The organism is Hymenobacter polaris (genome assembly GCF_012927305.1).
Lineage (GTDB): Bacteria > Bacteroidota > Bacteroidia > Cytophagales > Hymenobacteraceae > Hymenobacter > Hymenobacter polaris.
Genome location: NZ_JABBGH010000004.1, coordinates 1 through 115343, shown reverse-complemented (window position 1 = coordinate 115343; position 115343 = coordinate 1). Strand labels below are relative to the sequence as shown.

Below are 115343 nucleotides of genomic sequence, written 5' to 3'. Positions count from 1 at the left end.
TGGTAGAGTGCTTCGTAAAACCGTTGCAGTTGGTTGAGCGGGAACTTCGGCGGTAAGAGATAGAACGGCACGGGTCGATTTCGCGCGGCTTCCTGCACGCGCTGCCACGCATCCTGCACTTTGCGGGCGTGGTCAAAGGGGAGCGCGGGTACGTGCGGCAAGGCAAACCATTGCGCCAGGTGGGTGCGGTCGGCCGCCGGCGCGTAGTGCGCCCACTCGAGTAGGGCATAGTAACTCACCGAGGCTAAGCGCTGCCCCACGGTCGGATCGGTCAGGGCATAGGCGCGCACCTGTTCTAAGTAGGGGACGGTGACGCCGGTTTCCTGCCGCAGCTTACGCGCGGCCGTCACGGCAAAATCTTCCGGCTCGTCGACGAAGCCCCCTGGCAGGGCCCACTGGCCTTTCGCTGGTTCGTTTTCGCGCTGGACCAGCAACACTTTCAGCTGGTTGTCCCCGGGGTCATAGGCGAGGATAATACAGTCAACAGCGAGTTTAAACAGCATAGATCTTGGGTAAGCGTATTTAGTACGCTAAGTTTGCGTATTAACTACGCTTATTTGCTCATGAACCCTGCAAACTTACCTGCCCGGCTGCCGGTCCTCTTCGACCACGACGGTTCGGCTGACGACTTTATTTCCTTGCTGCTGCTGCTCACGATGGAGACCGTGGAGCTGCAGGGCGTCTCGATTACCCCCGCCGACTGTTACGCCGAGCAGGCCGTGGAAACGACGCTCAAGCTGCTGGACCTCCGCCAGCGTTCCGCAGTGCCCGTGAGTGTGGGGCACTGCCATGGGGTCAATGCCTTTCCCGCCGAGTGGCGCGCCAAGCCGCGCATCCTCAATGCGCTGCCGGCCCTGATTAACCTACCCGTGGACCTGGCGCGGGTGGATGCCCGTCCGGGTGCCGTCTTCCTGCGCGATAAGCTGGCGGCGGCTACGCAGCCCGTGACCGTCCTGCTGACGGGCCCCTGCACGAACCTCGTCCACGCCTTGGAGCTAGCGCCGGAGCTGGTCACCCAGATTGCCCGCGTCGTGTGGATGGGCGGGGCCGTGGACGTGGGGGGCAACGTGCGCACCTATAACCACGACGGCAGCGCCGAATGGAATGTCTTTTGGGACCCGTTGGCGGCGCAGCGGCTGCTGACCTTCCACTTGCCGCTCACCCTTATTCCCTTGGACGTGACCAACACCGTACCCGTTGACCGGGCCTTTTTGCAAGCGCTGGCCCAGCATGCGGTCCACCCCTGGGCGTGCCTGGCTGGGCAATTCTGGGCCACCACGGTGGACACGATTCCGGCGTACGAATACACGTACTTTATGTGGGACGTACTGGCTACGAGCTACCTGGCCATCCCCGACGCATTTGGGCTCGAAACGCTGGAGTTAAGTATCACGCCCACGGGGCCCAGTGCGGGGCGCACGCGCCGCGCGCTGGGGAGCGGCCACTGGGTAGAGGTAGCCCGGACGGTCAACCAAGCCGCCTTCTATGCCTACTTGTTCGGCCAGCTTACCCAGCCAGCCGCGGCGTAACTAGTTCGTGGTAGGCCGCAGCGGGTGCGGCCACTCGGTCCGGAGCACGGACATCACGAGCTTATCGTGGAACGCGCCGTGCCGGTAGCAGGCCTGGCGTAAGCGGCCTTCGAGCTGAAAGCCCGCCTTCTGATAGGCTTTAACGCCGCCTTCGTTCGGCACCGATACCGTGAGCATGATCCGGTTCAGGCCCACGTCTTGAAACCCGCGCGTGACTACTTGCTGCGTCACGGCCGTGCCGATGCCCCGACCCCAATAGCGCTTTTCTCCCAGCAGAATAAAGTATTCCCCCGCTTGATTACGCCGCGAGATGTTAGCAATGCCCGCGTACCCAATCAAGTCATGAGTTTCGTCCAAGTAGACGCCGAGCGTCAAGCTATGCGGGTCTTGAAGCGTGTGCGTCAGCCAGTCGGCCACCTGCTCAAGCGTCTGCAGCTCTTGGAATACAGAGAGCGAATAGAGGATGACCTCCGGGTCGCGCAGCCAGCGATGAAAAAGCGGCGCTTGGTCGGTCCGTAAAGGCAGCAGGTGGATCATGTGGCCGGAGGAGCGGAGGAAAAGAGGTAGGTACGCCGGGGCGAATGCTTGCGGAGAAAGCATCTTCTGCTTGGGGCTCCGAAAGTTAGGTTCCACTTCGTGACCAACTGACCCTACTTCTTGGACCGGCTACTAGATCCTTTGCAGCTGGTAAAAGCAGGCTGCTAAAAGGTGCACCTTTCGGGACTACACATTACGGATTTAGTAAACCTCAATGTGAGCTAGAATACACTTGGTATGAGAAGATACTCAGTATGGCGAACGTGCAGCAACGTACGAGTAGCCCAATAAATGGGAAGAGGGCACAGATGGTCAGACCCCAGTATCGACTAGCCCTCGGGTATGAGAAGCTGACAAGTTCATCCATACACTCTAAAAAGTTTACTTATTTTATGCCATTAACACCGCCAGCGCATTCCTCTTACTCAAAGTGGCTCATAATGAAATGGTTCAGCTAAAAATATAAATAGGAATAAACACTTAAATTCATACATTGCACACGAAATTAAGCTGAGTGTGCTACTGCTATTACATACTTAGCTAACGTGAGTGCCTTTTAATAAGCCAACTCGTTCTTGTATGAATATCACTTACCCAACAGCTGTTCGTCCTTCGGTAACAGTTACTAGCAGTTCGGGCAATGAACCGGCCATCAATAAAATAACTCTGGTAGTTTGTGGCGTACTGTTTTTTTGTACGTTTCCTTACTGGTTTGGCGATACTAGCAGCAAGGCTTCGCTTGTGAATGTGCTGTTAATGCGCAATGGCTTGCTTAATGAAACGTTGTCTTTTTGGGGGCATCTCTTGTTGACTGTAGGGTGGTTGTACCTTTTTTATAAAGGTGGCGCCTCCGAATGGGTTGGTTGGCGTATCTCAAGTACTCGTCAAATAACGAGGCTATTCTATCATAGCCAAAAGCCTGCCACCTGGGGTTTACGTGCAATTTTAGGACTATTACTGGTCTTGCTTGCATATAAGCTTTACAGTGCTTTACTAGGTTTTGCGGAGGGCAGTGAGCTACCTCGGGCACAGGTTTTGTCGGTACTGCTGCTAATAGCCCTGCTGCTGCTATTGTGGAATGTTCGCTACATCAATCCACAGCCATTACAAACTACAGGTTTCATCGCAGGTCGCAATCGGCCTCTTTGGGTCAATATCTCTCCGACGCAACTGGTGTATGTAGCTCAATTTAGTGGTGGCATGCAGACCTGGGTACGCCACCCCGCTGGCTTTGCAGATATTTCATATACTGATGTATATGCGTTTGATATTAAATCCTTGTCGCACAAACTTCACAATGCTCGAACGGCCCAATCTATAATGGGCGACATTAGATATAATCTCACTCTACGACCAATTTTCAGTAGCTTTCCTACGCATCTGACCGACACCCAGATTCAAAACATTCAGGCTCGCCTAGGCGCTAATGTGGACATTACTACGGAGATATCAGCGGCATTCGACCGGCAAGCCCTAATTGATTCGGTAACCAGTCGCTACTTCAATGCAGTTAGCGATGTATACACCAAGTCCGGTGCTACTGTATTTGATGATGTTAACCGGGAGGTTTTTAGCAACTTCGATAAACTAAAGACCAGCATCAACTTCGCGGGATTAGAAGAAGATTGCCAAAACCGCATTAAGCAGCACTTAGCCCGTATCACGACGATAGAAGACGCGTTTGACGTAGCGGAGTTTATCATCGTAGATGTCCAGTTCTCCGAGGGGGAAATAAAGAATATGCTGAATGATGTTCGGGAGCGAGCTATGGTACTCGCGAACGGTCGCACCATAATAGAGCAGGAAATGGCCAAAGCGACCATTAATGATGGTGGCCAACCTGGGGTTAATGTGGTCAAACGAGCCGAAGACCGGACCAAAGGCATAGGCATACTACGCAGCAATTTTTCAAGCCATAAGCAAGAACCCAAGGTGCTCTCGCCCGCCGAGCAGCAAACAGAATTTAAGGAGGCTGTGCGGCAGGGATCTAATAAATTGCTTAATATTCTACTGGACCCGACCCAGCAAGGCCCTGAGGCTACTAGCCAAGCTTTGTTACTTGCCTCGCCACTGTTTACAGAGCGGAATATTTCGCCGGAATCCTTTGTAAAGCGCTTTCTGCAAAAAGTAGAAGCTGAAAAGAATGAGCCCTCAGAAGAAGTATTACGTCGACTAGTAGAGAATACGCTGCTTGAGTTCTTTAATGAATCTGCCTAATGGATTTTTCTGTCCTAAAGGCCAACTATGCGGTGCCAACCACGACGAGCGCTACCCCCACACACTGGCACCAGTGGTGGCAGCCCGACCAAGACAAGCCTCCAGAATGTGTGATGCACGATGGATGGCACCAGCGCATTGGCTACAGCATCTTACAAGTGCCGCTTTTTGATGAGAGCACTCACTCCCAGGCCCGCGAAGAATACCACAAGAGTCTACTACGTCAAAAAGCCTTTCTTGACACCGTAAATGCAGTGTTTATAGCTAGCCGCGGGGTTCCAGGCGCTACGCTTGAGCTTCGGCTACAAAACGACCACACCACCCGAGTAGTCAATTGCTATTTACTGCTGCGTAAGCTATACCGCCATCCCCCATCAGGCTCTGCCTACGCAGACCTAGCTACCGAGTTTGAGCGCATTCTGCCCGACGACTACATCTTACAGAGGCTACCCGATGAAGCAGCTATTCAAGAGTTAGTGCGCCTTGGCAACAAGCAAGTGATAGAGGTGCGCAAGGACTCCCGGCTGGTGCCAGTAGGGGGCTTTTACTCACCTGATCACTTAGTTATCGCGCCTCCTAATTTAGGCGTTTGGGACGAAAAAACACGGTTTTACCTGCCTTGCAGTCACTATATTCCGGCTAACAGCTACAGCTGGCTTAATCTATTTAAGATGCTCCAATCGGCCGAAGAGCCGATTCAGCTACGACTGTCGCTAGGCGCGACGCCCATTTTTGAGCTAGAGCGAAACCTAGCTCTTCAATACCATGCCATGCTGTCGACTACCTATCGGGGTGTTGCCAACCAAGACGTCGAAAATTACCAGCAGTGCTACGCCAAGTATTTATCGGCTCCGTCCTTGTTTACGGTAAAAATTCAGGTAGCTGCTACTCACGAAACGCTTGCCATGGCCGCGGCTAATGCTTTTTGCACGCAATTATCCTTTGGGCAGGATAAGACGCGGCTAATTTGCTTTTCACTGCGCGAAGCTGACCGTGAGCTATGTCGTACCGATTGGGAAGAGGGCAACCACTATAGTTTTGCCTTACCCGGCCCGTTGGAAACGGCCGCTGAGATTGACCCGACCGTTGTTGCCTTCGCCCGCCGCCTCCCCTACTTAGCGGATGAAGTGGAAGCTACCTCACTCTTTCGACTGCCGATTGCCAGTGCCGAGGGTTTGCCGGGGGTAGCGGCTAAGCCAGTCAAACCGTTTTACCAGCCTACCCCACGCCTATCCACCGGCCCTGAAATAAAGCTGGGGGAGATTATTACGGCGGGTGCCAGTATCCGGCTGGCCGACGGCAGTGCGGTCCCGACTCAGGCAATGGCTCATGACTATTGCATTCCAGTCAAAGACCTTACAAAGCATGGTTTAATCGTAGGCTCAACAGGCTCGGGTAAAACCAATACGACGCTTCAGTTTGTCAAGGCCCTCACCGAGCAACACATTCCGTTTCTGCTCATTGAGCCAGTTAAGTCCGAATATTATTCAGAGTTACTGCCCTATTTCCAGGCACAGGGCAAGACTCTTCATCGCTTCAACTTTCGGCGGCCTCGTACGCCCGAGGGCGAATGCCATCCAGAATATCTGCGGTTTAATCCCCTGATACCCATGCCGGGCATTTCAGTGACGCAGCATATTTCCTACATCAAAGGCTGCTTTAATGCCGCATTCCCGATGCACGGAATTATGCCACTGATATTAGAAGAGTGCCTAAACCTGTTGTATAAAGAAAATTTTCAGCTAGAGGAGCCTGACTTTTTTGACCCAGCGAAGTCGCCTGTCTACATTAACCACTCTGCAACGGCTTGCCAACCTGGGTGCGACCGCGAAACGAGCCATCGCCGGCTTTATCCGCTGAGTCTAGCTTTCTTCGATGAAATAATTAAGGAATATGTTTCGGACGAAGAATTGTTTCCGGACGAAAAGACGCGGCAGGACTTTGGTAGCTATTTGCAACGCCGGTTTGTTAGGCTGACAAAAGGGCTATTAGGCCACGCGCTTTGTCCAAATAGATGGGTAGATGCGGACGATGAGGCAGCTCTCGTTCCAAACATCTTGCAGACGCTACTTACCGAATCCACTATTATTGAGCTGGAGGACTTAGCCGATAATGAAGAAAAAGCTCTAGTAATGGCTTTTCTAATGACCTATCTCTTTGAATACCGTCAAACACAGCCATCAGCTATTAAACGTAGTCAGGTAACGGGCGAAGAGTATTCGGCTGGGCCACCCTTGCATATTACACTTATCGAAGAGGCCCACCGGCTGCTGAGTAGCGGTAGCGGCACCCAGGCCAGTGGTGGCGAAGATGGAACTGCTACTCAGAGCAGCCAGGCGAAGGCTATTAGTTTGTTTATCGATATGCTAGCAGAAATCCGCGCTAAAGGGGAGGGAATTTTTATTGTGGAGCAAATTCCTACTAAGCTAGTATCTGATGTAATCAAAAATACCAATCTAAAAATCATGCACCGAATAACATCCAGAGATGACCGCGATTACTTAGGTACTGCGATGGGGATGAATGACAAGCAGAAAAACTACGTCAACAACCTAAAAACCGGAGAAGCCATTGTATTTGATGAACAGTTAGATAGCCCAGTTTTTGTCAAAATAACTCCCTTCCAATGAGCAAGCATCCATCTAGTAGCAAACCTCTTGAAGACCTGAGAAAGGACTTAGAGGAGCAAGAAGCTGACAGCTTTAAAGAACATCCAGGTGCGCCTCTAGACAAAGAAGGCAAACCAATAACCAATCTAAGTTTAAGCGAATTTGATAATATGGGTGGTAAGGTTATAGCTGGCCCAGGCTCGAATAAGAAAATACATGATATTAACCGGCTTACTCACAAGTACGAAAGGTCCGCTGATGCGGTGCAAAAAGTAGCATCTAAATCGTCTGCCGGCCTTGAATTAAGAATTTACCGGGATAAGAATACTGGTGAGATATTGGAGAAGAAGACAAAGGTGTCTACCGACTCCGACTCCACCGGTTCAAAACCAGAGCAGGCGCGTTCTACCCCTTCCAAAGAACCTTCCCGCGCTTCTAAACCCGAAGCAACCATGAGTCACAATAACCCTACTAAGGAAAACAGCCGCGTAGCCGAAATGAAAAAGCAGGCTGGGGAAATGACTGGCAGTGCTGCCCGCGAACAGGCTCGTGCTGAAAAGGAAAAGGCTTCGCGGGATAAAGTAGCCGCGATGAAAAATCATGGCAAGGAATTGACCGAGCGCAAGGATAAAATTACGACTATGCGGGAGGCAGGCGGGGAATTAACGGGCAGTGAGTCTCGGCGTACTAAAGACAGCACGGAGTCTTTGAAAACTAAGTTTCGGGACAACGCTAGGGAGACAACGAAGCCCTAACTGCGTCAAGCGTCTGGAGAACAACGCCGACGATATAGTGACGCTGACAAAAAGGAAGCCGATATAGTAATCCTGACAAGCCGACAGAGTCTGGCCTAGAATGCATTGATTACCTACCAACACCGGACAGGATGCGGCTATACTCCCTTTGGCATATGACTAAGCTCAGGTACATCCTTTTGTCAGCAGGCATGTCGTCTGGCGCCTGCAGCCGATAGAAGTACACGAGCATGAGCTGGGCCGCGACCTAGCCCGGCACATCGCGCAGCTTCTGGGCCAAGGTCAGGGCTTATTGTCTCAGGCTCACGGTCTAGGGCGAGTGAGGCAAGAGGCTGTCGACCTGCACTTGCAGGTGCTGCACCAGCCTAGTGCCGGCGAGCTAGGATGCGTGTAGCACCAAACGCCGGCGCTCGACCGCTAAGGGCTGCGCGGGCAAAAATTGCGCCGCCAGCATACTCAGCAGAAGCAGATAAAGACAATGACTGAGCAGGGACGCAGTGTTGACCAGAACTTATAGGGGCTCACTATTGCACGCCTTATTGAGCCCCCCCTTGCCACATCGTTAGGCGCTTCGGGATACGTGTGCGTGGCGGCTGACACCTGACGGCACCACTACTCGGGGGAGGGTGTGAATCTGCCACATTCGCCCTCGTTAGGTAGGGAGGCTAGGTGTAAAGGCTGGATTATATAAGTAAAATGGTTGTTTTTGCCCCAAGTTCATGGTAACTTGGGGCAAAAACAACCCTACTGCCTTTCTTTCTGCTTTATGAAGTACCGCCCACGTCAACCTGAAACGCGCCTTTGCGCGCACTGCCACACGCCCTACTCCTCGGCCCACAAGCGCCGCCTCTACTGTGGCAACTCCTGCGCCAACCTGGCCAGCTATGCCCGTCGACCCCGGTCGAAAGCCCCCCAGGCGACGCCCACCTTAGGAGCCGTCCCCGAGACACCCACGCCGAGCGTAAACCTGGCGGCGAGCTGGCAGAACGTGGCCATGCTCACCGGCAGCCACCTGGCCGCCAAGCTCGTCGGCGTGCTGGGCGAGCGCCTGCTTGGGCTTTTCACCCCGCCCCCCGCCGCGCAGCCCCTGGAGACCCTTGATCCGGCCCACTGGCTGCCGGCCGCCTTGCTCAGCGCGCCCGCCCCCCGGCTGGAATTGGAGATGCCCTGGTGGGACCAGCCGCAGGTCTTTCTACAGCTCACCTACTTTGGCCATACGCTCTACTATCAGCCCCGCCACCGTTGCCTGTTGTGGCGCGTGGGGCCGGGGCAAGTACTGCTGCTCTTCTCGCCCGAGCAGCTCGCGGCTGTGGCCGAGCTCACTCCTGGCGATTACGTCCCCACCCCGCTGGCCGAGCCCGAAGCTCACTTAGCCAGTCAGCTCGTTGGGGAGTTGCCCGTGAGCCCCGCCGTGATCGAGCCACGAGGGGCCGACCGATCTGCTAGCCCGCTGCCTGCCTGGGCCGCCGATTGTGCGCCGCTGGCCGCGCCAGCCTACGCCCCACTGCAGGCTGCCGACTATGCCTAGCGAGCCGGAACCTGGTTCGTCCAGCCGCACCCTTAGGTAGGGATCGGGAGGCGGCGCGCCTGTTGGGAAGCGAGCAGTCGAGTAGCCCGGTGAGAAGGGCAACCCTGCAGTAGTAGCTGACGCGTTCGGGCGCTACTTACCTAGAGTAAAAGCTCGTTTAACGTATACGCAATTACTAGGACAGTTTTTATCTACCTAGGAAGTATCAAGTTGAGCTACTTCCGGCGGTCAGCCTCTGCTTTAGTTGAGGCCAATTTTACCTCTTAATGTAAAATCACATCATAAATCGGCCACCCTGCAAACCTACTTTCCAAGTTGTTGCAGGTTTACTTAATTGTGGAATAGCCGCGGAACAGACATAATGAGCTTGCTTACTAGGTTCTCTCAAGGCTGTAAGTTACCTGGTCGAGGCATTACAACGCATCCTACTACGTGAGGTAATTGCCGCACACCTCGCTGCAATGCCGCATGCTCCTGCGTTCGGCCTGAGTCGTCCCAGAAGAATAGCAACAAGTGTTGGTAACGAGTCGCATAGTCGCTTCCCGACTGAAAATACAAACTAGCATCAGCAGCTACCTCTTCTATAAAATCGGCGAAAGCAACATGTGAACGAATGAACTTCACCTCGATAACTAGACGCAAACAAGGAATACCTAAATCGGCCCGAGGATTTTTTTGACCAATTGGGTTGAAATAGAATTCATCCTCTAAGTCGGGAAAGAGTGGGGCCAGCAGAAAATACAGCAGATTCTGCACATGATATTCATTTTGAACGTTCCACTGCTGAACAGTGCTGTTACGAGTGCGTGGGCTTTTTTCCCAAGTCCACCGTCGCATACCCGCTGGTACCGCTTCTAGTACCTTCGTTACCTCTTCCATGGTTGGCTGCCGCAGTGACAGCCTGGGCGCGGCGGTTGCCAGCCAGTCCAGGGTACGCAGGCGCATAGCCGCTACGGGCGCTTCTGGTTCTAGGTCGGTGATAGTGCCAGTGCTCAAAGCTATCAATGCCTGACTTGGGTCATCGTCGGGCGGGTGAGGAGCACTGCCTGCTAGCCAGAGAGCCACTCGTAGGTCAGCTTGCGCCGGATCAGCTGGCCAGGGCAAAGCCGTAGTAGGTAGCTCGAGCACGTGTAGCGCGCTGACCACCACGCAGCGCTTCCAAGCGGGTAAGCTCTGGCAGGCTGCGGCTACAAACGAAGCCATCCAAGTAGTTACCGCTTGGCCTACATCCGCTGCCACTAATCTAGCTGCCAGGGCTAGTCCCAGTAGCGCTACTACATCGGTGGCAAACCCAGCAGGCGTGCCACCAAGCATAACCGCCGAGCGCCCGGCTACACGTCGCAATCCCTCTTCTAAGGCTAGTTGATGCGGCTGCAGGTCGGCAGTGGGTAATGAGCACCAGTAACCTAACTGTGCTACTCGGTGGTAATCGGTAACGACGAATGTGGTGGGCTGCGCCGCTTGTAAACCGGGTAAAGCCGGGTAAAGCCACTGAATAAAAGCTGCTTCTAGTCCCGTAGGATCTACTTCTTGTACCGTACGCAGTAGCGTCGTACGAATGTCGGCCAGCAACGGAAAAGAAGTAGGACTCATAAAAACCAGCGCGTGGTACCGATACGATTCAGCATAGCATCCGGATTCCAGTAGCTTACCCCAGCCAACTGCCCTAACAGCTGGGCTACCTGCTGTGAGTAAGCCACAGTCACTGGCATAGGCGACGCATGAAACCCACGCCAAGAGTGCGCCGCGAAATTCACTATCTGCCGAGCTAAGTACGTCATATCCGTGAATGTGGAGTCACGGTGCAGTCGCAACTGCACGGGGGCCGGCAGACCATCGCTACTTTGCTTGACCTCACGCACACCCGTCAAGCTCACTAACGTCTGCCACCGTGAAAGCGCCAAGTATTGCCCCCGCTCTGGGGCATAGGGACCTTTGTTGTAGTAGCCAAAACCGGACTGCTTAGTATCGAAGAATACGAAGGGGTGGTCGGGGGCCACATGGAGAAAGGCAAATTCTACCTGGTAGTCTCCCAATTCCTGCATCACCTGCTTTACGGCCTCCGCCTCTGCATTTCGGAATTCTTTAAATGCGTGGAAAATTAGCCGTACTGTGTCACGGGGCTGCCAGTTCAGGTCGCGCTGCACACTGCGCATTGTTTCCCGCAGACTAGCCAGAAGCGTTGGAAAGTATTCATCAGCCGGTACCGCTGATGACACATTGGAAACGAAATAGTTACCATCACCAGTAAATACCGTTGTGATGCCAATCATGCGTTCACGGTTACCAAAGCGGCCTTCGCTGACAATCGCGCTACCAATGCCGAACACCATTTCGTGCGCGATTGGTAGGTCCGCCTTAAGTAGCCAAGGAATACCGTTGAGTTTAGCATAAGTAGCTAGGCTCATGTTGTTCAGCACCCAAGTCAGCCGACTATCACTAATGGTCATCGTTTCAAGCGCGAACTCTTGCACTGGTATCTGCTGCCCAATAAATCGTGCCTTGGTGATAAGATAAGGATTGGCGTTGGGAGTGCGGGTGCGGAAAGCTCGGTCAATCTGCACCAGTGCTAGATTCCAGCGTTCATGCGAGTTGCTGCCTAAGTGCCGCAATGCTTCACTAGTAGCTCGCGAGTAAGCCTCCGCTGAGTCATCGGCAGCCAGAAAGAACTCTATTGCGCAGCTTTGCAAGTGAAATTTAGCCTTCAGGCCGGTGTACTCCTGTCCAGCCTTTATATCAGCCGTGCGCGGAATACCATCGAGAAACTTTCGCACAGCTTGTTCGACTTGGCCTTTCTTGCTTGCTTGGCAAATAACGCACAGTCGGAGACGAGCCGGCGTAAAGCTTTCGCGTGAATAAGGGCCGTAACGGCGCAGTCCTTGATCGGCCCACACATCTACTTTTTGGCCACCTGGCGCAAACACGAAAGTGGGAGCGGGAGCCCGTTGGGGTACTACTGATGCTGCTCCAGCTGCCTGATCACCCCAAAATGGTTCTATCTCGAATGGCAACCCAGGGACTAGTTCTAGACTCATGGCCCTAAAAGTTGTTAGGGCCCGTTGCAGTCGCCGCAACTTTCCAGGCCCTACGTGGAAATCAGCTGTTTGCTGCTGTAACGCTGCTAGCACACTAGTAGCCTGCGCACCATATAGGTGGCGAATGCAGTGTTCTAGCACATCCCCGCGTGGCTCCAAGAAGAGCTTGTCCGCCGCCACTATTGTGGCTGACTCTCCCCTCACATCCTCTAGCTGTAACATAGGTACGCCTTGCTGCACCGCGACTCCAGCTACGCGACCCAGTGTAGTAAAACGAGGCGGTAGTGCTGGGTGACGATTGGCAACTGGCTGTCCGACATAGAAACCTTGTAACGGTACACCTAATGCCAACAACTTGGCACAGGTTAGACTGATGCGGGGTGTCGTTCGCACATTCACGCTCATGCCAACGAATGCCGCTTGCTCGGTTGGCTCATAAACCCGAAAGTCCAGTTCCCACTGCGCGAATACGGCTAAGCCCGGCTGAGGAGTGACATTAGCGGGTAAGCACTCTTGCAGTAAATTACTGCGAATAGCTAGGTAGCTCAATGGCCGCATCCTAGTTAGCCGACATTGTTCGGCTGGTAGTTGCCGATAAAGTGCTTCACTAGCTAAGGATGCAACCAGCGACAGATTATGGGCCAATTCCACCTGCTCCAATTGACCGCCTATTGGAGCAAGCCCAGATTGCAGTGCTACACACAAGATGCGTGAACCCTTACGTTTCACTAAATGCGTGCCTTGGTGCTGGTCACGTAAGTCTCTAAATCTATTTTCGTCGTAGTCGAAGCACTCAGCTTCTAGAGTAGTATTTTCCCATCGCAGCGGTGCGATGTTGAGTAAAAAGCTCATGGCTTGAGAGTTAATCCTGTCAAGCCAAATATAATAGTAAAAAGCTAATCTTTGTAGTTAAAAACCATTGTGTTCATATAATAACTACCACTACATCATCATTTTCCAGTTCTTACTGGACTCATCAATTATCTCTCTACATTGCCTTCATTTTCTCTTGACCTTCCGCTTGACTACGCACAGTTGCTGGCTCAACTTACTGCCCGAATTCGCGACACACAACTGCGCGCTACGTTAGCGATCAATACAACTCTGATACAGCTATATTGGCAAATTGGGCAAGAGATTCTGAGTCGCCAAGACCAGCAAGGATGGGGCACAAAAGTAGTTGCTCGGTTAGCTCAAGATCTTCGGCGAGAGTTTCCGAGTCTAGCAGGTCTGTCCTCACGTAATTTGCAGTATATGCGCGCATTTGCTAAAGCGTGGCCGGATGCCGAATTTGTGCAACAGGTTGTTGCACAAATTCCGTGGGGACACAACGTCCGCCTGTTAGAAGCTGTCCAAGACCCGGTAGAACGCGCGTGGTACGCGCAGCAAACCATCGAAAACGGGTGGAGCCGCAATGTGTTATCCCTACAAGTGGAAAGCGGCCTCTATCAGCGGCAAGGCCGGGTCGTCAGCAACTTTACACGCACCCTACCCGCGGCGCAATCTGAGCTGGCGCAGCAACTCCTCAAAGACCCCTATACCTTTGACTTTCTCAGCCTTGGGATAGAAGCAAAGGAGCGAGAGCTAGAACAAGGCCTGTTGGCACATGTGCGCGCCTTCTTATTAGAATTGGGTAAAGGTTTTGCGCTCGTCGGCAGTCAGTATCACCTCGCAATCGGTGGCCAAGATTACTACTTAGATCTGCTCTTTTACCATCTCAAGCTGCGCTGCTTTGTCATCATTGACTTAAAGATGGGCGAATTTAAGCCTGAAGACAGTGGCAAAATGAACTTCTATCTGGCGGCTGCAGACGACTTACTTAGGCATCCGACCGACCAGCCGTCTATTGGATTGATTCTGTGCAAAACGCAGAACCGGATTGTATCAGAGTATGCTTTGCGTGGGATGAGTCAACCTATTGGCGTGGCCCAGTGGCAGCTAACACGCGCCCTACCACCAGAACTGCGACAGGATCTGCCAACTAGCGAAGAGGTGGATGCAGCCCTCAACACAGAAGAGAGGGAGAATAATTAAACGGTGCGTTGTACCTAATCCCTTGATCTATTTAACCTGTCTTATAATTGCGTATATGTACAACTGGCGGCGGCGTTAGTTAAAGTCTTGCAGGTCATCCACTGAGAGCGGGCGCGCCGCTAGCTGCCGCACAGGAGCGGTCGCCTCGATTGATGGGGCGGGCTGGTAGGGGTCGAGCTCGGCAATGAGGGGCACTTGTGCGGCGTCGCTCACGACCAGGTAGTGCCCAGGCTCGATGGCCCAGAGCAAGCAGCGCTCGCTAGGCTGGTAGAAAAAGGTGTGGCCCAGGTAGTGCACTTCCACGCACTGCCGCTCCCGGCCCCAGAGCGGCAACGCTAGCGCCCGGCGGCGGGGCGCAGTGGTTACAAACGCCGCCGGTAGCCACGTCAGCGGGTCCTCGCGCGGCACCTGTTTGGCGGGGGTGGTCAGGGCCCGGTAGAGCTTGGTGCCCAGGTGCAACAGCAGCTGGGCGGCCAGGTTGCTCGTCGTGAGCAACGTCAGGTTGGCCGCGCTCCAGGCCATGGTCACCTTCGGCGCTGCTAAGCCGTTCAGCGACTGGACCGTGGTACCGGTGAGCGCGCTGTGCTTGGCGGCCAACCGGCGCCGGCGCTTGGCTTTGCAGGTTTGCACTCGGCAGGAGTCGGAGCAATAAAGGCGGCGGCGGTCCACCGCCTCGTACGAGTCGTGACAGTGAACACAGATGCGAACAGTAGCGGGACGTTTACGGTAGGCCATCGCCAAAGATAAGCTCAACTACGTGTTACTTGTGCCTACCAGGTAACGGAAAATCATCCCTGAAAGCCTATTCCTTGATCGTACTAGCCAGCCGGTAGTGCCGCTAGAGGATGTCCTTTCGCGGACTCCTGTCCTATGTTTGTGCTCCCCTTGCTGTCTTGCCTTTCCGCCTGCCATGCCCCCCGTCCCTGCTCAGTTAGTAGTCGAAGATGTTGTGGTGGAGGTCGTGCGCAAGCCTGTGCGCAGCTGGCGCCTGAGCGTGCGCCCACCCCACGGTACCGTACGCCTAACCGTGCCGCTGGGCACGCGCGAGGCGAGCTGGCGGGAAGCGATCCTGGACAAACTCGCCTGGATTCGTCGCCACCAAGCGACGCTGCGGCAGCGCCCCGTAGTTCCCGAACTCCGCTACGAAGCGGGGGAAACGCACTACTACCTGGGGCAAGCCCTGCACCTCGTGGTGCAGGAGCAAGCCGGCCGAAGCCAGGTACGCCTGGTCGCCGAGGTAGGCGAGCTGCACCTGCGCGTGCCACCGGGTACGACGCCTACTCAGCGGGCGCAGGTGGTGGGCCGCTGGCGCCGCCAGCAGTTGCGGAGGCTGGTGCCGGGCTTGCTGGCGCAGTGGGAGCCGGTGGTGGGGGCGCAGACCGCGGCCTGGGGCCTGAAGGCGATGAAAACGCGCTGGGGCACCTGTAGCATTCGCGCGCGGCGCATCTGGCTGAATGTGGCCTTGAGCGAGTGGCCGCTGGCTTGCCTGAGGTACGTGCTCGTGCACGAGCTGACGCACTTGCACGAGCGCCTGCACTCGCCCCGCTTCTGGCAGCTGCTCGCCCAGGCCCTGCCCACCTGGCACGTGGCGCACCTCGCCTTGAAGAAGGGCCACCCAGGAGTACCCCTCCCACTAGCAGCCTAACTTCTTTAACGGGGAGGAGGCTAGAAAGGCGTGTTTTTCGGAGCCACTATTTCGTGCGTGCTGGACACTAGTTAAAGCACGCGCGCCGCCCGGTGTTCCTGCCAGGGCTGGCGGAGTGCGCGTACCGGCTGCGGGCTAGCCAAGCACCTAGCTACCAATCAGTACCTATCGCCGCCATCGCTGCAACGCCCGACGGGAAGGCGGACTCTTGTTGGGTGGGGACCGAGTTATCCTGGCCTAGTTTAAGCCGCTGCCCGGTAGCCGCCCCGGGGCTTTACCTTGTGACGCGATGACTCCTTTTCCCTCTATCTGGCGCGGGCTGGTCTGGGCCAGCAGCCTGGTGGCCGCGCCCCTGCTCGGGCGAGCCCAGGCGCTGGTGAGCACGGCCGTGACGCCGGCGGCCAATGCGGCGGCCGCCGGACGCACCGACCCCCTACGCCTGCGCTTCAGCCAGCCCCTGACCCCGGCCGCGCCGGCCGCCCTGCACGTGTTCAGCAGCCAGCGCGGGGGCCGGCGCACCCACGCCACCCCGGCTAGTGGGCGCGAGCACACGCTGACTTTTACCCCCAGCGCTTACCCCTTCCAGCCCGGCGAGACGATTCGCTATACCGTCACCACGGCCGCCGCCAGCGCTAGCGAGCACCTGGCGCGCCCGCTGGTCGGCCAGTTCACGACCGCCGTCAGCTGTACCAGCGCGGGCGTGTTTGAGGCCGGCACGCAGGTGGCGGTGGGGCGCTACCCCGACGGCCTGGCCCTGGGGGACGTGGACGGCGACGGGGACCTGGACGTGCTCAACACCCAGTTCAGTGCCATCTCCAACACGGTCAGCGTGCGCCTCAACGACGGCACGGGCCAGTGCAGCGGCACGCAAAGCGTGGCAGTGGGCAACGCCCCCAAGCGCGTGGTGCTCGGCGACGTGGACGGCGACGGGGACTTGGATCTACTCACGGCCAACCAGGGCAGCAGTAGCGTCAGCGTGCGCTTCAACGATGGGCGCGGCCAGTTTAGTGGGGGCAGCGACCTGGGCGTGGACTACTACCCCACGCGCGTGACGCTGGGCGACCTGGACGGGGACGGGGACCTGGACCTGCTGGTGGCCACGGGCAGCGGCTGGCTAAACGTGCGCCTCAACGACGGGGCAGGCGGCTTCCGCCCCGGCCCCTCGGTGCGGGCCTCCGGAAGTACCACCGATGCGACCCTGGGCGACGTGGACGGGGATGGCGACCTGGACGTAGTGGCGAGCAATTTTGTCAGCAACGCGGTGAGTGTGCGCCTCAACGACGGGGCGGGCAGCTTCAGCGGCACGCTGGAAGTGCCCACCGGGGCCGAGCCCCAGGCCCTGGCCCTGGGCGACGTGGATGGGGACGGGGACCTAGACCTGGTGGTCACCAGTGGCAGTACCAGTAAGGCGTACATCCAGCTCAATACCGGACGCGGCAGTTTCACGGCGGGCGCGGTGGTGCCCGTGGGGGTGGGCCCCTACACCCTGGCCCTGGGCGACGTGGATGGGGACGGCGACCTGGACTTGCTCACGGGCAATATCTACGGCTACGTGAGTCTAGGCCGCAACCAGGGCGGGGGCAACTTCCTCAATCCGGACGGCCGCAGTTATTTCGTCACGGACTTTGTCAACACGACGGACCTGGCACTGGGCGATATGGACGGGGACGGGGACCTGGACCTGGTGACGAGTGGCTTCGCCGTGGGCATCCGCCTCAACGGGGGCACGGCGGCGGGCCCTGTGGGCACGGTGCAGCTCACGGGGCCCGCGGAGCTCTGCCCTGGCACGAGCGGCGAGCTCACAGCTACGAGCTCGCTCCCCGTTCAGACCTACAGCTGGAGTACGGGCGAGACGGGCGCGCGCCTTGCCATCCATCAACCGGGCCGCTACGCCGTGACGGCCACCTTGGCCGGCTGTCAGACGGCGCGGGCCGAGTACGTGGTCAGCGAAGGCGACTGTGCGTCCTCGCCCACCGCCATGCTAGTGCCCAACATTCTGACCCCCAACGGCGACCAACTCAACGACGTCTTTACCCTGCCGGGCACGGCGGCGGGCAGCTGGACGCTGGTGCTCTACAACCGCTGGGGCCGCGAGGTCTACCGCAGCGCGGCCTACCAGAACGACTGGGGGCCGGCCGCGGCGGCGGGCGTATACTACTATTACCTGCGCCAGCCCACCTCGGGGGCCACGCAGCGGGGCTGGGTGGAAGTAGTGCGGTAGGGGGCGCCAGCAGGCTGACCATTCTAGCGGCTGCTTAGGTCAGCTAGGTGGCCCAGCGCGTAGCACAAGCAGCGTTTTACTAGCTGTAGAGGGTCGTGGCTGTTGCAGAACTAGCCTCGGCACTGTTGCGGGAGGGTACTAGAGGCCAAATCGCGTTAAAATGGTCACCAGACGCACCGTTTGTCCCTCCTTATCTGCCAGCGAGCGCGATTGCTGCGCTGCTCCAAGAGTTCTGCAACAGCCACGGTGCCTTTCTGAGCCACTAAACCGAAAACGGCGTTTGGATGCGATAAGTCGCACAGCAATAGCTTGTGTAAAGGGACAAAATACAGGCAGACTACCGTAAGGGGGCTGGTAACTTACCTATGTTATGGCACGCCAGCACCCTGCTAGCCCGGGCAGGTGAAGACCTCGACCTCGCCCCGCTTCGACTTGCCGGCGTGACGGCTTGTTCCCCTCCGCATGAGCCGCTCACCAAAGCAGCTTTGAGCCGCTGGCAAAACCTGACCAGGTCGGACACTTCGGAATTTTGTCGGGCTGAACATAACCTGCTGGCCGTAGCGCTGCGTCTTGCGCCCAACTGAGCCAGCCGTTTTTTACTTCGTTGACAACCACCTTATGCAACGCGTTATCCTACTAACCGGTGCCTCGGCGGGCATGGGCAAAGTCACCGCCAAACTGCTGGCCGCGCACGGCCACCGGGTCTTTGCGGCCGCTCGCCGCGTCGAACACATGCAGGACCTCGTGCCGCTGGGCATCACCCCGCTGGCCCTCGACGTGACCGACGAGCAGTCGAGGCACCACGCCGTCGAGCAGGTGCTAGCGGCTACCGGCCACCTGGACGTGCTGATTAACAACGCCGGCTTCGGCCGCTACGGAGCCGTGGAGGACGTGCCGCTGGCCGAAGCCCGGCGGCAGTTCGAGGTCAACCTGTTTGGCGCGGCGCAGCTTATCCAACTCGTGCTGCCCGGTATGCGCGCCCAGCACGGGGGACGCATCATCAATATTTCTTCCATCGGGGGCAAAATGGCCACGCCCTATGGGGGCTGGTATCACGCCAGCAAGTTTGCCCTCGAAGGCCTGAGCGACTCCTTGCGCAACGAAGTCAAGCCCTTCGGCATTGAGGTGGTCGTTATTGAGCCGGGCGGCGTCAAGTCGGAGTGGGCGGGCATTGCCACCGGCAGCCTGCTGGAGACCTCGGCCAGCACGGCCTACGCCACTGGAGCCCGTCAGTTTGCCCGCTCCGCCGAAGCCGCCGAGGCTAAGGGAGCCGACCCTGCCGTCATTGCCCGGCTCGTACTGCAAGCGGTGGAAACGAAGCAGCCGCGCACGCGCTACGTGGGGGGTTACCTGGCTCGTCCCATCCTCTGGCTGCGGGCCCTGCTTCCCGACCGGCTCTTCGACCGGCTTATTACGAGCCAGCTTGCGTAACCTCACCTGGCTGGCTTCCCTCCTGCGACCCCGATGGCTACTGCCCCCACGCCCGGCATTCTACATTCCTGCTACGAAGCGTTTCACCGCGCCAGCGAGCAGTTCGTGCCCGAACACGTGCTGGGCTTGCTGCTAGCTGGCGAGTCGCAGTTTTACACCTCCACCGCTACGCAGACCCACGGGGCGGGCACCCTAGCGTTGGTGCATCGGCACCAGCTGGTGAAAACCACCAAAGTGCCCCCGGCCGGCGGCCGCTTCCAGTCCATCAGCGTTAGCCTCGACCAGGCGACGCTGCGCCGCTACGCGGCCACTCACCAGCTGGCGGCCACCGCGCCCTATGCGGGGCCGCTGCTGCTTCCGCTCGGCGACGACTCGTTTCTGCGGGGTTTTTTCCACTCGCTGCTGCCCTACTTCGACCAGCCCGCGCCCCTGCCCCCGGCCTTGGTCGAGTTGAAGGCCCAGGAGGCCATCGGCCTGCTCCTGCGCCACGACCCGGCCCTGGGCAACTGGCTCTTCCATTTTGACGAGCCTGGTAAAATTGACCTCGAAGCCTTTATGCTCCAGCACTATGCCTTCAACGTGCCGCTTACCCAGTTTGCCAAGCTTACGGGGCGCAGTCTGGCTACGTTCAAGCGCGATTTTCAGCGCCTGTTTGGTAGTGCGCCGCAGCGCTGGCTGCAGCAGCAGCGCCTAGGCCAGGCGCACTACCTCATTGCCGAGCGCCGGCAGCCGCCCGCCCAGGCGTACCTGGAGGTGGGGTTCGAGAACCTGTCGCACTTCTCGACGGCCTTCAAGCAGCGCTTCGGCTACACGGCCTCCGCGCTAGCCCAGCGGGCCACCCGCAAGTAGGCGCAGCGCTCGGCCTGTCACGCCGCCCTGTGACGGGCGGCGCAGCGTAATCCTTTCTGCACGCCGCTAGCTTCGTTTTCCGGCCTCCTTTCCTGACTACTTCCCGGCTTCCCCTTCTGGCACTAGCCTCCTTATGGCTAGCCGGTACCCCGCCCGCCCGCCGCACCGCCGCGCCTCGTCTTCCACCAAGCCAGCTATCGCGACTGCACCTGCGTCCGCCCGCGGCACGCGCCACGGCTCGATAGCTGCGCCAGTCTGCGCCGAGCCGGGACAAGCACACAGGCAAAACCACCAGGGCACCTAGAAAGCCAATGGCTCCGTCACGAAGTACCCTACGAAAGAGCCGAGTCCCCACACGACAAGACCCAGCACGAACAGCCGCCGCTTCAACGCTTGATTCATGTAGACAAGATATCGCTCCTGTTGGTGAATGCCGAGCAGTTGGCCTGCGCTAGGTGCCAGCAGACCACTGTAGCGCAAGGCAAGTTTAAGAAACCCGTCTACGATTCCCTGTTTACGAAATGCGTCGAGGACAGGAGTTTCGTAAACTTCCCAACACCGTAATTTTGCGCTGCCCAGCTCGGAAAAATACCGCGTTGGAAGCTACGCCTACTAAGTTAAAAACCGTCACTATTCCGAGGGTTGTCCTCGAACAAGTGATTATGTAAAGGGACGAAAGCAAGAAAGCTGTTTAGTTTCTGCTAGGCGGCCTTCTTGCTTTTGTTTGATATACCCTGCCTGCTCTGCGCAGCAAGAGGGCACCGCTAATTGGCCACCGTCAGGCGCAGGGTCTGCTGCCCCGTGCGCACGACGTAGACGCCCGCGGCCAGCCCGGTCGGGAGCACCAGCGTGGCCGTGCCGGCACTGTCGGCCGGCACGCGCAGCACCAGCCGGCCCACCGCATCGAGTACTGTGACCGGAGTGCCGGGCACCGCGCCGGTGAGCGTGGCGGCCTGGGTGGCGGGGTTCGGAAACAGGGCCAGGCTGGCCAGCCGGGGCACGGCCACCGCCCGCACCGGCGAGTAGCTGAACGTGCCATCGGTATCGACCTGACGCAGGCGGTAGTAGACGGGGCTGGCGGCGTAGTGGGCAAGGGCGGGGTCCACGAGCTGGTAGTGATGCGCCAGGCTGCTGGTGCCCGCCCCCGCTACCGTGCCAATGCGGCCAAAGGCCTGCCCATCGGTACTGGCTTCCACCTCGAAGCGGTCGTTGCGCAGCTCCGAGGCCGTGGTCCAGCGCAGCAGCGCGTCGGGGCCCTGGGCCTGGGCCGTGAAGCTAACCAGCGTCACGGGCAGCGGGGCGCTGGTGTTGCTGACCGTGAGCGTGCCGAGCTGCGCTACGTTGGCCGTGAAGGAGCGGGCGCTGGCCGGGCCCGTCGCGCCCTGCGCCACCCAGGGGCCGCTGGCCTGGTCGGCACGCCAGAGCTGGACCGAGGCGGTGGCGTTGAAGTCGTTATCATCGTCACTGACCCAGCTCACCGTCACGGAGGCCGGCGCAGTGGCGCTGGGTTGCTGGCTGGCTTCCACCTGCCACACCCGGTCGATGCCCGTACTGGCTCCTCCCAGGTTGGTGCCGTAGCTCACGCCGGCTGTTTGCAGGCCGGCCGTGCGCGTGACCGTGACGGTGCCCAGGCCCTGGCCGGTGAGATGGAGCACGAAACCATTCGTAAAATCAACTGAGCCGGGGCTGCTGCTCCCGGTGGCGCGGGTGACTTGCAGGCGGCCCTGCACGTACTGGCCCGGCCCCTCGCCCTGCACGGTACCGCCGCTGGGCAAGCTCAGCGTGCGTAGTGGCCCGCCGGCCAGTTGGGTGCGTACGAGGCCCTGGGTGAGGGTAAGCAGATTGCTGACAGTCAGGTCTTGAGCGAGTAGCAGGCGGTTGGCACCCGCCGCGCCGGTGTTAGCGAGCGTGAGGCTGGTCACGGTGGCGGTGCCGGGCACTAGGGTCTGGTCGGTGCTGCCGCTGAAGAGCAGCGTGCCGCTCGAGGTGAGGGTGCCCGTGTTGGTCAGGTCGCCGGTGAGCTGCACGGTGCCAGCATTGGTGAGCGTGCTGCTGGCATTGTTTTGCAGGGTGCCGGCCACGTAGAGCGTGGTCCCGCTGGTCACGGTGAGCGTGCCGCCGTCGTTGGTCAGGGTTTGGGCGCTGGCAGCGAAAGCTAGCAACAATAGGACCAGGGTAGCGGATAGTTTCATAACTCAGAAAGGCATAGGTGCCGGAATGGGCAGCTCCGACGCGGAGAAAGTTGATTTAGCGCTGAGATTTAGCGCTGGGCCTGCCCGCCACTGCCCGCCTCAAGCCGCCGCAGCCGGGCCTCGAAGGTTTCCAGAGTGGCGGTGGCCTGGGTGGCCTGCGCTTTGGCCGCGCTGGCTTCGCGGGTGGCCTGGGTAGCCTGGGCTTGCAGGGCGGCGTTCTGCTGTTCGAGGGCTTCCACCTTGCGGGCCAGCTCCTGGGTGGCGCTCACGTTGAGCGTGGTCAGCGCGTCGTAGTCCACCGAGCGGAAGTCGTCCACGTACTTGCCATACACGAACAGGCCGCCGGCATACGCCTCGGCCGAGGCGAAGCGCACGGTGTGGGCATCTACCACCGTCACGGCCACGTCCAGCGCCTCGTTGGCGGGCGTGTAGAAGCGCATCCGCCCCCCGTTGGCCGGCAGCTCGTGCGCCTTGGCCGTAGTCACGGCGAGCTGGCCCTGGGCGTAGCGTACGCGGGTGGCCCGCTCGTACACGTTGGGGATGGCCTGGGTGGAGCGCGAGACGGCGGCGGGTAGCACCTGCTCTACTTCCTGGGCGATGACCTTCTTGACGACCTGGTCGGTGTTGGCGTGCTGGTCGAGGTAGGTGTAGTCGGTGATGCGCAGTTGGTTGAGCAGGGCGAGGTCGGCCGTGCGGTCGCTCAGGCCGATGACGTGCTTGATGCGCTGGTCGGAGGTGGTATTGAGCGAACCAGCCACGATGGTGTTGTTCACCCACACCTGCCCGCCGTCGAAGTAAGCCGCCGTGGCCCGGGCCGTGGTGCCGCCGGGCGGCTGCGGGCCAATCAGGACGGAACCACCGGAGAAGTAGGACGTGTTGCCACCGGTGGGCGTGGCCGAGGCGCTGCCGCTTACGTGCAGCTTGGCGATGGGGCTGGTGGTGCCGATGCCCACGTTGCCGCCGTCCTGCACGAAGAGGCGGCCGACGGACACGTTGCTCTCGCTCAGGTTGAGGCCGCCGTTAATCAGGTTCCAGACGTACTTCTCGCTCGTGCTGTTGCGCAGGGCCAGGCTGCTGCCCACGGTTACGCCGCCGTCCACGTTCAGCAGGTAGGTGGGCCTGTTGGCTGCCCTGCCGCCGTAGGTGAGGTTAAGCGTGCCGCCACTGCTGAGCAGGCGGGTGGTGTAGTCGAGGTTGCCGCCTTCCACGAAGTCGAGGTAAGGTGTTTTGCCGTAGCCACGCAGCTCGATGCTGGGGTTGCCGCTGCTGCCCCCGCTCAGCAGCACGCCCACGGCCGTGGTACTGGCGCTCTCGGGCTGGTCGATGTGCAGCCCGGCCTCCGGGGCGGCTACGCCGATTCCCACGCTGCCGGCGCTGGTCACCGTGAAGGTGGGCGTGAAGGTGCCGGCGGCCAGCCCGCCCTCGGTCGTGGCGCTGCTGCGGCCCACCACAAACTTGTCGTTCGCGTCGCTGGCCTCGCCCACCACCACGCGTAATTCGCTATAGTCTTCGGCGGGGTTGGTGCGGTAGAGGCCCACGGGGTCGGTGTTGAAGCCGGGGCCTACGAACTCGATGGTCTGCCCCAGGCCGCCGCCGCTGCCCCTGTCGGCTCCCAAACGCAGGTTGCCGCGCACGTCGAGCTTCTGGGTAGCGGGCGCGGTCGTGGTGGTACCGATGCCCACGTTGCCGCCCACGAGGCCGTTGCCCGAGATGTTGAAGCTGGCGCTTTGCTGCGTGGTGGTATTTTGAATATAGCCGGCGGCGGCCGGGGTCAGGTAGTCGGTGCCGGCCACGGCGGCGCTCACCTGGCCGCTGCCGTCGGCCTTGAGCAGGCCGCTGACCGTGCCGGCCCCGCCCTTGGCGGCGGGCACCACAGCGGCGTAGGTGGTGGCGTTGCCGCTGCTGGTCACGTCGCCGGTCAGGTTAGCGTTGGTCGTGACGGTGTTGGCGCTGCCCGCCACCGTCGCGTAAGTGGCCGTGGCGGCGTTGCCGGTCGTGTTCTGGTTGAGGGTCGGGAAACTGGTCAAACTTGCGGCGCTACCGGTCGGGGTCAGGTAGTCGGCGCCGGCCGCGGCGGCGCTCACCTGGCCGCTGCCGTTGGCCTTGAGCAGGCCGCTGACCGTGCCGGCCCCGCCCTTGGCGGCGGGCACCACGGCGGCGTAGGTGGTGGCGTTGCCGCTGCTGGTCACGTCGCCGGTCAGGTTAGCGTTGGTCGTGACGGTGTTGGCGCTGCCCGCCACCGTCGCGTAAGTGGCCGTGGCGGCGTTGCCGGTCGGGGTCAGGTAGTCGGTGCCGGCCACGGCGGCGCTCACCTGGCCGCTGCCGTTGGCCTTGAGCAGGCCGCTGACCGTGCCAGCCCCGCCCTTGGCGGCGGGCACCACGGCGGCGTAGGTGGTGGTGGTGCCGCTGCTGGTTACGTCGCCCAACAGGTTGCCCAGGCTGCTGGCCGATGACTGGAACGTGCCGTCGGGGAAGGTGAGGCCGTTGCCGGTGCCCGAGATTTTGACGTTGCCTGCCACTTCCAGCTTCTCGCCGGGGGCGGGGGTGCCGATGCCCACGTTGGCCCCGTTGCCGAGCACCACCGTGTTGCTGGTAGTCAGGCTCACGTTGGCTCCCAGGGCCGTGGCGTTGGTGAGGGCCCCGCTGCCACTAGCCGGGCCGCTGTTGCTGCCCAGGGCGGTGAGGCTACTGCCCGTCACGTTATTGGCCCCGCTCTGGTAGCCGCTGAACAGGTTGTTGCTGCCCGTAGTGGTGGCGGCCCCACTGTTGTAGCCCTCAAACTGGTTCTGGGTACCGATGGTGTTGGCGTAACCACTGCGGTAGCCGCTGAAGTAATTGAAAGAACCGGTGTTGTTGTAGCCGCTCTGGTAGCCGTTAAACTGGTTGTAGCTGGCGCTTATATTGCGGAAGCCGCTCTGGTAGCCGCTGAAATGGTTGTAGGTGCCGGTCGTATTGTTGTAGCCGCTTTGATAGCCAATAAACTGCCCGTTGTCATTGGTAGCGACCCGCCCGGCCTGGTAGCCCACATACAAGTTATTGCTACCGTACACGTTGCGAAAGCCACTCTGGAGGCCTATGAACAAGTTACTGTTGCCTAGCAGGTTGTTGTAGCCGCTGTAGTAGCCGTCGAACTGGTTGTTGGCGCCCGTGGTATTGGCGTAGCCACTCTGGTAGCCGCTGAATTGGTTCGCGACGCCCGTATTGGCCTGGCCCGCCTGGTATCCCAGGTAGATGTTGCCACCACTCTGGCCCAGGTTCAGGCCCCCGTCGGCCCGGATGCCGACGCCTACCACGCTAATGCTGGCCCCGGTGCCGGTGAGGGCATTACCCTGGAGGTTTAGGGCCTGCGTGGCGGTGTGGTTGCCCAGGTTGTCGCCCGCAGTGTTGCCGGCCGTCGCTAGCTGCTGCCAACTCGGGTTGGCGGCCGTGCCGGCGTTGTAGTAGAAGCCGGCCGGGCTGCCGGTCTGGTACACCAGCAGGCCGGGGGCGGGGTTGGCGATGGCGGCGGTGCTGGCCACGCGCGGCAGCAGCAGGCCCTTGCTGCTGCTCACAATGTCGAGGGCCGCCGAGGCATCGGGGGCAGTGGTGCCGATGCCCACCGCGCCGGTTTGGGCGTGGGCAACGTGGGGGGCGGCGGCCAGCAGCAGCAGGGCGGCCAGCGGGGCGAGGAAGTAGCGTTGAAACATAAGCAGCGGAAGAGTAGCCGGGGCAGCCCGTACCCATGCAGCGGCGCCGGAGCCGAGGGCTGACCTCTGGCTCCGGCGCGCCGCCCGCGCCGGCCGGGGCCGGGCGCGGTTGCCGAGGGGCTCGGGGGCTGGGGCGGCGGCCAACCGCTCCAACTGGCTGCAATGCTCCGCGTATTGTCCTGCTTTTTCCAAAAAAGGCGCGTAGACAAAGTGTAGACAGCTTTTGCAGCTCCCTGTCTTACAGTCTCTTAATTTTAGTGGTGCTGCCTGCCAGTCAGCCCCAGCCCCTACTCCCCGGCCAGCTCCGGGCCAGGGGCGGGGCGGCCAGCGGCCTGGTCGGCAGCCGCTATTTTCTTGTAGAGCCGGGTTTTAGCCCGGCGCACGCTGGCCGAGTCGATGTTGAGCAGGACCGCAATTTCTTTGGTGGCGAGCTGAATGTGGAAGTAGCAGTAGAGCCGCTGCTCGTGGCTGGTCAGGGCCGGATATTTCGCTTGTAGCTCCTCGAAAAAGCGCGGGTGCACCTGTTCGAAGTGAAGTTTGAAGCGGCCCCAGTCCTCGTCGAGGTGCTGGCCGGCTTGCAGTAGCGCCTGCACCTCGGCCAGGGCGGCGGGCCGCTCCGCGGCCGGACTCTGGCGGTGCAGCGCGCGCAGCTGGTCTTGCAATTCGGCCAGCAGGGCGTTCTTCTGCTGCACGTAGAGGCTGGTGGAGGCCAGCTCGCGCTGGTTGGCTTCGAGCTGCTGTTGCAAGTCGTGGTTAGCGGCCTGCTGCTGCCGCACGTCGGCGCTGAGCTGCTGGGTGTGCTGCTCACGAGCCTGCTGGCGCTGCTGCAGGGCGAGTAGAGCCGCTTGAATATGGCTGTTTTTAAGCACGATTTCGCGCTGGCGCAGCTGCTGCCGCTCGATGTCCAGGGCCAGGGCGGCCGCCTCGCGCTCGGTGGCCAGCAGGGTTTGCTGCGCGTGGTGCAGGCGCAGGTGTAGAGCGGCGGCAAAGCCCAGCGCGTGCGCGAGGATGGCCACGTCGGGCAGCAGCAGGTTGCCGTCGTTGTTGACGCTCACCAGCAAGTGCTGCCCGGCCACCACCCCGATGCCCAGCACCGGCAGCAGGTTGGCCACCAGGTAGGGGCCGGCCAGCGGCAGCCGGCGCCGGTAGGCCGCCACGGCCACCGCCAGCAGCAGCCCCGCCACCCCCAGCACCAGTAGGTTGTCGATGCCCAGCGAGTAGGTTTCCAAGTAGAAGCCGCTCAGGTTGACGGCCAGCACCCCCGCCGAGAACGCGCCGTAGCCCAGCAGGGCGTAGCGCAGGGCGGCATCCAGTCGGGGCAGGTGCCGGCGGGTAGCCAGGTAGGCGCGCGTCACCTGCCCCGCGCCCAGCAGCAGCAAGACCACGGCCAGGTGAATGGCCAGGTTGTTGGGCCCATAGGCGTAGCTGTGCCCGTCGGGCAGCACGGCCGCGCTCCACACTGGCCCCGGCAGCAGGGCCTGGAAATAGCCCCGAAAGGCTGTGATGTAGAGCAGCGCCCCCACCTGCGAGCACACGTACCAGCGGGTGAGGGGGTCGGGCCGCCGCAGCAAGGCCAGCAGGTTGCTCAGCAGCAGCAGGGCCAGCACGGCCAGCGACACCAGCCAGGCCGTGCGGTAAACCTGCTCGGTGCGCTGCGCCACGGCCGCTGCCTCCAGGCTGACCTGCACCCGCACGGCGGGCGGCAGGCGGGCCCGCTTTCCCAGCGCCACCAGCACGTAGCACGTCGTGGTAGCCCGCCCCGGCAGGAAGAGGGGCAGCCGGCCCTTGGTGCGCTGGCTGTCGGTAACGACGGCGAGGCCCGCCCGCCGCGTGCGCCAGGCACGGGCCTCCTCGTCAAAGTAGTAGAGCGTGTTGTCGAGGTCAGGCAACACCCGCAGCTGCAGGGCCTGCGGGTAGTGGCTGGGATTGGCTAGCCGCAGCCGCAGCCAGTAGCAGCGGCTTTGGGCGGGGTGCAGCGAGTCGGCCGGGGCAAAGGGCAGGGTGCTGTCGGTGCGGATTTTTTCCCAGTCGTAACCTCGGTCTGCCAGTACGCCGAAGCGCAGTAGCGCCGGCTGGGGGGAGTCGGCCTGGCTCGCGGTCGGCTGAGCGGTACCGCGCAACCAGCCCATCCAGCAGCCGAGCACCAATAGCCAGAGACGTGGGGACACGGAAAACTTGTTGGGGAGTAAAACGAAGCGGAGGCGCTAGTAGGGGGTCCGGCAAAGATAACTCGGCAGTTACCACGCCACCGGGGCTAGCCTGGGCGCTTTCACCTGGCAGCATCTTGGCACTAGGGCCGTGACAGGCACCCAGTTTGGCTGGGCGCCCGTAGCCCCTTCAAGACAAGACTAGCCAGGTAAGCTAGGAGCCGGGTCAGGGAGGCAGCGCCCGGCTAAAGAAGTGGGCGAGTCACCAGCCGGTCGCCTGGCCCTGGGGCGTGCCAAGCCTGCGGATGACCCTGGCTAAGGGCCCCGAAAGGTGCACCTTATTGATGCATTCAAAAAAGCGTCGATTCAGCCCGTTTTTGTGGGTCAAGAAGTGGGTTCTGACCAGGTTCGTGGCATCGGTACTTTCGGAACCTCGTGCTGTACTATACAGACTGCCCCACCCGACCCCAAATACGTAATGTTCGGGGTCGGGTGGGGCAGTCTGTAGGGTGGTAGCCTTAGAGCGCCGAGTACGTCATCGTCACATAATAAGGTTGGTAGCCCGTGCTGGTATTCATGTGCCCCTCGTAGAGGGTAATAAGTTGCGTCTCTGTCAGCCTTTTAATTTGTTCTTGCGATTCATACACTTTGCCGGGGTGGTAGCGCAGCACCGTTTCCGTGGCATCAAATTCCCACGCGCCATTATAGGCGGAAGAGGTGGGGGAAAAACAAACAGTTGGTCCCTGCTCAATAAAAAAGGTGCGGGAGGGGGTCGCACTAAACTGGAGGATATCGTCCTTGTCGCAGGGATCGAGGCCCGGCATATTATCCTCCGTGATCGTCGTCCCGTTTAGCGTCCGCGTCGTGCTTTGGCCCGTCAGGTGCCATTTCGCTCCAGTTAGCAACTCGGTACGGGTGCGCGGAACGGGAATAGCAGTCCTCTGACAGCTGATGAGCCCCCCAGAAAGCACCGTACCAAGTAGAAAAGAACTTACACGTAAGGAAATAGACATACAATACAATCTAGAGAGGAGTTAAGTATAGAAACCACTTAGTAAGTCTGCGCAGCCGGATTGCTAGTAGAGCGGCTACTCGACTACCAGCCGCGTGGTAAGTGGTGGTAAACCGGGCGGGAGCACTTGCACGAGGTATAAGCCCGGCACTAAGCCGCGTACGGATACGCTCGGCGTGTGCCCCGCACGCACGAGTCGCCCCGTCACATCTAGCACCTGTACCGGCACGTTTGCGCTAAGCAGCGGGAACTGCACTTCCTCGTGAGCTGGATTCGGAGCTACGCTCACGGACACCGCACGGGACGCCCCGCCGCGCACGGCTAACGGGTTGCCCCCGCCTAGGATAAGTAGGGGGATTGCGCTATAAGTCGGTTTGCCCAGGGCCCCGCGGCCCCAGGCCCAGAGCGTCCCATCGGCTTTAATGGCCGCCGAGTAGCCTGTGCCGGCGCTGAGCTGTTGCCAGCCGGAAGTACCGTTCTGCCCAGGTGTCGAGCGGGCCGTAGTGGTTCCATCGCCTAATTGCCCGAACCCGTTGGCTCCCCACGCCCAACCGGACCCATCCGCTCGCGTAGCTAGCGAATGTCCCTCGCCCACGACCACCTGCTGCCACGTGGTGGCGGCACCTAGCTGAACCGGGGCGATGCGCGGCGTGGTCGTGCCATCCCCGAGCTGTCCAACCTGATTATTGCCCCAGACCCACAGCGTCCCATCCGCGCGCAGGGCCGCACTTTGCATCCCGTAAGCCACTACGGTTTGCCACGAGGTAGCCGTGCCAATCAGCACGGGGGCGAAGCGGGAAGTAGTGGTATTATCGCCTACCTGGCCGTGCAGATTATAGCCCCAGGCCCAGAGCGTGCCATCCGTTCGAAGGGCGAGCACGTGGGCGCTTTCGCTACCGGTGGCCACCAGCCGCCACGTGGTCGCACTCCCCACCTGCGTTGGAATTAAGCGCCCGCCCGAGGTGCCACTACCGAGTTGCCCTAAGTCGTTGGCGCCCCAACTCCAGAGCGTGCCATCGCGCTGGACGGCGATCGTGAAATCATAGCCCGCCGCCACGCTGACCCAGCTAGTAGCGGTGCCAATCTGCGTGGGGAGCGGGCGATTCGTCGTCGTGCCGTCGCCCAACTGGCCCTGCTCATTCGTCCCCCACGCCCAGAGCGTGCCGTCTTGCTGTAGGGCGACGGTATGCGCGCGTCCCACCGCCATCGTGCGCCACGTCGTCGCGCCCCCTACTTGCTGCGGCGTGTGGCGATACATGGCCAGCTCGCCCCCTAGCTGACCCGCACTATTGTCACCCCAGCTCCAGAGCGTGCCATCCGTGCGCAAGGCCACCGTATGCCGGGCCCCAGTCGCGACGCGTTGCCAGGTCGTGGCCGTGCCAATTTGGGTTGGCCGTGGTTGCGGGTCTAGGCTGAGCGTCGTACTGCCCACTTGCCCGTCACTGTTGGTCCCCCAGGCCCAGAGCGTGTCATCGGTACGCAAGGCGGCCGCGTGAAACATCCCCGTACTGATACTTTCCCACGTCGTTGCCGTGCCTACCTGGGTCGGCGTCGGGGTACTCCGAAGCGTGGGGGATGCCTCACCAAGGCCTAATTGGCCCTGATTATTAGCGCCCCAACTCCACAGGGTACCGTCGGTGCGCAAGGCCAGGGTAGTTTTATAGCAGGCGGAAACCTGCCGCCAGGAAGTGGCAGTACCAATCTGCTGCGGAAAGAAGGAGGTTATATAGGTGCCGATGCCCAGTTGCCCGCTGTCATTGCTACCCCACGCCCAGAGCGTCCCATTAGTTTGCACAGCTAGCGTATAGTTGAGGCCTGCGCTGACACTACGCCAGGTGGCGGACCCAATTGGCACTGGTGTCAGGCGGTCGTCTGAGGTGCCGTCGCCTAGTTGGCGATCGAAATTTTCCCCCCAGCCCCACAACGTGCCGTCGATTTGAATAGCCAGGGTATGGGTGGAGCCCGCGCTGACGCGTTGCCAAGCGGTACTGGTCCCAATCCGACGAGGGCTGGCACGCGGCGTAATCGTGCCGTCCCCGAGTTGACCCTTATAATTTTGTCCCCAGCTCCAGAGGCTGCCATCTGTCTGTAGGGCCACGACGTAGCCCGCCCCCGCGCTCACTTGCTGCCAAGTAGTTGCCGTACCTACTTGCTTCGGCGTGGCGTAACTCGTCGTTGTACCGTCCCCCAATTGCCCCCAGGTATTAGCGCCCCAGGCCCAGAGGGTACCATCCTGTTGGATAGCTACCGTAAAGTCCATGCCCGCGCTCACACTGCGCCACGTTGACGCCGTCCCCACTTGCACCGGGGTACTGCTACTGCTGAACAGGTTACTGCCGGGCTCGTGGGTATAGGTATTTCCAGTAGTCCACAAGGTGCCATCCGCGCGGATGACGACGGTATGGGCTCCCCCTGCCGCCACTTTTTGTCCGTAAGCGGGAACGCAACATAGCCCGAGCAAGAAGAGAAGTAGCTGGCTACCTGCCTGCACGAGATCGCCAAGCAAACGAAAAGAGCGGACAGTTCGTAGCCGCCTCCTTAAAACGTGTCGAAAATGCATCTAGCCATAGTACCATAAATGAAGGAACTATGAGCGAAATATAGTGACCAGACAATTATGAAGCTTTATACTAGTTTCAGCTGCTATTTATAGCTGCTATTGCCCTGATTATCTGCCTGTATAACGACTAAATAAATATAATTTTAGTGCTATTTGTTGGCCCGCTTACTATAGAAAAGCTACTAAGTAGTAGCTCGATTGACAAGGCGTTGAACCTGCTTTTGGGAGAAGCCCCCGCCCCTTCGGGCGGTAAAGCCCAGCGCATTCAACTCCTCGGCAATGCGCTCACAACTCACTCCCTGCGCGCGCCGGGCCAGAATCAGCGCTGTCGCCTGCCGAATCCCCCCATGCTCCCGGGCATTGCGCTGCCGAGCCTCCAAACCGAGCTGCCGCGCCTCTTCCGTCAGATTCGCCGGTGTACCCAGCCGGGCCCCTCTAGCCTTCTTGGCTTTGAGCGCGTCCTTGGTGCGCTGGGAGATGGTCTCGCGCTCGTGCTGGGCAATGACGGCAAAGAGGCCCACGGTAAGCGTATTGGCATCGGGCATGTCGCAGCAGGCGAACTGCACCCCCGAGTCGCGCAGCGCGAGGATGAACCCCGCATTGCGACTCAGCCGATCCAATTTGGCAATGAGCAATATCCCTCCTACCGCGCGCGCCGCGGCAATGGCCGCCAGCAGTTGCGGCCGCTGGTTCTTCTTGCCGCTCTCCACCTCCACGTACTCCCCCACCGGCTGCCCACCCTGCAGGAAATTCCTAACCGCCGCTTGCTGGGCTTCAAGGCCGAGACCGGAAGACCCCTGCTTTTGAGTGGAGACGCGGTAGTAGGCGAAGTAAGCGGGCACGAGAAAACGGTGAGTTTTTGGTAAAAGTAGCAAAAAGACATTTTATAAATGGTCGTTGAAGAAATGTCTTTTTTGCCTAAAGGCGCCTTCGTGGGTCCTCCCCTACCCCAGCACCCCGTCAGCCAAGCGGTAGCTAGTGCTACGCCCACCGGCTGCTTCTTTAACCAAGATACCTTGGTCAAGCAAGGCCTGTATATCGCGGGTAGCAGTGTCCTGTGAGCACTTGGCAATGGTGGCCCATTTGGACGAGGTGAGCTTGCCCGCGAAGCCGTCGAGCAGTTGATTAAGGAGTTTCTGCTGCCGGGCGTTGAGGAGAAGTGGGGAGTGGCGCTCCCAGAAGCGCGCTTTGGCTAGCACCTTAGCCAGCGTCTGCTCGGTCGCAGTCAGGGCCCGACTCAGACAACCCAGGAACCAGTCCAGCCAGGTGGTGATGTCGAGCGCGCCCTTCTGGGCGGCTTTCAACTGGGCATAGTAGGCGGTGCGCTCCAGCCGCAGCTGGGCCGAGAGACTGTAGAAGCGCTGGGCCGAGGCATCGGCCCGGGCCAGCTGCAGCTCTGTCAGGGCGCGGGCCACGCGGCCGTTACCATCTTCGAAGGGGTGGATGGTGACAAACCAGAGGTGGGCAATGCCGGCTTTGAGCACGGCATCGAGCGGCAGCTCGGCATTGAACCACGTGAGGAAGTGCGCCATCTGGTCGGCAACCGTTTCGGCCGGGGGGGCCTCGAAGTGGACTTGCTCGCGGCCCGGCGGTCCCGAGACAACTTGCATCGGGCCTTTGGCCCCAGTGCGCCACGCCCCCACCTGAATGCGCTGCAGGCCACTGCGGCCGGTGGGAAACAAGGCGGCCTGCCAGCTGCACAGGCGCTCGGCGGTGAGGGGGTGGGCGAAGCCCTGGGTGGCATCGAGTAGCATATCGACGACGCCCTCCACCCGCCGCTCGGCGGGGACCAGGCCGCCCACGTCCAGGCCCAGGCGGCGCGCCAGCGAGGAACGGACCTGGTCGCTGGGCAAGCGCTCGCCCTCGATTTCGCTGGATTTAAGCGCCTCCAAGGTCAGCGTTTGTAGCAGGGCCTCGGCTTGCAACGAGAAACCCAGTGCCTGCATGTGACCGAGCACGCGCCCCTGCTGGTGACGCACGGCGCCGAGCAGGGGCTCTAAGCGTTCGGGCTGCCACGTAAAAGCGGGCCAGGTGGGCTGCTGATAAATATACACGCTAATCTCCGCTAGTTATGCGGCGAATATAGCCCCTATTCTCCGCACGCTTGGGTGGTCACTGGACAATCGCTCCAACGTAGGGTGTTATTTAAACAAATAGGGGAAAACCTCCGACCTAGAAGTTTCCCTTTGTTTGACACCAATCCTTATAGGGGGATTTCAAACACTTTATCGGTCTGCTGGTCGAACGCTTGAATCTTTTTAGAGATTTCCGACACCATCGCTACGTTCCTGATGAAGTGATGGAAGTGCTCCAGGGACTCCCAGGTGGCATAATTAAGTAGGACAGTGCCTTCCTCGTTGGTATGCAACCGAGCGGCTATAAATCCGGGAACCAAGCGCACTTCTTTTTCAAAAAACTCCTGAATCAACGGCGCCAGGATGTCGCGCTCGCCAGGTTTCAAAGCAAATCGTACTACCACATACAAGGGACTGGTCATCTTATTTTATTTTTAGTGTGTGACATCGGTGCGCAACGAGCCGCCGCTTGTGGGTGGTCAGGTTCCTTTGCGCTAGCCATTTTGGTGTTACTGCCTGCGGAGGCGACTACCCTCCCGCAAATGGCACGGGATTAGGCAATTTCTCCGAAACCGCCGGAGATGAACTGGTTGTGACCGGTGATGTAAGCGGCCCGGTCGGAGACCAGGAACGCAATGGTTTCGGCCAGTTCTTCGGCCGTGCCATGCCGGCCCAGGGGAATGCCTCCCAGCAAGTGCTCGGGGGCGATGCCCAGGCCGGCGGTCAGCAGTTTGCGCCCTTCGTCGGCGCCGGGGGTCGTGATAGAGCCTGGCGTCACGAGGTTGACGCGAATACCCGCCGGGGCTAGTTCCTTGGCCAGGGACCGGGTATAACTGTTCAGGGCGGCTTTAGCGGCCCCGTACTGGGCCAGGAACCCATAGAAGGGCAGCAGGCCACCAGCCGATACATTCACGATAGCGCCGGAGCCGCTGGCGCGCAAGGCGGGGAGTAACGGATTGGTGACCCGCACGGCACTCATAAAGTTAATCATCAGCGCGTCGAGCCATTCGGTATCCGTGATGGACTCCAGGCCTTGCAGCTTCGGCGCGGCCGCGCCGGCGTTGTTGACCAAAATATCCAGGCCGCCCAGCAGGCGCAGGGCATCGGTGGCCACCGCGTGGGCTCCGGTCGGGGTGCTAATGTCGCCCTCGATAAACGTAGCCCCGGCTGGCGTTTGGGCGTGGCGCGTGCGGGCCGTCACGACGACGGTAGCTCCCCCATCGAGCAGGCGTTGTGCCGTTGCGGCCCCAATGCCGCGTGAACCACCGGTGATAAAGACTTTCTTGCCTTGGAATTCAGTTGCGTACGCTTGCATGGCTCGTGTCATTTAGAATGACTGATTTTGACCATGCAAAGGTCCATTAAGCGGCGGCGAGCACACGTGAACTAGATTACCAAAGGAGGGTGAACTAGTTCACTCCTTACGGCTTTTGGAGCTGATTTTTTGATTGCGGATTTTGGAGAGAAATTCCCGCGTCATTCCTAAATAGGAGGCGATGACATAGAGCGGCATCCGCTGCACGAGTACGGGGTAGTTGCGGGCGAATTCGGCGTAGCGTTGTTCGGCAGAAAGCGTGGCCAAAGAGATAAGCCGTCGCTGCACCCCCACCGCGATGAGTTGCGCCTTTTGCATCATGAACCGGGCGTACTGCGGTATTTGGTCCAGCAACAGCTGTTCGCTGGCGTAGCTCCATTGCAGCAGCGTACTGTCTTCCAGCGCTTCCACAAACAGTGTCGCCGGCTCTTGCAATAGGAAACTGCCCGGGTCGCCAATCCAGCCGTCGTCTACGGCCATTGCAATCGTCTGTTCCTGGTCGCTGGCATCGATAAAGAACGCCCGGAGCGCGCCGCGAACAACATAGCTGCGGTGGGTAGACACGTAGCCCGGTTGTTCCACGAATTGTTTGCGTTTTACCTGTTTCTCCCGCAGCACCGAGATAAATAAGTCCTGCTCGGCCTGGGTGAGCGTCAGGTGTGGCTCGAAGTGGCGCAGAAGAGCAGAAACGTCTTGCATGGGAGGGCATTCGTACTCGATTAACGTAAAATCTCCGCCTCGGCTGCTTACGCGGAAGCGTTACGGGTCGGCTGCCGCTGTAGCTCGGCCAGGTAGTTTTTGGGATCGTACTAGAGTAAGAACAGAAAACCCCGCTAAGGGATTTCAGCCAAGTGCTCTTCCCAAATAGTGGGACTGCGCAACGGGCGAAGTTCCCCAGCCGCAATGCGGTCCGGCAGCGTGAAATCGTAGCGCCCCAACATATTGACGTGCTCATGCACCAAGGGCGAGAGGCGCGCTACCTCGTCGGCCGCCGGTTCCCCTTCCGTCTGCTGCCACTGCTCCAGGGCGCGCTGTAGATAGCGCGTATTCCACAATACCAAGGCGTTGACAACCAGTCCCAGTGCCCCCAACTGGTCTTTCATGCCCTCGCGGTAGCGCTGGCGCAGCTCGCCCTTCTTGCCGTGGAAGACAGCTCGGGCCAGCGCGTACCGCCCCTCGCCGCGGTTGAGCTGCACCAGGATACGCCGACGGTAAGCCTCGTCCTGCACGTAGGCCAACAGATAGCGCGTCTTCTCCACCCGGCCCAACTCCGCCACCGCCCGCCCCAGGCCCGAGAGGGAGCCCGACCGTTGCAGCGTGCGCATGACGGCGGTGGCCTTGACTTTGCCGAGTTTGAGCGAGCCGGCCAGGCGCAGCATATCTTCCCAATGGTCGTGAATCAGGCGGGCATTGACGACGTGGCGACCTAACTCGTTGAGCGGGCCGTAGTCGTCTTCCTTATTCAAACGCCAGAAACGCTGGTCCGCTAAGTTGGCCAATCGGGGACTAAAGCGGTAGCCCAGTAAGGAAAACAGGCCAAAGACTACTTCGCTAAAGCCGTGGGTATCGGCCATTATTTCGCGCGGGTCCAGGCTGGTCTGCTGCTCCAGCAGCCCGGCCAGAATAAAGAGCGAGTCGCGTAGCGTACCCGGAATCACGATGCCGTGAAAGCCCGTGAATTGGTCGCTGGTGAAGTTATAATAGGTCACCCCGCGCTCCGCCCCGAAGTACTTGCGGTTCCAGCCCGCGTGCAGCGTGCGCAGGGGTACCACGAAGCGCAGGCCATCGGCCGAGGCTACTTCCCCGCCACCCCACGCCTGCGCCAACGGCAGGACCGTCTGGGCATCAACTAGGCAGGTATTGGCCGCCGTCAGCGTTTCCACCCGCACGTAGTTTTGCTGCACCCACGCCAGGCGCGCCAGCGTCAGCGCCGGGACGTCGGCGCGGGCCACCGTTTTCAGGCCGATGTTGCAGGCCTGGGCCAGCAGCACGGCGCAAATGCTCAGCGGCAGGTCCACAGCGGCGGGCTGGCTATCGGCGACGTGGGTAAAGGAACTGGCAAATCCAGTAAAGGCTTCCACATCCAGCAGCAAGGCAGCCAATTCGACCTGTGGCAGGCGGTTGGTCAACTGCGTACGCAGGCGAGCAAGGCTAGCGGACTCTGCTTGCGCGGGTAAGGGGGTAAGCATCACAATCGGTACTCCCTCGTGTTGTACCAGCTGCAGCGCAGTATTGTGAGCTAAGTTCTCGCTTACCTCGGTGTAGGCGGTTCGCAGTTACTGTTGAAGACCTGCTAGCTCCACAGCCGGGTCGAGGGAGCAGTCCAGGGTCCGGGCTACGGAGTCACGGGCAGCCTCCCAGGCCGCCCCACGTAACAACTCGGCCTGCGGGTCGGCGTAGCGCTCACTAGTGGGCACAAAGACTTCGCGGCGGCGCAAGGCCTGGTGCAGCCGCTCCACCACGCAGAGCGTGTAAGCCTGCGCGTTGACTTCGCCCTTAGTGGGAAACACCCGCCGCGCCCAGCTCCCCGGCACGACGGTACGCGGCGCGGCGGCCCACTTCGGGCGGCCCCGCCCACCGGCTTCCTGCTGCTGCAAAAAGGCCCAGGCTTCCAGCAGCGGCTTGGCGGCGGGGGTGCCCTCGAACGTAATGCCCGCCAGCAACGCCGGCAGAAACCGGCGGACGCTGGCGTAGCTACTGCTCAGAGCTTCCGCGAGCGGGTCGTCCGCCGGGCTGGCTAATTCCTGCACCGTGGCCGCAGCGGCGCGCAGTCGCTCCTCGCCAATCGTGCCGAGCACCTGCTCGCGCAGCCCCTCGGCCGGAAGGGCCTCGTCGAGCAGCAGCTGCACGGCCTGCTGTAAGGCTAAGGCGGCCTAGTCCAAATCTTTGAGTGAGCGGCGGCGTTCGCGGCGGCGCTTGGTTTCCCCGCGCAGCGCCAACGAAGTCAGCAGATTGTCGAAGAGGTCGAGCAGGTCATCCGTGGCCGTGCGCTCCAGGGCCTGCACGAAGACCAGCAGGGTGGCCAGGCGGCGCTCTTCACTCATGCGCACCAGGGTCTGCGCCCAGGCTAGCTAGGCGTGGCGGGCTAGGCGCGCCAGGCGAGCTTCCGGCAAGTCAGCTACGGGTATGGTGCCGACTCCGAGGGCGCGAATCTGCTCTACGCGGTGCAACGCGGCCACCAGGGCCGGCGCGGAAACGCGGGTGGGCGAGGTGCGCAGCAACTCCAACTGGGTAAGCCGCTCCCCGGCCGGCACAGTCAGCCGCGCTGCCAGCGCGGTTCGCTGGGGCCCGGTGAGGCGCGCGTGCAGCTGGCGGTAGAGGTGGCGGCCCGTGCGTTCGCGCACCCGGGCAATCAGGCGGGCCAGCACCGTGACGCCGGGCAAGACCACGCGCTGGGCCACCAGGTGCGCCGTGGCCAAATCGACCAGCACGCTGGGCCGCACGGTGCTGGTTAGCACCTGCGCGTAGAGCCAGCGGGTCAGCCGAAAGGACTGCCGGGCGTCGTACGGCTGGTAGCCCAGGTACGCCAAAATGCGGGGCTGGTGCTCGTGCCACGTGTTGGGGCGTTTGCGGTACCCGGCGAGCTCAGCGGGGTCGACACTCAACTGCGTGGCCAGCGTCTGCACGACCACGGCGGGTACCTGGGTGGGCTCCGGCAGGAAGGTGCCCAGAAACCGCAACGTACCCAGTTGCACGGCGCAGCCCAGCTTGTTGGCTGCCCGGCGGCGCTGGGCCAGAAACTGGACATCGGCCGAGCTAAGGTAGAAGTAGTGAGTGAGCTGCTCCGCATTCGGGTCTGTCTGGTAGCGCCCGTAGCGGGCCGCTTGCTCGTCGCTCAGAAACTCTACGGGCATCCGAGTCAGACCTTAGGCAGTTACTGGTTCTGCTGCCACCGGCTGTACGCGGGGTAGTAGCCGGTACACGGTACTCTTGCGAAAGAGCTGGCCCCGCCGGGTGCGGTAGCCGTGGGTGTTCAACTCGTCGGCGATAGCCGCCAACGTCAACCCGTCGCGACGCAGCAGCACCGCCAGCCGCCGGGCCTGCTTGTTGGCTACGTGCTCCTGGGCGTTGCGCTGCACGGCTGCCCGGCCCAGCGCCCGCGAGCCGCTGGTGAAGTTCTGCGGGTTGCCCAGCTCAAAGCCCCGGGCCTTCTTGGCCGCCAGGCCGCGCTTGGTGCTCTCCGAAATATCCTTGGCCGCCTTCTGCGCCACGGCCGCCAGGATATTGATGGTGAACTCATCAGCGTGCGGAATGTCGCAGGCCTTGAAACGCACTTTCTCCTCCATCAGCTTGGAAGTGAAGTAGACACTGCGCGCCAGGCGCGACATTTCGGCCACCAGCAGCGTGGCGCTAGCACTGCGCGCCTCCACAATGGCCTTGGCCATCTCGGGCCGGTTGTTCTTGCGTCCGCTTTCCACCTCGATGTATTCGGACAGAATGCGGTCGCCCGGTTGCAGGAAGCGGTGGGCAATCAGACGCTGGCCTTCCAGGCCCAACCCGCTCAGGCCTTGGCGCTGCGTGCTCGCTCGCAGGTAAAGAACATATTCCATGGGGTCGGGCTTAGCTAACCGGCTCCAGCCAGGACAGTTGTAGTGCCCACCGTTTGGCCAATTGCTGACCAGCTGCTACCGCCTCTGCTTCCGTGTCGAAGTGACTGTCTACCAGGCTAACATTAGGCGCTAATTGAATACCCCGACCGGCCAAGGCGATGTACCAATAGGGAGCCACGTAGAGCGTGTGGAGGGGGCCGGCAAGCTGAAAGTGCAGCATTTCCCGTCGCACGGCCTCGTATGCCTCCTTTGTTGGTGCAATAGCTTTTGTCTTAGCTATATTCAGTTCCTCCATGCGCTGCCAAAAAGTGTACTGCTCCGCCGTGAGTACCGGGCGTGGTAATTCGTGCCCCCGGTGGTAAGCCAGGGCGTTGGTACGGTAGTACGCATAGTAGAACTCCCGGCCCTGGTCCGTGATGGTATATCGTTTCGCGGGCAACGGCTGGTCAAGTGGGGAACCAACGACCAAGCCCTGCGCGCCTAATACCTCTAGGGTCTTGGATTGAATACGCCCATAACTGAGGCCCTGCTCATCGTCGGCGGGCAGGCCTTCAAAATCCAACTCGTAGAGTCGAACCAGGGCCAGCCACTGCTGGGCTTGCAGCAACCCCTCGGGTTTCGCAGGCTTGACCTTGCGCGGCGTCACCGGGCGCACTTCGCCGGTAAGTCGGCGTACCAACTTGCGCCCCTCACGGGTCAGCAGAATATGCGGCAGCGAATACCCGTCGGGGCCGGAAATGATGGCTCGCTCCTCTACCTCGACCAAGCCGCGTTCGGCTAAGGCTTTCCACGTGCTGCCGGTGCCTGGGTCGACCAGCCGCTGCTGGCTGGCGGCTTGCTGTTCTTCTATCAGCTGGCGTAACTCGGTGGGCGGCTTTGAGAGAAAATGCTGCCACCGGCCATAGGGCATCGCTCGCCAGTCGGAAGCGGGCGCAATAATGCCGCGGTGATAATCGTTTTTATGAGCCGCCTCTAACCGTTGGTCGAGCTGATAGGCCGCCAGCAGGTACTGACGCTGCCGGTCGTTGAGGTGGGGTGGAGCGGCACCTTTCATCTTAAATTAGGCTGGCTTACCCTGTGCGGCGGCCATCAGCGCTGGGATGGCCAGGGCTAGCGCGGCGTGGTATTCTTGGGAAGTGCTCGCCACCCGGCGCGGGTCACTGCTACGGGGCGGTCCGGCGACCACTAAGCCAGGGATGGGCGCCAGGTCCTCCAGCAACCAGTTGACACAAAGCGGGCCGTTTTCTTCGTGGCTCAGGTTAAGCCGCAGTTCGCACTGCGGACCATCCTGCCGGTAATACCAAGCGTCGGGCATCGTGCGCCGGCGCTGGTAGGCGGTGGCCGGTCCGGCTGGCTGCTGGCAGGCCGCCAGTAGCGTGGTGTAGGTAGTCTGGGCGGCGGCACGGAACTCCGCCTCGGCGCAGGGCATCGCCTGACCCGAATAGAGCAGGCGCGGCGCGCGTAGGTGCAGCACCTGGAGCTGGGTGGGCCCCACCTGGCAGACCCAGGTCGGGGAGTTATAGCGCTGGTAGGTTTGCAGGCGGGCGTCGTGCACGAAGTGCGGGTAGGTCGGCAACTCAGGCATGGGAGATGAGGGAGTAGAAGTCTTCAAATGTAGCAAGTTTCATGCTGAAGACGAACGTCCTTAAGATGTAACTTTTGCCCGAAAACGCTATTTGGCCACCCGAAGCTAGTCGTCGACCACTGCTTTTTCTTCCTCTAGGTACACTACTACTTGGGGGGTGACGACTGCGCCAACTCCTGCTGGTAGGCCCAGTCCTCGGGCGAGAGGATGGCTTGCAAGAATGCATCGTGGCCCAGGTCGCGGCGCTCGAGCGCATGGCGCCGCAGAGACAGGCTGTTCTTGCTGGCCTCGAAACCATCGCGTTCCATGGCTAGGCGCATCTTCTCGGGTAAGCCTGCGAGCCAATGGCGAAAGTCGTCTTCCGTCACCTCCCCCGCGGCCTGCTGCTGATACCGGTAGCTGGCGTTGCCGAGCCGAAACAGCCGGGCGTGGTAGGCGCGCTGGGCTTCCGGTAGCGCCGCCAGAAATTCCAGCTGCGACTGGTGGTACTTAGCCAGGGGATGGCGGGGGCGGAGAAGTTCTTCCATCGAGGAGTCAGCCACTAAATTAAGCTAGTCGCCCCTGCTCAGCGTAGGCGCTCAACACCTCTGGAGCGTCATAGAGTAAACCGTCGGCGGCAGTGACCTTCCCTAAGTCCATCTGCGGGCTGTCGCTGCGCAGCACTTGCCAGACCTGGGCAAAGGCCACACGCACGGTTGACCACGCGCGCCGGTCGTACGGGTCGAACCGCACCGAGCACGTGAAGCCATCCGCTTCGATGACCAAGCCTTGGATGGTATGGGTCTGGAGATGGAGCGTGCCCAGCAGCACCGGGCCATCCGGGCTCTCGAACGCGGTGGTATTCACGAGGTAGTGATTGTTCGGGTCCGCCAGACCCGCTTCCACCGCACGCAGCACGGCCACCAAGGGGTGTTCGCCGGAAGGAGGAGCCGCCGCATAGGCCTGGTTGATAGCAGCTGGCGTGGGGTACCGTTGATAGACCGCCTCATTATAATAGCGGATGGTCTCGGGTCCATAGTCCACTTCCTCGGCCGTTTGCGCCGCCGGGGTGAGCACCTTGCGGCAGAGTTGGTAGAGTTGGGCGAAGGGCACGGTGGCGCGGAAGCGGTCCGCCCACGGACCCGGGTAATGGGGCTCCCCTCGTTCGGGGTAGCGGACGAATTCGGTGTCGAAGGCGACGAAATCCGGCCCCACCTCCACGTTGGCTACTTCGGCCTGCCGCAGGGCAAACACCGCCGGAAAGTGCCGGGAGCGCGGGTGATTCGTGCGCTCGTAGTAGTGTCCCCCCAGCAGATAAGTAATGGCCGGGTCAGCCAGGTCCGCGACGAGTTGCTGAAGCAACATCGGCAGGTGAGCCGGGTTGGTGATATAAGCCGGCTGGTCGGAGCTGGCGGAAGCAGGGGGGTACATAACGCAGAGGCTAGCGCCAGCAAGATAAGCTACTTGCTTTTCCCCAGCTAATGCTGGCTAAAATTCCTTAGCGGGGTTTTCTGTTCCTACTCTAGTGAGACCCCTAGTAGTCGAAGAAGGTGTCGGCGGTCCAGCCCGCCGCGCCGGTCCAGAAGGTGAGGCACCACACGTCGCCGAAGTCCGCGTCGACGCCGCTGGTGCTGCTGTGGGCCGGCACGTGGATGCCCCGCGCGCCGTAGAGCCGGCGGGCGTTTGCGCGGTAGGTGGGCAGCAGGTGCTCGTGGTAGCGGAAGTAGGCGGGCAGCAGCTCGGCCACGTTGCCGCTGAGCGTGCTGCTGATGGCCGCCGCCAGGTTGCCGTCGTGGGTGAAGTCGCTCGACCACGCGGCCGTCCAGGTGCCGCTCCACAGGCCCTGCAGGTTGGGCGGGTTGGTGCCCATAGCGCTGATGATGTTGTAGCGCCCCGCGTCGAAGGCCCGCTCTACCAGCGCCAGCGGCACGGCGGTGCGGGCCTTGAGCAGCAACTCCTCGGCGTAGAGGTGCCGGTTGGCTGAGTCGGCGCGCAGGTCGAGCCGCACCCGGTTGAAGAGGGCGCCGTGCACGGCGGCGTGGCGGGCCAGCAGGGCGGGGTAGCTGGCCCCCAGCGCCCCCAGCTGCTGCCGGAGCTGCGGCAGCCGCGAGTGGGCGTAGTCGTAGGACGGCGTTATCTTGGTGAGCAGCAGCACCTCGTCGGCGTCGGTGACGACCAGCTCGTTGCCCTCGACGCGGGCGCTGCCGCCAGTGAGCACCAGCCGGCCCGCGACCTCGTAGCCTTGCAGGCCGCCGGGGTACTGGTGCTTGAACTCGCTGCGGTACGTCAGCCACGGGCCGTTTTGCAGCTCGGCCTGGGCGCGCATCTCGCCCACGGCCCCGCCCACCAGCGCCCACTGGTTCCACTCCACGGGCCGGTGCTCGAAGTGCAGCCGGCAGTTGATTTTGCCGGTGCCCGTGATGCTGAGCATCACCGCGCTGTCGGGCCGCGACACCAGCAGCCGCCGCTGAAACGTGCCGTGGTCGTCGGTCCAGTCCACCGACGTTTCGCCGGTGGCGAAGTTGGTGCTGCGCTGGTAGCGGCGCACGTTGCCCGGCGCCTGGGTCAGGCGCAGGTCGAAGGCCGGAATGAAGGGGTCGTTGCCGTTGTCGAAACCCTCCTTCTTGCGCTCTTCTACCGGCAGGGCCGCCGCCGCCGCGGGCTGGCCCTCCAGCAGCCGCCGCCGAATTTCGGGCAGCCGGCTGGCCTGGTCGATGGGCGGCTTGGGGGCGTTGAGCGGCAGGTACAGCTGGCAGTGGCTCAAGATAATAGTTTCGTCGTGGGGCTGGCCCATCACCAGGGCGCCCAGCGTGCCGTTGCCGCTCAGCAGGGCGTGGTCCCAGCTGGGGGCGGGCTGCCAGCTGCTGAAGCCCCGCGCCGGGGTGGTGAAGGGGGCCGCCAGCTGCTGCGCCGGCGCGGCCAGGGCGAGCAGGCAGCCGCCCGCCAGCAGGCCGGCCCGGCGCCGGCCCGGTGCCCAAAAGCGTAAGTCAGTCATATGCTGGCGGGGGCTAGTCCATCTTCACCGTTACGGCCTTACCCTCGTAGCGCACTGCCTGGCCGGCGGCGTCGGGGTTCCAGGCCACGGAGCGACCCTGGCCTACCCACACCACCCGGAACGTGCGCTGGGCCACCATGCCCGGAAAGGTACCCTGGCGCTCGCCGATGGTCAGGGTCCTGGTGCTTTCGCGGTAGCTGAGCGGGATGGTGGCGAAGGCGCCCTTCTCGTAGTTATAGTTCACGTTCTCGTCCTCGTACAGCGCAAACTGCCCGTCCTGGCCGGTGTACACGTAGAGCGTGATGGGGTCGGCCGGCTTCTCGGCCGCGTACTGGAGGGCCGGGCCGAAGGGCACAATCGCGCCGGCTTTCACGAACAGCGGCAGCCGCTCCAAGGGGGCCGGGGTGGTCAGGGTCTGGCCGCCGGCCTGGTACTGGCCGGTGTAGAAGTCGTACCAGCCGGTGCCGGCCGGCAGGTAGAGCGCCCGCTGGCGGGCCTTATAGTCGGTGACCGGGTTCACGAGCAAGCTGGGGCCAAACATGAACTGGTCGGCGATGCCGTGCGTGGCCGGGTCGGCGTTGAAGTCCAGCACCAGCCCGCGCATGATGGTCGAGTTTTGGTGGTGCGCCTGCCCGGCCAGCGAGTAGAGGTAGGGCATTAGGCGGTAGCGCAGCTGGTCGTAGTAGAGCATGCTCTGGTAGGCGGGGTGGCCGTCGGGGGCGATGTTGAACGCCTCGCGGTACGGGTACTGCCCGTGCACCCGAAACAGCGGGCAAAACGCCCCGTACTGGTACCAGCGGGCCTGCAGCTCGCGCCACTCCTCCTGGTCCGTGGCGTTGGGGTGCTCGTAGCGGCGCTCCACGGCAAAGCCGCCGATGTCGCTCGTCCAGTAGGGCAGGCCCGAGAGCGAGAAGTTGAGGCCGGCCGGAATCTGGTTCTTGAAGTCTTCCCAGCGCGCGGCGATGTCGCCGCTCCAAATGGCGGCCGCGTAGCGCTGCGAGCCGGCGTAGCCCGAGCGCGTCAGCAGAAATACCCGCTGGTTGGGGGCCGTCGTGCGCTGGCCCTCATAGATGCCCTTGGCGTTTTGAAGTGGGAAGGCGTTGAAGTACTGCGTGCTCGGCCCCAGGTAGGTGGGCGTCATCAGCTCCTTGCGGGTCTGCTCGTTGGTGTTGGAGTGGATGTCAGGCTCCGAGGCGTCCATCCACCAGGCGTCGATACCCTTGGTGAAGAGCTTGGTATTGAGCAGGTTCCAGAAGGCCGTGCGGGCCTGGGGGTTGAAGGCGTCGTAGAAAGTGGAGGTGTAGCCCTGGGCAATCCAGTCGCGGGTGCCGTCGGCGATGTTGCGCTTGAACAGGTAGCCCTTGTCGTTGAACGCCTTGTACGTTGAAGCGCCCTCGTAGAACTTGGGCCACACCGAAATCATGAAGTGCAGGTGGTCGCGCTCGTGCAGGGTCCGGAGCAGACCGTCGGGGTCGGGAAAGCGGGCCGGGTCAAACTCCTGGCTGCCCCAGGCGTCCTGCTTCCAGTACGACCAGTCGAGCACGATATTGTCAATAGGCAGCTGGCGCCGCCGGAACTCGGCCGCCACGTCGAGCATCTCCTGCTGGGTCTTGTAGCGCTCGCGGCTTTGCCAGAAGCCCAGAGCCCACCGGGGCACGATGGGGACCGCGCCGGTGATGGTGCGGTAGCCGCTGATAACCTCATCGGGATTGGCGCCCTGCACGAAGTAGTAGTTGAGGTCGCGCCCGGCTTCCGAGCGGAAGCCGTACTCGTTCTTAGCCTCGCCCACCAGCGGGCTTAGCCACTTCAGGCCCAGGTACGACTCGCTACCGTCGGGGTCCCAGCTCAGCTTAAGGGTATATTTCCGGCCCTTTACCATCTCCAGCGTCACTACCGAGGTGCCGGGGTTCCAGGCCTGCCGCCACTTGTTCACTACTTCCTTGCCGTCGATGGAGAGCTTGGCGTAGCCCGCGTTGCGCAGCAGAAAGTGGTGCGTGCCCGTGGTGCCCGACTCGATGCTGCCCTCCCAGGTGGCCAGCACCTCACCCAGCTTCACGGCGGCCGGGAAGTTGCGCTGGTCTTCCAGAAAGTTGTACTTAATCACCGACTCGGGCCGGCTCACTACCACCTCGGCGGGGTTGCTTTTCTTCACGTAGGTGGCCGTGAGCCAGCCCTCGCTGCCGTCTTTTGCGTACAGCCGCAGGCTGCTCAACGGCTCGTAGTCGCGCGTGTCGCCTGCTTTCGTGATGGAGTAGTTGTCCCACAGGATGCCGTAGTTGCGGCTCGACAGTAGGAAGGGCACGGCCACCTCGGTGTTGTTCTGGGTCAGGTCTACCTGCTGGCCCTTGTAGTTCATCACCCCGTTCTGGTGCTGGCCCAGGCCGTAGAGGCCCTCGTCGGGGGGAGAGCTGAAGTACTGGCTTACGGCGTAAAACGGCTGCCCGTCGAGCTGCACCGGGGTAAACTCCTTGCCCCCGCCGGCAGGCTCGGCCAGCAGCACCCGGCCCTGCCGGTCGGTGAAGGTGACGGCGCCCGTGCGCAGCGATACCGTGGCCGTGAGGGCGGCCGTGCTCACGCTGGCCTCGTCCTTGCGCTGCTTGAGCTGCCAGGCCACGGGCGGGCCGCTGGGCGGCACCGCCATCAGGCTGGCGGCCGTGGATACCGAGTCGAGGGGGCTGGCCTGCACCTGCACGATGTGCAGCCCCCGCACCCGCAGCTGGATGGTGCGGGCCTGGCGGCCGGGGGCCGGGGGCAGGCGCACCACGATGCCCTGCGGCACTTTTTCGACCTGAGCCTGCTGGGCCTGCGCGGGCGGCGCGGCCGCGGCCAGTAACAAGGCGCCCACCGCAAGGGGGGCAAGAGGGGGAATTCTCATGGAACGTGGCAAACGGTTGCTGGGTAGTATCCGGCAGGGGACCTGCCTGGGTGGGGTCGGCGCCCGGCATTTCCGGGCACCGGCGCTTACTGCGCGGCTGGCAGGGGGCTGGCCACCGATTTTATTTGCAGCGTGCTGGCTTTCAGGCCGGGCGCGGTGGCCGTGAGGGTGATGGTACCGGCCGGCTGGGTGGCTTGCACCAGCACCTGAGCCAGGCCGTTGAAGGTGCGGCGCTGCCAGGCCGGGGCGGGCGTGCGCACCTGAATGGTGCCGGGCAGGGTGTTGGGCACGTCCCAGGGCTTGTTTTTGAGCAGGGGCGTGGCCACGAACACGATGCTGTTGCGGCCGGGCCGCAGCAAGGCGGCATCCAGCACGAAGCCGTGCGGGGGCGACTGCGCGGCCAGCAGGTGCTGGGCCAGCGGGCGGCCGTTGACGTAGATGGTCTGCTCGCGGCCGATGGGCTGGTAAAACAGCGTAACCTGGGTGCCAGGTCCCAGGGTGCGCGGCAGCTCGAAGCTGCCTCGCGTCACGTAGGCCTTAGCGGTGGGGGCCAGCTGGGTCGAGTCGTACTGCCGGCTGATGAAGGCGGGCGCCCAGCGGGCATCGTCGTAGGCCGGGGCTACCTCGGGGCCGGCGGGCAGGTCGGGGGTGGTGGCCTGCTCGCGCAGTTTCTCGATGGGCACGAGGCGCAGCGTATCCACGTAGCGGTCGGGTTCCAGGCTGGTGGGGTCGCCGTTGCCCACGCCGATGAGGCGGCCGGGACCAATGAGGCTGAACGTGACCGGCTGGTTGGCGGTGGGCACGGGCCGGCCGGCCTGGTCGGTGAGCTGCACCGTGACCACGCTCACGTCCTGGCGGGCGGCTTGCAGGGTGGGCTGGCTGGGTAGCAGGCGGATGGCGGCGGCCGGGCCGGTGGTGCGCACCACGTCGGTGAGGGTGCGGCGGCCCTGGCGGTAGCCCACGGCCTCCAGGGTGCCGGGGGCGTAGGGCACCTGCCAGGCTAGGTGGCCGTTGCGGGGCATGGGCTGGCGGCCCAGGCTGCGCTTGTTGAGGAATAGCTCCACCTCGTCGCAGTTGCTGTAGGCCCACACGTCGATGGGCTGGCCCTCGCGGCCGGGCCAGTTCCAGTGGGGCAGCAGGTGCAGGGTGGGCTGGGTGGTCCACCACGATTTCAAATACCACACGTTGTCTTTCGGGAAGCCGCACACGTCCATCATCCCGAAGTACGACGTGACCGAGGGCCAGCCAAACGGCGTGGGCTCGCCCCGGTAGTCGAAGCCGGTCCAGATGAACATGCCCGCCAGGTAGGGCCGGGCTGCGTAGTGCTGCCAGCCGCCCTCGATGCTGTAGAACTTCGGGCTGGGCTTCTGGTCGTAGGCGGCGGCGTAGTGCTGCTTTTCGTCGCGCACGTAGATGCCGCGCGTGGCGTGGGTCGAGCCTTCCTCGGTACCCCAGCCGGGCTGCTGCGGGAACTTGGCGTGCTGGGCGTCGGTGTTGCTTTGCCCGATGTAGTTGTAGCCCACCACGTCAATCACCGTCGAGATGCCCTGCCCCAGGCCCCCGCTGATGGCCGCCGTAATGGCGCGGGTTGAGTCGAGGGTTTTGGCGTAGGCCTGCATGGTGGCCCCGATGCGGGCGCCCAGCTCGTTGCCCTCGATGGCCCACTCCTCGTTGCCAATCGACCAGCTGATGACGCTCGGGTGGTTACGGTCGCGCAGTATCAGGCGCCGCAGCTCGCCCAGGCCGTGCGCGGTGCTGCTCATCTCCCGGTTCTCGTCGATGACCAGGATGCCCAGGCGGTCGCAGAGGTCGAGCAGCTCGGGGGCGGGCGGGTTGTGGGAGGTGCGGTAGGCGTTGCAGCCAAACGACTTAAGCTGCCGCAGGCGCCACTCGAGCAGGGCGTCGGGCACGGCCACTCCCACCCCGGCGTGGTCCTGGTGGTTGTTGGTGCCGGTAATTTCCACGTGCTCGCCGTTGAGGAAAAAGCCCGCGTTCGGGTCGAAGCGGATGGTGCGCATGCCGAAGCGGGTGCGGTACTCATCCACCACCCGCCCGCCCTGGCGCACCCGCGTCACGAGCGTGTAGAGAGTGGGGTGTTCCAGCGACCAGCGCTGGGCATTGGCCACCGGAATGCGGCAGGTCAACTCCTGCTGGCCGGCGCCGGGCAGGCGCACCGGGGCCAGGGGCTGCGAGGCCACGGTGTGCCCTAGGGCATCCTGCACGTCCTGCACCACGTCGAAGGTTTGGGCCTGGGCGCTGCCGTTGGCGATGGTGGCCTGCACCGTGAGGGTAGCCGCGTTGCCGGCCAGCTGGGTCGTGACGAAGGTGCCATTGGGCGCCACGTGCACGGGGGCCGTCTTGGTCAGCCACACGTGGCGGTAGATGCCGGCGCCCTCGTAAAACCAGCCTTCCTCCAGCGTCGCGTCTACGCGCACGACAATCACGTTGGGCTGGCCGTCGTAATGGAGGTAGTCGGAAATGTCGTACTGAAAGCTCTGGTAGCCGCTGGGCTCGGTGCCCAGGTAGTGCCCGTTCACCCACACGATGGAGTTGCGAAACACCCCGTCGAACTCCAGGCTGATGCGCCGCCCCAGGTCGGCGGCCGGCACCACGAACGACTTGCGGTACCAGCCCACGCTGGCATTGGGGAAGGCCCGCCCCACCGCCCGGAAGCCGTGGCTGAAGCTGGCCTTTTCCGAAAACGGCTGCTCCACGGCCCAGTCGTGGGGCAGGTCGAGCTGGCGCCAGGCCCGGTCGTCGAAGCCGGCCGCGGCGGCCCCGTCGCCGTAGCCGGTCTTGGCCAGGTAGGAGAAGTAGCCCGTGCCGTTCCCGAAATCCTGCTTCGGGTCGAAGGGGTGGCCGTAGGCGAAGCGCCAGTCGAAATCCAGCGGTAGGCGCTCGCGCCCGGCGGGCGGCGCGGCCTGGCCGCGGGCGGCCGTAGTAGCAAGGAGCAAGAGCAGCGCGAGTAGCTGGCGGAGCGGCATAGGGGTGGGTTGGGAGGTAGGAGGGGCCTAGGGGGTGGGCAAAGCTAGAACCCTAGCGGGTAGACCCCACCCCCGGCCCCTCCCCAAAAGGGAGGGGCCGGGGGTGGCGCGGCCGTGAATAATCGGCAGGCTCCCCTCCCTTTTGGGGAGGGGCCGGGGGGGGTGCCCTCCGCGGGCCACCCTAAAAAAATACCGGAGCCGCTAAGTGCCGCTCCGGTATCAACTATCCTACTTGTTCTCTCAACTCAAAAACCCGGGTTCTGCGGCAGGCCCCAGGTTTGGGCGTCGTTCAGCTCGATGGGCAGCAGCGGAATCGGGTTCACCACGCCGGCGGTGATGCTGTGCGTTTGGGCGCGGGCGGCCACGGCGGCGGGCAGCACGCCGAAGTAGCGGCCGGTGCGCACCAAGTCCCAGAAGCGCAGCGACTCCTCAGCAAATTCCACCCGGCGCTCGTGCCAGATGGCGTTCAGCAGGGCCTGGCCCGTGAGGCTGGCGTTAAGGTCGGGCAGGGTGCCGGCGGGCGTGTTGGCCGCGTCGTAGGCCGTGCTGCCCACGGTGGTGCCGGGGGGCCGGGTCGAGACGCGGGCGCGGGCGCGCACCTGGTTGACGAGGGCGATGGCCTCGCTGGGCTTGCTGAGCTGGGCGGCGGCCTCGGCCTTCATCAGCAGAATGTCGGAGTAGCGCATCTTACGAATGTTTTGGGGGCCCGACTGCACGGCGGCCGGGGGCACGATGGCCACCTTGCGGCTGAGGTAGCCAGTGGCGTTCTCGGAGGGGTCCACCACGTTTTTCACCCCTAGCACCACGTCGCCGTCCTTAATCAGGGTCACTTCCTTGCGCGGGTCGTTGGCCTCAAACTCGTTCACCAAGCTCGTGGTGGGGTTGTTGAAGCCGTAGCCGAAGGTCTTGCGGTTGTTCTGAAACACGTTGTTGGTCGTGCCAATCGAGATGGGACCGTAGGTGTCGTTGTTGGTGCCGAACTGAATCTCGAACAGCGACTCGCTGCTGTTCTCGCCAATGTCCTGGTGGATGGCGGCGTAGTTCGGATACAGGCTGTACTGGTTGGAGGTAATGATGGTGCTCGTCAAATCGTACACTTCCTGCCAGGTGTGCTTGTTGGTATTGTCGGTGCCCAGCTGGTACATATAGATGCGGGCCAGGTAGCCGTTGGCGGCTCCCTTGGTGGCGCGGCCCAGGTCCCCGCTGGCGTAGCCGCTCTTTTCGGGCAGCATGGTGGCGGCGTTCTTCCAGTCGCTTTCAATGAAGGCGTAGGTTTCGGCGATGCTGGCCCGCTTCACGCTGGCCGACTCGCCCGGCAGCACCGGCTGGCTGAACAGCGGCACGCCCCCGAACGACTTGACCAGGTTAAAGTAGAAGTAGCCCCGCAGAAAATACGCCTCGCCCTTGAGGCGCGTCTTCAGGGCCGCGTCGATGGTGCCCGCGTCGATGTTGTTGAGCACCGTGTTGGCGCGGGCGATGCCCGTGAAGCTATGCACCCAGAGCGTGGTGAGCGGCGAGTTGGCCGGCGTCATCGTCCAGGTTTTCAGCTCGGTCAGGGGCGTGAAGTCGCTGGGCGTGCTGCCCTTCTCAGCGTCGTCGGTCATCACGTCGCCAAACATCCACTCGTAGGTCTGGCCCACGTAGTCGCCCACCCCAAACTTGGGCCCCTGGTCCCAGCTGGCCACGTCGTACACGCCGTTGATGGCCTGCACGGCGTTGGTGGGGTCGTTAAAGAGGTTGCCCTGCGTGATGGTCCCTATGGGGTCTTTGTCGAGAAACGACTTGCAGCTCTGGGAGAAAACCAGGGCCGCCGAAAGCGCCAGCAGGCGCGTTGCGCGCATTGTATTCATGGTAGGTATAGCGGGCGGGAAAGGAATTAGAATTGCACGTTGAGGCCCAGGCGGTAGGTGCGCGGCTGGGGGTAGTTGCCGAAGTCCACGCCGAAAGCCAGCGGGTTGCCGTAGTAGCCGCTCGAGGAAATCTCGGGGTCTAGGCCGCGGTACTTGGTGATGGTGAACACGTTATCGACCGAGGCGAACACCCGCAGGCCGTTCACCTTGTAGCGGCCTAGAAAGTCCTTGGGCAGCGAATAGCCCAGCTCCATGTTGCGGGCGCGCAGGTAGCTGGCGTCCTCCACGTAGCGGCTGCTGAACTTGTCGTTGTAGCCCCCGCCGTTGTTGGTGTCGTTGGACGTCACGCGCGGCTGGTCACTATTCGGGTTGCTGGGCGTCCAGCGGTCGATGCGGTCGGCGTAGAAGTTGGTCCAGAGGCCGGCGAAATTGCTCGACTTGCTCAGGTTGAAAGCGGCGGCGTTCACGGCCTCGGCGCCCTGCACGCCGTAGAGCAGAATCTTGAAGTCGAAGCCGACGTAGCTCAAATTCAGCGAGGCGCCGTAGGTGAAGCGCGGGGTGGCGCTGCCCAGGTAGGTGTTGTCGGTGGCGTCAATCTTGCCGTCGCCGTTGATGTCGCGGTAGCGCACATCGCCGGGCTGGGCGCCGGGCTGCAGGGCCGTGCCCGCCGCGTTCTTGTAGCTATCTACCTCGGCCTGCGAGTGGAACACGCCGTCGGCCTGCAAGCCGTAGAAATAGGCAATCTCGTGGCCCACGTCGGTGCGGGTGGTGTTGCCAATCTGCGAGAGCACGTTGCCGCTCGAAATCGGCGTGGCGCCCCCTAGGTCAGTGATGACGTTGGTGATGCGCGTGAAGTTCACGTTGGCGCTGTATTGCAGCTTGCCCACCTGGTTGCGGTAGTTCAGGGCCAGCTCCACGCCGCGGTTGCGCAGCGAGGCCACGTTGGCGGCGGCCGGGGCCTGGCCGCTGTAGTCGGGCACCGGCAGCAGGGCAATCATGTGCTCGGTCTTGCGCACGAAGTAGTCGCCCGTGAACGTGAGGCTATTATCCAGAAACGACAGGTCCAGGCCCACGTCGGTGGTCACGGCCGTTTCCCAGCGCAGGTTGGGGTTGCTCAGCGTGGCGATGGCCAGGCCGGGCGCCTTCGTTTGGCCGGGGCCAAAGACGTAGTTCTGGTTGTTGGTGGCCACCGAGGCGTAGCCGTAGTTGGGGGCGGCGTTCTGGTTGCCCACCGCGCCGTAGCTGCCGCGCACCTTAACCTGGGTCACGGCCGTGATGCCCTTCATAAACTCCTCGTTCGAGAGGTTCCAGGCCGCGCCCACCGACGGGAACGTGCCCGTGCGGTTGCTCCCTAGGAAGCGCGAGGTCTGGTCGAAGCGCAGGGTACCCGTCACCAGGTAGCGGTCGCGGAAGTTGAAGTTGGCCCGGCCGAAGTACGAGAGCAAGCCGCTGTCGTACTGCGTGCTGCGCACGGAGGAGGTAGCCGAGCGGGCCGCCGAGATGTACTGCAGGGTGGCATCGGCCGGCACGTCGTAGCCCGTGATGGAAATGCCGTTGCCGTAGGCGCGCTGCGCTTCCTGCCCGAGGGTGGCCGAGAACGAGCTGCCGTTGCCCAGGTCCAGGTTGTAGTTGGCGTAGTTCGACCACACCCAGGCCACGCTCTCGTTGCGGCTCTCCACCAGGTCGCTCTGCGAGCGCTGGTCGTTGGGCCCCAGGTAGTACTGCGGCTGGTAGAGCTTGGGGTGGTTGTTGGCGTAGGTGATGCCGAAGGTCGAGCGGAAGGTTAATCCTTTTAGCAGGGTCACGTCCAGGTAGCCGTTCGAGAATAGCGACGTGTTGTAGGTCTTATTGGTTTGCTGCTCCACGAGGTAGCGCGCCAGGTTGGGCGTGAAGCTCGTGATGGTATTATAAGTGTACGAGCCGTCGGGGTTGTAGGGCCCGATGAGCGGGCTGGCCTGGATGGCGTTCTGCAGCACGGTGCTGTAGAAGGCGTTGCCGGTGCCGTCGCCCGCGCCCGTGAGGTTGCTGGCCTGGAACGTGGCCGAGGCACCCGCCTTGATGCGCTTGGTGAGCACGATGTCGTCGTTGAGGCGCACCACGTACTTCTTAAAGCCCGAGGCCTGGATGATGCCGTTCTGCTGGAAGTAGCTGCCGCTCACCAGGTAGCGGTTCTGCTCGGTGCCGCCCGAGGCCGTGAGGCTGTAGTTGGTAATCAGGCCCTTCTGCGTCACCAAATCTTGGTAGTTAGTGCCCGCCGCGCCGCTTTGCAGCGAGCTGGCCAGCAGGGGCGCGTAGTCGGAGGGCACGGTGCCGCCGCCGTTGGCGTAGGCCTCGGTCACGAGCGTGGCGTACTGCTGGGCGTTGGTCAGGGGCAGCTCGCGCCGGATTTCCTGAAAGCCGGTGTAGCCGAAGAGGTTGAACTGCGTGGCGCCCGCCTTGCCGTGCTTGGTGGTGATGATGACCACGCCGTTGGCGCCCCGGCTGCCGTAGATGGCCGTGGCCGAGGCGTCCTTCAGAATCTCGGTCGACTCGATGTCGATGGGCAGCAGAAAGCTGATGTCGCTGGTTTGAATGCCATCGACCACGTAGAGCGGGTCGGCGTTGTTGATGGTGCCCACGCCCCGGATGCGGATGCGGGTGCCGGCGCCCGGCTGCCCGCTGTTGGCGGTGATGGTGACGCCGGCGGCCCGGCCCTGCAGGGCCTGCACCGGGTCGGCGGTGGCCACCTGCGTCAGCTGCTGGCCGGTGACGGTGGCCACGGCGCCCGTCAGGTCGCTCTTGCGCTGGGTGCCGTAGCCCACCACCACCACGTCGTTGAGGCTCTGCGCGTCGGCGTCGAGGGCGATGCGCAAGTCGGTTTGGTTGCCCACGGCTACTTCCTGGGTCTTGGAGCCTACCGAGCTAATTACTAAGGTGGTAGCCCCGGCCGGCAAGCTCACCTGGAAGCTGCCGTCGGCCCCGGCCGTAACGCCGGTGGTGGTGCCTTTCACGAGCACCGTAGCGCCGGGCAGGGCGTCGCCTTTGCTGTCGGTCACGACTCCGCGCACGGCCCGCTGCTGCGCAAACGCCAGCGAGGTGCTGCACACCAACACCGCCGCCGTTTGTAGAAAAGTCCTCATAGAGCTGAGTTAAGAATTTAGGTGAGAATTGAGTAGTCAAAGGTGGCAGGCAGCCAACAGTATTTTCTAATGAAATTTTAGCATTTGCTTGTATTAAAATGCGGGCCGCGCTGCCGGGCATTGCGGCGATTCAGCGCTTGTTACTTGCTTACAAGCAATTATTTTCATCCCCTTCAATCGCCCGCAAACAGATAATTTTATAGCACCCGTCGCAATCGTTTTGGGCGCCCGCGCCCCTAGGGTCCGGCGCTGGCCCGCCGCGCCCTACCGCACGCCGGTGCGCACGACCTGGTTTTTGGGCACGCCTGCCACGGCGGCCCCGGTGCCGTCGCGCAGCACCACTGCCTTGGCCTGCGGGTTGGTAGGCGCCCCGGTGCCCCGAAACCCGCTGACGCGCAAGTCCTGAAAGTGGTTAACCTCCAGGCCGTTGCTCAGGAAAGTAGCCCTAGGGCCAACCCAGCACAGGGTAAAGTCGCGGATGGTGAGCCCCTGCACGTGCTCAGCCAGCAGGCCCGGAATGTCGCGGGCAAACAGGCCCACCCTAGGGTCGAGGTTGCCGCGCAGGTCGACGTTGCCGCCGGCCACGTCGTTGAGGGGGCTAGCCACAAAGTCGAAGGTGACGTTGTTGAACGTCACGTCCTTAATTACGCTTTCGGCGCTGCCGTACACCAAAATGCCGTTTTCGCCCCGGCAGGTGATGTTGTTGAACTGCACGTTGCGAATCTGCCCCAGGGGCACGCTGGTATCGGCGTTGCCCCGGACGGCGGAGAGGTGAATCGGCTCGCCGTTGCCCCACCAGTCGCCGGTGCGCAGCCGGGTTTCGATGCGGATGTTGCTGAACGTCAGGTTTTCCAGCGAGCCCTCGTCGCGCAGGCAGATGTTGATGCCCCGCGTCGAGTTGGTGATGTTGCAGTTGCTCACCGTCACGTTGCGCACCGGGTTCTGGTCGAGGTAGCCGATGCGAATGCCGCTGCTGGCCGACTGCAGGTTGCAGTTGGTGATGACGATATTCTCCGACGCCCGGCGCCGGCGGTGAAAGCCCGGAATCTCGAAGTGGTGGTTGTAGCCGCCCACCACCAGCGCATCGTCGCCGGCCTGAATGTCGCAGTCGCTCACCGTCACGTTCTGGCAATCCGTGAAGTCGATGCCGTCGGCGTTGGGTACGAGCAGGCCCGAGTAGAGCCGCACGCCCGTCACGGCCACGCCCGTGCAGTCGGCAAAGTGCAGCGTCCAGAAGGGCGAGTTGAGGAGGCTGACGTTGCTGACGCGCACGCGCTGGCACTCCGAAAAGACGACCATCTGCCGGGGCCGGTCGCGGGGCACCACCGGCCCGTCGCCAATGCCGCTGGCCACGTGGCGGTAGTTGCTTTTCTGGCGGGTGTAGCGCGTGGTGGCCGTGTCGAGGGTTTTGGCCCGGGTAAAGTCGTAGAATACCGGGTTATTACCATCGACGGTACCCTGACCGGTAATGGCCACGTTTTCAGCATTTTCGGTAAAGAGCATGCCGTAGTAGTTCTGCCCGTATTCCGGCAGGGTGTAGGCGTGGTAGTCGGCCAGGTTGGCGCTGCCCTTCAGCACCGCGCCGCTGGCCAGGTGCAGCTCCACGTTGCTTTTCAGGAAAACCGTGCCGATGACGTAGGTACCGGCCGGCACCTCCACCGTGCCGCCGCCGGCCTGGTTACAGGCATCCACGGCCTGCTGCAGCGCCCGCGTGGCCACGGTGTGTCCGTCGCCGGTAGCGCCGTAGCCTTTGATGGAGTAGGTTTGGGCCGAGGCAGTGAGCGCCGGTAGCAGGCAGGCGAGTAGGCAGAGCTTGGCAGGCATGGGTGGGAAAGGGGGAGTGTATAGACGCGCTGGAGGCAGCCCCACCCCCGGCCCCTCCCCTGCGGGGGAGGGGAGCCACGGCGGCGCGCTACCATAATCGTCAGGCTCCCCTCCCCCGCAGGGGAGGGGCCAGGGGTGGGGCTAGCCGGCGCAGCATTTCCAGGCAGGCGCGGCCGTTGTGGTAGGGGCACTTCCAGAGGCCGGCCTTGTCTTGGCCGGGCATGGGCGAGTAGTCGGGGCGCACGCCCCAGTACCACTCGCCGCGGGCGCGGTCGAGCAGGTGCTGCTGGATGAAGCGCCAGGCGCCTGCGCTCAGGTCGCGGAAGTGCGGGTCGCCGCTTACCTGGTAGGCGTTGTAGAAGCCCACTATGGCCTCGGCCTGCACCCACCAGTGGCGGTCGGCGTCGTAGTGGCCGCCAGGAGCTAGCTCATAGCGCAGGCTACCGTCGGGGGCCAGGCCCTCGGCGGCGGCGCGGGCCAGCTGCACGGCCACCTGCCGGAAGTGGCGGACGAGGCCCGGCTCGGCGAGGGTCTGGGCGGCTTCGAACAGCAGCCAGGCGGCTTCCACGTCGTGGCCGAAGGAGATCACGTCGGGCTGCGGCTGCCAGCTGGCGTCGAAAAACAGCGTGAGGTGGTGGCTGCGCGCGTCGAGGAAGTGGTCGGCAAAATCGAGCAGCAGGGCTTTCAGCTGCCGGCGCAGCCTGGGGTCGGGCCATACCTGGTAGAGCGTGGCGTAGGCCTCCAGGATGTGGAGGTGGGTGTTCATGGTTTTCGGCGCGTCGGCGTCCTTGGCGCTCAGGCGCACCTCGGCCAGCGGCTGCCAGTCGCGCCCAAACGCCTCGAAGTAGCCGCCACGCTCCGCGTCGAAGCTGCGCGCCTCGATGGTGTCGAACAGCGCCTGCGCGTGCCCTAGGGCCGCCGCCTCGCCGCTGGCGCGGTGGTACTCGGCCAGGGCATAAAGGCTGAAGGCCAGCGCGTAGAGCTGCTTCTTGGTGTCAAGCGGTTGCCCTAGGTAATCTACCGTCCAGTATACGCCGCCGTGCGCGGGGTCGAGGAAGTGGGTGGTGAGGTAGTCGTAGGCCCGCCGGGCCAGGGTTAGGTGCGCCGGGTCGCGGGTGTGCCCGTAGGCCGCCGCGAACGTCCACAGGATGCGCGCGTGCAGCACCGACCCCTTGGGGGCCAGCGGGTTGGGCTGGTTATCATTGTCGAGCTGGCCGTAGAAGCCGCCGTGCTTGGGGTCGGGCACGTGGGTGGCCCAGTAGCGCAGGATGTTGGCTAGCTCCTGCTCGAAGTCGGCGGCTTGCAGCATCGTTCAAGTGGGGGCCTCACCCCCCGGCCCCCTCTCCTTCAGAGAGGGGGAGCCGAGGCGGCGCGGACGTTTGCTTTTATTAAGAAATCGCTAGGTTCCCCCTCTCTGAAGGAGAGGGGGCCGGGGGGTGAGGCCTCCCCTACCGCGCCGCCTGGGCCACCAGCTCCGCCACGGTGGGCGGGGGCACGGCCAGGTTCTTGTCAATGAGCTGGTTGATTTGCGCTACCGAGGCGGCCGAGCGCAGCCCGTCGGGGGGCGTGTTGGTCACGTAGTCGAGCAGCTGGGGCAGGGTGGAGGTGGCCACGTGCAGGCGCGTGTCGGCCGAGGCGTAGTAGATGAACACCCGGCCGTCGGGGTCCAGAATCCAGCCGTTGCCGAAGGCCACGTTCGAGACGTCGCCCACGCGCTCGTCGCCTTCGGGGGCCAGGAAGTAGCCGGCCGGCTTGTGGGTGATGCGCGTCAGGTCGTGCAGGTCGGTCAGGAACAGGTAGAGCACGTAGCGCAGGCCGGCAGCGGTGTTGCGCACGCCGTGGGCCAGGTGCAGCCAACCCTGCGCGGTTTTGAGCGGCGCGGGTCCCAGGCCGTTCTTGGCCTCCGCGATGGTGTGGTACTGCTTTTTGTCGATGATGACCTCCTGCTCGATGCACGCCGGCGCGATGGCCGCCGACAGCCCGAAGCCGATGCCGCCGCCCGCGCCAGCCTCGATGAAGCCGTCCTGCGGGCGGGTGTAGAAGGCGTACTGGCCCTGCACCAGTTCGGGGTGCAGCACCACGTTGCGCTGCTGGGCCGAGGTGGTAGTCAGGTCGGGCAGGCGCTCCCAGGCCGCCAAGTCCTTGGTGCGGGCGATGCCGCAGCGGGCCACGGCGGCCGACTGGTCGGCCTCGGGGGCGGCGGGGTCGCGGCGCTCGGTGCAAAACAGGCCGTATACCCAGCCATCCTGGTGGGCCACCAGGCGCATGTCGTACACGTTGGTATCGGGCTCGTCGGTTTCGGGCAGGGTGATGGGGCGCTCCCAAAAGCGGAAATTATCGACGCCGTTGGGGCTTTCGGCCACCGCGAAAAACGACTTGCGGTCGGCCCCCTCCACCCGCGCCACCACCACGTAGCGGCCCTGCCAGCGGATGGCCCCAGCATTGAAGACGGCGTTCACCCCGAAGCGCTCCATCAGGAAGGGGTTGGTGGCGGGGTTGAAGTCGTAGCGCCAGGTTAGCGGAGCGTGGGCGGCCGTCAGCACCGGGTGCTGGTAGCGGGTGAAGATGCCGTTGCCGAGCGCCTCGGGCGCGTTGGGGCGGTGCAGCAGCTCGTGCTGGGCGGTGTGCAGCTGGTGCAGGCGGTGGGTAAAGGAAGAGACCATTTTTCTTAGCTATTAGCTGCTAGCTATTAGCTGTTAGCTAGCAGCTTTTCATGAAGTTGATGAGCAGTATCTTGCTCTAGAAAAAAGCTGCTAGCTAACAGCCAATAGCTAGCAGCTGACCACTAATCAATCATCGGCCAGGCGGTTCCACCAGGTCTTTTTCAGGATGAAGCCCACCACCACCAGCAGCGCCACCGTGATGGCCAACGGACCGTGCTGGCGCAGCAACAGGTACATGGGTAGGATGGTGAGCGCCAGCTGGGCCACGATGCCTAGGGCCACGTTCAGCATGTTGCGCCCGAAGTTGCGGTTGGACTGGAAGCCCGGCTCCTGGGCTTGCACCTGGGCCAGCACCGGGCCCCAGAAGCCCCAGGGCCGCACGGTGCGGTAGAAGTGCTGGAGCACGGCCGGCTCGGTGGGCGGGGCCAGGTAGGTGCCGGCCACCGAGCCGGCCAGCGACACGCCGAACAGCACCGGAAACCAGTACAGCAGCTGGCTGGCCGGGGCGAAGGCGCCCAGCACCATCGCCGCCGCGATGCCCACCGCCATGCCCCAGAAGAAGCCCGTGGCGTTGAAGCGCCACCAGTGCCACTTGAGCACGTTGGCCGCGATGTAGCCGCCATAGAGCGCCGACACGATGAACTGCAAGACCGTGTTTACATCCTTGGCCAAAAAGCCCAGGGCCACCCCGAGCGTCACCACCCCCACGCCCACCAGGTAGTTCATCGAGATGATGCGCCGGGTGCTGGCGTGCGGATTTATGTACTTGATATAGATGTCGTTGACCACGTAGGCCTGCGCCGCGTTCACGGTGCCGCTGAACGTGCCCATGAACGCGCCCAGCAGGCCCGTGAGCACCAGCCCCACCAGCCCGGTGGGCAGGAAGTTGTTGATGGTGAGCGGCAGAATGCGCTCGAAGTCGATGCTGCCGTCGGGCGCCTTGAGGTTGAGCTGGTGGTAATAAAGCAGCCCCAGGATGGTGAGGCCCACGATGAGCGCGTAGCGGATGGGCAGCAGGATAATCGACACGAAGCCGCTCATCTTGCTGGCGTCGATGGGCGAGCGCGTGCTCAGGATTTTCTGCATGTCGTAGTTGGGCGCCGGCCCGGCCAGCGACGCGAACACGCCCTTGAAGGCCATCATCATGAAAAAGATGCCGAACAGCGAGTACCCATCGGCGGCAATCTTGCTGTTGACCGCCGGGATGAGCCGCGACCAGTCGAGCCCCAGGCGCCAGCCGAAGAAGGGGTTGAACCAGCCGGCGGGCACCGCCAGCTCGTGCCCGCGCAGGCGCAGGTAGGCAATGGTGGCGATGGCCACGCAGGCCACCGTCATCACGGCGTACTTAATAATATCGCCCAGCACAATGCTGTGCATACCGCCCAGAATGGAATAGAACGTAGCAAAGAGCGTGAACACGATGCCGTAGAGGTGCGGCACGTACTGCGGCGCCACCGCGAAGGGCACGTAAGGCTTGACCAGGCTCCAGGGGATGAAGATTTCCATGAACTTGCCCAGCCCCACGAAGCCGTAGGCCAGAAACCCCAGGCAGCTGAGCAGGGCGAAGGCAATGACCACCTGGTGCGAGGCCGTGACGCCCGGCCCGCGCTGCCCGAAGCGGGTGGCCAGCCACTCGGCGCCGGTGCTGGCGTTGGAGCGGCGCAGCCAACGCGAGAGGTACATCATGAGGAAAACCTGGTTGAACACCGGCCACAGCCAGGGTATCCAGATGCTTTTCATGCCGTACACGAAGCAGAGGCTCACCATCCACATGGTGCCGCTGATGTCGAACATGTCGGAGGCGTCGCTCAGGCCCAGCTTGTACCAGGGTAGGGTTTTGCCGCCGAGCAGGTAGCTGTCTTTGTTTTGGCTGGCTTTCTTGCGGTAGTAGAGACCGATACCCACCGTGGTAAGCAGGTACGCGGCAATCAGTAAAAAATCAAGCAGGTGGAGCTTCATGCACAAACGTAGGCGTGCCGGGCGCCGCGGCTGGGCGCGGCGCCCGCTGCCTAGGGTGGGAATTGGGATGGCGCAAAGGTCCGCCGCTTCTTTCCCCGCGCATAATACTTTTATTGCGTTTGCTTGTATTTATTTGGCTCGTGCGCTTGGGCATTGCGCGACCCTAGGGGTTATAAGTAGCCCTGGGGCCGCGCAAGGTATTTTTTGAACGTAGTGGAAGTAATGAGTACTACTGATAGTATTTTGCTGGTAATTGGCAACTTTGCCGAAGTAGTATTACCTAAAAAAGGGTGATTAAAAGCCTGGTCATGCTCATCTGGCGTCCGCTTGCCGAAGCATCTTGGCTGGCCGAAACCCGCATGATTACCGCCAGCCAAGATGCTTCGGCAAGCGGACGCCAGATGAGCATGACGTTCTATTGTGGGCTTTCTAACAATGCTTACACCTTTTCCCTACCTCACGCTTACCAGCTACTCCCCACCCAATCAGCTATTTACCCTATGAAACAGGAGATTATGCGTGAAATCACGCCGCTCACTCAGAGCGACTGTTTCATGCTGTTTTCACGGGTGAAGGAGAAGTTCGATTTTCCGCTGCACTACCACGAGGAGTACGAGCTGAACCTCATCCTGAACGCCGGCGGGGCCAAGCGCATCGTGGGCGACCACGTAGAGGAAATCGGCGACGCCGAGCTGGTGCTGGTGGGCCCCAACCTCTACCACGCCTGGTTTACGCACAAGTGCCAGGGCAAGCAGATTCGGGAGCTGACCATCCAGTTTCACCGCGACCTGTTTGAGGACCGGCTGCTGCGGCGCAACCAGCTCAGCTTCATCAAGGCCATGTTCGACATGGCGCAGCGCGGCATCCTGTTCGCGCCCGACACTATCGAGCGCCTGCTGCCGCGCCTGCTAGGCCTGGAGCACAAGCACGGCTTCGACTCGGTGCTAGAGTTGTTTTCCATCCTGCACGACTTGTCCACGTCGCGCAACATGCGGCTGCTCTCCACCAGCTCGGCCGATAATGAGCAGCCCAACCACCACAGCCGCCGCCTCGAAAAGGTATTCACCTACATGAACACTCACTACAGCCGGGCCATCACGCTGGCCGAGGTGGCCAAGGTGGCCAACATGCCCGAAACCTCGTTCAGCCGCTTCATCAAGAAGCGCTTGGGTAACACCTTCACCGACAGCCTGAACGAGATACGGCTGGGCCACGCCACGCGCCTGCTCATCGACACCACCCACAACGTGACGGAGGTGGCCTACAAGTGCGGCTTCAACAACATCTCTAACTTCAACCGCACCTTCAAAAAGCGTAAGGGCTGCACCCCCAAGGAGTTTCGCAGCAACTACGCCGGCAGCCGGATATTTATTTGAGCGCGTGTAATCGCCCTGGTGGCGGGACCGCACCCCCCTAGGGCTGCCCCTGCACGGCACCACCCACCCACTGGTCAGTGCGGAAGGGGGCGGCGGGCAGGCCCTCGCGGTTGTAGAGGTTGCCGGTTGGGTTGTTGGCCCAGTCGTAGCGCACGGCTACGGGCGCGGGCACGGCGGCGCAGGTTAGCACCACCTCCGCGCCCGCCAGCGTGCCCGAGGCCCAGTGAAACTGGTGGTCGGCCCCGGCCACGGCGAAGCCCGTGAGCGTGGTGGTGCCGGTGCGCAGCTGCAAGCCGGCGCTGGCATTGGCGAACTTGACGTGCACCTGGCCATTGGCTACGCGCATGCTTTGGTAGGTGGGGCCGGCTGCCACTACCTGCTGGTCGCCGTAGGCCACCTGGCGCGCCACCAGGGCCAGGCGGTGGCCCACGTCCTGCTTATTAGCCGGGTGGATGTCGGCACCCTCGCCCAGGTCGATGGCTACGGCCATGCCGGTGTGGGGCAGGGCTAGGGCCTGGGCTTGCGCCTCGCGCAGCTCGGCCCAGTCCGACTTGGCCGGCAGCGGCGTTTCCTTGGTGAAGTTGGCCAGCTGCACGAACAGGAAGGGCAGCGCGGGCTGGCCGAAGCGCTGGCGCCAGTCGCGGATAAGGGCCGGAAACAGCGTACGGTACTGCGCCGCCCGGTCCACGTTGCTCTCGCCCTGGTACCAGATGATGCCCTTGAGGGCATAAGGGAGCAACGGGGCAATCATGCCGTTGTAGAGCACGGTGGGCGTATTCTGGGCGTTTTTATCGGGCGTGGCGGGCGCCGCCAAGCTGGCTACTTTGTCTTTGAAGTCGGGCAGCTGCGCTAGGACCTCGGGGCTGACCCAGGCCTCGGCCGGGGTGCCGCCCCAGGGGCTGCTGATGAGGCCAATGGGCACCTGGTAGCGCTGGTAGAGGTCGCGGGCGAAGAAGTAGCCCACGGCCGAGAAGCTGCCCGCCGTAGCCGGGCTGCACTCCTGCCAGCTGTAGCCCTCGTTCTCGGCCTGCGGCTGGTAGGCCACGGTTTTCTTCACCGTAAACTGCCGAATCTGCGGGTAGTTAGCGGCGGCCACTTCTTGCTCGGCAATGAGGGGCAGCGGGTAGGCGCCGGGCTTGGGGGCGTTGGGGTCGCGCAGCGGCAGTTCCATGTTCGACTGCCCCGAGGCCAGCCACACGTCGCCCACCAAAATATCCTGCACCGTGAGGGTGTTCTGGCCCTGGATGGTCATGGTGTAAGGCCCGCCGGCGGGCATGGCCGGCAGCATCACCTGCCACCGCCCCCCCGCTGCGGGCGTGGCCGAGTAGCTGTGGCCCCGGAACGTGACCGTGACTTGCTCGCCGGGCGCGGCCCAGCCCCACACGGGTACCGGCACGTTGCGTTGCAGCACCAGGTGGTCGCCCACCAGGGCGGGCAAGCGCACGGTGGCGCGGGCCCCTAGGGGGCTCGCCAGGGCGGCGGCGAGCGCCAGAGCCAGGGTGGTTTTCATACTCTCAGGGGGCGAAAGGGTGGGATAGTTGCGCAGAGGTGCGGGGGTAGGGAAGCTGGTTAGAAAATCGCTCAAATTGAAAAAGAACGTCATGCTGAGCTTGCCGAAGCATCTCTACCACGTCACTAACTCCTGCCGTTGGGATTACTGCTGCGGTAGAGATGCTTCGACAGGCTCAGCATGACTTTTGCCTTAGCTACCTACTACCTGCATATGCACCCTAGCTTCTCGGCTACCGGCGCCCCCAGGGCACCGGCCGGGCGCCGCAGGACTTTTGCTTTATTCAATTTGATTTTTCAGCCGCAAGTACGGTAACGCCTGCCTTTCTTTGCGCAGTACTAAAACCTATTAGCGGGCAGCTACCGGCTTTTTGCGCGGCCCCGCGGCTTGGCGTCAGCCGGCGGCCCGGGGCAGCCAGCGGCCTGCTCCGGCTGATGTGCTCCTTTCCCACCCCCATGCGTACCACCTACCTCCTGCTAAGCGGGCTGCTGCTGCTGGCCTCGGCAGGCCGGGCCCAGCGCCTCACCGCCTACCACGTCAAATCGCCCGATGGGCAGCTCGATTTAAGCGTGCAAGTGGGCCCCACCATTGAGTGGGCGGTGCAGCACGCGGGTACGCCCATTATCACACCGTCGGCCCTGGCGCTGACGTTGGCCAGGGGCGAGGTGCTGGGCCGGAATGCCGTGGTGGCCAGCGCCAAGACCGAGGCGGTGAATACGACCATCGCCAGCCCGATTTACAAGAAAAGCCAGGTAGTTGACCACTACAACCAGCTGACGCTGACCTTAAAGGGCAATTACGGTCTGGTGCTGCGCGCCTACAACGACGGGGTGGCCTACCGCTTCTTCACCCGGCGCAAGGGCCGCTTGACGGTGCAGCGCGAGCAGGCTACCTTCAACTTCGCCCAGGATTTTCCGGCCCTGGTGCCGCTGGTGCGCGACCTGCGCGTGCCCACCGACCCCTACATGTCGTCGTTCGAGAGCTTGTACTCGCCGCTCAAGCTCTCGGCCATCAAGCCCGATACGCTGGCGTTTCTGCCGGCGCTGGTGGAAGTGAGCGGCGGCAAGAAGGTGGTGGTGCTGGAATCGGACGTGGAGGACTACCCCGGCATGTTCGTGCAAGCCAACGGCGCGGCCGCGCCCGGCCTGCATGGCGACTTCGCCCGCTACCCGGCTAAAGAAGTAGCTGGCGGCTTCCACAACATGCAGCTAGTAGTGCCCGAGCGGGCCAACTTCATCGCCCAAACCAGCGGCACGCGCAGCTTTCCGTGGCGGGCGGTGGTGGTGAGCACCGACGACAAAGCTCTGCTCGACAACGATATGGTGTACAAGCTCGCGGCCCCGTCGCGGGTGAAGGATGTGTCGTGGATAAAGCCCGGCAAGGTGGCCTGGGACTGGTGGAACGACTGGAACCTGACCCACGTCGATTTCAAGGCCGGCATCAACACACTCACCTACAAGTACTACATCGACTTCGCGGCGGCCAACAAGCTGGAATACGTAATTCTGGACGAGGGCTGGTCGCAGGAAACCAATATTCTGCAGGTGGTGCCGGCCATCGACCTGGCCGAGCTGATTGCCTACGGCAAGCAGAAGGGTGTGGGCATTATCCTGTGGGCCAACTGGCACGCCATCAGCGAGAAGATGGAGGCCGCCTACGCGCAGTACGCTAAAACGGGCGCCAAGGGCTTCAAGATTGACTTTCTGGACCGCGACGACCAGAAGATGGTCGAATCGTCGTACCTGCTGGCCCGCCGGGCGGCCGACTACCACCTGCTGGTGGATTTCCATGGCATGCACAAGCCCGACGGCTTGCAGCGCACCTATCCCAACGTGCTCAACTACGAGGGCGTGAAGGGCCTGGAAAACAGCAAGTGGACGCTCCACGACGACGTGCCGCGCTACGATGTAACCATCCCCTTCATCCGGATGGTGGCCGGGCCGATGGACTACACGCCCGGCGCCATGCGCAACGCCACCGAGGCCGAGTTCCACCCCAGCAACGCGCTGCCCATGAGCCAGGGCACCCGCTGCCACCAACTCGCGATGTACGTGGTGTTTGAGGCTCCGCTGCAAATGCTGGCCGACAGCCCCAGCGCCTACCAGAAGGAGCCCGAAAGCACCAATTTCATCGCCCAGGTGCCCACCACCTTCGACCAGACGGTGGCCCTGGCCGGCCAGGTGGGCGAGTGCGCCGCCCTGGCCCGCCGCCAGGGCCGCACCTGGTACGTGGGCGCCCTCAGCAACTGGACCGCCCGCGACCTCACCCTGGACTGCGCCTTCCTAGGGCCCGGCACCTACGAAATGGTGCTCTTCCGCGACGGCCCCAACGCCGACCGCGACGCCACCGACTACCAGCGCGAGGTGCGCCGCGTCACGGCCCAGGACAAGCTCGCGCTGCACCTGGGCAGCGGCGGCGGCTGGGCCGCCCGCATCTACCCGGTGCAGTAGGCGCTGGGGTCACCCTCCGTGGGTAACCTCACCCCCTAGCCCCCTCTCCCGTGGAGAGGGGGGACTAGTTTCTAGATTTAGAACTTAGGTTAACCTATTGGTTTTTAGTCTAAAGCTAGATTAGAGCTAGTTCCCCCTCTCCACGGGAGAGGGGGCTAGGGGGTGAGGTTCGCAGAGCCGCGTAGTAGCCACTAGCAAAATACTATTACTCGCCCTCACTCATAAGACCTTGCGCAACAAAGCGCCTCGCACCCCTAGGGGCAGCTTTTACCGGCCCAGATACCATAGGAACACGGCGCGGGTGTTAAATCAGTACAAGTAAATGCTGGTAAACTATTACTCGCGGGCACGGAATCAGCGGACCTTTGCGGCAGCTGTTTTACCCTAGGCTACCTATGGGGCAGCCGGTGCTTAGTTCCATACTATGCGGCGCGGGCTTCGCTACAAACCGGCCGCGCGGTCAGCGCCTTCCTTCCCACCCTTCCTTTCCCGCATTTTCTCCCGTGCGCCTTCTTTCTACTCCGGTGCGGCAGTTGGCCGGCCTGGCGCTGCTGGCCGCTGCCCTGCCCGCCGCCGCGCAGCAACCGGCCGCCGCCGAAACTGGCAAAACCATCCAGCCCATTCTCACCGGCTGGCGCTTTCACCAGGCCGGCAAAGACAACTGGCAGCCCGCCACGGTGCCCGGCTGCGTGCACACCGACTTGCTGGCGACCAAGCAGATACCCGACCCGCTCTACCGCGACAACGAGCGGAAGCTGCAGTGGATTGGCAAAACCGACTGGGACTACGAAACCACCTTCGACGTGACGCCGGCCCTGCTCCAGCGCCAGCACCTGGAGTTGGTGTTCAAGGGCCTCGACACCTACGCCGACGTGACGCTCAACGGCACGCCCCTCTTGCACGCCGACAACATGTTTCGGGAGTGGCGGGCCGAGGCCCGGCCCCTGCTCAAGGCCGGCGCCAACCGCCTGCTGGTGCACTTCCGCTCGCCCCTGAACGAGGTGGCCGACTTGCCCAAGAAGTATGGGTATAACCTGTTTGCCATCAACGACGAGCAGGCCATGGGCTACGTGGGCGACAAAGGCCCGGTGCTGAGCCCCTACACCCGCAAGGCCCCCTACCACTACGGCTGGGACTGGGGCCCGCGCTTCGTGGGCCTAGGCATCTGGCAGCCGGTGCAGCTGGAGGCCTGGGACGCGGCCAAAATCACGGATTTCCACGTGGTGCAGCGGCAGCTGAGCGCCCAGGCGGCTACCCTGGCACTGGCCGTAGAGGTGGAGGGCGCCGCCACCGCCAGCGGCCCGGCCACGCTGGTGCTCGAAACCACCGGCCCCGACGGCCAGCCCGGCCCGCGCCTGGAGCAGGCCCTGACCTTGCAGCCCGGCCGCCACACGGCCACGGCCGAGGTGCAGCTGGCTAGCCCCCAGCTCTGGTACCCGGCCGGCTACGGCGCCCAGCCGCTCTACACCTTCCGGGCGCGGCTGGTGCAGCAGGGCCGCCCGCTCGATGCCGCCCGCACCCGCACCGGCCTGCGCACGCTGGCCCTGCGCCGCGAGAAGGACCTCTACGGCAAGTCGTTTGAGTTCGTGGTGAACGGCATCCCGATTTTCGCCAAGGGCGTGAACTGGATTCCGGCCGACATCTTCCAGACCCGCGTGACCCCTAGGCGCTACCACCAGCTGCTGCAAGCGGCCCGCGACTGCAACATGAACATGGTGCGGGTGTGGGGCGGCGGCATCTACGAAAACCAGTATTTCTACGATACCTGCGATGAGATGGGCCTGCTGGTGTGGCAGGACTTTTTGTTTGCCTGCTCGTTCTATCCCGGCAACCCCGAGTTTACCGACAACGTGCGGCAGGAGCTGACCTACCAAGTGCGGCGCCTGCGCGACCACCCAAGCATCGCCATCTGGGTGGGCAACAACGAGAACGAGGTGGCCTGGCAGCAGTGGGGCGTGCCCGAGAAGATGGGCAGCCACAAGCTGGAGGTGTGGAGCAACTACCTGACCCTCTACCGCGACCTGATACCCACCGTACTGCACGAAAACGACCCCAGCCGGCCCTACTGGTCGTCGAGCCCGTCGTCGGACTTTGAGGACATCGCCGGCTCGCAAACCACCGGCGACATGCACTACTGGGACGTGTGGGGAAGCACGGCCCCCATTTCCGACTACGAGAAGCAGGTGCCGCGCTTCATGAGCGAGTACGGTTTCCAGTCGTTTCCAGAGCTGAAATCGGTGCAGCAGTTTACCCAGCCCGCCGACCTCGACATTGCCTCGCCCGTGATGAAGGAGCACCAGCGCAGCGCCGTGGGCAACCCGCGCCTGACCGAGTACCTGCTGCGCGACTACCGGCAGCCCAAGGACTTCGCCTCCTTCCTATATGTGAGCCAGGTGCTGCAAGCCCAGGCCATCAAGCTCAGCGCCGAGCACCTGCGCCGCAGCCGGCCCCGCACCATGGGTTCGATGTACTGGCAGCTCGACGACTGCTGGGGCGTGGCCTCGTGGTCGAGCATCGACTACTACGGCCGCTGGAAGGCCCTGCAATACTACGCCAAGCGCTTCTACGCCCCGGTGCTGGTGAGCCCCCACGAGGAGGGCGACCAGGTGCGGGTGTACGTGGTATCGGACCGCACCAGCGCCCTAGGGGCCAGCCTGCAAGTACGCCTGCTCGACTTCGCCGGCAAGGTGCTCTACCAGCAAGCCGCCCCACTGCAAGTGGAGCCGCTGACCAGCAAGGCCTACCTCGCTATTCCGAAAGACAAGCTGCTGAAAGGCCGCGACGCCACGAAAGTGGTGCTCAGCTGCGCGCTGACGGCCGGCGGCGCCACCCTCTCCACCAACACCCACTACTTCGCCCGGCCCAAGGACATGGCGCTGCCCAAAGCCGGCATCACCGCCACCTGGCGCCAGGCCACCGACAGCACCTACCAAGTAACGCTGCGCAACAAAACCTTGGCCCGCGAGGTATGGCTGTCGCTAGCCCAGGGCGACGGCTTTTTCGACGACAACTACTTCGACCTGCTGCCCGGCGAAACCAAGACGCTGACCTTCAAAAGCGAAGGCGCCGCCACCCTCGCCGAGCTGCGTCAGCGCCTAGTGGTGCGCACGCTGGCGGAGGCGTTTTAGCGGCGCCAACGATTGGACCCCACCCCCGGCCCACGCCGCTTAATGCGCGGAATTCTCCGGGAGAGGGGAGCCTGACGCCAGCAGGCGTGTGCTTGTGCCGTGGCTCCCCTCTCCCGGAGAATTCCGCGCATCAAGCGGCGTGGGCCGGGGGTGGGGTTGCCCGCCAGGCCGACCCGCCACAGTAACAGTTTACTTAACTTCTAATGCCCCTCCCTTACGCCACTTCTCACCTCCGCAAGCTCCGCCGCCTGGCCCCGGCTGCCCTGGGCGCCCTCGCCCTGCTAGCCGCCTGCCAGCGGGCCGCTGCCCCCACCACGGCCGCAACTACGCCCCTCACCACGGCCGCGCCGGCGGCCCCGGCCGCGCCGCAGTGGAGCCCTAGGGTAACGAAACTGCTGGCGCAGATGACGCTGGAAGAGAAAATCGGGCAGATGACCCAGCTCACCAACGCGGCCATCAACCACACCGGCGAGCAGAAGGACGTGAGCCTGGACTCGGCCAAGCTCGTGCCGTTTGTGCGCGACTACGGGGTGGGCTCGTTTCTGAATGGCGAGGCGGTGCCGCCCCAGCAGTGGCTGCGCACGCTCGCGGCGCTGCAGCGCATTACGATGCGCGAGTCGCGGCTGCACATTCCCATGCTGTACGGCATCGACCACATGCACGGGGCGAGCTACGTGAGCGGGGCGGCCATCTTCCCCCACAACATCAACCTGGGCGCCACCTTCAACCCCGAGTTTGCCCGCCAGGAAGCCCGCGCCACGGTCATGGAATCGGCCGACCTGGGGCACCTGTGGGTGTTCGCGCCGGTGCTCGACCTGGGCCTCAACGTGTACTGGCCGCGCTTCTACGAAACCTATGGCGAAGACCCGCTGGTGGCCGCCACGCTGGGTGCGGCCTACGTGACGGAGCTGCAAGGCAACCAGGACATCCTGCCCTACAAGGTGGCCGGCTGCGGCAAGCACTTCCTGGGCTACTCCGACCCGCGCAACGGCTGGGACCGCACCAACGCCCTCATTCCCGAGCAGCGCATCCAAGAGTTTTTCCGGCCCTCGTTCCAGGCCGCCATCGACGCGGGCCTCAAGACCGTGATGGTGAACAGCGGCGAGATTAACGGCGAGCCGGTGCACTCCTCCAAGGCTATCCTGACCGATTTGCTGCGCACCCAGATGGGCTTCAAGGGCGTGGCCGTGACCGACTGGCAGGACATCCTGCGCTTGGTAACGGTGCAGAAAACCGAGCCCAACGAGAAGGAAGCCACCTTCCGCTGCCTCGACGCGGGCATCGACATGGCCATGACGCCCTACAACACCAACTTCTGCCGCCTCGTGAAGGAGCTGGTGCAGGAGGGCCGCCTCACCCAGGCGCGCATCGACCTTTCGGCCGGCCGCGTGCTGACCTTGAAAGAGGAGCTGGGTTTGTTCGACAACCCCCTGCCCCGCGCCGACCGCCTGGGCCGCATCGGCGCCCCCGAGCACCGCCAGCACGCCCTGGAGGCCGCCCGCGAGAGCATCGTGCTGCTCAAAAACGAGCAAAACACCCTGCCCCTGACTCCGGCTCGTGTGAAGCGCCTGCTGGTAGTGGGCCCCTCGGCCGACTCGCGGGCCAACCTGGCGGGCGGCTGGACGCTAGCCTGGCAGGGCCGCGCCGAAAGCCAGTACCCCGCCGACGTGCCCTCGCTGCTCACCGCCCTGCGGCGCGAGTACCCCCAGGCCGTCATCGAAACCGTGCCCTACCAGGATGCCGCCGGCAAGCCCTTGGCAGCCAGCGTACTGGCCGCCGCCCGCCGCGCCGACGCCGTGGTGCTGGCTCTGGGCGAGAAGCCCTACGCCGAAGGCCTGGGCAACACCAACGACCTGACCCTGCCCGCCGACCAGCAGGCGCTGGTGCGCACCGCCCAAAGCAGCGGCAAGCCCACCGTACTAGTCATGATTGGCGGCCGGCCCAACATTATCCGGCCCGTCGCCGACGGGTCGCCAGCCATTCTCTGGGCCGGGCTGCCGGGCTTCGGCGGCGGGCAGGCGCTGGCCGAAATCATTAGCGGCACCACCAACCCTAGCGGCAAGCTGCCCTTCACCTACCCCCAGGCCGCTGGCCACATCGCCAACTACCACCACGACAACAACGAGAACAGCCTGGAGCTGAGTGACTTCGGCGCGGGCTTCGAAAACCGCGACACCAAGGCTATCAAAACCACTATGCTCACCGAGTACGGCACCGGCCTGAGCTACACCAGCTTCCGCTACGCCAACCTGCAGCTAGCCGACTCGGTGCTAAGCAGCAACGGCACGGTCCGGGCCACGGTGCAAGTCACCAACACCGGTCCCAGGGTCGGCAAAGAGGCCGTGCTCTGGTTCCTGACCGACGAGGTGGGCCGCATCACCCGCCCCGTGCGCCTGCTCAAGCACTTCGAGAAGCAGTCCTTCGCGCCCGGCGAAACCCGCACGCTAACCTTCGCCATCGAGCCCCAACGCGACCTGAGCTACCCCGCCGCCAGCGGCCAGCGCCTGCTCGAAGACGGCTTCTTCACCCTGCGCGTGGGCGACCAAAAAGCCCGCTTCCGCTATGCGGGGGCCACGGCCCAGGCCACCGGGCGCTAGGCCTTGGAAAGAAGGGAGCCAGCCGAGTGTAGCGCCAAGCTCCTGCTTGGCAGCCCGTGGAGGGCGACTCGTTCAACGAGGCACCAAGCAGGAGCTTGGTGGTACACCGCCCAACAATTGCAGCGCCAAGCTCCTGCTTGGCAGCACGCGGAGGGCGAGTCGTTCTGACGTCCTCACCAAGCAGGAGCTTGGTGGTATACCGCCTAAGCTTCCTAATGGTCAACCTCATGCGCCCGCCCCTGTCCGTCTACCTGCTGCTGGGCTGCCTGCTGGCGGCCCGGCCGTTGCGCGCCCAGTCGGCGCTTCAGCTCAACCAGGTGGGCTTCTACCCGCTGGCTCCCAAGGTGGCGGTGGTGGCCGGCGCGGGCGGCCGCACGTTCTCCCTCACCCGGCCGGGCAGCCAGGCGGCAGTGTTTACGGGGCAGCTGGGGCCGGGGCGGCGCGACACGCTGGCCCAGCGAGCGGTGCAGCTGGCCGATTTTACCGCCTGCCACGACACGGGCACCTTCGTGCTGACGGTGCCGGGCGCGGGGGCATCGGCACCATTCCGCATCGGGCCCCGGGTGCACGCCGGGCTGGCGCAGGCCGCCCTCAAGGGCTTTTACTACCAGCGGGCCTCGGTGGCGCTGCCGCCCGCCTACGCCGGGGCCTTGAGCCGCCCGGCCGGGCACCCCGACCGGCAGGTGCTGGTGCACCCCTCGGCGGCGGGGCCGGGGCGGCCGGCGGGTGCGGTGCTGGCCAGCCCCGGCGGCTGGTACGATGCCGGCGACTATAACAAGTACGTCGTCAACTCGGGCATCACGCTAGGTACGCTGCTTTCGCTCTACGAGGACTTTCCCGCCTACTGCGCCCGCCTTGATGAGCACATTCCCGAAAGCACCAACGCCCTGCCCGACGTGCTCGACGAGGCGCTCTGCAACCTGCGCTGGCTGCTCACCATGCAGGACCCGGCCGACGGCGGCGTGTACCACAAGCTCACCAACGCCGGCTTCGACGGCATGGTGATGCCCGCCGCCTGCACCACGCCGCGCTACGTGGTGCAGAAAAGCACGGCCGCCGCCCTCGACTTCGCCGCCGTATTGGCCCAGGCCAGCCGCGTATTCCGGGGCTTCGGCCGCCCGCTGCCGGGCCTGGCCGACTCGTGCCAGCAGGCCGCCATCCGGGCCTGGGGCTGGGCCCGGCAGCACCCGGCCGTGTACTACGACCAAGCGGCTATCAACCAACAGTTTCAACCCGCCATCAGCACCGGCGAGTACGGCGACCACGACCTGCGCGACGAATGGCAGTGGGCCGCCACCGAGCTGTATGTGACGACCGGTCAGCTTAGCTACTACCAGGCCGCGCCGCTGCCCGCCGCCACCTCGGCGCCGCTGCCCGGCTGGAGCCGGGTGCGCACGCTGGCCCTCTACACCCTAGCCTGCCACCCCAAGGCCCTGGCTGCCCTGGGGGCCCAGTCCGCGCCGCCGGTGCGCCGGCAGCTACTGGCGCTGGCCGACAGCCTGCTGGCCGGCGCGGCCGCTAGCGCCACCGGCACCGCCATGGGCCACCAGGCCGCCGACTACACCTGGGGCAGCAACTCGGTGGCGGCCAACCAGGGCATTGCCTTGGTGCAGGCCTATCGCCTCAGCGGGCAGCCTCGCTACCTGCGCGCCGCCCTGGCCAACCTCGACTACCTGCTGGGGCGCAACGCCACGGGCTACTGCTTCGTGACCGGTGCGGGTACCCACTCGCCCCAGCACCCGCACCACCGCCTCTCGGAGGCTGATGGCGTGGCTGCGCCGGTGCCCGGCCTGCTGGTGGGCGGCCCCAACCCTGGCCGCCAGGACCACTGCGCCTACCCCTCGGCCCTGCCTCCGCTAGCCTACTCCGACACTGTGTGTTCGTACGCCTCCAATGAAATTGCCATCAACTGGCAGGCGCCGCTGGTGTACCTGGCCACCGCCCTGGAGGCCCTGCAAGTGCCGGCTGGCTTTGCAGCGCCGGCCCCAGCGGGTAGGTAGCCTTTTCGCGGCCTAGGGCCAAAGCCGCCGTCGCGTAGCCTAGGCTACGCGACGGCGGCTTTATTTTTTCGCGAATGAAGCTACTCGCCTGCTTTAACTTCTTGATAATATAGTACAGGTCCTCTTCATGAAAAGCTAATCAGAAATTCAGGAAATATTAAAAATGAATATCTACTTAGTTTAATGTAGTGAATACTATACTCAATATAGTTCAAAATTTAACTCTAGGCGCGATAGGTTAAATGAGTATCAGTGTGTGAAATTATGGTGAAAAAATGTACAGCTGCCGGGTTTTAGTAACCTATATTTCTGCCCCAAACACTCACGGCTTATCGATGGCATTCCTCCGCAATCGATTGTGAGGTGCCGCTTGCAGCTATGGCTCGTCTAGAGGCGGCCGCTGCTTCCTACCGCCCTTTTCTATTTCAAAGTCCCACCCCCATGAAACAGCGATTCTCGTCGGCGTAACCCCGTGCCCTGGCCGCTCGCATCCGGCTGGCTTTAGTGGCCGGCGGGGTCGCGGCCCCCTCCGCGCCTTCACGCGGGAAGGCGCGCTTAATCACTGTTTCAGTCTCACCCTAGGGCTATATGAAGAATTTTACCCCGTTAATAGTGGTTTCCGCTTTAGCTGCCGCGCCTTTGTGCGCGGTGGCCCAGGTTACCGTCAAGGGCGTCGTGACCGATGCCAAGAAAGGCGAGCGCCTGCCGGGCGTCAGCATCGTGGTGAAGGGTACTACCCGCGGCACCACCTCCAACTCCGACGGCAGCTACGCCCTGGCCCTGCCCGCGGCCAATTCCGTGCTCGTGTTCTCGTACATCGGCTTTAAGCCCACCGAGCGCACCGTGAACGGCCAAACCACCACCCTCGACGTGGGGATGGAGGAGCAGGAGGCCCTCGATGAAGTGGTAGTGGTGGGCTACGGCACCATCAAGAAGCGCGACCTCACTGGCTCGGTGTCGGTGGTGAAAACCGAGGACATCCTCAAAACCGTACCCACCAGCATCAACCAGGGCCTGCAAGGGCAGGTGGCAGGCGTGTCGGTAAACCGCAGCGACGGGGCGCCCGGCGCGGGCATCAGCCTCACCATCCGGGGGGCCAACTCGCTCTCGGGCAATACCGAGCCGCTGTACGTGATTGACGGCATTCCTTACATCGCGCCGGCCGCTACGGCGGCCTCGGCGGGCACCGGCAATGCCACGCAGCAAAGCACCAACGCGCTGTCGTTCCTGAACCCCCAGGACATTGCCAGCATGGAGATTCTCAAGGATGCCTCGGCTACGGCCATCTACGGCGCGCGCGGGGCCAACGGCGTGGTGCTTATCCAAACCAAAAAGGGCCAGGCCGGCACCGATAAGGTAGAGGTAGTTGCCAATACTACCCTCTCGCAAATCTCGAAGCGCGTACAGGTGCTCGACGCCTATCACTATGCCCTGTTTCAGAACGAGGCGTACCAAAACGCCATTACGTACAACGGAGCCACGCCTTACCGGGCGCCTTTTCCCGGCATCACGGCCCTAGACCCCCTCACGGGTAAGGTAGTGCGCCTACCCGCCCCTGAAGACTACCTCACCGGCCTGCAGGGCACCTCTTACCCCGACGGCTTTACGGGTACCAACTGGCAGGACCAGATTTTCCGCACCGCCCTTACCAAAGACTATACCGTGCGCCTGTCGGGCGGCAGCGACAAGGGTGGCTACTCCATCTCGGGCAACGTGCTCGACCAGCAGGGCATCGTGAAGAACTCCGGCTTCACGCGCTACGGCCTGCAGGCCAACATCAACCGCAAGGTGTTTAAGTGGCTGGAGTTTGGCACCAGCAACAACGTCACCTTCAGCAGCTACAACCTGGCCAAGTCCAACTCCAACGGCAACGAGTCCAGCCTCATCAGCTCGGCCCTGGTGTTTCCGCCTACTTACCCCACGGTGGTAGACGCCGCTTCGCTGGCCCGCGAAAACAACATTTCGTGGTATGCCGCCGCCAACCCGCTGATTTACTTGCAGCAGGCCAAAGACCAGACGGCTTCCACCAGCATTTACTCGGCCAACTACGTGCAGCTGCAGTTTACACCCTGGCTGAGCTTTCGGCAGAACATCGGGGTGAACTTTAGCGGCAACAACCGGGAGGTGTACTACGGCCGCCGCCTGCAGGAAGGCCGCACCGTGAACGGCTCCGCCTTCGTATCGGACGATACCTGGCGGGCGCTCACCCTGGAGTCTATCCTGAGCTTTAACAAGACGTTTGGCAAAGACCACTCGGTGAACGCCGTGGTGGGCGTGACGCGCGAAAACAACAGCTACTACATCCGCAGCATGTCGGCCACGGGCTTCCCCGACGACCTGCTGCAGGACAACAGCATCGGCAACGGGGCCAACCAGAAGCAGCTCAACAGCAGCAAGTCGGACGGCGCGATTATGTCGCTGCTGAGCCGCATAAACTACAGCTACAAAGGCCGCTACATGGCCACGTTCTCGTTCCGCCGCGATGGGTCGAGCCGCTTCAGCGACGCCAACAAATACGCCAATTTCCCCTCGTTCTCGGTGGGCTGGAACGTGAACGAGGAGCGCTTCATGGAGGGCAACCACGTGTTCAGCACCCTGAAGCTGCGCGGCGGCTACGGCCAAACCGGCAGCCAGGCCATCGGGCCCTACGGCACGCTGGCCCTGCTCTACTACACGCCCTACGTGCTGGGCGGCAACCAGCAGGCCGGCTACTCCGACAACCCCTACGTGGGCCCGGCCGACCCGAACCTGCGCTGGGAAACCACCGGCCAGTTCAACGCCGGTATCGACTTGGGCTTTATGCAGAACCGCTTCACCTTCACGGTGGACGTGTACCGCAAGCTCACCCGCGACCTGCTGCAGCGCATCTCGCTCAACCCCAGCAGCGGCTCGTTCTACCAGCAAACCAACTTCGGCTCGGTCGAGAACAAGGGCCTCGAAATTTCGGGCCTCGGCACGCTGGTGGCCACGCAGCGCTTCAAGTGGGACATCAACGCCAACATCTCCTTCAACCGCAACAAGCTGCAGGACCTGCCCGGCGACCAGTACGCCCCGCGCCTGTACTTCGGCGCCGACCAGTTCTTCCTGCAGCGCAACGGCCAGCCCATCGGGGCCATCTACGGCTTCGTGGAGGACGGCTTCTACGACAACCTGGCCGAGGTGAAGGCCGACCCGCAGTTCGCCAACCAGTCGGAAGCCATTCAGCGCCAGCAGATTGGGGAGATTAAGTACAAGAACCTCGACAACGACCCCACCAGCATCAGCGCCTCCGACCGCACCATCATCGGCAACACCAACCCCAAGTACGCCTACGGCGTCACCAACAACTTCTCGTACCGGGGCTTCAACCTGAGCGTGTTTGTGCAGGGCGTGCAGGGTAACAACATCGTCAACAGCAACTTGTACCAGATTCGGGAAGGCCAGGTGGCCAACATCCCGCAGTTTGTGTACGACGGCCGCTGGACGCCCGAAACCGCCGCCACCGCCACCTGGCCCAAGCCCCTGACCGCCGACACGCGCCAGCTGCGCCTCTCCAACCGCCTGGTGGAGGACGGGTCCTACGTGCGCCTGAAGAACATCAACTTCGGCTACGTCTTCAGCAAGCCCCTGCCCTTTATCGATACCATCAACCTGTACGGGGCCATCGGCAACGTGTTTACCATCACGAAGTACAGCTGGTTTGACCCGGACGTGAGCGCCTTCGCTGGCGACGCCACCCGCCGGGGCGTGGACATGAACTCGTACCCCAACAGCCGCACCTATACCCTAGGGGTGCGCCTGGGCTTCTAACCGCCTTTCTCCCACCTGCGCTATATGAAAAAACTAGTTACTACGGCCCTGCTCGCGGCTTCGCTGCTGGGGGCCACCTCGTGCAAGGACTTCCTGACGGAGAAGCCGGTGTCCGGCGTGGCCCCCGCCCAGATTACCTCGTCCGACCTCTACGTGAACGGGGCGCTCAACACGATTGTCGGGGAAACTATGTTCCGCTACGGGCCTTTCCCGAACCTGTGGGACTACGACAACGACGACGCCACGGGCGCCACCTGGGCCTTCGGCGACATTGGGGCCGGCAACTTCCAGAACTATTGGGGCATCGACAACGGCTGGAACGGCCCCTACATCCTAATTAACCACTGCAGCTTTGCCATGGCCCGGATTCAGGCCCTGACGATGGATGAAACGGCCCAGAAGGACGCCATCGCGCAGCTGCGGTTTCTGCGCGCCTGGGGCTACTACCTGCTGGTGCGCGCCTACGGGCCGGTGCCGCTGCTCAAAAAAGCCGTGGCCGACGGCGAAACGCCCCAGCTGCCCCGCTCGCCCGTGAAGGACGTGTACGCCTTCATTATTGAAGACTTGAAAGCGGCCGAAACCGACCTCTACCCGGCCGCCAGCGCCATTGTGGGCCACCCCAACCAAACGATAGCCAAGAGCCTGCTGGCCAAGGTATACGTCACGATGGCCTCGGGTGCCCTGAGCGGCGCCCAGGTAACGGTGCTGGGCGGCCCCACCCACAAGGTGGTGGGCGGTAAGAAGCTGCTGCTGCCGCCCGTAGCCAGCACCTACACCAAAACCGTGGTGGGGGGCCTGGAGGGATTGAACGCAACCGACTACTTCAAGCTGGCCCGCGACAAGGCCCAGGAGGTGATGACCAGCGGCGTGTACACGCTCTTTCCTACGCACGCCGAGGTGTGGAGCGTGGGCAACCAGAACAAGGGCGAGCACATCTGGTCGCTGCAAGCCATCTCCAACGACCCGAACTTCGGCAACGAAGTTTCGATGTTCCACATCGGGCGCATCAACCCGCTCAACAACGAGATTGAAGGCGGCTGGATTGCTTCGTCCGACCACTGGTACCGGCTGTTTGAGGAGAACGACCAACGCGTGACCGACGGCGTGCTGCACCGCTTCAAGCTGTACGGCAACTTCAACTACTACCCCATCACCGACAGCCTGGTGGTGAGCGGCAAGGACCAAAGCGCCAGCGCCCAGGCCAAGCGCGCCCGCTACGGCTACCTGCCCACCGACGTATCGGGCGTGGACGACGCGCACGTGGCCCGGCTGCGCAAGTTTGAGGCCGTGAGCGACCGCACCGTCACGCGCGGCAACTTCAACTACCCGCTGCTGCGCTACCCCGATGTGCTGCTCATTTACGCCGAGGCCGCCAACGAGGCCAGCGGCGGCCCCACGGCCGAGGCCCTGGAGGCCGTGAACAAGATTCGGCGCCGCAACGGGGCCTCCGAGGTGAAGACCATGAGCCAGCAGGCCTTCCGCTCGTTTGTGCTGGAGGAGCGCCGCCGCGAGCTGGCCCAGGAAGGCGACCGCCGCTGGGACTTGCTGCGCTGGGGCATCTACCTGCCCGTGATGAACGCCATCGACAACGACGAGAACAACGTGCTCAAGCGCCGCACCACCAAGCACCTGCTCATGCCCATCCCGGTCACGGAGCTGAACATCAACCACGAAATCTCGGGTAACAACCCCGGCTGGTAGGCCCTCGGGCGCCGGGCGGCGCCCCGCGCGCCGCCCGGCTACTTTCTTCACGCTTTGCGCTTTACCCACTCATGAACTACTCATTACTACCCAAAGCTGCCCTGGGGGTAGCCCTGGCCGGCGCGCTGGCCCTGGGGGGCTGCAAGAAAGACGACGCCGACGTGTGCGGCGGCACCCCCACCCTGAGCAGCGTCACCTCGACCACTGACCGCAACACCGCCAGCACCACGGGGGCGCTCGCCGACTGGGTTATCCTGCACGGCACCAACCTCTGCAACGCCAGCCAGGTCTCGTTCAACGACGTGGACGTGTCGCTGACCGACGCCTACGTCACCGCCACCGAGATTACGGTGCAGGTGCCCCGCGTGGTGCCCAAGAGCGTGACCAACACCGTGACCGTGACCACGGCCGGCGGCACGGCCCAGACCAGCTATAAGCTCAACATTCCGGCCCTCTCGGCCACGGGCCTGAGCAACGAGTACGCCGCGCCCGGCCAGAAGGCGGCCGTGGTGGGCATGAACTTCGACCTATACGAGGTGACGCCCGCCAAGGGCAAAATCCTCTGGAATGGCACGGCCGTGCCCATCACCAAAACCACCGCCGACTCGGTGTACTTCGTGGTACCGAGCGGCGCCACGGCCGGCGCCACGCTGAAAGTAGTGGACGCCAACGGCAAGGAAACCGCCGTGCCCGGCCGCTACAAGGACAACCGCAACGTTATTTTCGGCTACGACACCAACGGCAGCGTGTGGGGCAGCAGCACGTTCATTACCAGCGGCCCCACGCCGGCCCCCGTCAACGGCCCCTACGTGCGCGTCAACCAGTCTATCGGCGCCTGGGCCTGGACGGAATTCTCCACGAACAACAACATCGCGTTGCCCGCCGACGTGGTGAAAAACCCCGGCAACTACGTGCTGCGGTTCGAGGTGAACACCCTCAAGCCGTTCAGTACCAATGCCATCCGGATGTCGATTGACGGGGATGCTGCTTCGACCAACACCTATACCTGGACGCCGGCCACCCCCTTCAGCACCCGCGGGCAGTGGAGCACGGTCACGATTCCGCTGAGCAACTTCATCAACAAGCCAGCCGACCTGAACAAGCCGCTGCACGAGTGCAAGTTCGTCTTCCTCGGCGACGGCGCGCTCGACGCCGACATGTCGTTCGACACGTTCCGCATCGTGCCCAAAGACTAGCGGATTCTGCCCACTAGAACGTCATGCTCATCTGGCGTCCGCTTGCCGGAGCATCTCTACCGCACGGACCCTAGGCGGCGCGGTAGAGATGCTCCGGCAAGCGGACGCCAGATGAGCATGACGTTCTTTTTACCTCTAACAGCATCCTTTTCCACGTTTCCTACTAGTGAAGAAAGTTGATTTCCTAAGCGCGGCTTTCCTGCTGGCGCTGGCGGGCGCTCCCCACCTTGCGCACGCGCAAGCCGAGCTGGCGCCCTGGGGCAACCTGCGGGGCCTGCGCGTGCAGGGGCAGCTGCTGGAAGTGCCCACGAGCCTGCAAGTGCTGCCGCCCGGCGGGCGCGCGGCCGTGGTGACAGCCCACGAGCGCCAGCGCCCCACCTACACCCGCCAGGGCGCCCGGCAGCTCGTAGCCACGCGCCTCGACAGCCTGGCCCTGCGCGAAACCGTGGAGGACACGGGCGCCGGCCAGGCCACCCTCACGGTGCAGGCCACCAACGAGGCCGTCCGCCCGGCCCTAGGGGCGTTTCTGAGCCTGGGGCTGCCGCCGGCCGCCTACGCCGGCGCCACGGTGCAGTGGCTGGATGCGCAAGGCAAGATATTGGCCACCAAGCCAGTGAGCGCGTTGCCGGATGCGGTACCCGCCGCCCGCCAGGTGCGCATCGCGTCGGCTACCCGCCAGCTGCTCGTGGGCTTTGCCGAGCCCACGGTAGTGCAGCTGCGCCCCGATGCCGCAACCAAGGAGCCGGCCCTCTACGTGCCGCTGCTGGCCGGCAGCCTCGCCAAGGGGCAAGCCGCGCAGCGCGTTATTACCCTGAAAGTGAGTGGCGAAATCGACCGCGCGCCCGTGCAGCTGACCCTTAATTCGGCGCAACCGGGCCGGGCCTGGGCGGGCTTCGGGGGCAATTTTCGGCTGCAAAACCCCAAGGCCGACCCGCAGGTAATCGACTACTGCTTGCAGCACATGCGCGTGGCCTACGGCCGCGTGGAACTGCCGTGGAAGTTCTGGCAGCCCGAGCTGGGCCAGGACCCTAGGGCCGCCGCCCGGCAGGGGCAGCTGGCGCCGCACGTGCGCGAGTCGCTGGAGCTGGCGCAGCGCCTGGGCAAGCTCGGCATGCCGGTAATCGTGACCGCCTGGAACGCGCCGCAGTGGGCCGTGGTGGGCGAGCAGGGCAACGGCACCGGGCCGGGCCCCGACGGCAAGTGGGGCGCCCCGCTCAACCAAGCCAATCTGGCGGCCAGCTACCAGTCCATCGCAGACTACCTGGTGTACCTGAAGGAGCAATATGGCGTAGAGGCCGACCTGTTCTCCTTCAACGAGTCGGACCTGGGCATCAACGTGCGCCAAACCGGGCAGGAGCACGCCGACCTCATCAAGGCCCTAGGGGCAGTTTTTGCCGCGCGGGGCCTGAAAACCAAGCTGCTGCTAGGCGACACGGCCGACGCCAACGGCTACGCCTTCATCGGCCCGGCCCTGCACGACGCGGCGGCCCGGCCCTACATCGGGGCCGTGTCGTTTCACTCGTGGCGCGGCTGGAACGCGCCCACCCTGCAACGCTGGGCCGACGCGGCTACCCAGCTGCAACTGCCGCTGCTGGTGGGCGAGGGCAGCATTGATGCCCAGGCCTGGGGCTACCCGGCCATCTTCGAGGAGCCGAGCTATGCCCTGCAGGAAATCAGCCTCTACCTGCGCTTATTAGCTATTTGCCAGCCGCTCAGCATCTTGCAGTGGCAGCTCACCGCCGACTACTCGCCGCTGGCCGGTGGCGGCATCTTCGGCAATCCGGTCCCGCTGCACCCCACCCAACGCTTCTGGAACTTGCAGCAGCTGGCCGCCACGCCCAAAAAGGTGGCCTACCTGCCCCTCACCGCCAACCGGCCGGCCATTACCTGCGCGGCCCTGGGCTACCCCACCACGGGCACCTACGCCGTGCACGTCGTCAATAACGGCGCCACCCGGCCGGTCACGCTCATCGGCCTGCCCGCCACCGTCAAGCTATTGCAGCTGCACCTCACCGACCAGACCCACGGCAACCAGGCCCAGCCGCCCGTGCCGGTGCGGGGCGGCCACGCCCGCTTCACGCTGCCCGCCACCAGCTACGCCACGCTCACGAGCGAGTAGGGCACCTCACGGGCCCCCTTTGGGTTTGGCCCCCTCTTCCATAGAGAGGGGAAGCCACGGCGACCCTAGGCGGTAATCGTCAGGCTCCCCCTCTCCCCAAGGAGAGGGGGCCGGGGGGTGAGGTGCCATCCAAATTTACTTCCTTATTTGCAACCCGTGAAAAAAGCCGTTCTTTTTACCCTGGGCCTCGGCCTCGCGCTGCCAGCCTTCAGCCAGGGCAACAACTACGCCCAGAACTACCACAAGTTTGAGGGCCTGGCCCCGACGCCGCCCATGGGCTGGAACAGCTGGAACAAGTTTGCCTGCAACGTCGATGAGAAGCTGATTCGGGAGGTGGCCGACGCGCTGGTGGCCTCGGGCCTGCGCGACGCGGGCTACACCTACCTCAACCTCGACGACTGCTGGCAAGGCGAGCGCGACGCGCAGGGCTTCATCCAGCCCGATGCCAAGCGCTTCCCCTCGGGTATGAAGGCGCTGGCCGACTACGTGCACGGCAAGGGCCTCAAGTTCGGCATCTACTCCGACGCCGGCTCGCAGACCTGCGGCGGGCGGCCCGGCAGCCGGGGCTACGAGTTTCAGGATGCCCAGCAGTACGCCGCCTGGGGCGTCGACTACCTCAAGTACGACTGGTGCAACACGGAGGGCCTCAAGGCCGAGGGCGCCTACAAGACTATCACGGCGGCCCTGCGCAAGGCCGGGCGGCCGATGGTGCTCAGCATCTGCGAGTGGGGCAGCGACGAGCCTTGGAAGTGGGGGCCCGCCGTAGGCCAGCTCTGGCGCACCACCGGCGACATCTACAACTGCTTCGACTGCACCAAGAACAACGGCAGTTGGAAGGCCTTCGGCACCATGCAAATCATGGACAAGCAGGCGCAGCTGCGCCCCTACGCCGGCCCCGGCCACTGGAACGACCCCGACATGCTCGAAGTCGGCAACGGCATGAGTGCCAGCGAGGACCGCGCCCACTTCACGATGTGGTGCATGATGGCCGCCCCCCTCATCCTGGGCAACGACCTGCGCCAGATGAGCGAGGCCACTAAAGCCACCCTCACCAACCGGGAGGTGCTGGCCATCGACCAGGACCCCCTCGGGGTGCAGGGCTACCGCTACGCCGCCAAGGACAGCCTCGAAACCTGGCTCAAGCCCCTGGCCGGCGGTAAGTGGGCCGTGGCCTTTCTCAACCGCAGCCATCGGCCCCAACCCATGCGCTTCGACTGGCAGGCCACGCCCATCACCGACGAGCTATCGAAGGCCACGCTGGACGCCCGCCAAACCACCTACCGCCTACGCAATCCCTGGGCCGGCCAAGCGGCGGGCACCACTAAAAAACCTTTCGCCGCCACCGTACCCGCCCACGACGTGGTGGTGCTAATGCTCAGCAAGTAGTGGCCTCACGATTTACCCCCCCCCCCGCTCCCCAAAAGGGAGGGGCCGGGGGGGGGGGGCGCCGATAGCCCCAACCACCTTACAGCAGCTGCCGGAAAAACGGCTCCAGCTCCTTGGCTAGCAGGGCGTGGTCTTCCACGCTGGGGTGGCTGTTGCAGCCGCGGGCCTGCATGGGCTGGAAAAAGTGCAGCGCCACGGGTGGGTCGGCCGGGTAGCTGGCGTCGGCTTGCTGCTTGATGGCCGTGAGGCAGTGCTCGAGCAGCGTCCGGTTTGGGCCGCTGGCCATGGGCGAGCTGAGCAGCGCGAGGCGGGCTTTCGGGTACCTGGCCTTCACGAGCCGCACAAACTGCCCGTAGCTATTGACGAAGCTGGCGCTGTCGAAGGGCAGGCGCGGGCTTTTGCCGTCGCCGGCGCTCAGGTCGTTGGTACCCAGCGCAATACTGACGACCCTGGGGGAATACGCGGCGAAATTCCACAGCATCGGCGTGGTGGCCTGAAAATCGACCTTCTCATAAACCTGCGGCATGGTAGGCCCGGCGCTGTTCCAGTTGCGGTACGCCCCGATGCCGCTCACGCTGCTCAGCACGTAGCTAACCTGGAGCGCCCGCGCCACCCGGGGGCCGTAGGCTAGGTAGGCGTTGTGCTGGTCGTGGTAGGCGCCCGTGCCGCAGGGCACTTCCGAGGCGTCGGCCAGCGCGCCGCAGGTGATGCTGTTGCCAATAAACTCGATGAGCGGACCCGCCGGCACGGGCAGGGCCTGCACCCGCTGGGCGGTGATTTTCTGGATGGCAATGGCCCCGGTGTGCGCCTCGGTGGCCTTGTATAGCCACGCCGTATGCTTGCCGCCGCTCGGAGCCATTAGCACGAGCGGGGCCGCCGCCCCGCCCGCCACGCGCAGGCGCTTCTGGTACACGCCGTCCAGCTCGTATTGCAGGTAGTTGTGGTCCTGGCCGCCGGGCAGCACGGCGTACACGCGGCACTCGGTGCCCTCGAAGCTGAACCCGACGTGCGCCGCCGAGCTAATCAGCTCCAGCTGCTGCTGGTTGAGCCGGGTGCGGCCGCAGGGTTGCAGCGCGGCGGCCGGCAGCACCCCGGTGGCCTGGCCCTGAGCCCGGGTGGGCCAGGCCGTAAGGCTGGCGGCCAAGCAGCTGCACCCAACCAGCAACATCGTAAAGGAAAGCCTCATAAATAAGGTGCTATCTTATAGCCTAATAAAAGAGATGCCGGCTCCCCGAAGCACACCCTATTGACCGGTCTGCTGCTGCGTGGGGGAAGTGTACCGGGGAGCAGGCTACCTACGGCACTAGTTCGCTTTCACGCTTCAGGTTGTAATTAGTTACTGGCTAGATGAAGCAAAGTTAGCGTGAGGCATTGTGGAGGTGGTCTAGCTGGGGCAGACAGAGTTCGGACGTGCTTTTCACTACCGATGGCAAGTACGATGTCCGTGAATAAACCCAGTAAGCACCGCAAGTACGATGAGGCGTTCAAAACAGAGGCCCTGCGCCTGGCTCGCGAGAGCTGCTCGACTGGGGTACGCCGTCTGCCAGCTAGGCATCAGCGAAAAGCTGCGCTACCGCTGGCAGCAGGTCCAGGAACCGACCTGTACGGCATCCGCTGCCTGCGGGTCGCTTTGCGCCGAAAGGGCTACCGCGTCGGGCACCGACGCGGTAGCCCTTTCGGCGCCGGCGCCTGTACGCGCTGCAAATCAAGGCCTTTGCCCATGCACCACCGACTGGCGCACGAGTTGCGCTGCGCCCCGAACCGGCCACTCAACCAGCCCAAGCCTACGCAGGCTAACTAGGTCTGGGCCAGCAGTAGCATCTACCTGCCGCTGGCTAATGGCGACTGGGCTTGTTTATGTGCGTAAGAGGACACAGCCAGCAAGCGGTGGGCGAGCACGTCACGGCCGCCATGCCTTATTTGCCGATTACTACGGCCTTGCAACGCGCTTTTTGGGCCCGGCCGCTCACGCCGGGTCGCACCTCAAAACGGAGGTGCTCGAAGTGCGCGAGGGCCCAGCCCCTTACTACAGGCCAGGCACTCACTCAGAAAGCACTACTAGCTACCTACCTGCCTAGGCTGATTGCGGGATAATGCTAATCATGTCGTCTTCGCTGGGTTCCTTGGCGGGCTTCAGCTCCAGGGCTTGGTCGGGTTGCACCCGGCGGCGGCGCTGCACGGGGGGCAAGGCTACCGTTTCGCCGGTAGCCAGCGACTGCTCGACAGCGGCCAGCACGCGCATATCTAGTAGGCCTTCCTCTCCGTCGGCTTCCGGGTGCCGGTCGTGGAGGATGCAGTCGGAAAAGTACTGGGTTTCGTTGCCGAACTGTTCAACCGGCTTAAAGTCATGAGTCTGGCTGCCTTCTTTGGTCTTCTCGACATACGAGATGCCTACTTCGGGTCCAAACATGAAGCAGGGTGAGGCGTACACCGTGGCTTTGGTACCGACCAGGGTGAAGCCCTCGGCCGGAGCCGTCGCGTAGCTGACGGTGAACTGCGCGGTGCGCTCACTGGCAAAGCGCAGGGTCACGGCTACCGTATCGTGAAAGTTGAAGCCACGTTCCGGCGTCTTCGTGCCGACGGCATGCACGGCGATGGGCTCCTCGTCAAAGAGGTTGCGCACTGCGTTGAGTGGGTAGGTCCCCATGTCGGGCACCGGCCCACCCCAGTAGCCGTTGTGGCCGCGCGAATTGGCTTCCGCTACATCCTGGGTGAAGGTGGAAGTGAAGGCCCGCAGCTCGCCAAAATCCCCGTTGTGGGCCCGCGTAAACAGCTCGACATTGCCGGGCTCGTAGTGCAGCCGGTACGCAACCATCAGCTTGGCCCCGCTTTTTTGCTGCGCGGCCAGGATTTGCTCGGCTTCCGCTACGCTGGCAGCCATAGGCTTTTCCAGCAGCACGTGTATGCCGGCTTCCAGCGCGGCCACCGCAAACGGGGTATGCAGCGCATTGGGGGTGGCCACGTACACGGCGTCGATTTCGCCGGAGGCCAGCAGCGCGCCGTACTCCTCGTAGGACCACGCTTTGAGGTCGTATTGGTCGGCCAGCTCGTCGGCTTTCACCGGGTCGCCGGTCACCAGGGCCACCAGCTCGGAGTTGTTGGTGCGCGCAATGCCGGGCATAAACGCCTGCTGCGAAATCTGACCGCCAGCCACGACGGCGTAGCGAATCTTCTTCTTGCGGTCGAACATAACTACTTACTGTTTAAGTGATGAGGCCCCGCCCGACCAGCCCAGCTAATCCGTGCCGTGCGTGGCAGACGCGCCAGGACTTGGGTATGGAGAACTACGCGGGCGCGTAAATCCAACTGTTATTCGGCTTACGGGACAGTTAGCGGCGTAGCCAGTGAATGCTGTTCACAGCTACCTGGCTATACGGCATACGGGAGCGGGCGTTCCCGCCATGCCCGGTGTACGCCTCCGGCACAGCAGGCCAACGCAAGCCGGAGCTGAACACTATAAGCGAAGCCAGCAGCTCCGGCAGCACGTTGCCAGAAAGCCTGATAACCCCTAGCGTGCGGTAATATCCCACGTTCTTCAGCTGGCTACGAAGGGGGTGGCCTCCCCGGAGCATGTCAGAGTGAGCTGGTGCATGGCCCGGGTGCAGGCCACGTAGAGCATGCGCCTGTCTACTTCCGTTTTGTAGTTGCGGGCCGAGGCGAACGGCACCACCACCTCGTCGAACTCCAGCCCCTTCGCCAGATGGGCCGTGGTGATAATAATGCCTTCTTTGAACGTCGTGAACTCCTCCGTGAGCAACTGCACGCCGGAGGTCGCCAGCGCTTGGTGCAGCGCCGCTGCCTGCCGTTGTGTCTTGCAGATGACGCCCAGCGACTGGTAGCCGCTGCCCTGAAAGGCCGCCAGCAGCTGCCGAATGCCCTGCAGCTCCTCGCCCGGGCTGGCGTAGCGGGCCACGGCGGGCGGCGGCCCGTGCCGCTCCAAGGGGATGAGGTCGGGGTTGGGCGTGATGCGCTGGGCGAAGGTTGTAATCTCGATGGTGGAGCGGTAGCTACGGTAGAGCTTCACTACTTCGGCTTGTGGGAAGACGCGCTCGATGGTTTCGGCCGAGGACGCGCCGTAGGGGTTCACCGTCTGGCTGCTATCCCCGAGAATGGTTTTGCGGCAGGCGAACACGCGGCTTAGCACCGCGTACTGCACGGGGGTGTAATCCTGCATCTCGTCCACTAGCAAATGCTTCACGTGGTCGTAGGCGCTGCTGTCCTCCAGGCGCAGGTAAATCAGGGCAAACACGTCCGCGTACTACAGGCGCTGGGCCGGCTCATAGCGCAGCAGCTCGAGCCGGCCCAGCCAGCGGTAAAAATCCCGGTACAGGTCCAGCACCTGGTGAAACCGGAACATGCGCGGAATGGCCTCCCCAATCGTGGCCTTCTCCGCCACGGTCAGCTTGCGGCGGGCGGCGTCGCGCACGTGGGCGCGCACGTCCTCGGCCACCAGCGCAAAGCGCTTGAGCAGCGGCACCCGGTGGTAGGTCTTGAACCGGGCCAGCAGACAGGGCAAGGGCACCAGCACGCTCCCCACCCGCAACTCGCACACCGTGAAGTACGTGTTCTCCACGTGCAGCAGGTATTGGTTCAGCCGGCCGAGAAACTCCAACGACGACTTGAACTGAATGCGCTCGATGAAGCCGGGGTCGGGTTGCTCGAGCAGCGCGGCCACCTGCTCGAAGAAGGTCTGGAACGGGTACTGGTGGCTAAGCAAGTCGGCCGCTAGCTCTTCCATGCCCAACTCGGGCAGGTGCTCCTCCCCCAGCTCTGGCAGCACGTTCGAGATGTAGTCGGCAAAGACCTTGTTGGGGGAGATAATGAGCACGTCTTTGGCCGCGATGGTGTCGCGGTAGCGGTAGAGCAGAAACGCAATCCGGTGCAGGGCGATGGAGGTTTTGCCCGAGCCCGCCACGCCCTGGATGACCATTACCGGGGCGGTTTCGTTGCGAATCACCGCGTTCTGGTCGCGCTGGATGGTGGCGACGATGTTCTTGAGCTTGTCGTCGGAAGACTTGGCCAACTCGCGCTGCAATACCTCGTCGTGGATGTTCACGTCGTTTTCCAGCACGAACTCTAGGTGGCCGTCGCGAATCTTGTACTGCCGCTTGAGGTCGATAACTCCCTACATCACGCCCGCCGGGGTAGAGGGGCAGCAGGTCGCGGATGGTGCGCGCGCCGTGGGCCTGCTGGGTGAGTTGCTGGCGTAGCTGCGGCCAATCGAGGCTCTTGCTGTTGAGGGCATAGGTCTCGAACAAGCGCAGGCTCGCGTCCAGGTAGGAGGCGACCGAATCTGGAAGCGGAGTCGCTGGGCCTTGTCCCCAGGCCGGCGCAGTGGTGAGTAGGAAGCCGAGTAACCCGAGGTGCTTCATGCCCCGAAGATGCATGAAGCGGGCTTGCCGTTGCCTGCTCGGCGGAAGAAAGCAGCCCAGACAGCTTATCACACGCTACAAACGCACCTTCGTAAACGTCTTGCTGGGAGACGGGAGCTTTTGACCACTAGCTGGCGAGCTAGGACGTGTAAGCAATAGCTTGAAAAAAGCGGCCGCTAAAAGTAGGAATAACACCCTATTGCAAGGAAGTTAGGAGGGCGAAGCATCTCACCTATATTTGTCGTGTACTAGAGTTATAGTACACTAGACACCCCCTTCTTTTTTCCACAACCATGGCTGCTGTTGCCTCCCTCCGCGCTCGCCGCTGGGACTATTTTATTCTCACGGCCCGCGTGCTGCTGGCCGGCATTTTCTTCGTCTACGGAGTAGGCAAACTAGTGGGGCTGCAGTTTGGGGTCACGCCCGAGATCCTGGCCCAACCCCTGGGACAGGTGAGCCTCTCGCACCTAGCCTGGTACTGTTTCGACCACCAGCCGTTCACCGCTTATATCGGCGTGTCCCAAATCCTGGCTAGCCTGGGCTTGCTGTGGAACCGCACGGCCCTGCTCGGGGCGCTGCTGTTGCTGCCGATCGCCGTCACGATTTTCGTGATTGACCTGACCTATCTGCGGCAGATGGTGGCCTTTCAGTACATGTTGCCGTTCTACATCGGCCTGCTCTTGCTCATTCTCGCCCACTACCGCGCGCGCATGCTGGTCGTCGTCCGCGCGCTTACGCAGGGCGTGACGACCCGTTTCGCCTACCCCTGGTGGGGCTACTGCTTCCTGCCACTGGCCGCGGGCCTGCTCAGTTTGGGATGGATGCTGCCGATGTACACGGTGAGCTTTCTGCAAAATTCCAGCGGGACTCTAGGCTACTTTCAGCGGCTGGTCACCTCGGCGGCCGCCTGGCTAAAATGACCCCTATCTTACCTAGTATAAAATAGCATAAAAGCCTACTAAAAGGCTTAATGCTATTTTATACTTTTGATTAGTAATTAGTTACGCTCTTTTTTTGTACTCCACTTTGGGCTTTCCGCAGGCCAATGACCGTCAAAAAGAATCCCCCCGGATTAGATACCGCCTTTATTTTACCAGTTTTCAGCTTGTAGCAAAACGCAAAGAGTTCGTCAACCATGCGGGCTTCGCTCAGTATTTGATCAATCAGGCGCGCATCCTTGATGTCAAGCTCCGCTAGGCGCTGCCGCGCCATCTGCACCCGCGAGTCATCCAGCGGCTGCTCGAAGGGCAGGGGCAGCTGCTGGGGCTCCTGCTGCTTGATTTGAAAACGAATACTTTCGAAAGAGCGACCCTTTTTGATAAGCTCATAGCCAATGTGCAGATCGGTATTCTGGTTGATTTGAGAAACGGCTACGTCCAGCACATACTTCTGAAACATGGATACCTTGGTGTACTGCTCCGACTCAATGCCTTTGGGATCCTTCAGGGCCAGCATAACCTTCAAATCGTGCAGGGTAAAGGTGCGGGACTCGGACTTGTCTTTCCACTGCGAGGCAATCTGGTAGATACGCTTGGCATACTTACTACTCAGGCTGAAGGCAGCCTGCAGCCGGAAGGAGGTAAAGTTGCGCTTTAAGTCAATTAAGTAGGGACGAATCTTTTCAGAAACTTCCAACTCAATGACCCCCTCCCCCTTGATGTATTCCGCCGAGGCTAGGAGGCCAACTTGCAGAATTCGCTTGTTATCCTCAATCACGTACTCGCGTGAGCGCAGCGCCGAGGTAGCTTCCAGAAACTGATGGTAATTCCACTGACGGCCCGTGAGGTGCTGCAAGTCCAGCACCTTAACCCGATAGAAGGTACCAACGCGGTCTTCCTTCTTCAGCAGCGAAAGCAGATAGAACACAATGTCCATCTCACAGGCCGTCATCTCGTAGCGCGCTGTCGTAATGGCATTGTGCTGCCGAATTTCCAGACCGGTCACGTTTGCATTCGCGATACTAATCACACTATCAAGGGTTTGCATAGGACAGTCACTGAAGAAGAGATAACGAAGATAGCCTTGGCCAGCGCAAAGGAAAGTAAAAAGGAAAGTTTTTTCCGAAAGACCTTTCCTTTCGCTTATAAAACCTTTCCGCTAGACTTATAAAACCTTTCCTTTCGCTTATAAAACCTTTCCGCTAGACTTATAAAACCTTTCCTTTCGCTTATAAAACCTTTCCAAAGTTCCTTATAACCCACTAAAGAATAGTGGGTTATGGTCCCTACAAATAGATACAAATATCTACAAAGTTCACAAGCTTGTGATGATCAACTAAAAAAGGCTTTTAGGAGAGCTAAAAGGGGTGGTCCCTCGAACAGAGCAAACAAACAAACAAAAGAGACCTAATGAGCCAAACGGAACGAATTTGCACTTTTTAAAGAAATTATATAGCTATAATAACTTTAGCTATGTATGTGAGTTCCTAAACATTCGCTGCTCGCTCACAAATTAAGTAGATAATAATACTAAGTGCTGACTATTAACTAGTTAAAACTCGGTTTCCTAAAGGAAAGGTTTTATAAGCCAGTTGCCATCTAGGGAAGACCCAATCGAATTGGCGAAGGATAGTCAGCTAAGCAGGGTAAAAATCAACTCCTATTACCAAAAGGAAAGGTTTTATAAGCCAGCTTACAGATTTCACCCCACCCTATCCTGACTTAGAACTACCGAAAGGAAAGGTTTTATAAGTCAGGAATGCTAGGCTAGCTTACCCCGATTCCACCTAGCGAAAGGAAAGGTTTTATAAGCTCACGCCATAGTCGTGCCTGACGTTTTACTTCTACCTAGACCCTACAGGGTAGGTGCGGGAAGCTATATTTGGGACTATCCTCGGGAACAAGTAGAGCAGGCCCTGTAAGCCTACTAGGCCTTAAACCGTAATCATCTGGATTCGCCTTTGGCCTTACTGCGGCAACGCTACGCGCAGCTAAGGCAGTTTTCCACTAATCTGTTGCAGGATAGCCCATCTACCGGCGCTCTTGCCGACAACTGGTTTGCCGAGGATCTGATCCCAGTGATAGAAGGGGTCGCACAAGAGTAGGAACAGAAAGTATCGGTAGGGGGAATGTGCGCGGGTGACTGTCTCGCGAAACGGCCGTTTTTTCGCTTCCCTCACCGCCCCCACCAAACCGCCTGGCCAAGCTACGATAAAACGTCTCATTGCTTGTTCTCACGAATCAACGGCTCGCTATCTTCGCTCGCCTTGACTTTGTGAGAAAAACACCTATGATTTTTGGTTATACCCGCGTCAGCACCGCCGACCAACAGCTACACCTGCAACTCGATGCCTTGCAGGTCTACGGCTGCGCGGAGGTAGCACAAGAAAAAGTGTCATCTGTGAAAGAGCGTCCGGCGCTCCAACACCTGCTGACCCGGCTGCGACGGGGCGACACGCTCGTGGTCTGGAAACTCGACCGCCTGGGCCGCTCGCTCAAAGACCTAGTCACGTTGGTAACAGGATTTCAAGACAGAGGCATTCACTTCGTCAGCCTACAGGACCACCTGGACACCACCACGGCCCAGGGCCGGCTCATGTTTAACCTGTTCGCTTCGCTGGCCGAGTTTGAGCGCGACATTATCCGCGAACGGACCAACGCCGGCCTGACGGCGGCCCGGGCCCGGGGGCGCCAGGGCGGCCGGCCCAAAGGGCTGTCCAAGGAGGCCCTCTCCAAAGCCCAGGCGGCGAAGACCCTGTACTTGCAGCAGGACAAAACGGTGGCCGAAATCGGCCAGCTGCTCGGCGTCGGCCGAGCCACCATCTACCGCTACCTCGGGCACTTGGGCGTGCCCACTGGCGGCACTGCCACGCCCACCTGAATGACTGGTATCGGAGCCTTTCCAAAAATGGAACCCCCACTAAAGTGTCGTAGTGCAACAAGACTCTAACTGACCAGTCTCATGCCTTGATGAGCAACCCGCCCACCTCTTCCGCAACCGACCAGCAGCTTGTGGCGCAGGTGCTAGGGGGAAACACCGCGGCCTTTGGGCAACTCATGCAGCGCACGCAGGGGCTGGTTTCGCAGATGGTATCCAAAATGATTCGCCATCCGGCCGACCGACCCGATGTGGGGCAGGACGTGTATCTAAAGGTTTTCAAGAATTTAGCCGGTTTTAAGTTTCAGGCAAAATTCTCCACGTGGGTCGGGCAAATCACCTACAACACGTGCTTGATGTACCTGGAAAAGAAGCAGCTGGTACTGGTGGACCCCGCGGAACCCGAACCGGATAGCGCAGTGGAAGAGGGCCGCCGCGCTCCGCCCCCGCTGGTTGCGGGCACGGAGTATGACCCCGAAACGGCCCTGTTCGGCCAGAACCTGGCTGACATCTTGAGCACGACCATCGAACAGTTGCCCCCGCTCTACCGCACCTTAATTGCCTTGTATCACCAGCAGGAACTGAGCTACGAGGAAATTGCTCAGATAACCTCACTACCGGGCGGCACCGTGAAAAACTACCTCTTCCGGGCGCGAAAACTATTAAAGCACCACCTGCTGGCCACTTACCAACGCGACGACTTATGACGAGCCCCCATCTTGCCGAGCGGACCCTTCAGGAGGCCGCCGAATCGGTTGCCTTGCTGACCGCCGCTCAACTAACTCACCTCCGCGGCTGTCCCCTGTGCCAGGGCCGGGTCGCTACCTACCACCAGGTATTCACGGCGGTGGAGCACTTGCTGCCACCTCCTTTTCCGGTCGACTTCACCGCGAGCGTCCTGGCGCAATTGCCCCGGGCCAAGCCGGCTTTTCCCTGGGCGCTGAGTGTTGTGGCCGTACTCATGCTGGGGATGGTTGTCGTGTTTCTATCCTTGTTTGGCGCCCTGCTGGTACAGACTTTTCAAAGCTTAGCTCCCATGCTGGTCACCGCGGGAGGCATTCTTGTAGCCGGGCGGTGCCTGGAGTTGCTAGTCCGTCATCGCTGGCAAATGCGCCAACTCGCTTTCTCCTAAAAACTTTTGCAACATGACTGGCGCTGCCCAGTCTCATCTGATACCGCTACCTGGCTCCCCCTATGAAATATTTTTGGCTGCTCCTGCTTTTTTGCCTCTCCACCTGGCAGGCTTCGGCTCAAGGTCCTGGTATGTCGGGACCAGTCCTCGATGAGGACCTGGCCGCAAAAGTGTTCGTGATGACCGGGTTTATCCTGCTCTGCAACTTTATCGTGATTGCTATCAAGCTGCTATTAAACTACTTGCTGAAAAAGCAGATGGTGGCGGCCGCTACCTCAGAAAGCATTGTCGAGCGCCTGCTGCCTGTTCCGCAGAACGAGCAAAACAAGGTGGTGAAGTGGGTGGCGCTACTCGTAAGCACGGGCACTGGGCTAGCGCTATGCAGCCGGTACCTGCCCTGGGAGTTGCACCCCATCATCATCCTGCTCTTTAGCACGGCCGGCGGCTTACTGGCCTACTACTCCTTCCTGCGTTACCAAGCGAAAGCAAAGTAGCCAGCGCCTAGCAAGCAGTCCAATCCTACCGCTGCCTACCATCTGCCGAGTAGCTCCTTCACCTTTTTAACCTTTTTTGTATGCATTCCCCCATCAAACTTCTTGGTCTACTTTCACTAGTGGCCCTGTGTGCCGGCACCACACCCACCCTAGCCCAGAAGTCCGGGGCCATCAGTCTCACCCAGGTAGCCCCTGCCTCCCTGCGCCTGCGCCTCGAAAATCCCACGGTCTTGGCTGGGCGCGTACAAGTCGTGCGCCAGCATGGCGGGCAAACGCTCTTCACCGAACCTTACACTGACTCGGTATACGGCCATCGGTTTGACTTCGACCACGTGCCCAGCGGCCGCTACCTCGTGTGGATACAGGCGGGTGACCAAGTACAGCGCTGCCTGGTGCGGGTGCAAACCCGGGACCAGGGTTCGGTTATCCGCCGGATTAAACTGGCTTCCGGCGCGATGCCGACCGCCGTGCTGGTCAAATCCTGGCAGTCAGCCCCCGGTAGCGGGACAATAGCGGCTGGCGCAGCACTAAATCCAGTTACCCTTTCGCAGGAGCTGCGGTAGAATCCCTCGCACCACTAGCCAGCCGAGCGCACCCAGCTTCCAGTACCAGTTGCTCTGATACTATGAAAAAGACACTCCTTTCTTGCCTATTTAGTATGTATTGCAAGGTAATTTGCATTACATACAAGTATGATAATAAAGTAGTTATGCGCTATCAGGTGAAAGACCCAGCTACCCTACGGCCCCGAATTACCGGCTGCCTTCGTGGGGTGGGGTGCTTCGGCTGGCTCGGGCTGGTGGCAGCAGGCCTGCTGCCCGGTCGCTTGTTGGCTCAGGGGCCGGGTGGAGTGTCGGGCACCCTGCTGGACCGGCGCACGCGTCAGCCGCTGCCCTTCGCTAATATCTTGCTGCTGCGGCAGGCTGACTCGACCCTTATTGGCAACACCCAGACCGCTGAAAACGGTACCTTCGTCCTGACCAACCTCGCGCTGGGCCGGTACGTCGTGCGAGCCGAGGCGCTGGGTTACCAGGCTGTTCGCCGACCGACCACGCTGGCTGCGGCCGCACCGGTAGTTCGCCTGGGGGAATGGCTGGTGGCACCGGCGGCCGTACAACTCGGCGGCGTGGTGGTGCAGGGCGAGAAAGCGGCCGTGGTCAACGACTTGGGCAAGACCACTCTTAACGTCAGCAAAGACCTTAACAGCGCGGGCGGTACGGCGGCGGATATCCTCCAGAAAGTGCCCTCGGTGGCCGTAGATGACAACGGGCAAGTCAGCTTACGGGGTAATTCGAGCGTCACGCTCTACCTTGACGGCAAGCCCGCGCCTCCCAATCTGCGCCTCGACCAGCTGCCCGCCAGCCGCCTCGAAACGATTGAAGTCATCACCAATCCCGGCGCGCAGTATTCGGCCCAGGGCACGGGGGGCATCATCAATCTGGTGCAGAAAAAGCAGGAGCAACCTGGCTGGAACGGCGATGCCCTAGCCACGGCGGGCACCCGCGATAAGTACACGGCAGCGCTCAGCGGCAACCGGCAGGTCGGCAAATTCAATTTTTCCGGTACCGTTGACGGGTTGAGCAATCTGTTCCACGGCAGCTCGGCCTTGCAGCAGGTCGCCACGGTGGATGGCCGCACCACCCGTACCGACCAGACGGGGGCCAGTACGCGCCGGCAAACCAATCACAGCCTGCGGCTGGGGGTTGACTACACCATCAGTGACGAGCAGCGCGTGAGCCTGACGGCTCAGTACTATGCTGAGCACTATCGCACCGCACAGGACTTTACCACCCTGCTCGCCCGGGACCCCACCCCCGCGTTCCTGCTGCGCAACCAGAACACGCAGGCCGACGACCTGCAAGGCAGCCGGGTTTCGGGTACCTACCGGCGCACCTGGGCCGCATCCCCGGGCCGGGAGTTGACCGCCAGTGCTTCGTACTACCTGGACGTCGGCACCGTTACGACCCAGCAGCGCGTGCTGGATGGGCCAGCCAGCTACTCGCGCAACGCCCGCCAGCAATTTCTCGACGTCACCATTCATATGCCGTCGGTGCAGGTGGACTACGTGCATCCGCTGGACGAGAAGCGGCGCTGGGAAGCGGGCATCAAAACCGATGCCCTGCTGACCCCCGGCACATCCGATTATGCGGTGCAAGCCACCCCGGGGAGCGAATTTGTGCGGCGGGACACGGGCTCCTACCGCTACAGCTACCGGCAGCTCATTCCGCAGGCCTACGGGTCCTACCGGCACAAAGCGGGATTGTGGGAGTACCAGGCCGGGTTGCGAATTGAATTTACGGGGCTCTCCGCCCAGGTGCTGCCCACGGGCACGGCTAGCCAGCGGATTCTAAACCTCTTCCCCTCGGCGACGGTGGCACGCACGCTGCCGCACGAGCAGCGCCTGCAAGTCAGCTACTCGCGCCGCGTGAACCGCCCCAACTTTCTACAAGTCATTCCGCTGCCTTTTTATTCCGATGCCCGCAATTACGTGGTGGGCAATGTCGACCTGCGCCCGGAGTACGTGCATGTCGCGGAATTAGGTCACCAGGCAACTTGGAAGTCCACGACGCTGAACACGACCTTGTTTGGCCGCTTTGCCAGCCAGTCCATCCAGAGCCTGCGCACCATCGATACCGTGGCCACCCGCCGCAGCGGCCAGCCCGATTTTATCACCCGCACCAGCTACGCCAATTTTGGCCACACGGCCAGCTACGGGCTGGAAGTGTCGCTGACGCAGACCGTGACCAAGTGGTGGAAACTCACGGCCAACGGCTCGTACTACCGCAACCAGGTGGCCAGCTTCACCGGCGACGGCACCCGCGCCAACTTTACCGGCACGGCGTATCTACTCAACCAGTTTAGCCCGACCAAGACGCTGGCCGTGCAGCTCAGTGGCGACTATCGTGCTCCGCTGGTGGTGCCTCAGGGCCGCTTGCTGGCCGTGTACGGGGTGGATGTAGCCCTGCGCCAGCGCCTGTTTCACGACCGGGCCGCGCTGACGCTGCGCGTGAGCGACCTGTTCAACACGCGCCGCCAGTACGCCCAGTTCGCGGCCGACGGGCTTACCTCAGACATTCAGACCAAGTACGAAACGCGGGTGGGCTACCTGGGATTTTCCTGGTTTTTAGGGTCCAAGAAGTCCGGTAGCTCTATTGAAGACCAGCCGCGGGGCGATTCGGGTGGATTGGGTGGGTAGTGCCGGCTCGGTGGCCTACACCAACCTAACGCGGCCATTCTGCTACCATGCCCGTTGAATTTCTCAGTGACGAGCAGGCCGCTCGCTACGGGCGCTACCACGCCGACCCCAGCCCGGAGCAATTAGCCTGCTTCTTCTATCTCAGCCCTCTGGACGTTCGTTTTCTGGCCGATTACCGCCGGCCCTACACCCGGCTTGGCTGTGCTGTGCAACTCTATACCCTGCGGTTTCTGGGTACATTTCTGCCTGTTCCTGCGCGAGTACCGGACGTGGTGGTGCAAACCCTGGCCCAACAACTCGACCTGACGGCTGACACCTGGCGTGACCAGTACGCCCGGCCAAACACCCTGCACGACCACCAGGTACGGGTAGTAGCCTACTTAGGCTTTCACGCCTTTGATGGCTGCCAGGCATTCCGCCTGACCCGCTGGCTCTACGCCCAGGTGCTCACCAGCCCCGTGCGGCCCAGCGTACTCTTCGATTTGGCGACCGCGCACCTGGTGGCCCAGCGCGTGGTGCTGCCCGGCGTGACGGTGCTGGCCCGCCTGATTGCGCGGGTCCGCGAACGCACGGGCCGTCACCTGTACCGCCAACTCCGTAACCGGTTGAACCCGGTGCAGTAGCAGGCCTTGGAATCGCTGCTGGCCGTGCCGCCTGGCCAGCGACTCACCCGCTTGGAATTGCTGCGCACCGCGCCGACCCGCGTTTCCAGTTCTGCCTTGGTGACCGCGTTAGGGCGGCTGGACCAGGTGCGGGCCCTCGGCGTGGGGGACATTTCCCTCCATGACCTGCCCGAAGCCCGCTTGGTGCGGCTGGCCCGCCACGCCCAAGCAGCCTGGGGGCAAACGTTGGCCCGCATGGGGGAGGAACGCCGCCTGGCTACCCTGCTAGCCTTCGCCCAGGCCCTCGAACGCACGGCCACCGATGACGTGCTCGACCTCTTTGATGGGCTGATGACATCGCTGGCCCTGCGGGGCGAAACCAAGCGCCGCCAGCGGCTGCGCTCCCTCAAAGACTTGGACCACGCCGCGCTGGTCTTGGAACAAGCGGTGCGCATTCTGCTGGACGAGTCCGTACCCGAAGCCCGCCTGCGGGCCCAGGTACTGCGTTGCACCAGCGAAGCTTCGTTGCGGGAAGCGGCCGACGCGGTGCAGGCGCTGGCCAGCCCAGCCGACGACCCGCAGTTTCAAGCCCTGAGCGGCAGCTACGCGACCGTGCGCCGGTTTCTGCCGTCTCTGTTGAACGGACTTTCCTTCGAGAGTTCCCCCTCAGCCAAGCCCCTGCTCGATGCCTGGCACTTTTTACAAGCCCAAGAAGCCGGCGGGCGGAGCCGGCCCAAGTGGGAAACTGCTCCCCGCCCCTTTGTGCCCAAAAGCTGGACGCGGCAGGTATTTCCCAGCCGAGACGAGGTGAGCCCCGCCGCGTACACCCTCTGCGTACTGAACCGTCTGCACCAAGCGCTGCGCCGCCGGGAAATTTTTGTGACTGCTAGTGAGCGCTACAGCGACCCCCAAGCGGAAATGCTACGGGGCGAGGCCTGGGACGCGGCGCGGGAATCGGTGGCGCGGGCGCTTGACCGCTCGCTCGACCCGGTCGTGGAGCTAACGCGGCTTCAGACGCAGCTGCGGGTCGCCTACGCAGAGGTGCGCGAACACCTGCCCCGCAACACGGCGCTGCACGTGGGGCAGCAAGATGGCCAGCCCTATGTGCGGGTAAGCCCGCTACCAGCTCAGGAAGAACCCGAGAGCTTACAGCAGTTGCGGACGCGGCTTACGCAGCAGTTACCCCAAGTGGAACTGGCGGCGCTGCTGCTGGAGGTGAACGCTTTCACGGGATTTGCCGATGCCTTTACCCACGTGGCCGACGGCCAGCACAAAGCGGCTGATTTGCCGCTGAGCATCTGCGCGGTGCTCCTAGCCCAGGCCTGTAATATCGGCCTGAAAGCCGTAGCACGGGCCGAGGTGCCAGCCCTAGCCTTGCCCCGTTTGTCCTGGGTGCAGCAAAACTACGTGCGTGTGGAAACGCTCACCGCTGCCAGCGCCCGGTTAGTGGACGGGCAGGCACAATTGCCCCTGGCCCAGGTCTGGGGCGGCGGGGAAGTGGCTTCGGCCGACGGGATGCGTTTCGTGGTGCCCGTGCGCACGATTTATGCCGGGTGGAACCGTAAATACTACGGCTCGCAGCGCGGGGTGACGTACTATAACTTCACGGGCGACCAGTTCATGGGCTTCCACGGCATCGTCATTCCCGGCACGCTACGTGACTCCCTCTTTATTCTGGCCGGGCTGCTGGAACAGCAAACGAGCCTGGACCCGCGCGAAATCATGGCCGATACCCACGGCTACAGCGAGGTGGTTTTTGGGCTTTTCGCCCTCTTGGGCTACCGCTTCAGCCCCCGCTTAGCCGACTTGGCGGACCAGCGCTTCTGGCGCCTCAGCAAGGAAGACGATTATGGCCCCCTCAACGAACTAAGCCGGCATGTCGTCAACGCCCAACTCATCAGCGACCACTGGGAGGATATGCTACGGCTGGCCGGCTCGCTCAAACTGGGTCGGGTGAAAGCTGCGGCTGTCATGCGCACCTTACAGCGGGCCGGTACCCTCTCCGGGCTGGGGCGGGCGGTGGCCGAGTTGGGTAGGGTAGAAAAGACGCTTTATCTACTGGCCTACGTGCAGGACGAATCGTACCGGCGACGCATTCTGGTGCAACTCAATCGCGGCGAGGGCCGCCACGCGCTGACCCGCGCCGTTTTCCACGGCAAAAAGAGCGAACTCCGCCAGCACTACCGTGAAGGCATGGAAGACCAATTGGGGGCGTTGGGCCTGGTCGTGAACGCCTTGGTGCTGTGGAATACTCGGTATTTGCAACAAGCCTTGGAGCAATGGCAGGAAACGGAGGAGCACTTGAATCCAGAGGATGTGGCCCGCCTCTCGCCTTTGCTGCACGAACACGTAAATATGCTGGGTCGCTACGACTTTACGCTGCCCGAAGCCGTTGCGGCCGGGCAGCTGCGTCCTCTACGCACCCTCACTCCCTGGGAAGCATCGCTTGGTGAATGGGCCTAGCGATAGTTTCTGTTCCTACTCTTGTGCTACCCCTAGAACTGCCGATTAGAGCCCGACGCAGACTGACTCCCGATGCAATGCACCAAGTTCTGTAGCCCGCTAAACAACGACGCACCTGAACGCGAATGCGTTTTGGTCTTTGCGCTGAGGCCCCAGGGTAACGCCACGGACTTGACGATATAAGCCACTTCGCCGGCTACCGCGCTGACCTGTGACTTTCGGAACTTGTCGCTCCAACGGGTAACGCCTTGAGGATATACCTTACCTGTCACTAAACCAGGCCGGGGCTTACTTGGCACGTAAGTCCGCCCGTTGGGAAGCAAAACCCCCAATACAGTCAGCAAGACCGCATTGAACTACCACACCATCTGGTGGGCGACCCACCAGTTCCCGCGCGAGCAGCTGCTGCATGTGGCCACAACCCGCGTGATCACCCCAACCCTAGGTATCACTCGGCCCAACTGGTCCGTCCCCCCTATCGGTGGTTTCTATTCCCCCTATAGCTCACCTCCCTTTTTAGCTATTAGCTACCTAGGTCAGGCAGAATGCTGGCACGGGTAGCCGCAGACATAATTTGCGGTAACCCTACTTGGCACTTTTTTAGCGCGTTCACCACGAGTATAGTTGGCCAGCAGGAATAAGGACCTACTAGCCAACCACACTCATGGTGAGAGCAACTCACTTCGTGGCTCGCTAGCAGAGAACACACCTACCACTTGAGCAATTATCACAATTTAAATAATTAGCGAAATACTAATAATTATCAAAATGCTAACAATTGTTTAAATGGTCGTAGTGGTTAGGGCTGTTACTGCAACTTCTTATTAGTCCGGAGTAGCTTTTGTAGCAATGCGTCCGGCAAGGGCCTGTCAGCCTCGGGATGGGTAGCAAGCTCCTTTACCAAGGCGGCTTCGGTCAGCTCCTTCATTAGGAACCCGGGTATCCAGTATTCGGCTTGCTTGAGCTTGAGGTAAGTTTCGCGGGTTACGGCGGTGGTAAACGATACCCACACCAGTTGCTCTTCCGAGGCATCGGGCGTAGTCTCCACTACCGGCCCGGGAACTGGCTCAATCCGCTCGTTGATGGAGGACAGGACTTTTTTACCAAAGGTGGGTTTGGAGCTCATAGGCGGGCAAGTAGTTCGGTCGTAAGGGCGGTGTAGTCCTGGGCGCCGGCGGACTGGCCGGCCCAGGTGTAGATGCTTTCCTTCTCAATCTGGGCCTCCACCAGCGCCACGTTCGGCCGGATGGTGGTATGCATGACCAGCGGCCCAAACAGGGGGTGCGCCTCTAGTAGCGCCACCATATCCTTCTGGGCCCGACGGCGATCGCTGCGGTTGTACTGAGTGAAGAACAGGCCCCCCACCTTCAGGTCTTTATTTAAGCGCTTCTGCACCTGCTGACATACTTCCAGCAGGCCCACCAGCCCCTCAATGCCGTAGTACTCCGGCTGGGCGGGAATGAAGACCGCCGCGGCCGCCGTCAGGGCCGCGTAGGTCAACTTGCCCAGGCCCCCCGGCGTATCAATCAGGCAGTAGTCAATGGCCTCGACCTCGCCCAGTAATTCTTTGAGGGCGAACTCGGCCCCAGGCTTTTTCCCGATGCGCTCCTCCGCCTCCATTAGGTCGGGCGAGCTGGGCAGCAGGTAGAGCCCCTCCCCCACTTCCTGCACGGTGTCCGATAAGCTGGCTTGGCCCAGCAAGACAGCGTCGAGGCGCTTGCCAGTCGGATCGGGTAGCGTGAAGCTTTGCGTGAGGTTGCACTGGCTATCGCAGTCCAGGAGCAGTACGCTGTGACCCCGTTCGCGCAGCGCGTGCGCCACATTCAAACAACTGGTCGTTTTGCCGGTGCCGCCTTTATGGTTGGCCATCACAATGGTTTGCATGATGCAAATTAAAGAAATACCCATCATTTTTGCTATACTGTCCATGTATTCCACGTAAATAATATTAACAATTGTTAAAATTGTGGACATGTTAATAATTCTATCTTTGGCAAAGATTCTAATTACTAGGGATTATTGCTAATGCGATCAATGGGCGAACTCATTGAGTTAACAAAGTAATTCCTAGGATTTCTTACATGGTAACCGTATAGAAAATAGTTATAATTGCAACAATTATAAGAATTATAACTGTGATGTTACTCTGGAAAGACCCTCTTATAGCAGCAGGGAGCCAAACTTACTCTAAGAGCATACCCCATTTAAAGCGAGTAGAAAGTAAAGGCGATAGGGGACGCACCTCGTACTACCAGCGTAGGGAGGAGAGAGCCGGCTATGCAGTGTTAATCCGACTTGGGTAAGAGCTGTGTGCAGCAGCAGTGCCTGGATCCTGATGTGCCTCCCAGTTTTCTATGGTTCGTATGGGCCGTCAAAGCGAGGATTCACTTCTCGATTACAAATAGCGGCGTAGTAAAGGCGGCCACATCCCACCACTTGTTTATTTTTAATTACTCTTTTGTCTCATTTTCAGGTGTTGTTTTGCTTTGCGAGACAACAGACAACTACCGGAAGTACAAGCGCTTTTTGAGGCGGCCGCAACGGCGCTGGCTGACCTACTTCCCCCGCAACTACCCGTGCAGCTGCTACCTGCCGACGGTTCACTACCCGCCCGGCTCCGGCTGGGGCCCCACGCGGAATTCAGTTTGCTGGCCCAGCCGGGCTGGCGAGGTGCTACGGCGGGCTTGCGCGAGCTGGCCCCGCACGAGGTGCTCGTCGCACCCTACGTCAGCGAAGCGATGGGAACACGCCTGCGAGCGCAGGGTACTTGCTACCTGGACCGGGCCGGCAACGCCTGGCTGACTGAAGGGACGCACCTCACGACCGTGCTGGTGCAGGGACGGGCGAAACCGCGCGAGGTCCGGGCCGCCGGCAGCCTGCTACTCGGTAAGATGGGCCTGCATCTACTGCCGCATCTACTTACGGAGCCCCAGCTGGTGCGCGAGTCTTACCGCACGATTGCCGCCCGGGTTGGGCTGCCCATCGCGACTATTGGCTGGCTGCTGGTCAGCCTCCAGGCCCAGCGTTACCTGGTACCGGAAACGCCGCGCCGGCTGGTGGAGCTGGCAGAGCTGCGCCACCGCTGGGTAGCCGCCTACGGGGAAACGGTACGTCCGAAACTGGTCGCGGGCCAGTACCGCTGGCTGGAGCCTACGCTTAAGCTAGGGCGCCACGGCTGGCAGCAGGTGCCCCTGCCGGCGGGTAGACACTGGGGCGGCGAGCCGGCGGCTCACCTCTTGGCGGCTCACCTCTTGCTAGACGGCTACCTGCTGCCGCAGGATTTTACGCTGTATTCCTCCGCCACGCGGGGCGAACTAATGCGCACGATGCGCCTGGTACCAGACCCCAATGGGGTAGTGCAGGTGCTGGTGACCCCGGCGGGTACCCAACCCCCGGCTCCGCGGCCCGACTGCGTTTTCCCGCTACTGGTCTATGCCGATCTGTTGCTGAGCGGCGACCCACGCAACCGGGAGGTAGCCAGAATGCTGGCCGCCGAGTACCTGCCGAAGTAGCCGCTTGGCTTGGCTTTGAGTGGCAATTCGCTCACTTGTTGCTTAGCCCAACTGAAAAGGTGGGGTACCCCGCGCTTTTTAATGCTCTTACAGATTGTTTAGCAGTTGGTGGTTGGTAACGCGCCTATCATTCAAGGCCTCGTTACCCTACGGGGCCATGCAGCCAGCTATTTACGCATCTGCCTGAGCGCAGTAACTTTAACCGGACCCCGGCGAAAGTATAGCCAGGTGTACCCGGTAATCCAAGGACCTTTGCTTGCAAACTTTCGTTTGCGAAGGGCTTACGACAGCTACATCTTCTTCGAGAGTAAAGCCAGGCGCCGGGCAGCTACCAAAAGACGCTGGGCGCGCCTGGCTTCTTTGGCAGCGTTAGGGTACTAGCCTTAAAAGCTGCTGAGAAGCGCATCAACCAATACTTGCCCAAAATACAATACCTTTCAGCCATGATTAAGGAACCCAAAAATGTGGACTTTTACACGACTGGCCGGCAGCCATCTGAGCAGGAATTTGCCCGCATCAGCGCGTGGATTAAGCGGGATAAGAAAAAACAAAATGCCAGCAACTCGAAGCCAGCAACAGGGCCTGCACCGCTTAGCAGCTAGCGCCATTGTCTCATAGGGTTAGCTGGTGGACTTAAGTAATGGAGCAAGAAGCCGGGTGGCAGGCCGCCGCCTGCCCGGCTTAGGCGACCTTGCTTTAGCTGGTGCTGGACAGGCTGCGAGACGCTTGAGGACATGTACTACTGTGCCTGCGGCAGGGAGCCGGTCCTGGGCCAGTTCCTAAGCTTGCCAGCCGGTAACCTGCCACGACATGCGCAATTCATCAGTTCGACCCAGTGCAAGGCGAAAGGTGCCTCACGTGCTGGGGACCACCAGCCAGCACACAATTGGTGAGCGTAGGGGCAGCCACGGCCACCTGTGCTTGGCGCAGGCGGCCGTGGCTGCGAAACGGAGCGAGGTAGTAGCGATGCCGTAAGTGCTTTTGCCGCTCTCCTACGCTTAGTAGCGACTCAGTTAATTTCTGTACCGGATTTTTAACCGAGGTCACCAGTCTTCTCGTATTTCGTAGTACTGCGTCTAATCTACCTGGAAAGTAGCGTCATGCAGTTACCTGACCGCCTGCTCAACGTGCGCGAAGCCGCGCACTATTTGCGGTTGACCCCGGAAGGAGTTCGTAAAGCCCGGCGGCAAGGCCGCCTGAGTGGTGTGCACCTGAAGGAGAAGGAGTGGGGCTTTCGACAATCGGAACTCGACCGCTACCTCACGCGCTACAACCGCCACCCGTTAATCAACTCACAGTAAAGAAGGGACCGTCTGGCTACGTGCAGTTCCTGCTTCAGCCGAGGTGTCCGCTTGAATGCGTACTAGTTAGCTGGCTTTGGGCCCACTAGCTGGCTCCCAGTCTTCGCTCGCCGCGTCGACGTAGCTGATTTTGGTGGGGTCGAAGGCTTCCAGAGCCTGGGCGACCCACTGCTCATCAACCGTGTCCTGGTAGAGGAGCAGGTGCACGGTGGCCGTCTGGTCGGGGTTGAGGCGTAGCAGCCGGCCGATGCGCTGGGCGGCCTTGCGCTCGTTGCCGAAGGCATGCCAGATAATGCCCACCCGCAGGTTGGGGATGCTGATGCCCTCCGAGAGTTGGGCCACGCAGGCCAGGCGCGGGATGTCGCCCGCGTTGAAGAGGTCCAGGTTAGCCTGGCTGTGCTTGTTCTTGGAATGGTAGGTGTGGTCCGCCTGCGCTTCAGCCTGCTGCTGATTGCAGGTGAAGAGCAGTACCTTCTCCACCTGCTGGCTGGCCAGGTAGCGCATGTAGTGGCCCTTGCCGGGGTAGTTCATCAAGGCCTGCATGCGCAGGATGCGCAGCGTCTCGACCGGCAGCTGGTCCTGAGCGGCATTGGCCAGGCGCTTGCTCCAGTAGGCATAGTTCTCGCGCTCACTGGTGGTGAACTGGCTGCCCGACTTGGTGGTGAGCACGTAGTCGCGCGCAGTGCGCAGCGGCAGGCGGTGCACGACTAGGCGGTAGTCGTTGAGCAGGCCGGCGAGCACGGCCTCGTCGGTGGTGTAGTCCACCACGATGGGGCAGAAGGTGGCCACCAGCCGGCCTTTCTCAGAATTAGGCTGGGCGGGCGGCGTGCCCGTCAGGCCCAGGATGCTACGCTTCCGGGCCGCGTGGGCTTTCAGGCCCGGCCCGTGCGAGTCCTTCAGGGCGTGGCACTCGTCGAGGTAGAGCTTCTGGTAAGTGCCGGTCGCCAGGACTTTGCCCAGTGATCGGTAGGTGGTGAACGCGATGTGGTCGAGCAGGTGCGCCAGCCCAAACTTCTGTGCCTCCTGAGGCCAGGAGTCCAGAATGGCCTGGGTGGGCGCCGCCACCAGAAAGGGCTTACCGGTCGCCTGGGCGGGGAGCTGACCAGCGGTGAGCAGGCGGTCCATGTCGCGCAGGCCGATAAGGGTCTTACCCAGGCCCATGGTCAGGGCGATGCCAGCTAGGCGTCGGCCTTGAATGATGGCCAGCACCTGGTCCTGAAGGGCTTGCTTGCGGGCAGTAGCGCTACGCGTAGATTCTGAAGAAGACATCCGAAAAACAGAAATGGGATGAACGAGGTAGCCGCGGCCCTGGTGCGGTACGAAGCGGGGCAAGCCAACAGTTGGTAGTCGGGTAAAATAGAAGCGGATAAGAGCAGCTGTAGCGTGAGCAGAGCTAGAGTCGAAGTAGCAGTAAAAAGTCGGGGGGGATGGTAGAGGAGAAGCAGAGAAGACGCGAATAGAAAGCGAAGTTGGGCGGGCGGGTGAGTAAGAAACGGGATGGTTGAGCAGCCGAAAAGCGCAGGGGTTACCAGGAAAAATGGGAACAGGTGGTAGAATTTTTGAGCTCGATAGGTGGGAGGGTAGCGGCTGAACTGAGGAGCGGCTCGGAAGCAATAGGCAAAGGAGTAGGCAAGTTTTCTCAATAGATTGAAGAAGCGAGGCGGGGAAAAAGAGCGCGGGCAGAACAGGGAAGAAAGCGAAAAGAAAGCAGCGAAAAGTTCGGGCAGGAAAGAGAAAAACTGAAGGAGAGGTCGCTAGATTCTGAAAGTAGTCGACAAAAAAAACAGGGGAGTCCGAGTAAGAAATGGCGGAAGGAGTTCGTGGAAAGCGAGGGGAGCAGGAAACGGTTTTGCAGGAGAAGAACGAGCGAAAAGGCCGGGTTAAATCCGAGAGAAAGATGCTGGGAACTGGGAGGATTCGGCTAAAGAAAGCGAGGTTCTTAGGGGAAGCTAATGTAGAAAAAGGACAAGGTCAAGCAGAGATTGGCAGGTAGCAACAGGTGAGTAGCGGAAGGAAAAAGCAACCGGTGGATAAGGAAAAAATGGGAAGGAAGTAGCAGGAAAATTGACGAGTAAAGCGGCGGAAGAAGTCGGGCAATAAGGGAGGAAATTTGAAGCAGCCGGGGTAAAAGGGCGGAAAGAAAAGGGAGGAGTTTTAAGTAAAAGATGAAAGCAGCTAACGCAGATTTTCAATGGTAATCGGCCAAAAAAGAGCGGGAGGCGATGCTTGAAAATGATAAGGCTAGGAGTTGATTTTTGGGGGTGGGCAGGGGTGAAAAGGAATGGACAAGGCCAGAAATTCAGCGCAGGGAAAGACAGATTTTACGTGAGTAGGTCAGGGGAAACTGGCTGGCAGAGCAGAGGTAGGTGGAAGGACTGATGGGGTAACATAGGCTGGTATTGGGAAGAGTCTGACTGGAAAACATAGGAGTAGACTGGAGAAGGGTTGAGACTAGGTTGGATTGCCAGAGGGGGTATATGCGAGTAAAAGGAGCAGGGACCAGGTTGTAAAAATTGGTGCGGAGAGTAGCAGAAATTAGTAAAAGGAAGCGGGGTGTTTAGGAGTGAGAAGAAGAAAATAGTCAAGAGCAGGGGCGGGTTGTAGGCGGGAAAACAGGAAGGCGATAGAGGAGTTAGGTAGGAGGAAATCCGAAGTTTTAGCGTGGAATAGGTAGGCAGGGGAACGGAAGTAGGCCAGCGTAAAAGTTGGAGTTAATAGCAAGAGTGGAAGGCGGAGGGATGCGCAAAAGATGAGTAAGAAAGAGCCGGATGGGTGGGGTGAAGAGTAGCCGGTTTGGGAAAAAAGGCAGGCGGTAAACGAGCAGTCGGTGGGGTGAAAAGCAACTGGGTGGTGACAGTAGCTGGAGGACAGACTAAGGAGAACAGGGGCGGGGAGTAGCAAGAAAAGGCAGGAGAAAGAAGTGGTTCTTTAGAGAGGAAGTCACTCAAGCGGGAGGAGTAAAGGGAGGTGATCAAGGAAGGAAGTGCTCGTGTAGCCAAGGGAAAAGCAGGAGGCGCAGGAAGGATTTAGCGGGTGAAGTACCAGTAAAAAGAAGCTTCTAAAAGACAAAAAAGTGTGGCGAGGAGGCGTAAAAGCGGTAGGTGAGCGTGAAGGCGAATCAGTAGGAAGCGATGAGAAATGAAGCGGCAGTAGAAAGAGTAGGCTAGCGGGAAAGATGGCCGCGGAAGGGGTAGAGTTTGGGGGTGGATGGCTGGGAAAGGAGAGGCTATAGAAACAAAATCGGTGGGGGTTGATGAGCAGATTTACTAGAGGTAGGATCAGCGATTCCGATTAACTGGGTGCCGGGAGTCTCAGGAAAGGATGAAGGGTTAGGTGAGAACAAGTGAGGAATCTGCTCGAAGATTTTGTGACTCAGAAGCAAGAGAAGTTGAGTGGGCTGAGTAGAAAAATATCTGGAGATAGGTTGGTTAGTCGGGGTAGGTCAATAGAGAAGTGGTAGCCGGCAGAAATCGAAAAGGAAAATTCTAAAGGCTAGTCGTTGACTAGAGGCGGTAGGTGGGTAAAACTGGTGGGGTAGGATAGCTTGGATTTTGGGCCACAGGAGAGCAGTAGGTGGGCAGTAATCTGTTAGGATGTTGAGGGGCGAGATAGTGGCAGAGAGAGGCTAACTGTGGCTAGTGGTGGCGGGATAGTTTACAGCAGGCAGTGGTAGAAATAAGTTAGACTAGTTGTAGCTTGTGGACGACATAGGGTGCCAATTCAACGACCCATAACAATAGTTAGCTAGAGGAGCACCTTCAATCAATACTACCGTATTGATTATCAGTGATAAACAGAGTTTGTCTTAGAATTAGTACCCTAATTACTTGATTTACAATAGTTATTTTTAGAAATAGATAGTTTTAGCCCAGCCATTTCTGGCGTTTTAGATACGCTACTTAGCTAATTGTTTCTAAAATGTAGATAAAATATTAGTAGTCAGTAGTTATTTTTTGAATTTAGCCCATTTTCCCTATGAGTAGCCCTGATGTGCCTAAACGGCCAGCGAAGAAGTCCGCCCCAAAAAAGGGCACTACTTCGACGGTCGGAATTGATGTGGTAGTCCACCGCCGGCTAGCGGTCGAATCTGAAAAGCTGGACATGACGAAGGGGGAGTATGCCAGCGCAGCGATTGCTTACTTCACGGAAAATGGGCTCGACCCGAGGCAGGACCACACGAGCCTGGCGGGCCTGAGTCAGCAAATGAAAGAGGGCTTTGCTTTGCTGGGCGTGGCCGTCACGGACGGCGTGGCCAACGTGCGGATTCATAACGCCGACATTGGCAATCGGCTGTTCGCCCTGATTCGCAATTTTGAGAAGACGCTTTACGCTTTCGAGCAGCAGCAGCAGCTGACTACTTACTCCTACCTGGAGGCCATTGAGTCCAACTTACTGCGCCACCTCGTAGCAATTGACTCCGATGTTTTTCAGCCCTTGTTCGAGCATCTTTTTCGAACGGAGCAGGAAGCATTTATCACGCGCTTATTAGCCGCCCGCATCTACCTAAAGCTGATTGACGAGCCCACGCTTTTGAACGAGCAGAACGCCAAGTTAGATAAGGAACGCGAGGAGCGAGTCGTCGGCCGCCTACGCGAGTTTATCAAGGAGCATAAGCTGGCTACGCCCCAACCCAACTTTAAGCCCGGGGCCACGCCAGTCCCAGCGAAAACGCCAACTCCGCCCCCAACCAATTCATCGGCCATACCTAAGCCGTGAGTCGAAAAAGTCCGGTTGTATGACCCGGTTGGATGCCCGGTTTCCATCCCGGAAGCCGGGCAACTTTTCTTCCGGCTGGGGCCAGCTTCGCTTACAGCTTCCACTGCAACCCGAGTAGAACAGCCACAGCTTTCGGTTACAATCCGGCGGGTAACCGGACTGCCCTTCCCTTCAAATTCTCTTCCAGCTGCACCATGTATGCCAAAATAATCAACCCAAAAACCAACGGCAAAAAAGCCTACGACAATAAGGGCAGCTCCGCCCGGACCACGAATTACCTGGCCAAAGAAGCGAAAGAGCAGGGCGAGGAAGCGAAGTTTTTTGGCGCACCCGGCAGCGGGGAAAAGACGCGCGAGGAAGTGATGGCTATGATTGATTCCAACGTTAAGGGCCTGGGAAAAGACGACGCCAAATTTCACTCGCTGGTGCTGAGCCCAAGCCCGGATGAGCTGCGCCTGATTGGCGACAATCCCAAGGCGCTGGAGAAGTACACTCAAAACGTAATGGAAGACTACGCCAAAAACTTCACGCTCAAAAGCGGGCGCGAGCTGGGTAAGTCGAACTTGGTCTGGGCCGCCATCATTCACAACGACCGGAAGAACCGCGGGACCGACGGCGGTAAGCAAAGCGAAAGCAAGGAAGGACCCCAGACCCACATTCACGTTATCGTATCGGCCCGCGATTCCGAGCAGAAGATTACGCTCAACCCGCTGAGCACGCCGGACCGTTTCAACCGGGTGCAGTTCCAGGCCAAGGCCGTGGCCCAGATGGAGATTCAGTTCGGGCGCGTGAGTGCCCACGACGTTACCCGACCCGCGCCCACCCGCAAGCAACTCATTGCGGAAAAAGCCGAGGAGATAACAACCAAAGCGGCGGCTAACAAGCGCGAGAAAAAAGTGTTGACCGAAGTGCAGATTGCGGCCAAAGATGCCCGCCTCGATACACAAGTAGCGCGCTCAAATTCCAAGCTCAATCCAGCCCAGCACCTCGACCCGGAGCGAGTCAAAGAAGCAGCCAAGGAAAGAAAATACGACAACGTTTTTTACGCAAGTCTCGGTAGAATCGAGCGCAATGCGGAGAAGGGAATCGCTACCATAAATCCTTACGAATATTTAACCACTGGAAGGGTAAGTGAGGCTGGCAGTCTGCATATGACGATGGATGATAATTTCTTTCCAACTCCGACCTATCCCAAGGAAGAAAAGAAGCACGACGCATCCACAATTACCATGAGCACGATGGAGCAAGCTATACACAAAATGTCGCGGGCAATGGCCCCTAAAAGCAAAGCCCAGGACGTGCGCAGCGAGGCCGAAAAGGAGCAGGATAGCGAGTACGGAATGTAATGCGCGCTTGCCTGCTTGTGAAGCAATCCAGTTTCAAGATGAGTAGCGGGTTGCCCTGGCTATCACTACCTCGGGAAAGAAAGTCTGCGCTCCACTTTTAGCGGTGCTTCGCTACGAAAACAGGTAGCTGTCGGGCTACGCTTGGACTCACGCACCATCGCTGGTCCAGGCGCTGAGTAGCTGGCCCGGTTAGCTTGGGGTGACGTGTAAGCAGCGGAGTTGTCAGGCGGTGGCCGACGCGAGTAGTACCTGGCGGCAACCCGGCTAGCTGCGGCCTCTATTGAGCCTTCTCGGCCTTGAGCTTAGCCTGAGCCTGTGCCGCTTGTTCGGCTTCGAGGGCTGTGCTGAGTACATCGCATTGACCTTCCAGCCCCAGGCCGCTGGCCTGCCCGCTGTAGGCGGCCCGCGCCCGGCTGCCCTCCCATAAGAGACGGTACTTAGCCTGAGCCTGGCCTGGCCCGAACTGGTAAGTCGCTTCCAGCCGCAGCACGGTTGGGTCACCTAGGGCCATGAAGCGGCAGAGCTTGCCGTTCAGCAAGTAGTAGAGTTGCGACCGAACCTGCTGGTGGTGCTGGCCAAACCAGCCTTCGCTCCTCTTATACTCGTAGGTGCGCGTCAACTCACCTGGTAATGGGGGCAGGAGCTGCATTCGTTGGCTACCCATTGGTCGAAGTACTCACTGACCTGCTCAACTGGCGCGCTAGCCTGACTCAGCTGCCGAGGAGCAACGTTTTAGACTGGTGCGCAGAGAAAGTCAGTCATATTGGCCGGCGCAAACGGAGTTACTAAGGCATGCAAATGTGGGAGAGCTGGCGTAGCTGGCACCTAATGAATGAGGGTAAGCCACTGGCTGCGTTCGCCGGGCCAGCCAAGGTTTACTGATAGCCAACTTCCCCCCGGGCGCAACGCAGCGCGCGCACCTGCTCATGCACCGTCGCGCGGGCCAGCGTCGGGTCCTCGGTCCTGGGGCGGCTCTGCGGCCCTTGGTGCGTAGCGTGAAAGACCGCATCGGCCACGGAGTTGCCCAGCGCCAGGGTCACCACTATGTTAAAGACGCGGCTGCTGTATATTAACGGATTCGCGGCGATATCCGGCAAGGCCTCCAGCGCCTCGTCCTGATAGTTGTAGAGACGCTTGGACAGGTAGTCGCCCCGGTCCAGGGGGCTGGCTGGGTCCAACTCGGGCAGCTCTTCGGCGGCCGCCAGTCGCTGAGTCAGGTGTTGGATGGCCTGATCGTCGAGCGAGACGGCATCCCCGCTCACCCACACATCGGGTTTCAATCCGAGCAGACTATTGGTCCAATCGGCTAAGCTGAGAGTAGGAAAAGACTCGGGCAGGGCCACCATGGCGTAGGTCAGGGCGAGGGAAAGCTGGTGCGGCGTCGCCTGGGCATAGGGGATGCAAACGGGAGTCGGGTCGGGCGGAGGAGTCATGAACGGGGGAGCGACGTGCTGCCGGACTAAGGAGGAGTAGGCGCGCAAACTTACGCCTTTTTTCGCGAAAGGGGGAAATATATGTCCACAAGATGCTCGCCGGCCGGCCGCAGCTTGCACCAATGAAGAAACCGGCCAGCATTCAGGCCTTCGGCCAGCACCTACGCCGGCTGCGCGAGGCGCGGGGCTGGAGCCAGCAGGCGCTGGCCGACGCGGCGGACATCACCAAGAAGACGATTTACCGCATGGAGACGGCTCAAACAGCCCCCACGCTGGACGTACTCGTGTGCCTGGCCGAGGGACTGGAGATTTCGCTGGCGGAACTAGTAACATTTGCGGCCACTACCTGATTGAGCAACAGTCGATACGCGCTTGTCGCAGCAGCGGTAGCCGGGATAGTTACCTGCTGCTGCGAGTCGAGGCTGGTGTTTTTACGCACCCTATCCACTAATTCGCAGGCGATGGCGTGCAGCTTTTCGTCGCCCATTCCTTCCACGGCGCTGTTGCTAACCCTAAGCTCATCCTCAAAAGCTGGTTTCACTTCGGTGAGCTCCAACCAGCTGCTGCAAGCGTCTTGGTTTTCCAACTCCTGGGCCACCTTAATCAGTTTGTTAAGGTAGGGGGGGCCGCGCTCTTCTTAACCGGCACCTCTGGGTCGGAGTTGGTGATGGCCGGGTCGTCGACCAGGTCATGGACCTCCAGGGCCAGAGCCCGACTCAGGGAGATGAGTAAGTCGAGGGTCGGGGCGAGCTGGCACAGCTCCATGCGCTTGCTGATGGACTGCTCAACGTTGGCGATGTCCGCCAGCTTTTGCTGGGAATAACCCCGGGCCTTACGCAATAGGTGGAACCGGTGGGCAAAGGCTTGAAGACCGGCCGGATTTTTCACGAAGCAAGCTGGGAAAGCTAAGGCCGGGCGGGCAATTAGGGACATATATGTCCCTAATTG

General features: G+C 61.9%; 81 protein-coding genes (1 of these 81 running past the window's edge). 35 read left to right on the top strand and 46 right to left on the bottom strand.

Annotated features, from left to right (window positions below; translation table 11 throughout):
- Positions 1–503, bottom strand: the 5' portion of a protein-coding gene (locus HHL22_RS22200) for an NUDIX hydrolase (protein WP_169533628.1). It extends 169 nt beyond the left edge of the window; only the first 503 of its 672 coding nucleotides appear in the window; it begins with the start codon at positions 501–503; its stop codon lies off the left edge, out of view.
- Positions 504–563: 60 nt separating this feature from the next.
- On the opposite strand from HHL22_RS22200, the gene HHL22_RS22195 reads away from it, so the two are divergent.
- Positions 564–1529, top strand: a complete 966-nt coding sequence (locus tag HHL22_RS22195; RefSeq protein WP_169533627.1) for a nucleoside hydrolase — start codon at positions 564–566, stop codon at positions 1527–1529.
- On the opposite strand, the gene HHL22_RS22190 is transcribed toward HHL22_RS22195, so the two are convergent.
- Positions 1530–2066 (bottom strand): GNAT family N-acetyltransferase, encoded by a 537-nt coding sequence (locus HHL22_RS22190; protein ID WP_169533626.1) that lies wholly within the window; start codon positions 2064–2066, stop codon positions 1530–1532.
- Positions 2067–2645: 579 nt separating this feature from the next.
- Between HHL22_RS22190 and HHL22_RS22185 the strand changes: the two genes are divergently transcribed.
- From HHL22_RS22185 to HHL22_RS22170, 4 genes are all read left to right on the top strand, one after another.
- Positions 2646–4283 (top strand): hypothetical protein, encoded by a 1638-nt coding sequence (locus HHL22_RS22185; protein ID WP_169533625.1) that lies wholly within the window; start codon positions 2646–2648, stop codon positions 4281–4283.
- Entirely contained in the window at positions 4283–6913 is a 2631-nt protein-coding gene (locus HHL22_RS22180; RefSeq protein ID WP_169533624.1) for an ATP-binding protein, read from the top strand. Before HHL22_RS22185 ends, HHL22_RS22180 begins: the two co-directional genes overlap by 1 nt.
- Entirely contained in the window at positions 6910–7647 is a 738-nt protein-coding gene (locus tag HHL22_RS22175) for a hypothetical protein (protein ID WP_169533623.1), read from the top strand. The genes HHL22_RS22180 and HHL22_RS22175 overlap by 4 nt, the downstream gene beginning before the upstream one ends.
- Before the next feature lie 766 nt (positions 7648–8413).
- Complete coding sequence (locus HHL22_RS22170) at positions 8414–9175, top strand: hypothetical protein (protein ID WP_169533622.1); 762 nt, start codon at positions 8414–8416, stop codon at positions 9173–9175.
- A 384-nt stretch (positions 9176–9559) separates the two neighbouring features.
- Here the strand turns inward: HHL22_RS22170 and HHL22_RS22165 are convergent, their stop codons facing one another.
- Positions 9560–10747, bottom strand: coding sequence for a PD-(D/E)XK nuclease domain-containing protein (locus HHL22_RS22165; protein ID WP_169533621.1), 1188 nt, complete (start codon positions 10745–10747; stop codon positions 9560–9562).
- A gap of 17 nt (positions 10748–10764) precedes the next feature.
- Positions 10765–13062 (bottom strand): argonaute/piwi family protein, encoded by a 2298-nt coding sequence (locus HHL22_RS22160; protein ID WP_169533620.1) that lies wholly within the window; start codon positions 13060–13062, stop codon positions 10765–10767.
- A gap of 141 nt (positions 13063–13203) precedes the next feature.
- Between HHL22_RS22160 and HHL22_RS22155 the strand changes: the two genes are divergently transcribed.
- Positions 13204–14244, top strand: a complete 1041-nt coding sequence (locus HHL22_RS22155; protein WP_195809376.1) for a PDDEXK nuclease domain-containing protein — start codon at positions 13204–13206, stop codon at positions 14242–14244.
- 75 nt (positions 14245–14319) lie between these two features.
- On the opposite strand, the gene HHL22_RS22150 is transcribed toward HHL22_RS22155, so the two are convergent.
- Positions 14320–14874 (bottom strand): hypothetical protein, encoded by a 555-nt coding sequence (locus HHL22_RS22150; protein ID WP_169533619.1) that lies wholly within the window; start codon positions 14872–14874, stop codon positions 14320–14322.
- Positions 14875–15154: 280 nt separating this feature from the next.
- Here HHL22_RS22150 and HHL22_RS22145 point away from each other — a divergent pair, with 280 nt between their 5' ends.
- The 4 genes from HHL22_RS22145 to HHL22_RS22130 all read left to right on the top strand — a co-directional run bounded on the left by HHL22_RS22145 (position 15155) and on the right by HHL22_RS22130 (position 20390).
- Positions 15155–15889: a M48 family metallopeptidase gene (locus HHL22_RS22145; RefSeq protein ID WP_169533618.1), complete on the top strand. Its 735-nt coding sequence runs from the start codon at positions 15155–15157 to the stop codon at positions 15887–15889.
- Positions 15890–16178: 289 nt separating this feature from the next.
- Entirely contained in the window at positions 16179–18110 is a 1932-nt protein-coding gene (locus tag HHL22_RS22140) for an FG-GAP-like repeat-containing protein (protein WP_169533617.1), read from the top strand.
- A gap of 618 nt (positions 18111–18728) precedes the next feature.
- On the top strand, positions 18729–19541 hold the full coding sequence (locus HHL22_RS22135) for an oxidoreductase (protein ID WP_169533616.1): 813 nt from the start codon (positions 18729–18731) through the stop codon (positions 19539–19541).
- A 33-nt stretch (positions 19542–19574) separates the two neighbouring features.
- Entirely contained in the window at positions 19575–20390 is an 816-nt protein-coding gene (locus HHL22_RS22130) for a helix-turn-helix domain-containing protein (protein WP_169533615.1), read from the top strand.
- A gap of 764 nt (positions 20391–21154) precedes the next feature.
- Here HHL22_RS22130 and HHL22_RS22125 read toward each other — a convergent pair.
- The 28 genes from HHL22_RS22125 to HHL22_RS22005 form a co-directional block, all read right to left on the bottom strand.
- The gene (locus HHL22_RS22125) at positions 21155–22582 is read right to left on the bottom strand and encodes a T9SS type A sorting domain-containing protein (protein ID WP_169533614.1); all 1428 of its coding nucleotides are present in this window, start codon (positions 22580–22582) and stop codon (positions 21155–21157) included.
- Positions 22583–22650: 68 nt separating this feature from the next.
- Positions 22651–26268, bottom strand: a complete 3618-nt coding sequence (locus tag HHL22_RS22120; protein WP_169533613.1) for a tail fiber domain-containing protein — start codon at positions 26266–26268, stop codon at positions 22651–22653.
- Between the two features lie 287 nt (positions 26269–26555).
- Positions 26556–28436 carry a 7TM diverse intracellular signaling domain-containing protein gene (locus HHL22_RS22115; protein ID WP_169533612.1) on the bottom strand — a complete coding sequence of 627 codons (1881 nt, stop codon included), beginning with the start codon at positions 28434–28436 and terminating at the stop codon, positions 26556–26558.
- A gap of 497 nt (positions 28437–28933) precedes the next feature.
- Positions 28934–29428 carry a hypothetical protein gene (locus HHL22_RS22110; RefSeq protein ID WP_169533611.1) on the bottom strand — a complete coding sequence of 165 codons (495 nt, stop codon included), beginning with the start codon at positions 29426–29428 and terminating at the stop codon, positions 28934–28936.
- A gap of 75 nt (positions 29429–29503) precedes the next feature.
- Positions 29504–31987, bottom strand: a complete 2484-nt coding sequence (locus HHL22_RS24535; RefSeq protein WP_449404407.1) for an RCC1 domain-containing protein — start codon at positions 31985–31987, stop codon at positions 29504–29506.
- Positions 31988–32169: 182 nt separating this feature from the next.
- On the bottom strand, positions 32170–32829 hold the full coding sequence (locus HHL22_RS22100; RefSeq protein WP_169533609.1) for a recombinase family protein: 660 nt from the start codon (positions 32827–32829) through the stop codon (positions 32170–32172).
- Between the two features lie 102 nt (positions 32830–32931).
- A complete protein-coding gene (locus HHL22_RS22095; RefSeq protein WP_449404408.1) occupies positions 32932–34047 on the bottom strand; it encodes a Fic family protein in 1116 nt (371 codons plus the stop codon).
- 143 nt (positions 34048–34190) lie between these two features.
- Entirely contained in the window at positions 34191–34484 is a 294-nt protein-coding gene (locus tag HHL22_RS22090; RefSeq protein ID WP_262888411.1) for an antibiotic biosynthesis monooxygenase, read from the bottom strand.
- A 131-nt stretch (positions 34485–34615) separates the two neighbouring features.
- A complete protein-coding gene (locus HHL22_RS22085; RefSeq protein WP_206680760.1) occupies positions 34616–35377 on the bottom strand; it encodes an oxidoreductase in 762 nt (253 codons plus the stop codon).
- 99 nt (positions 35378–35476) lie between these two features.
- Entirely contained in the window at positions 35477–36076 is a 600-nt protein-coding gene (locus HHL22_RS22080) for a Crp/Fnr family transcriptional regulator (protein ID WP_169533605.1), read from the bottom strand.
- A 134-nt stretch (positions 36077–36210) separates the two neighbouring features.
- Positions 36211–37653 carry a Tn3 family transposase gene (locus tag HHL22_RS23785; protein WP_206680763.1) on the bottom strand — a complete coding sequence of 481 codons (1443 nt, stop codon included), beginning with the start codon at positions 37651–37653 and terminating at the stop codon, positions 36211–36213.
- The gene (locus HHL22_RS23780; protein WP_206680759.1) at positions 37654–38226 is read right to left on the bottom strand and encodes a poly(ADP-ribose) polymerase family protein; all 573 of its coding nucleotides are present in this window, start codon (positions 38224–38226) and stop codon (positions 37654–37656) included.
- A gap of 24 nt (positions 38227–38250) precedes the next feature.
- Complete coding sequence (locus HHL22_RS23775) at positions 38251–38421, bottom strand: hypothetical protein (RefSeq protein ID WP_206680758.1); 171 nt, start codon at positions 38419–38421, stop codon at positions 38251–38253.
- A gap of 27 nt (positions 38422–38448) precedes the next feature.
- Positions 38449–39231 carry a DUF4158 domain-containing protein gene (locus HHL22_RS23770; RefSeq protein WP_206680757.1) on the bottom strand — a complete coding sequence of 261 codons (783 nt, stop codon included), beginning with the start codon at positions 39229–39231 and terminating at the stop codon, positions 38449–38451.
- Between the two features lie 12 nt (positions 39232–39243).
- Entirely contained in the window at positions 39244–39927 is a 684-nt protein-coding gene (locus HHL22_RS22070) for a recombinase family protein (protein WP_169533604.1), read from the bottom strand.
- A 10-nt stretch (positions 39928–39937) separates the two neighbouring features.
- Entirely contained in the window at positions 39938–40981 is a 1044-nt protein-coding gene (locus HHL22_RS22065; RefSeq protein WP_169533603.1) for a hypothetical protein, read from the bottom strand.
- Positions 40982–40987: 6 nt separating this feature from the next.
- Positions 40988–41512 carry a hypothetical protein gene (locus tag HHL22_RS22060; protein ID WP_169533602.1) on the bottom strand — a complete coding sequence of 175 codons (525 nt, stop codon included), beginning with the start codon at positions 41510–41512 and terminating at the stop codon, positions 40988–40990.
- 146 nt (positions 41513–41658) lie between these two features.
- Positions 41659–42039: a hypothetical protein gene (locus HHL22_RS22055; protein WP_169533601.1), complete on the bottom strand. Its 381-nt coding sequence runs from the start codon at positions 42037–42039 to the stop codon at positions 41659–41661.
- A 19-nt stretch (positions 42040–42058) separates the two neighbouring features.
- Complete coding sequence (locus tag HHL22_RS22050; protein ID WP_169533600.1) at positions 42059–42922, bottom strand: hypothetical protein; 864 nt, start codon at positions 42920–42922, stop codon at positions 42059–42061.
- A 103-nt stretch (positions 42923–43025) separates the two neighbouring features.
- Positions 43026–44486 (bottom strand): glycoside hydrolase N-terminal domain-containing protein, encoded by a 1461-nt coding sequence (locus HHL22_RS22045; protein WP_169533599.1) that lies wholly within the window; start codon positions 44484–44486, stop codon positions 43026–43028.
- A 13-nt stretch (positions 44487–44499) separates the two neighbouring features.
- The gene (locus HHL22_RS22040) at positions 44500–47361 is read right to left on the bottom strand and encodes a glycoside hydrolase family 31 protein (RefSeq protein ID WP_169533598.1); all 2862 of its coding nucleotides are present in this window, start codon (positions 47359–47361) and stop codon (positions 44500–44502) included.
- An 86-nt stretch (positions 47362–47447) separates the two neighbouring features.
- On the bottom strand, positions 47448–50345 hold the full coding sequence (gene galA, locus HHL22_RS22035) for a beta-galactosidase GalA (protein WP_169533597.1): 2898 nt from the start codon (positions 50343–50345) through the stop codon (positions 47448–47450).
- 245 nt (positions 50346–50590) lie between these two features.
- Complete coding sequence (locus HHL22_RS22030; protein WP_169533596.1) at positions 50591–52195, bottom strand: RagB/SusD family nutrient uptake outer membrane protein; 1605 nt, start codon at positions 52193–52195, stop codon at positions 50591–50593.
- 26 nt (positions 52196–52221) lie between these two features.
- The gene (locus HHL22_RS22025; RefSeq protein ID WP_169533595.1) at positions 52222–55314 is read right to left on the bottom strand and encodes a SusC/RagA family TonB-linked outer membrane protein; all 3093 of its coding nucleotides are present in this window, start codon (positions 55312–55314) and stop codon (positions 52222–52224) included.
- Positions 55315–55578: 264 nt separating this feature from the next.
- The gene (locus HHL22_RS22020) at positions 55579–57138 is read right to left on the bottom strand and encodes a glycoside hydrolase family 28 protein (RefSeq protein WP_169533594.1); all 1560 of its coding nucleotides are present in this window, start codon (positions 57136–57138) and stop codon (positions 55579–55581) included.
- Between the two features lie 100 nt (positions 57139–57238).
- A complete protein-coding gene (locus HHL22_RS22015; RefSeq protein WP_169533593.1) occupies positions 57239–58447 on the bottom strand; it encodes an AGE family epimerase/isomerase in 1209 nt (402 codons plus the stop codon).
- A gap of 139 nt (positions 58448–58586) precedes the next feature.
- Positions 58587–59801: a glycoside hydrolase family 130 protein gene (locus HHL22_RS22010; protein WP_169533592.1), complete on the bottom strand. Its 1215-nt coding sequence runs from the start codon at positions 59799–59801 to the stop codon at positions 58587–58589.
- A 126-nt stretch (positions 59802–59927) separates the two neighbouring features.
- Positions 59928–61760 carry a sodium:solute symporter family protein gene (locus HHL22_RS22005; protein WP_169533591.1) on the bottom strand — a complete coding sequence of 611 codons (1833 nt, stop codon included), beginning with the start codon at positions 61758–61760 and terminating at the stop codon, positions 59928–59930.
- A gap of 500 nt (positions 61761–62260) precedes the next feature.
- On the opposite strand from HHL22_RS22005, the gene HHL22_RS22000 reads away from it, so the two are divergent.
- Positions 62261–63136, top strand: a complete 876-nt coding sequence (locus tag HHL22_RS22000; RefSeq protein ID WP_169533590.1) for an AraC family transcriptional regulator — start codon at positions 62261–62263, stop codon at positions 63134–63136.
- 37 nt (positions 63137–63173) lie between these two features.
- On the opposite strand, the gene HHL22_RS21995 is transcribed toward HHL22_RS22000, so the two are convergent.
- Positions 63174–64646: a sialate O-acetylesterase gene (locus HHL22_RS21995; protein ID WP_169533589.1), complete on the bottom strand. Its 1473-nt coding sequence runs from the start codon at positions 64644–64646 to the stop codon at positions 63174–63176.
- A 455-nt stretch (positions 64647–65101) separates the two neighbouring features.
- On the opposite strand from HHL22_RS21995, the gene HHL22_RS21990 reads away from it, so the two are divergent.
- From HHL22_RS21990 to HHL22_RS21950, 9 genes are all read left to right on the top strand, one after another.
- The gene (locus tag HHL22_RS21990; RefSeq protein WP_169533588.1) at positions 65102–67096 is read left to right on the top strand and encodes a glycoside hydrolase family 97 protein; all 1995 of its coding nucleotides are present in this window, start codon (positions 65102–65104) and stop codon (positions 67094–67096) included.
- Positions 67097–67599: 503 nt separating this feature from the next.
- Positions 67600–70224, top strand: coding sequence for a beta-mannosidase (locus tag HHL22_RS21985; protein WP_169533587.1), 2625 nt, complete (start codon positions 67600–67602; stop codon positions 70222–70224).
- A 203-nt stretch (positions 70225–70427) separates the two neighbouring features.
- A complete protein-coding gene (locus HHL22_RS21980) occupies positions 70428–72821 on the top strand; it encodes a beta-glucosidase (protein ID WP_169533586.1) in 2394 nt (797 codons plus the stop codon).
- A 227-nt stretch (positions 72822–73048) separates the two neighbouring features.
- Positions 73049–74821: a glycoside hydrolase family 9 protein gene (locus tag HHL22_RS21975; RefSeq protein WP_169533585.1), complete on the top strand. Its 1773-nt coding sequence runs from the start codon at positions 73049–73051 to the stop codon at positions 74819–74821.
- A gap of 612 nt (positions 74822–75433) precedes the next feature.
- Positions 75434–78610, top strand: a complete 3177-nt coding sequence (locus HHL22_RS21970; RefSeq protein ID WP_169533584.1) for a SusC/RagA family TonB-linked outer membrane protein — start codon at positions 75434–75436, stop codon at positions 78608–78610.
- Positions 78611–78634: 24 nt separating this feature from the next.
- Positions 78635–80311 carry a RagB/SusD family nutrient uptake outer membrane protein gene (locus HHL22_RS21965; RefSeq protein ID WP_169533583.1) on the top strand — a complete coding sequence of 559 codons (1677 nt, stop codon included), beginning with the start codon at positions 78635–78637 and terminating at the stop codon, positions 80309–80311.
- Between the two features lie 71 nt (positions 80312–80382).
- Positions 80383–81507 (top strand): glycan-binding surface protein, encoded by a 1125-nt coding sequence (locus HHL22_RS21960; protein WP_169533582.1) that lies wholly within the window; start codon positions 80383–80385, stop codon positions 81505–81507.
- 166 nt (positions 81508–81673) lie between these two features.
- Positions 81674–83626, top strand: a complete 1953-nt coding sequence (locus HHL22_RS21955) for a glycoside hydrolase (protein WP_169533581.1) — start codon at positions 81674–81676, stop codon at positions 83624–83626.
- Between the two features lie 156 nt (positions 83627–83782).
- Positions 83783–85012 (top strand): glycoside hydrolase family 27 protein, encoded by a 1230-nt coding sequence (locus HHL22_RS21950; RefSeq protein ID WP_206680756.1) that lies wholly within the window; start codon positions 83783–83785, stop codon positions 85010–85012.
- 79 nt (positions 85013–85091) lie between these two features.
- Here the strand turns inward: HHL22_RS21950 and HHL22_RS21945 are convergent, their stop codons facing one another.
- The 4 genes from HHL22_RS21945 to HHL22_RS21930 form a co-directional block, all read right to left on the bottom strand.
- Positions 85092–86198 (bottom strand): SGNH/GDSL hydrolase family protein, encoded by a 1107-nt coding sequence (locus tag HHL22_RS21945; RefSeq protein WP_169533580.1) that lies wholly within the window; start codon positions 86196–86198, stop codon positions 85092–85094.
- Between the two features lie 888 nt (positions 86199–87086).
- Entirely contained in the window at positions 87087–88202 is a 1116-nt protein-coding gene (locus HHL22_RS21940) for a Gfo/Idh/MocA family protein (RefSeq protein ID WP_169533579.1), read from the bottom strand.
- A gap of 345 nt (positions 88203–88547) precedes the next feature.
- Positions 88548–89261 carry a 3'-5' exonuclease gene (locus HHL22_RS21935; RefSeq protein ID WP_169533578.1) on the bottom strand — a complete coding sequence of 238 codons (714 nt, stop codon included), beginning with the start codon at positions 89259–89261 and terminating at the stop codon, positions 88548–88550.
- A gap of 9 nt (positions 89262–89270) precedes the next feature.
- Positions 89271–90083, bottom strand: a complete 813-nt coding sequence (locus tag HHL22_RS21930; RefSeq protein ID WP_169533577.1) for a helicase domain-containing protein — start codon at positions 90081–90083, stop codon at positions 89271–89273.
- Positions 90084–90677: 594 nt separating this feature from the next.
- Between HHL22_RS21930 and HHL22_RS21925 the strand changes: the two genes are divergently transcribed.
- Complete coding sequence (locus HHL22_RS21925) at positions 90678–91304, top strand: DoxX family membrane protein (RefSeq protein WP_169533576.1); 627 nt, start codon at positions 90678–90680, stop codon at positions 91302–91304.
- A 70-nt stretch (positions 91305–91374) separates the two neighbouring features.
- Here HHL22_RS21925 and HHL22_RS21920 read toward each other — a convergent pair whose 3' ends face one another.
- Positions 91375–92370 carry a replication initiation protein gene (locus HHL22_RS21920; protein ID WP_169533575.1) on the bottom strand — a complete coding sequence of 332 codons (996 nt, stop codon included), beginning with the start codon at positions 92368–92370 and terminating at the stop codon, positions 91375–91377.
- A 1242-nt stretch (positions 92371–93612) separates the two neighbouring features.
- Between HHL22_RS21920 and HHL22_RS21915 the strand changes: the two genes are divergently transcribed.
- The 8 genes from HHL22_RS21915 to HHL22_RS21885 all read left to right on the top strand — a co-directional run bounded on the left by HHL22_RS21915 (position 93613) and on the right by HHL22_RS21885 (position 102087).
- A complete protein-coding gene (locus HHL22_RS21915; RefSeq protein WP_169533574.1) occupies positions 93613–94203 on the top strand; it encodes a recombinase family protein in 591 nt (196 codons plus the stop codon).
- Positions 94204–94292: 89 nt separating this feature from the next.
- Positions 94293–94907, top strand: coding sequence for an RNA polymerase sigma factor (locus HHL22_RS21910; RefSeq protein ID WP_169533573.1), 615 nt, complete (start codon positions 94293–94295; stop codon positions 94905–94907).
- Positions 94904–95332, top strand: coding sequence for an anti-sigma factor (locus HHL22_RS21905; protein WP_169533572.1), 429 nt, complete (start codon positions 94904–94906; stop codon positions 95330–95332). The genes HHL22_RS21910 and HHL22_RS21905 overlap by 4 nt, the downstream gene beginning before the upstream one ends.
- Positions 95333–95463: 131 nt before the next feature.
- Positions 95464–95826 (top strand): hypothetical protein, encoded by a 363-nt coding sequence (locus tag HHL22_RS21900; RefSeq protein WP_169533571.1) that lies wholly within the window; start codon positions 95464–95466, stop codon positions 95824–95826.
- 80 nt (positions 95827–95906) lie between these two features.
- The gene (locus HHL22_RS21895) at positions 95907–96389 is read left to right on the top strand and encodes a hypothetical protein (protein WP_169533570.1); all 483 of its coding nucleotides are present in this window, start codon (positions 95907–95909) and stop codon (positions 96387–96389) included.
- A gap of 95 nt (positions 96390–96484) precedes the next feature.
- Positions 96485–99022, top strand: coding sequence for an outer membrane beta-barrel protein (locus HHL22_RS21890; protein ID WP_169533569.1), 2538 nt, complete (start codon positions 96485–96487; stop codon positions 99020–99022).
- A gap of 47 nt (positions 99023–99069) precedes the next feature.
- Positions 99070–99645, top strand: coding sequence for a DUF4158 domain-containing protein (locus HHL22_RS23765; RefSeq protein WP_206680755.1), 576 nt, complete (start codon positions 99070–99072; stop codon positions 99643–99645).
- Positions 99646–99651: 6 nt separating this feature from the next.
- Entirely contained in the window at positions 99652–102087 is a 2436-nt protein-coding gene (locus HHL22_RS21885) for a Tn3 family transposase (RefSeq protein ID WP_206680754.1), read from the top strand.
- Between the two features lie 808 nt (positions 102088–102895).
- Here HHL22_RS21885 and HHL22_RS21880 read toward each other — a convergent pair.
- Both HHL22_RS21880 and HHL22_RS21875 read right to left on the bottom strand, forming a co-directional pair.
- A complete protein-coding gene (locus tag HHL22_RS21880; RefSeq protein WP_169533568.1) occupies positions 102896–103213 on the bottom strand; it encodes a hypothetical protein in 318 nt (105 codons plus the stop codon).
- On the bottom strand, positions 103210–103971 hold the full coding sequence (locus HHL22_RS21875; protein ID WP_169533567.1) for a ParA family protein: 762 nt from the start codon (positions 103969–103971) through the stop codon (positions 103210–103212). The genes HHL22_RS21880 and HHL22_RS21875 overlap by 4 nt, the downstream gene beginning before the upstream one ends.
- Positions 103972–104663: 692 nt before the next feature.
- On the opposite strand from HHL22_RS21875, the gene HHL22_RS21870 reads away from it, so the two are divergent.
- The 3 genes from HHL22_RS21870 (at position 104664) to HHL22_RS21860 (ending at position 106900) form a co-directional block, all read left to right on the top strand.
- Positions 104664–105599 (top strand): type IV toxin-antitoxin system AbiEi family antitoxin, encoded by a 936-nt coding sequence (locus HHL22_RS21870; protein WP_169533566.1) that lies wholly within the window; start codon positions 104664–104666, stop codon positions 105597–105599.
- Between the two features lie 443 nt (positions 105600–106042).
- Positions 106043–106201, top strand: coding sequence for a hypothetical protein (locus HHL22_RS21865; protein WP_169533565.1), 159 nt, complete (start codon positions 106043–106045; stop codon positions 106199–106201).
- Between the two features lie 498 nt (positions 106202–106699).
- The gene (locus HHL22_RS21860) at positions 106700–106900 is read left to right on the top strand and encodes a helix-turn-helix domain-containing protein (RefSeq protein ID WP_169533564.1); all 201 of its coding nucleotides are present in this window, start codon (positions 106700–106702) and stop codon (positions 106898–106900) included.
- A 66-nt stretch (positions 106901–106966) separates the two neighbouring features.
- On the opposite strand, the gene HHL22_RS21855 is transcribed toward HHL22_RS21860, so the two are convergent.
- Positions 106967–108169: a DEAD/DEAH box helicase gene (locus tag HHL22_RS21855; protein WP_169533563.1), complete on the bottom strand. Its 1203-nt coding sequence runs from the start codon at positions 108167–108169 to the stop codon at positions 106967–106969.
- 2832 nt (positions 108170–111001) lie between these two features.
- On the opposite strand from HHL22_RS21855, the gene HHL22_RS21850 reads away from it, so the two are divergent.
- Positions 111002–111616 carry a hypothetical protein gene (locus tag HHL22_RS21850; RefSeq protein WP_169533562.1) on the top strand — a complete coding sequence of 205 codons (615 nt, stop codon included), beginning with the start codon at positions 111002–111004 and terminating at the stop codon, positions 111614–111616.
- A gap of 194 nt (positions 111617–111810) precedes the next feature.
- Positions 111811–112962: a DUF5712 family protein gene (locus HHL22_RS23665; protein ID WP_195809374.1), complete on the top strand. Its 1152-nt coding sequence runs from the start codon at positions 111811–111813 to the stop codon at positions 112960–112962.
- Positions 112963–113239: 277 nt separating this feature from the next.
- Here HHL22_RS23665 and HHL22_RS21840 read toward each other — a convergent pair whose 3' ends face one another.
- Positions 113240–113611: a hypothetical protein gene (locus HHL22_RS21840; RefSeq protein ID WP_169533561.1), complete on the bottom strand. Its 372-nt coding sequence runs from the start codon at positions 113609–113611 to the stop codon at positions 113240–113242.
- 226 nt (positions 113612–113837) lie between these two features.
- Positions 113838–114395, bottom strand: coding sequence for a hypothetical protein (locus HHL22_RS21835; protein ID WP_169533560.1), 558 nt, complete (start codon positions 114393–114395; stop codon positions 113838–113840).
- 122 nt (positions 114396–114517) lie between these two features.
- Between HHL22_RS21835 and HHL22_RS21830 the strand changes: the two genes are divergently transcribed.
- On the top strand, positions 114518–114745 hold the full coding sequence (locus tag HHL22_RS21830; RefSeq protein WP_169533559.1) for a helix-turn-helix domain-containing protein: 228 nt from the start codon (positions 114518–114520) through the stop codon (positions 114743–114745).
- Here HHL22_RS21830 and HHL22_RS24530 read toward each other — a convergent pair.
- Both HHL22_RS24530 and HHL22_RS21820 read right to left on the bottom strand, forming a co-directional pair.
- A complete protein-coding gene (locus tag HHL22_RS24530) occupies positions 114652–114993 on the bottom strand; it encodes a type I restriction enzyme endonuclease domain-containing protein (protein ID WP_169533558.1) in 342 nt (113 codons plus the stop codon). The genes HHL22_RS21830 and HHL22_RS24530 overlap by 94 nt on opposite strands.
- Before the next feature lie 5 nt (positions 114994–114998).
- Positions 114999–115343 (bottom strand): helix-turn-helix domain-containing protein (locus HHL22_RS21820; protein ID WP_206680753.1); only part of this gene is annotated, 345 nt, incomplete at its 5' end.

Excerpts from the sequence above, each read along its gene's own strand:
- HHL22_RS22195 (WP_169533627.1), top strand. The coding sequence starts at position 564 with ATGAACCCTGCAAACTTACCTGCCCGGCTGCCGGTCCTCTTCGACCAC.
- HHL22_RS22190 (WP_169533626.1), bottom strand. The coding sequence starts at position 2,066 with ATGATCCACCTGCTGCCTTTACGGACCGACCAAGCGCCGCTTTTTCAT.
- HHL22_RS22185 (WP_169533625.1), top strand. The coding sequence starts at position 2,646 with ATGAATATCACTTACCCAACAGCTGTTCGTCCTTCGGTAACAGTTACT.
- HHL22_RS22180 (WP_169533624.1), top strand. The coding sequence starts at position 4,283 with ATGGATTTTTCTGTCCTAAAGGCCAACTATGCGGTGCCAACCACGACG.
- HHL22_RS22175 (WP_169533623.1), top strand. The coding sequence starts at position 6,910 with ATGAGCAAGCATCCATCTAGTAGCAAACCTCTTGAAGACCTGAGAAAG.
- HHL22_RS22170 (WP_169533622.1), top strand. The coding sequence starts at position 8,414 with ATGAAGTACCGCCCACGTCAACCTGAAACGCGCCTTTGCGCGCACTGC.
- HHL22_RS22160 (WP_169533620.1), bottom strand. The coding sequence starts at position 13,062 with ATGAGCTTTTTACTCAACATCGCACCGCTGCGATGGGAAAATACTACT.
- HHL22_RS22145 (WP_169533618.1), top strand. The coding sequence starts at position 15,155 with ATGCCCCCCGTCCCTGCTCAGTTAGTAGTCGAAGATGTTGTGGTGGAG.
- HHL22_RS22140 (WP_169533617.1), top strand. The coding sequence starts at position 16,179 with ATGACTCCTTTTCCCTCTATCTGGCGCGGGCTGGTCTGGGCCAGCAGC.
- HHL22_RS22135 (WP_169533616.1), top strand. The coding sequence starts at position 18,729 with ATGCAACGCGTTATCCTACTAACCGGTGCCTCGGCGGGCATGGGCAAA.
- HHL22_RS22130 (WP_169533615.1), top strand. The coding sequence starts at position 19,575 with ATGGCTACTGCCCCCACGCCCGGCATTCTACATTCCTGCTACGAAGCG.
- HHL22_RS22125 (WP_169533614.1), bottom strand. The coding sequence starts at position 22,582 with ATGAAACTATCCGCTACCCTGGTCCTATTGTTGCTAGCTTTCGCTGCC.
- HHL22_RS22120 (WP_169533613.1), bottom strand. The coding sequence starts at position 26,268 with ATGTTTCAACGCTACTTCCTCGCCCCGCTGGCCGCCCTGCTGCTGCTG.
- HHL22_RS22110 (WP_169533611.1), bottom strand. The coding sequence starts at position 29,428 with ATGTCTATTTCCTTACGTGTAAGTTCTTTTCTACTTGGTACGGTGCTT.
- HHL22_RS24535 (WP_449404407.1), bottom strand. The coding sequence starts at position 31,987 with ATGCATTTTCGACACGTTTTAAGGAGGCGGCTACGAACTGTCCGCTCT.
- HHL22_RS22090 (WP_262888411.1), bottom strand. The coding sequence starts at position 34,484 with ATGACCAGTCCCTTGTATGTGGTAGTACGATTTGCTTTGAAACCTGGC.
- HHL22_RS22085 (WP_206680760.1), bottom strand. The coding sequence starts at position 35,377 with ATGCAAGCGTACGCAACTGAATTCCAAGGCAAGAAAGTCTTTATCACC.
- HHL22_RS22080 (WP_169533605.1), bottom strand. The coding sequence starts at position 36,076 with ATGCAAGACGTTTCTGCTCTTCTGCGCCACTTCGAGCCACACCTGACG.
- HHL22_RS23775 (WP_206680758.1), bottom strand. The coding sequence starts at position 38,421 with ATGAGTGAAGAGCGCCGCCTGGCCACCCTGCTGGTCTTCGTGCAGGCC.
- HHL22_RS23770 (WP_206680757.1), bottom strand. The coding sequence starts at position 39,231 with ATGCCCGTAGAGTTTCTGAGCGACGAGCAAGCGGCCCGCTACGGGCGC.
- HHL22_RS22070 (WP_169533604.1), bottom strand. The coding sequence starts at position 39,927 with ATGGAATATGTTCTTTACCTGCGAGCGAGCACGCAGCGCCAAGGCCTG.
- HHL22_RS22065 (WP_169533603.1), bottom strand. The coding sequence starts at position 40,981 with ATGAAAGGTGCCGCTCCACCCCACCTCAACGACCGGCAGCGTCAGTAC.
- HHL22_RS22060 (WP_169533602.1), bottom strand. The coding sequence starts at position 41,512 with ATGCCTGAGTTGCCGACCTACCCGCACTTCGTGCACGACGCCCGCCTG.
- HHL22_RS22055 (WP_169533601.1), bottom strand. The coding sequence starts at position 42,039 with ATGGAAGAACTTCTCCGCCCCCGCCATCCCCTGGCTAAGTACCACCAG.
- HHL22_RS22050 (WP_169533600.1), bottom strand. The coding sequence starts at position 42,922 with ATGTACCCCCCTGCTTCCGCCAGCTCCGACCAGCCGGCTTATATCACC.
- HHL22_RS22045 (WP_169533599.1), bottom strand. The coding sequence starts at position 44,486 with ATGACTGACTTACGCTTTTGGGCACCGGGCCGGCGCCGGGCCGGCCTG.
- HHL22_RS22040 (WP_169533598.1), bottom strand. The coding sequence starts at position 47,361 with ATGAGAATTCCCCCTCTTGCCCCCCTTGCGGTGGGCGCCTTGTTACTG.
- galA (WP_169533597.1), bottom strand. The coding sequence starts at position 50,345 with ATGCCGCTCCGCCAGCTACTCGCGCTGCTCTTGCTCCTTGCTACTACG.
- HHL22_RS22030 (WP_169533596.1), bottom strand. The coding sequence starts at position 52,195 with ATGAATACAATGCGCGCAACGCGCCTGCTGGCGCTTTCGGCGGCCCTG.
- HHL22_RS22025 (WP_169533595.1), bottom strand. The coding sequence starts at position 55,314 with ATGAGGACTTTTCTACAAACGGCGGCGGTGTTGGTGTGCAGCACCTCG.
- HHL22_RS22020 (WP_169533594.1), bottom strand. The coding sequence starts at position 57,138 with ATGCCTGCCAAGCTCTGCCTACTCGCCTGCCTGCTACCGGCGCTCACT.
- HHL22_RS22015 (WP_169533593.1), bottom strand. The coding sequence starts at position 58,447 with ATGCTGCAAGCCGCCGACTTCGAGCAGGAGCTAGCCAACATCCTGCGC.
- HHL22_RS22010 (WP_169533592.1), bottom strand. The coding sequence starts at position 59,801 with ATGGTCTCTTCCTTTACCCACCGCCTGCACCAGCTGCACACCGCCCAG.
- HHL22_RS22005 (WP_169533591.1), bottom strand. The coding sequence starts at position 61,760 with ATGAAGCTCCACCTGCTTGATTTTTTACTGATTGCCGCGTACCTGCTT.
- HHL22_RS22000 (WP_169533590.1), top strand. The coding sequence starts at position 62,261 with ATGAAACAGGAGATTATGCGTGAAATCACGCCGCTCACTCAGAGCGAC.
- HHL22_RS21995 (WP_169533589.1), bottom strand. The coding sequence starts at position 64,646 with ATGAAAACCACCCTGGCTCTGGCGCTCGCCGCCGCCCTGGCGAGCCCC.
- HHL22_RS21990 (WP_169533588.1), top strand. The coding sequence starts at position 65,102 with ATGCGTACCACCTACCTCCTGCTAAGCGGGCTGCTGCTGCTGGCCTCG.
- HHL22_RS21980 (WP_169533586.1), top strand. The coding sequence starts at position 70,428 with ATGCCCCTCCCTTACGCCACTTCTCACCTCCGCAAGCTCCGCCGCCTG.
- HHL22_RS21975 (WP_169533585.1), top strand. The coding sequence starts at position 73,049 with ATGCGCCCGCCCCTGTCCGTCTACCTGCTGCTGGGCTGCCTGCTGGCG.
- HHL22_RS21965 (WP_169533583.1), top strand. The coding sequence starts at position 78,635 with ATGAAAAAACTAGTTACTACGGCCCTGCTCGCGGCTTCGCTGCTGGGG.
- HHL22_RS21960 (WP_169533582.1), top strand. The coding sequence starts at position 80,383 with ATGAACTACTCATTACTACCCAAAGCTGCCCTGGGGGTAGCCCTGGCC.
- HHL22_RS21945 (WP_169533580.1), bottom strand. The coding sequence starts at position 86,198 with ATGAGGCTTTCCTTTACGATGTTGCTGGTTGGGTGCAGCTGCTTGGCC.
- HHL22_RS21940 (WP_169533579.1), bottom strand. The coding sequence starts at position 88,202 with ATGTTCGACCGCAAGAAGAAGATTCGCTACGCCGTCGTGGCTGGCGGT.
- HHL22_RS21925 (WP_169533576.1), top strand. The coding sequence starts at position 90,678 with ATGGCTGCTGTTGCCTCCCTCCGCGCTCGCCGCTGGGACTATTTTATT.
- HHL22_RS21920 (WP_169533575.1), bottom strand. The coding sequence starts at position 92,370 with ATGCAAACCCTTGATAGTGTGATTAGTATCGCGAATGCAAACGTGACC.
- HHL22_RS21915 (WP_169533574.1), top strand. The coding sequence starts at position 93,613 with ATGATTTTTGGTTATACCCGCGTCAGCACCGCCGACCAACAGCTACAC.
- HHL22_RS21910 (WP_169533573.1), top strand. The coding sequence starts at position 94,293 with ATGAGCAACCCGCCCACCTCTTCCGCAACCGACCAGCAGCTTGTGGCG.
- HHL22_RS21905 (WP_169533572.1), top strand. The coding sequence starts at position 94,904 with ATGACGAGCCCCCATCTTGCCGAGCGGACCCTTCAGGAGGCCGCCGAA.
- HHL22_RS21900 (WP_169533571.1), top strand. The coding sequence starts at position 95,464 with ATGTCGGGACCAGTCCTCGATGAGGACCTGGCCGCAAAAGTGTTCGTG.
- HHL22_RS21895 (WP_169533570.1), top strand. The coding sequence starts at position 95,907 with ATGCATTCCCCCATCAAACTTCTTGGTCTACTTTCACTAGTGGCCCTG.
- HHL22_RS21890 (WP_169533569.1), top strand. The coding sequence starts at position 96,485 with ATGTATTGCAAGGTAATTTGCATTACATACAAGTATGATAATAAAGTA.
- HHL22_RS23765 (WP_206680755.1), top strand. The coding sequence starts at position 99,070 with ATGCCCGTTGAATTTCTCAGTGACGAGCAGGCCGCTCGCTACGGGCGC.
- HHL22_RS21880 (WP_169533568.1), bottom strand. The coding sequence starts at position 103,213 with ATGAGCTCCAAACCCACCTTTGGTAAAAAAGTCCTGTCCTCCATCAAC.
- HHL22_RS21875 (WP_169533567.1), bottom strand. The coding sequence starts at position 103,971 with ATGCAAACCATTGTGATGGCCAACCATAAAGGCGGCACCGGCAAAACG.
- HHL22_RS21865 (WP_169533565.1), top strand. The coding sequence starts at position 106,043 with ATGATTAAGGAACCCAAAAATGTGGACTTTTACACGACTGGCCGGCAG.
- HHL22_RS21860 (WP_169533564.1), top strand. The coding sequence starts at position 106,700 with ATGCAGTTACCTGACCGCCTGCTCAACGTGCGCGAAGCCGCGCACTAT.
- HHL22_RS21855 (WP_169533563.1), bottom strand. The coding sequence starts at position 108,169 with ATGTCTTCTTCAGAATCTACGCGTAGCGCTACTGCCCGCAAGCAAGCC.
- HHL22_RS21850 (WP_169533562.1), top strand. The coding sequence starts at position 111,002 with ATGACGAAGGGGGAGTATGCCAGCGCAGCGATTGCTTACTTCACGGAA.
- HHL22_RS23665 (WP_195809374.1), top strand. The coding sequence starts at position 111,811 with ATGTATGCCAAAATAATCAACCCAAAAACCAACGGCAAAAAAGCCTAC.
- HHL22_RS21840 (WP_169533561.1), bottom strand. The coding sequence starts at position 113,611 with ATGCAGCTCCTGCCCCCATTACCAGGTGAGTTGACGCGCACCTACGAG.
- HHL22_RS21835 (WP_169533560.1), bottom strand. The coding sequence starts at position 114,395 with ATGACTCCTCCGCCCGACCCGACTCCCGTTTGCATCCCCTATGCCCAG.
- HHL22_RS21830 (WP_169533559.1), top strand. The coding sequence starts at position 114,518 with ATGAAGAAACCGGCCAGCATTCAGGCCTTCGGCCAGCACCTACGCCGG.